108 protein-coding genes, 4 tRNA genes, 1 other RNA gene and 2 pseudogenes (2 of these 115 running past the window's edge) are annotated in these 115343 nt (G+C 53.8%); 63 read left to right on the top strand and 52 right to left on the bottom strand.

Going from position 1 to position 115343, the window contains the following annotated elements; all coding sequences use genetic code 11:
* The 17 genes from AC4LF3_RS11990 to smc all read right to left on the bottom strand — a co-directional run.
* On the bottom strand, nt 1-1097 hold the 5' portion of the coding sequence (locus AC4LF3_RS11990) for a TonB-dependent siderophore receptor (RefSeq protein WP_491835372.1). It extends 1363 nt beyond the left edge of the window; only the first 1097 of its 2460 coding nucleotides appear in the window; the start codon lies at nt 1095-1097; its stop codon lies beyond the left edge, outside the window.
* Nucleotides 1098-1207: 110 nt separating this feature from the next.
* Nucleotides 1208-2182 (bottom strand): FecR domain-containing protein, encoded by a 975-nt coding sequence (locus tag AC4LF3_RS11995; RefSeq protein ID WP_407361941.1) that lies wholly within the window; start codon nt 2180-2182, stop codon nt 1208-1210.
* Between the two features lie 3 nt (nt 2183-2185).
* A complete protein-coding gene (locus AC4LF3_RS12000) occupies nt 2186-2698 on the bottom strand; it encodes a sigma-70 family RNA polymerase sigma factor (RefSeq protein WP_019365234.1) in 513 nt (170 codons plus the stop codon).
* Nucleotides 2699-2793: 95 nt separating this feature from the next.
* Complete coding sequence (recR, locus tag AC4LF3_RS12005; protein ID WP_491835373.1) at nt 2794-3393, bottom strand: recombination mediator RecR; 600 nt, start codon at nt 3391-3393, stop codon at nt 2794-2796.
* A gap of 113 nt (nt 3394-3506) precedes the next feature.
* Entirely contained in the window at nt 3507-3833 is a 327-nt protein-coding gene (locus AC4LF3_RS12010; protein ID WP_010794802.1) for a YbaB/EbfC family nucleoid-associated protein, read from the bottom strand.
* Nucleotides 3834-3865: 32 nt separating this feature from the next.
* On the bottom strand, nt 3866-5881 hold the full coding sequence (gene dnaX / locus AC4LF3_RS12015) for a DNA polymerase III subunit gamma/tau (protein WP_219653576.1): 2016 nt from the start codon (nt 5879-5881) through the stop codon (nt 3866-3868).
* Between the two features lie 214 nt (nt 5882-6095).
* The gene (locus AC4LF3_RS12020) at nt 6096-7835 is read right to left on the bottom strand and encodes an IlvD/Edd family dehydratase (protein ID WP_074824048.1); all 1740 of its coding nucleotides are present in this window, start codon (nt 7833-7835) and stop codon (nt 6096-6098) included.
* A 97-nt stretch (nt 7836-7932) separates the two neighbouring features.
* Nucleotides 7933-8901 (bottom strand): L-arabinose ABC transporter permease AraH, encoded by a 969-nt coding sequence (araH, locus tag AC4LF3_RS12025; RefSeq protein WP_010794805.1) that lies wholly within the window; start codon nt 8899-8901, stop codon nt 7933-7935.
* Nucleotides 8902-8961: 60 nt separating this feature from the next.
* Nucleotides 8962-10482, bottom strand: a complete 1521-nt coding sequence (araG, locus tag AC4LF3_RS12030; protein ID WP_491835374.1) for an L-arabinose ABC transporter ATP-binding protein AraG — start codon at nt 10480-10482, stop codon at nt 8962-8964.
* 81 nt (nt 10483-10563) lie between these two features.
* Nucleotides 10564-11577, bottom strand: a complete 1014-nt coding sequence (locus AC4LF3_RS12035) for a substrate-binding domain-containing protein (protein ID WP_019363843.1) — start codon at nt 11575-11577, stop codon at nt 10564-10566.
* Nucleotides 11578-11766: 189 nt separating this feature from the next.
* On the bottom strand, nt 11767-12633 hold the full coding sequence (locus AC4LF3_RS12040; RefSeq protein WP_019363842.1) for an SMP-30/gluconolactonase/LRE family protein: 867 nt from the start codon (nt 12631-12633) through the stop codon (nt 11767-11769).
* A 39-nt stretch (nt 12634-12672) separates the two neighbouring features.
* Nucleotides 12673-13368 (bottom strand): FadR/GntR family transcriptional regulator, encoded by a 696-nt coding sequence (locus tag AC4LF3_RS12045; protein ID WP_010794810.1) that lies wholly within the window; start codon nt 13366-13368, stop codon nt 12673-12675.
* A 212-nt stretch (nt 13369-13580) separates the two neighbouring features.
* Nucleotides 13581-13772 carry a hypothetical protein gene (locus tag AC4LF3_RS12050; protein ID WP_010794811.1) on the bottom strand — a complete coding sequence of 64 codons (192 nt, stop codon included), beginning with the start codon at nt 13770-13772 and terminating at the stop codon, nt 13581-13583.
* A gap of 342 nt (nt 13773-14114) precedes the next feature.
* Nucleotides 14115-14211, bottom strand: an RNA gene (gene ffs / locus AC4LF3_RS12055) — signal recognition particle sRNA small type.
* A gap of 135 nt (nt 14212-14346) precedes the next feature.
* Nucleotides 14347-16734, bottom strand: a complete 2388-nt coding sequence (gene ligA, locus AC4LF3_RS12060; protein ID WP_491835375.1) for an NAD-dependent DNA ligase LigA — start codon at nt 16732-16734, stop codon at nt 14347-14349.
* A 100-nt stretch (nt 16735-16834) separates the two neighbouring features.
* Nucleotides 16835-17701: a cell division protein ZipA gene (gene zipA, locus AC4LF3_RS12065; RefSeq protein ID WP_239382829.1), complete on the bottom strand. Its 867-nt coding sequence runs from the start codon at nt 17699-17701 to the stop codon at nt 16835-16837.
* A 128-nt stretch (nt 17702-17829) separates the two neighbouring features.
* Nucleotides 17830-21318: a chromosome segregation protein SMC gene (gene smc / locus AC4LF3_RS12070; RefSeq protein ID WP_491835376.1), complete on the bottom strand. Its 3489-nt coding sequence runs from the start codon at nt 21316-21318 to the stop codon at nt 17830-17832.
* Between the two features lie 83 nt (nt 21319-21401).
* On the opposite strand from smc, the gene AC4LF3_RS12075 reads away from it, so the two are divergent.
* Both AC4LF3_RS12075 and AC4LF3_RS12080 read left to right on the top strand, forming a co-directional pair.
* Nucleotides 21402-22238 carry an ion transporter gene (locus tag AC4LF3_RS12075; RefSeq protein ID WP_010794815.1) on the top strand — a complete coding sequence of 279 codons (837 nt, stop codon included), beginning with the start codon at nt 21402-21404 and terminating at the stop codon, nt 22236-22238.
* A 53-nt stretch (nt 22239-22291) separates the two neighbouring features.
* Nucleotides 22292-23287: a sulfate ABC transporter substrate-binding protein gene (locus tag AC4LF3_RS12080; protein ID WP_491835377.1), complete on the top strand. Its 996-nt coding sequence runs from the start codon at nt 22292-22294 to the stop codon at nt 23285-23287.
* Between the two features lie 57 nt (nt 23288-23344).
* On the opposite strand, the gene nfuA is transcribed toward AC4LF3_RS12080, so the two are convergent.
* Complete coding sequence (gene nfuA / locus AC4LF3_RS12085) at nt 23345-23929, bottom strand: Fe-S biogenesis protein NfuA (RefSeq protein WP_010794817.1); 585 nt, start codon at nt 23927-23929, stop codon at nt 23345-23347.
* Nucleotides 23930-24148: 219 nt separating this feature from the next.
* On the opposite strand from nfuA, the gene AC4LF3_RS12090 reads away from it, so the two are divergent.
* Nucleotides 24149-24688 (top strand): ferritin-like domain-containing protein, encoded by a 540-nt coding sequence (locus AC4LF3_RS12090; protein WP_019363835.1) that lies wholly within the window; start codon nt 24149-24151, stop codon nt 24686-24688.
* Nucleotides 24689-24742: 54 nt separating this feature from the next.
* Here AC4LF3_RS12090 and AC4LF3_RS12095 read toward each other — a convergent pair whose 3' ends face one another.
* Together AC4LF3_RS12095 and AC4LF3_RS12100 are read right to left on the bottom strand one after the other, a co-directional pair.
* Nucleotides 24743-25696: a GGDEF domain-containing protein gene (locus AC4LF3_RS12095; protein ID WP_491835378.1), complete on the bottom strand. Its 954-nt coding sequence runs from the start codon at nt 25694-25696 to the stop codon at nt 24743-24745.
* Between the two features lie 3 nt (nt 25697-25699).
* Nucleotides 25700-26662, bottom strand: coding sequence for a response regulator (locus tag AC4LF3_RS12100; protein WP_150347103.1), 963 nt, complete (start codon nt 26660-26662; stop codon nt 25700-25702).
* A gap of 173 nt (nt 26663-26835) precedes the next feature.
* Between AC4LF3_RS12100 and metH the strand changes: the two genes are divergently transcribed.
* The gene (gene metH / locus AC4LF3_RS12105) at nt 26836-30546 is read left to right on the top strand and encodes a methionine synthase (RefSeq protein WP_491835379.1); all 3711 of its coding nucleotides are present in this window, start codon (nt 26836-26838) and stop codon (nt 30544-30546) included.
* 70 nt (nt 30547-30616) lie between these two features.
* The gene (locus AC4LF3_RS12110) at nt 30617-30940 is read left to right on the top strand and encodes a DUF5629 family protein (RefSeq protein ID WP_404629136.1); all 324 of its coding nucleotides are present in this window, start codon (nt 30617-30619) and stop codon (nt 30938-30940) included.
* Nucleotides 30941-30949: 9 nt separating this feature from the next.
* On the opposite strand, the gene AC4LF3_RS12115 is transcribed toward AC4LF3_RS12110, so the two are convergent.
* Nucleotides 30950-31915, bottom strand: a complete 966-nt coding sequence (locus AC4LF3_RS12115) for an integron integrase (RefSeq protein ID WP_491835380.1) — start codon at nt 31913-31915, stop codon at nt 30950-30952.
* Nucleotides 31916-32072: 157 nt separating this feature from the next.
* On the opposite strand from AC4LF3_RS12115, the gene AC4LF3_RS12120 reads away from it, so the two are divergent.
* Nucleotides 32073-32813 carry an HNH endonuclease gene (locus AC4LF3_RS12120; protein ID WP_150346350.1) on the top strand — a complete coding sequence of 247 codons (741 nt, stop codon included), beginning with the start codon at nt 32073-32075 and terminating at the stop codon, nt 32811-32813.
* Nucleotides 32814-33857: 1044 nt separating this feature from the next.
* Here the strand turns inward: AC4LF3_RS12120 and AC4LF3_RS12125 are convergent.
* Nucleotides 33858-34901, bottom strand: a complete 1044-nt coding sequence (locus AC4LF3_RS12125) for an IS110 family RNA-guided transposase (protein ID WP_491835381.1) — start codon at nt 34899-34901, stop codon at nt 33858-33860.
* Between AC4LF3_RS12125 and AC4LF3_RS12130 the strand changes: the two genes are divergently transcribed.
* From AC4LF3_RS12130 to AC4LF3_RS12150, 5 genes are all read left to right on the top strand, one after another.
* A complete protein-coding gene (locus AC4LF3_RS12130) occupies nt 34873-36105 on the top strand; it encodes a hypothetical protein (protein WP_491835382.1) in 1233 nt (410 codons plus the stop codon). The two genes, AC4LF3_RS12125 and AC4LF3_RS12130, sit on opposite strands and share 29 nt — an antisense overlap.
* 138 nt (nt 36106-36243) lie before the next feature.
* On the top strand, nt 36244-37215 hold the full coding sequence (locus AC4LF3_RS12135) for a DUF4238 domain-containing protein (protein WP_491835383.1): 972 nt from the start codon (nt 36244-36246) through the stop codon (nt 37213-37215).
* A gap of 483 nt (nt 37216-37698) precedes the next feature.
* Complete coding sequence (locus tag AC4LF3_RS12140; protein ID WP_491835384.1) at nt 37699-37992, top strand: hypothetical protein; 294 nt, start codon at nt 37699-37701, stop codon at nt 37990-37992.
* A gap of 841 nt (nt 37993-38833) precedes the next feature.
* Complete coding sequence (locus AC4LF3_RS12145) at nt 38834-39370, top strand: hypothetical protein (RefSeq protein ID WP_491835385.1); 537 nt, start codon at nt 38834-38836, stop codon at nt 39368-39370.
* 72 nt (nt 39371-39442) lie between these two features.
* Nucleotides 39443-39895: a hypothetical protein gene (locus AC4LF3_RS12150; RefSeq protein WP_286787670.1), complete on the top strand. Its 453-nt coding sequence runs from the start codon at nt 39443-39445 to the stop codon at nt 39893-39895.
* A 667-nt stretch (nt 39896-40562) separates the two neighbouring features.
* Here the strand turns inward: AC4LF3_RS12150 and AC4LF3_RS12155 are convergent.
* Nucleotides 40563-41306, bottom strand: a complete 744-nt coding sequence (locus tag AC4LF3_RS12155; RefSeq protein WP_286787706.1) for a class I SAM-dependent DNA methyltransferase — start codon at nt 41304-41306, stop codon at nt 40563-40565.
* 328 nt (nt 41307-41634) lie between these two features.
* Between AC4LF3_RS12155 and AC4LF3_RS12160 the strand changes: the two genes are divergently transcribed.
* From AC4LF3_RS12160 to AC4LF3_RS12210, 11 genes are all read left to right on the top strand, one after another.
* The gene (locus AC4LF3_RS12160; RefSeq protein ID WP_312510290.1) at nt 41635-42060 is read left to right on the top strand and encodes a hypothetical protein; all 426 of its coding nucleotides are present in this window, start codon (nt 41635-41637) and stop codon (nt 42058-42060) included.
* 57 nt (nt 42061-42117) lie between these two features.
* Entirely contained in the window at nt 42118-42588 is a 471-nt protein-coding gene (locus AC4LF3_RS12165) for an NUDIX hydrolase (RefSeq protein ID WP_491835386.1), read from the top strand.
* Nucleotides 42589-42801: 213 nt separating this feature from the next.
* The gene (locus AC4LF3_RS12170) at nt 42802-44220 is read left to right on the top strand and encodes a glycoside hydrolase family 28 protein (protein ID WP_491836283.1); all 1419 of its coding nucleotides are present in this window, start codon (nt 42802-42804) and stop codon (nt 44218-44220) included.
* 90 nt (nt 44221-44310) lie between these two features.
* Complete coding sequence (locus tag AC4LF3_RS12175; RefSeq protein WP_491835387.1) at nt 44311-45027, top strand: rRNA pseudouridine synthase; 717 nt, start codon at nt 44311-44313, stop codon at nt 45025-45027.
* Between the two features lie 46 nt (nt 45028-45073).
* On the top strand, nt 45074-45535 hold the full coding sequence (locus AC4LF3_RS12180; protein ID WP_150347094.1) for a YehS family protein: 462 nt from the start codon (nt 45074-45076) through the stop codon (nt 45533-45535).
* A gap of 45 nt (nt 45536-45580) precedes the next feature.
* Nucleotides 45581-46621 (top strand): RNA methyltransferase, encoded by a 1041-nt coding sequence (locus AC4LF3_RS12185; protein WP_491835388.1) that lies wholly within the window; start codon nt 45581-45583, stop codon nt 46619-46621.
* Nucleotides 46622-46724: 103 nt separating this feature from the next.
* Nucleotides 46725-46949, top strand: a complete 225-nt coding sequence (locus AC4LF3_RS12190; RefSeq protein WP_491835389.1) for a hypothetical protein — start codon at nt 46725-46727, stop codon at nt 46947-46949.
* A 56-nt stretch (nt 46950-47005) separates the two neighbouring features.
* A complete protein-coding gene (locus AC4LF3_RS12195; protein ID WP_491836285.1) occupies nt 47006-47377 on the top strand; it encodes a glutathione S-transferase family protein in 372 nt (123 codons plus the stop codon).
* 127 nt (nt 47378-47504) lie between these two features.
* A complete protein-coding gene (locus AC4LF3_RS12200) occupies nt 47505-47909 on the top strand; it encodes a 3-phosphoshikimate 1-carboxyvinyltransferase (protein ID WP_150347090.1) in 405 nt (134 codons plus the stop codon).
* Nucleotides 47910-48112: 203 nt separating this feature from the next.
* Nucleotides 48113-49771, top strand: coding sequence for a nitrite/sulfite reductase (locus AC4LF3_RS12205; RefSeq protein ID WP_312510284.1), 1659 nt, complete (start codon nt 48113-48115; stop codon nt 49769-49771).
* Nucleotides 49755-50255 carry a DUF934 domain-containing protein gene (locus AC4LF3_RS12210; RefSeq protein WP_010794851.1) on the top strand — a complete coding sequence of 167 codons (501 nt, stop codon included), beginning with the start codon at nt 49755-49757 and terminating at the stop codon, nt 50253-50255. The genes AC4LF3_RS12205 and AC4LF3_RS12210 overlap by 17 nt, the downstream gene beginning before the upstream one ends.
* A gap of 46 nt (nt 50256-50301) precedes the next feature.
* On the opposite strand, the gene AC4LF3_RS12215 is transcribed toward AC4LF3_RS12210, so the two are convergent.
* Both AC4LF3_RS12215 and sohB read right to left on the bottom strand, forming a co-directional pair.
* On the bottom strand, nt 50302-51294 hold the full coding sequence (locus AC4LF3_RS12215; protein WP_122042242.1) for a YhdH/YhfP family quinone oxidoreductase: 993 nt from the start codon (nt 51292-51294) through the stop codon (nt 50302-50304).
* Nucleotides 51295-51332: 38 nt separating this feature from the next.
* Nucleotides 51333-52358, bottom strand: a complete 1026-nt coding sequence (sohB, locus tag AC4LF3_RS12220; protein WP_122042241.1) for a protease SohB — start codon at nt 52356-52358, stop codon at nt 51333-51335.
* Between the two features lie 243 nt (nt 52359-52601).
* On the opposite strand from sohB, the gene AC4LF3_RS12225 reads away from it, so the two are divergent.
* From AC4LF3_RS12225 to AC4LF3_RS12235, 3 genes are all read left to right on the top strand, one after another.
* Nucleotides 52602-52913, top strand: a complete 312-nt coding sequence (locus AC4LF3_RS12225) for an SCP2 sterol-binding domain-containing protein (protein WP_010794854.1) — start codon at nt 52602-52604, stop codon at nt 52911-52913.
* 50 nt (nt 52914-52963) lie between these two features.
* Nucleotides 52964-53728 carry an SDR family oxidoreductase gene (locus tag AC4LF3_RS12230; protein WP_491835390.1) on the top strand — a complete coding sequence of 255 codons (765 nt, stop codon included), beginning with the start codon at nt 52964-52966 and terminating at the stop codon, nt 53726-53728.
* Nucleotides 53729-53810: 82 nt separating this feature from the next.
* The gene (locus AC4LF3_RS12235; protein WP_312601741.1) at nt 53811-54590 is read left to right on the top strand and encodes a TSUP family transporter; all 780 of its coding nucleotides are present in this window, start codon (nt 53811-53813) and stop codon (nt 54588-54590) included.
* On the opposite strand, the gene nudC is transcribed toward AC4LF3_RS12235, so the two are convergent.
* The 6 genes from nudC to AC4LF3_RS12265 form a co-directional block, all read right to left on the bottom strand.
* The gene (gene nudC / locus AC4LF3_RS12240; RefSeq protein ID WP_122042237.1) at nt 54558-55388 is read right to left on the bottom strand and encodes an NAD(+) diphosphatase; all 831 of its coding nucleotides are present in this window, start codon (nt 55386-55388) and stop codon (nt 54558-54560) included. The genes AC4LF3_RS12235 and nudC overlap by 33 nt on opposite strands.
* Complete coding sequence (locus tag AC4LF3_RS12245; protein ID WP_491835391.1) at nt 55385-57073, bottom strand: FimL-related protein; 1689 nt, start codon at nt 57071-57073, stop codon at nt 55385-55387. Before AC4LF3_RS12245 ends, nudC begins: the two co-directional genes overlap by 4 nt.
* A gap of 36 nt (nt 57074-57109) precedes the next feature.
* A complete protein-coding gene (locus tag AC4LF3_RS12250; protein ID WP_491835392.1) occupies nt 57110-57922 on the bottom strand; it encodes a crotonase/enoyl-CoA hydratase family protein in 813 nt (270 codons plus the stop codon).
* 280 nt (nt 57923-58202) lie between these two features.
* On the bottom strand, nt 58203-58946 hold the full coding sequence (gene dnaQ, locus AC4LF3_RS12255) for a DNA polymerase III subunit epsilon (protein ID WP_491835393.1): 744 nt from the start codon (nt 58944-58946) through the stop codon (nt 58203-58205).
* A 13-nt stretch (nt 58947-58959) separates the two neighbouring features.
* Nucleotides 58960-59412 (bottom strand): ribonuclease HI, encoded by a 453-nt coding sequence (rnhA, locus tag AC4LF3_RS12260; protein WP_010794861.1) that lies wholly within the window; start codon nt 59410-59412, stop codon nt 58960-58962.
* A complete protein-coding gene (locus AC4LF3_RS12265; protein ID WP_010794862.1) occupies nt 59405-60172 on the bottom strand; it encodes a methyltransferase domain-containing protein in 768 nt (255 codons plus the stop codon). The genes rnhA and AC4LF3_RS12265 overlap by 8 nt, the downstream gene beginning before the upstream one ends.
* 270 nt (nt 60173-60442) lie before the next feature.
* Between AC4LF3_RS12265 and gloB the strand changes: the two genes are divergently transcribed.
* The 7 genes from gloB to fabI all read left to right on the top strand — a co-directional run bounded on the left by gloB (nt 60443) and on the right by fabI (nt 69406).
* Nucleotides 60443-61219: a hydroxyacylglutathione hydrolase gene (gloB, locus tag AC4LF3_RS12270; RefSeq protein WP_491835394.1), complete on the top strand. Its 777-nt coding sequence runs from the start codon at nt 60443-60445 to the stop codon at nt 61217-61219.
* A gap of 74 nt (nt 61220-61293) precedes the next feature.
* Entirely contained in the window at nt 61294-62877 is a 1584-nt protein-coding gene (locus tag AC4LF3_RS12275; RefSeq protein WP_491835395.1) for a lytic transglycosylase domain-containing protein, read from the top strand.
* A gap of 155 nt (nt 62878-63032) precedes the next feature.
* On the top strand, nt 63033-64862 hold the full coding sequence (locus AC4LF3_RS12280) for an extracellular solute-binding protein (protein ID WP_491835396.1): 1830 nt from the start codon (nt 63033-63035) through the stop codon (nt 64860-64862).
* A complete protein-coding gene (locus AC4LF3_RS12285; RefSeq protein WP_074823960.1) occupies nt 64862-65944 on the top strand; it encodes a microcin C ABC transporter permease YejB in 1083 nt (360 codons plus the stop codon). The genes AC4LF3_RS12280 and AC4LF3_RS12285 overlap by 1 nt, the downstream gene beginning before the upstream one ends.
* Nucleotides 65944-66966 carry an ABC transporter permease gene (locus tag AC4LF3_RS12290; protein ID WP_491835397.1) on the top strand — a complete coding sequence of 341 codons (1023 nt, stop codon included), beginning with the start codon at nt 65944-65946 and terminating at the stop codon, nt 66964-66966. The genes AC4LF3_RS12285 and AC4LF3_RS12290 overlap by 1 nt, the downstream gene beginning before the upstream one ends.
* A complete protein-coding gene (locus AC4LF3_RS12295) occupies nt 66944-68593 on the top strand; it encodes an ABC transporter ATP-binding protein (protein WP_491835398.1) in 1650 nt (549 codons plus the stop codon). Before AC4LF3_RS12290 ends, AC4LF3_RS12295 begins: the two co-directional genes overlap by 23 nt.
* A gap of 18 nt (nt 68594-68611) precedes the next feature.
* Complete coding sequence (gene fabI / locus AC4LF3_RS12300) at nt 68612-69406, top strand: enoyl-ACP reductase FabI (RefSeq protein WP_074823955.1); 795 nt, start codon at nt 68612-68614, stop codon at nt 69404-69406.
* A 34-nt stretch (nt 69407-69440) separates the two neighbouring features.
* Here the strand turns inward: fabI and AC4LF3_RS12305 are convergent, their stop codons facing one another.
* From AC4LF3_RS12305 to pcsA, 5 genes are all read right to left on the bottom strand, one after another.
* Nucleotides 69441-70271, bottom strand: coding sequence for a formate/nitrite transporter family protein (locus AC4LF3_RS12305; RefSeq protein WP_074823952.1), 831 nt, complete (start codon nt 70269-70271; stop codon nt 69441-69443).
* A gap of 13 nt (nt 70272-70284) precedes the next feature.
* Nucleotides 70285-70530 (bottom strand): hypothetical protein, encoded by a 246-nt coding sequence (locus AC4LF3_RS12310; RefSeq protein ID WP_010794871.1) that lies wholly within the window; start codon nt 70528-70530, stop codon nt 70285-70287.
* A gap of 191 nt (nt 70531-70721) precedes the next feature.
* Complete coding sequence (locus AC4LF3_RS12315) at nt 70722-71096, bottom strand: response regulator (RefSeq protein ID WP_010794872.1); 375 nt, start codon at nt 71094-71096, stop codon at nt 70722-70724.
* A gap of 92 nt (nt 71097-71188) precedes the next feature.
* Nucleotides 71189-71395, bottom strand: a complete 207-nt coding sequence (locus tag AC4LF3_RS12320) for a hypothetical protein (protein WP_010794873.1) — start codon at nt 71393-71395, stop codon at nt 71189-71191.
* A gap of 191 nt (nt 71396-71586) precedes the next feature.
* On the bottom strand, nt 71587-72294 hold the full coding sequence (pcsA, locus tag AC4LF3_RS12325; RefSeq protein ID WP_010794874.1) for a phosphatidylcholine synthase: 708 nt from the start codon (nt 72292-72294) through the stop codon (nt 71587-71589).
* Between the two features lie 371 nt (nt 72295-72665).
* On the opposite strand from pcsA, the gene dusA reads away from it, so the two are divergent.
* Entirely contained in the window at nt 72666-73676 is a 1011-nt protein-coding gene (dusA, locus tag AC4LF3_RS12330) for a tRNA dihydrouridine(20/20a) synthase DusA (RefSeq protein ID WP_074823949.1), read from the top strand.
* A gap of 45 nt (nt 73677-73721) precedes the next feature.
* On the top strand, nt 73722-74645 hold the full coding sequence (gene tal, locus AC4LF3_RS12335; RefSeq protein ID WP_491835399.1) for a transaldolase: 924 nt from the start codon (nt 73722-73724) through the stop codon (nt 74643-74645).
* Nucleotides 74646-74657: 12 nt separating this feature from the next.
* Here the strand turns inward: tal and rssC are convergent, their stop codons facing one another.
* Nucleotides 74658-75140 (bottom strand): anti-sigma factor antagonist RssC, encoded by a 483-nt coding sequence (rssC, locus tag AC4LF3_RS12340; protein WP_074823947.1) that lies wholly within the window; start codon nt 75138-75140, stop codon nt 74658-74660.
* Nucleotides 75137-76321 (bottom strand): two-component system response regulator RssB, encoded by a 1185-nt coding sequence (gene rssB, locus AC4LF3_RS12345; protein WP_010794878.1) that lies wholly within the window; start codon nt 76319-76321, stop codon nt 75137-75139. The genes rssC and rssB overlap by 4 nt, the downstream gene beginning before the upstream one ends.
* 224 nt (nt 76322-76545) lie before the next feature.
* Here rssB and AC4LF3_RS12350 point away from each other — a divergent pair, with 224 nt between their 5' ends.
* Nucleotides 76546-76845 (top strand): PilZ domain-containing protein, encoded by a 300-nt coding sequence (locus AC4LF3_RS12350; RefSeq protein ID WP_074823944.1) that lies wholly within the window; start codon nt 76546-76548, stop codon nt 76843-76845.
* A gap of 56 nt (nt 76846-76901) precedes the next feature.
* On the opposite strand, the gene AC4LF3_RS12355 is transcribed toward AC4LF3_RS12350, so the two are convergent.
* Nucleotides 76902-77549, bottom strand: a complete 648-nt coding sequence (locus AC4LF3_RS12355; RefSeq protein WP_491836287.1) for an MlaA family lipoprotein — start codon at nt 77547-77549, stop codon at nt 76902-76904.
* A 215-nt stretch (nt 77550-77764) separates the two neighbouring features.
* Here AC4LF3_RS12355 and AC4LF3_RS12360 point away from each other — a divergent pair, with 215 nt between their 5' ends.
* Nucleotides 77765-78031, top strand: coding sequence for a DUF4404 family protein (locus tag AC4LF3_RS12360; protein WP_010794881.1), 267 nt, complete (start codon nt 77765-77767; stop codon nt 78029-78031).
* 2 nt (nt 78032-78033) lie between these two features.
* On the opposite strand, the gene queF is transcribed toward AC4LF3_RS12360, so the two are convergent.
* From queF to AC4LF3_RS12375, 3 genes are all read right to left on the bottom strand, one after another.
* Nucleotides 78034-78867: an NADPH-dependent 7-cyano-7-deazaguanine reductase QueF gene (gene queF / locus AC4LF3_RS12365; RefSeq protein ID WP_491835400.1), complete on the bottom strand. Its 834-nt coding sequence runs from the start codon at nt 78865-78867 to the stop codon at nt 78034-78036.
* A gap of 65 nt (nt 78868-78932) precedes the next feature.
* Nucleotides 78933-79712: an ABC transporter permease gene (locus tag AC4LF3_RS12370; protein ID WP_122042220.1), complete on the bottom strand. Its 780-nt coding sequence runs from the start codon at nt 79710-79712 to the stop codon at nt 78933-78935.
* Nucleotides 79709-80641 (bottom strand): ABC transporter ATP-binding protein, encoded by a 933-nt coding sequence (locus tag AC4LF3_RS12375; RefSeq protein ID WP_122042219.1) that lies wholly within the window; start codon nt 80639-80641, stop codon nt 79709-79711. Before AC4LF3_RS12375 ends, AC4LF3_RS12370 begins: the two co-directional genes overlap by 4 nt.
* A 163-nt stretch (nt 80642-80804) precedes the next feature.
* Between AC4LF3_RS12375 and AC4LF3_RS12380 the strand changes: the two genes are divergently transcribed.
* Nucleotides 80805-81215: a PA2817 family protein gene (locus AC4LF3_RS12380; protein WP_312601728.1), complete on the top strand. Its 411-nt coding sequence runs from the start codon at nt 80805-80807 to the stop codon at nt 81213-81215.
* An 84-nt stretch (nt 81216-81299) separates the two neighbouring features.
* Here the strand turns inward: AC4LF3_RS12380 and AC4LF3_RS12385 are convergent.
* From AC4LF3_RS12385 to AC4LF3_RS12400, 4 genes are all read right to left on the bottom strand, one after another.
* Nucleotides 81300-81375 (bottom strand) — tRNA-Gly (locus tag AC4LF3_RS12385).
* A gap of 3 nt (nt 81376-81378) precedes the next feature.
* Nucleotides 81379-81454: transfer RNA gene (locus AC4LF3_RS12390), tRNA-Glu, on the bottom strand.
* Between the two features lie 67 nt (nt 81455-81521).
* Nucleotides 81522-81597 (bottom strand) — tRNA-Gly (locus AC4LF3_RS12395).
* Nucleotides 81598-81600: 3 nt separating this feature from the next.
* Nucleotides 81601-81676 (bottom strand) — tRNA-Glu (locus tag AC4LF3_RS12400).
* 208 nt (nt 81677-81884) lie between these two features.
* Between AC4LF3_RS12400 and AC4LF3_RS12405 the strand changes: the two genes are divergently transcribed.
* Nucleotides 81885-82643 (top strand): hypothetical protein, encoded by a 759-nt coding sequence (locus AC4LF3_RS12405; RefSeq protein WP_010794886.1) that lies wholly within the window; start codon nt 81885-81887, stop codon nt 82641-82643.
* A 41-nt stretch (nt 82644-82684) separates the two neighbouring features.
* Here AC4LF3_RS12405 and AC4LF3_RS12410 read toward each other — a convergent pair whose 3' ends face one another.
* The 4 genes from AC4LF3_RS12410 to msrB form a co-directional block, all read right to left on the bottom strand.
* A complete protein-coding gene (locus tag AC4LF3_RS12410; RefSeq protein WP_491835401.1) occupies nt 82685-83167 on the bottom strand; it encodes a GAF domain-containing protein in 483 nt (160 codons plus the stop codon).
* The gene (locus AC4LF3_RS12415) at nt 83160-84056 is read right to left on the bottom strand and encodes an ATP-binding protein (RefSeq protein ID WP_491835402.1); all 897 of its coding nucleotides are present in this window, start codon (nt 84054-84056) and stop codon (nt 83160-83162) included. Before AC4LF3_RS12415 ends, AC4LF3_RS12410 begins: the two co-directional genes overlap by 8 nt.
* Nucleotides 84057-84132: 76 nt before the next feature.
* Complete coding sequence (locus tag AC4LF3_RS12420; RefSeq protein WP_491836288.1) at nt 84133-84648, bottom strand: glutathione peroxidase; 516 nt, start codon at nt 84646-84648, stop codon at nt 84133-84135.
* Complete coding sequence (msrB, locus tag AC4LF3_RS12425) at nt 84641-85039, bottom strand: peptide-methionine (R)-S-oxide reductase MsrB (RefSeq protein WP_491835403.1); 399 nt, start codon at nt 85037-85039, stop codon at nt 84641-84643. Before msrB ends, AC4LF3_RS12420 begins: the two co-directional genes overlap by 8 nt.
* Nucleotides 85040-85235: 196 nt before the next feature.
* On the opposite strand from msrB, the gene AC4LF3_RS12430 reads away from it, so the two are divergent.
* From AC4LF3_RS12430 to nuoN, 25 genes and pseudogenes are all read left to right on the top strand, one after another.
* Nucleotides 85236-86447 (top strand): pyridoxal phosphate-dependent aminotransferase, encoded by a 1212-nt coding sequence (locus AC4LF3_RS12430; protein WP_491835404.1) that lies wholly within the window; start codon nt 85236-85238, stop codon nt 86445-86447.
* Nucleotides 86448-86451: 4 nt separating this feature from the next.
* A complete protein-coding gene (locus tag AC4LF3_RS12435; RefSeq protein WP_010794892.1) occupies nt 86452-86892 on the top strand; it encodes a hypothetical protein in 441 nt (146 codons plus the stop codon).
* A gap of 93 nt (nt 86893-86985) precedes the next feature.
* Complete coding sequence (gene htpX, locus AC4LF3_RS12440) at nt 86986-87861, top strand: protease HtpX (protein WP_010794893.1); 876 nt, start codon at nt 86986-86988, stop codon at nt 87859-87861.
* Between the two features lie 498 nt (nt 87862-88359).
* Entirely contained in the window at nt 88360-90588 is a 2229-nt protein-coding gene (locus AC4LF3_RS12445) for an NADP-dependent isocitrate dehydrogenase (RefSeq protein WP_074823932.1), read from the top strand.
* A 92-nt stretch (nt 90589-90680) separates the two neighbouring features.
* Nucleotides 90681-91121: an NUDIX hydrolase gene (locus AC4LF3_RS12450; RefSeq protein ID WP_491835405.1), complete on the top strand. Its 441-nt coding sequence runs from the start codon at nt 90681-90683 to the stop codon at nt 91119-91121.
* Between the two features lie 57 nt (nt 91122-91178).
* A complete protein-coding gene (mnmA, locus tag AC4LF3_RS12455) occupies nt 91179-92297 on the top strand; it encodes a tRNA 2-thiouridine(34) synthase MnmA (protein ID WP_010794896.1) in 1119 nt (372 codons plus the stop codon).
* Complete coding sequence (gene hflD / locus AC4LF3_RS12460) at nt 92294-92914, top strand: high frequency lysogenization protein HflD (protein ID WP_010794897.1); 621 nt, start codon at nt 92294-92296, stop codon at nt 92912-92914. Before mnmA ends, hflD begins: the two co-directional genes overlap by 4 nt.
* Nucleotides 92915-93003: 89 nt before the next feature.
* Nucleotides 93004-94374 carry an adenylosuccinate lyase gene (gene purB, locus AC4LF3_RS12465; protein WP_074823921.1) on the top strand — a complete coding sequence of 457 codons (1371 nt, stop codon included), beginning with the start codon at nt 93004-93006 and terminating at the stop codon, nt 94372-94374.
* 57 nt (nt 94375-94431) lie between these two features.
* A complete protein-coding gene (locus AC4LF3_RS12470; protein ID WP_491835406.1) occupies nt 94432-95604 on the top strand; it encodes a ribosomal protein uL16 3-hydroxylase in 1173 nt (390 codons plus the stop codon).
* A pseudogene (locus AC4LF3_RS12475) lies at nt 95597-96016 on the top strand (GNAT family N-acetyltransferase); the annotation flags it as partial. The gene AC4LF3_RS12470 and the pseudogene AC4LF3_RS12475, both read left to right, overlap by 8 nt.
* 72 nt (nt 96017-96088) lie before the next feature.
* Nucleotides 96089-96529 (top strand): annotated as a pseudogene (locus AC4LF3_RS12480) (DUF7931 domain-containing protein); the annotation flags it as partial.
* The gene (locus tag AC4LF3_RS12485) at nt 96526-97314 is read left to right on the top strand and encodes a secretin N-terminal domain-containing protein (RefSeq protein WP_491835407.1); all 789 of its coding nucleotides are present in this window, start codon (nt 96526-96528) and stop codon (nt 97312-97314) included. The pseudogene AC4LF3_RS12480 and the gene AC4LF3_RS12485, both read left to right, overlap by 4 nt.
* 481 nt (nt 97315-97795) lie before the next feature.
* Nucleotides 97796-98209 carry an NADH-quinone oxidoreductase subunit A gene (locus AC4LF3_RS12490; RefSeq protein ID WP_010794902.1) on the top strand — a complete coding sequence of 138 codons (414 nt, stop codon included), beginning with the start codon at nt 97796-97798 and terminating at the stop codon, nt 98207-98209.
* Between the two features lie 10 nt (nt 98210-98219).
* Nucleotides 98220-98894 (top strand): NuoB/complex I 20 kDa subunit family protein, encoded by a 675-nt coding sequence (locus AC4LF3_RS12495; RefSeq protein WP_010794903.1) that lies wholly within the window; start codon nt 98220-98222, stop codon nt 98892-98894.
* Nucleotides 98895-98939: 45 nt separating this feature from the next.
* Entirely contained in the window at nt 98940-100721 is a 1782-nt protein-coding gene (nuoC, locus tag AC4LF3_RS12500) for an NADH-quinone oxidoreductase subunit C/D (protein WP_010794904.1), read from the top strand.
* The gene (gene nuoE / locus AC4LF3_RS12505; protein WP_173869050.1) at nt 100718-101218 is read left to right on the top strand and encodes an NADH-quinone oxidoreductase subunit NuoE; all 501 of its coding nucleotides are present in this window, start codon (nt 100718-100720) and stop codon (nt 101216-101218) included. The genes nuoC and nuoE overlap by 4 nt, the downstream gene beginning before the upstream one ends.
* Entirely contained in the window at nt 101215-102564 is a 1350-nt protein-coding gene (gene nuoF, locus AC4LF3_RS12510; RefSeq protein ID WP_019365789.1) for an NADH-quinone oxidoreductase subunit NuoF, read from the top strand. Before nuoE ends, nuoF begins: the two co-directional genes overlap by 4 nt.
* Nucleotides 102565-102715: 151 nt before the next feature.
* Nucleotides 102716-105433: an NADH-quinone oxidoreductase subunit NuoG gene (nuoG, locus tag AC4LF3_RS12515; protein WP_312272026.1), complete on the top strand. Its 2718-nt coding sequence runs from the start codon at nt 102716-102718 to the stop codon at nt 105431-105433.
* Nucleotides 105430-106425 carry an NADH-quinone oxidoreductase subunit NuoH gene (gene nuoH, locus AC4LF3_RS12520; RefSeq protein WP_010794908.1) on the top strand — a complete coding sequence of 332 codons (996 nt, stop codon included), beginning with the start codon at nt 105430-105432 and terminating at the stop codon, nt 106423-106425. Before nuoG ends, nuoH begins: the two co-directional genes overlap by 4 nt.
* Before the next feature lie 11 nt (nt 106426-106436).
* The gene (gene nuoI, locus AC4LF3_RS12525) at nt 106437-106985 is read left to right on the top strand and encodes an NADH-quinone oxidoreductase subunit NuoI (RefSeq protein ID WP_491835408.1); all 549 of its coding nucleotides are present in this window, start codon (nt 106437-106439) and stop codon (nt 106983-106985) included.
* A gap of 10 nt (nt 106986-106995) precedes the next feature.
* A complete protein-coding gene (gene nuoJ / locus AC4LF3_RS12530; RefSeq protein ID WP_010794910.1) occupies nt 106996-107508 on the top strand; it encodes an NADH-quinone oxidoreductase subunit J in 513 nt (170 codons plus the stop codon).
* Nucleotides 107509-107527: 19 nt separating this feature from the next.
* The gene (gene nuoK / locus AC4LF3_RS12535; RefSeq protein ID WP_010794911.1) at nt 107528-107836 is read left to right on the top strand and encodes an NADH-quinone oxidoreductase subunit NuoK; all 309 of its coding nucleotides are present in this window, start codon (nt 107528-107530) and stop codon (nt 107834-107836) included.
* Nucleotides 107833-109680 carry an NADH-quinone oxidoreductase subunit L gene (nuoL, locus tag AC4LF3_RS12540; protein WP_150347060.1) on the top strand — a complete coding sequence of 616 codons (1848 nt, stop codon included), beginning with the start codon at nt 107833-107835 and terminating at the stop codon, nt 109678-109680. Before nuoK ends, nuoL begins: the two co-directional genes overlap by 4 nt.
* Before the next feature lie 30 nt (nt 109681-109710).
* Nucleotides 109711-111243 carry an NADH-quinone oxidoreductase subunit M gene (gene nuoM / locus AC4LF3_RS12545; RefSeq protein WP_010794913.1) on the top strand — a complete coding sequence of 511 codons (1533 nt, stop codon included), beginning with the start codon at nt 109711-109713 and terminating at the stop codon, nt 111241-111243.
* A gap of 7 nt (nt 111244-111250) precedes the next feature.
* A complete protein-coding gene (nuoN, locus tag AC4LF3_RS12550; RefSeq protein ID WP_010794914.1) occupies nt 111251-112702 on the top strand; it encodes an NADH-quinone oxidoreductase subunit NuoN in 1452 nt (483 codons plus the stop codon).
* Nucleotides 112703-112754: 52 nt separating this feature from the next.
* Here nuoN and AC4LF3_RS12555 read toward each other — a convergent pair whose 3' ends face one another.
* Complete coding sequence (locus AC4LF3_RS12555) at nt 112755-113804, bottom strand: AI-2E family transporter (RefSeq protein ID WP_010794915.1); 1050 nt, start codon at nt 113802-113804, stop codon at nt 112755-112757.
* Between the two features lie 108 nt (nt 113805-113912).
* On the bottom strand, nt 113913-115343 hold the 3' portion of the coding sequence (gene ctpM, locus AC4LF3_RS12560; RefSeq protein ID WP_150348597.1) for a methyl-accepting chemotaxis protein CtpM. Its footprint extends 243 nt past the window's final position; the window shows 1431 of its 1674 coding nt (coding positions 244-1674); its start codon lies beyond the right edge, outside the window — the gene reads right to left on this strand; it ends in the stop codon at nt 113913-113915.

The raw sequence follows: 115343 nt of genomic DNA on the forward strand, positions 1-115343 counted from the left end.
TCATGTTGCATATACGCCTGCAGGGTTAGCGTCGTATTTTCATCAAAGTCGATGGCTACAGTGGGCGCAATCGCGTAGCGCTTCTCCTCGTTGTGATCAAACTGCGTATCGGACTTGTCCGCCAGGCCTACCAGCCGATAGGCAATCGTCTGGTCTTCGTTGACCGGCCCACTAAAATCGAACCCCATACCCCGCTGGCCCTGGGTACCCACCGTGGCCTGGATTTCATGATAAGGCTCATAGAGTGGCTTCTTGCTGGTAAGCGCTACTAGGCCGCCAGGATTACTCCGTCCGTAGAGCACCGAAGACGGGCCTTTCAGGATATCAATGCGCTCAAGGAAATACGGATCTACCTGCATGCTGCTATAGGTACCGCTATCTCCCATGGTCTTGAGACCATCAAGATAGATGTTATCTACCGAGCCGTCATTGAAACCACGCATGGCAACATAGTCATACCGGTGAGTTGCACCATATGGGTTGGTCATCACACCTGGGGTATAACGCAACGCCTGGGAAACTGTTTGCGAGCCCTGATCATCGATCTGGTCGCGCGTTACCACGGATACCGACTGAGAGGTCTCCAGGATCGACTTACTTGTCTTGGTTGCAATCTGGCTATGGGTGGCGTTATAGCCTTCCATGGTTCCAAGCGCATTGCCCAGTGCGAAATCAGTAACGGTAGTCGCAGAAAGCTCGGAAACATCACTGCCAACGCTTGCTGTTCCAGCCGCCAGCGAGTAGCTGCCGCTACCGGTGTTGACGATCTGCAAGCCGCTTCCTTTGAGCAGCGCTGCAAAACCTTCTTCAACACTGTACTGCCCCTTGAGACCTGGGCTCTGCTTGCCCTCCGTCAATGCGCCATCGGCAGATAGCATGACATTCGCTTCGCCAGCAAAACGACTCAATGCCGTCGACAGCGGGCCAGCCGGTATATCGTAACTGCGTACTGCCTGGGCCGTGGCAGCCGTTTCAGCGGCATTACCTGCAAGCGGCACAAGGGCGAGGCTCATCGGTATAGCAAGTGCAGCAGCATGCACAGCCTGATGCAGAGGGCTCCGCTTGAAAAAAGCCTGATACGAACGACGCGAATCCATTACTCATCCCTTTTTTGTGTTCAACAGTGATGGCTTTCAGCCTGTTTGAGACTAAAGCCAGTCGAAATCAAGAAAAGGGAACTGCTAATGATAATATTTTTTATTAAGATTCAGGCAGGACGCGCTGAAATAGACGTCCACCACGGCAGCGGTCGATTGATGCGAATGGGCAGGCTTTGCTCCAAGGCTGTCAGCACCCGCTCCGTATCTTTCAGTGGGTATGCACCGACCAGACGCAGATTCGCTACATCCGGATCACAGGCCAGATACCCGGAGCGATAACGCGATAACTCATCAACAAAATCGCTCAATCGCATATCATCAGCCAGAATCATCCCTTTGATCCAAGCCTGACGGCGTTGCTCACTCACCTGAGCAGTAGAAACCCCGTCAGTGCTAAAGCGCACCTGTTGTCCTGCCTTTACTGTGACGGACGCCGACGCCACAGGAGCAACCTGCACACTGCCGTTGAAAACTGCCAACTCGCCAAAGCCTCCTCGATCAAAAACACTAAACTGGGCTTCTTTGGCCAGTAACGCACCGAATGTCGTATCAAGCGTCAGCGGATAGTGAGCATCCTTGCCTCGAGACAGCATGGCCTCACCCTTGTAGAGTGCCAGATGCAAGCGGTCCGGTTCGTTCGAGACGTCCATTGCCGTATCGGTGTTCAGCCAGAGATGCGAGCCATCAGCAAGCTGAAAATCCTTGATCTCTCCCACACGTGTTCGGTAGCTGGCATACCATTGTCTCCAGGACAACTGTGAAGAGGTAGTCCAGACCAGAACACCGGTACTGCAAAGTACGGTCATCAGTTTTAATGTCTGACGCCGCGTTTGCCCTTTTTTCTGTAGCGCTTGTGTAGCGCCATGGCGTTGCTCGGAGGGTATGCGCTGAAAATGACGACTGATCAGCTCGACACGCTGCCACGCCTGGGCATGTTGCGGATTTTCTGCCAGCCAGAGCTGCCACTGCACACGTTCCTGATCGCTGACATCATCAGCACTGAGCACGGCAAACCATTCGGCCGCCTGCTCAAGCACCGCAAAGTCGCACTCTGTCTCGGACATCTGCTGGGCGGCCTGCATGGTCTATTCCACCTCAAGGGTCAGGCAGTGCAGCATGGCTTGGGCCATGTACTTTTTGACCATTCGCTCGGACACCCCTAGCACCTCACCAATGGCTGCATACGTCTGCCCTTCCAGTTGAGACATCAGGAAGGCTGAGCGCACCTTTTCAGGTAGACGGTCCAGCATGGCGTCGATTTGAACGAGACTTTCAATAATGATTTCACGCGCTTCTGGAGATGGCGCGTAATACTCGGAACGATCAGCCAGCGCCTCGAGATAGGTCCGTTCGATATCCTGACGCCGCCAGTGATTGACGAGTAATGAATGGGCGATGGTTGATAAGTAAGCGCGCGGCTCTCGAACGGACGGAAGATCGCGTCCTTTGGCTAACAGACGAAGGAATGTATCTTGGGCCAGATCGGCTGCATTGAACGAGCATCCCAACCGTTTGCTCAGCCAGCCGTGCAGCCAGCCATGATGCTCGCTATACCAGTCATGCAAGGCGTTGGGTGATGACACTTCAGCCGCGCACATGTCAGAACCTATCGAGATGGCATTGAGATATCGCTAATGATAATGCTTCTCAAGAATAGATCTATGCTTTTTTACGTCAATTTGCGTACCGCCGATCAAAGCGTGATCGGCTTACGGCCTGCAAAGGCATGCGTAAGGGTGCCGTTGTCTACCAGATCAAGTTCACCACCCAGGGGGACACCATGGGCAATCCGGGAAATAGTTAAACCGCGCGGTTTCAATAGCTGCGCAATGTAATGGGACGTCGCCTCGCCTTCCACTGTCGGGTTGGTTGCAATAATGACTTCCTGGAAGGCACCTTGCTCGATACGCTCCATCAGCTCTGGAATGCCGATCGCCTCCGGGCCGAGACCATCCAGAGGAGACAGGTGCCCTTTCAGCACGAAATAACGCCCACGAAAGCCCGTCTGGTCAACGGCAAAGACGTCCATCGGTGACTCAACCACGCAAAGCAGTTGATCATCCCGATCCGGATCTGCGCACTGAGGGCACAGTTCGTTTTCCGTCAGGGTACGACAATGCTTGCAATGCCCTACTCCCTCCATGGCTGCCTGCAAGGCACTCGACAAGCGCAGGCCCCCGCTCCGGTCACGCTCAAGCATCTGCACGGCCATACGCTGGGCTGATTTCTGGCCCACCCCAGGCAAAATGCGTAGCGCGTCGATCAACTGTCGAATGAGAGGACTAAAACTCATGAAGAAATCTCGAATGGAGATAGATAAAAGTATAGACAGGCTAACGTCTGTTAACGTGCCTGGATCGCCGCCAGCCAGAACGGCCAACGGCGTGACCATAAGCCTCTAGATGCTTAGAAAGGCATCTTGAATCCAGGCGGCAGCTGCATGCCTGCAGTCATACCAGACATCTTTTCCTGGCTGTTCTGCTCGATCTTGCGAACGGCATCGTTCACCGCAGCCGCAATGAGGTCTTCCAGAATCTCCTTATCTTCCTGCATCAGGCTGTCATCCAGGGACACACGCTTGACGTCGTGGCGACCTGTCATGACGACGCTGACCAGCCCGGCGCCGGATTGACCGGTCACTTCGGCATTTGCCAGCTCTTCCTGCATCTTCTGCATTTTTTCCTGCATTTGCTGAGCCTGCTTCATCAGGCCGGCCATGCCACCTTTTAACATGTCTGTTTACCTCGTCTGGTTTGAGAACCCGGTCAGTCCTTGGAATTGACCGGCTCGATAGTGTCCGCGCGGACTACAGCCGCGAACTGTTCCATCATTTGCTGGATCAGCGGATCATTCTGTATGGACGCCTCAGCTTCCCGCTGACGCTCCGCACGTTTGCGAGCGGCAGCCTGTGCTGGCGTCTCCTGCTCGGGCGTCTGGAGGGTGATATCCAGCTTGATCGTACGCCCTTGGTATTGATTCAAGGCATCATTCAAACGGCGATGCTGGTTCGTGTTGAATAATGCGCTCTGATTTGGATCCAGATGAAGGTGCCATGCATCATTTTCAACCGACACCAGCGTACAGTTTGCCGCAATGCTTGCAGTCATGCCTCCTAAGCCTAGCTTAGGTAGCAATTCGATCCACTCGGCGGCAAGTCCGGTTGCAGGTTTGGCTGCCGGTACGGGCTCTGGGGCCGTCGCCGGCGCCTCGGCCAGTACGCCTTCGGTCAGCTCGTCCAAATAGCCGTAATCGGACTCGGCATTGTAATAATCATCGGCAGGCGGTGGCTCGTCGTCTGCCAAGCCTTCATTGTCCTGCTCGTCAACGACCCGCTCAATGACAGTGGCCTCCAACGTTTCGGTTGCCATCGGAACCACATGGGTTGGCTCTACCGGCGTTTTGATGGCCGTTGTAGGTTCATCCCAGGGTAGATCGACAGGCTCGCTTGTCTGAGAGGCCTCTGGCTCTTTCGCAACAGGCGATGCAGAAGCCGTTACCGGTTCCGGCCGAGGCTCGGACTTAACCGGAGCGGGACTGGGTTTCGCCACGGGCGCTGGGCGAGTGACTGGCGCAACAGGCAACTGAGCCGGCGTGGATGGTGCAGACGGAGCGGCCACCGGTTCTGGCTTGGAGTCAGTCGTGGCCTGACTGGCTCCCAACGTCTTTAACGCAGCCTTGGGTGTACTGCCGCCGCCCTCAGCCGGTCGGAAGGCCAGCATCCTCAGCAATACCATTTCAAAGCCGCCACGAGGATCAGGCGCCAACGGCAGATCCCGACGCCCAATCAACCCCATCTGGTAATAATATTGCACATCTTCGGCGGGTAGCGCCTGAGCCAAGGCCAAAACCTGCTCACGATCACCCTGACCGTTATCCACAGCCTCAGGCAACGCCTGGGCAATCGCTACACGGTGCAAAACATTCAGCATCTCGCCCAGCACACCTGCCCAATCAGGACCTTGCTCGGCAAGATGACGTACGGCCTCGAGCAGTGCGCGGGCATCACCTTCCAGCAGGGCTTGCAATACACCATATACCTGCCCTTGATCCAACGTACCCAACATGGCGCGTACATCGGCAGCCAGAACATGCCCTTCGCCAAAGGCAATCGCCTGATCGGTCAGGCTCATCGCATCGCGCATCGAGCCATCGGCAGCACGCCCCAGCAACCATAGGGCATCCTGTTCGAAAGGAATCTGCTCAGCGGTCAACACGTGGGTCAGGTGCTCAACCACACGCTCAGGCGGCATGTTCTTCAGCGAAAACTGCAGGCAGCGCGACAGAATGGTAACGGGGAGCTTTTGCGGATCGGTCGTTGCCAGCAGGAATTTAACGTGAGGCGGCGGCTCTTCCAATGTTTTCAACAGTGCGTTGAAACTATGGGTCGAGAGCATGTGGACTTCGTCGATGAGGTAAACCTTGTAACGACCACGCGTAGGGGCGTACTGCACGTTATCCAGTAGCTCCCGGGTATCCTCTACCTTAGTGCGGCTGGCAGCATCCACTTCGATCAGATCGACGAAACGACCTTCATCGATTTCCCGGCAGACCGAACACTCCCCGCAGGGGGTCGAGCTGATGCCGGTCTCGCAATTCAGGCACTTCGCCAGAATACGCGCAATGGTGGTTTTACCCACCCCACGCGTGCCGGTAAAGAGATAAGCGTGATGAAGGCGCTGGTTATCCAGGGCATTGATCAGGGCTTTAAGCACATGGGTCTGTCCGACCATTTCACGGAAAGAGCGCGGACGCCATTTGCGAGCGAGAACCTGATAACTCATCGATACCTGACACGGCGAAGAAAAAGAAGTCGGCTAATGCTAGCGAAGCAAGGGGTAAATTGCATCCAAAAGCCTATGACTCGCCTCATATTCCTATATCGAGTCATGTACGGGACACCCTTTAGCCAGACTCAAGAGATGGGGTCTAGGCCAGAGAAATCAAGGCATTCAGAAGATAACCCAGCCTGAAATGGCCGGGCTACCTTAAAGAAGATCAGTGCGAGTGCCTCGGCACCTCGGAGCCACGGCAGCCGACGAGGAAGTCGAAATCACAGCCCTCATCGGCCTGCAGCACGTGGTCCACGTACAGCTTGCGATAACCGCCACCGAGCAGGTTGGCGTTCGGGTCCTGCCAGTCCGCCAAGCGGGCCTGCAGCTCTTCATCGCTGATATCCAGGTGCAGACGGCCGTTCTCGCAGTCCAGCTCGATCATGTCACCGTCACGCACAACCGCCAGCGGACCACCTGCCGAAGCCTCAGGCGCTACGTGCAGCACCACCGTCCCATAGGCCGTCCCGCTCATGCGCGCATCGGAAATACGCACCATGTCGGTAATGCCCTTGGCCAGCAGCTTGGGTGGCAGACCCATGTTGCCCACCTCAGCCATGCCCGGATATCCCTTCGGTCCGCAGTTCTTGAGCACCATGACGCAGGTCTCGTCAATATCCAGGTCCGGGTCGAGCACACGCTCCTTGTAATGCTCCAGATTCTCGAACACCACCGCACGGCCCCGGTGCTGCATCAGCTCTGGCGTGGCAGCAGAGGGTTTGAGCACTGCGCCCTTGGGTGCCAGGTTGCCCCGTAACACGCAGATGCCGCCGTCCTTGCGGATGGGATTGTCCAGCGTACGAATAACCTCATCCTTGCCATAGATAGGTGCCTCGGCGCAGTTCTGCCAGATCGATTGGCCATTGGCAGTCAGGGCATCAGGGTGCGGCAGCAGGTTTGCCTCGCCCATCCGGCGAATCACGGCAGGCAGGCCACCGGAGTAGTAAAACTCTTCCATCAGGAAGCGACCGGATGGCTGCAGGTCGACAATGGTGGGCGTACCGCGACCGACCCGCGTCCAGTCGTCCAGCTCAAGGTCTACTCCCATACGCCCGGCGATGGCCTTAAGGTGAATCACGGCATTGGTCGAACCGCCGATGGCAGCATTGACGCGGATGGCATTCTCGAAGGCTTCCTTGGTCAGAATCTTCGACAGGCGAAGGTCCTCATGCACCATGTCCACGATGCGCATGCCAGAGAGGTGCGCTAGAACATAGCGACGCGAATCCACGGCCGGAATCGCAGCGTTGTGCGGGAGCGAGGTGCCCAGGGCTTCAGCCATGCAGGCCATGGTGGAGGCAGTACCCATGGTGTTACAGGTACCGGCCGAACGGGACATGCCGGCTTCAGCAGAGAGGAACTCGTTCAGGTCGATCAGTCCACCCTTATAGGCCTCGTGCATCTGCCAGACGATGGTACCGGCACCGATGTCGCGACCGTGGTGCTTGCCGTTAAGCATCGGCCCGCCGGTTACCACGATGGCGGGTACGTCGCAGCTGGCAGCGCCCATCAATAGCGCAGGGGTGGTCTTGTCGCAGCCGGTCAGCAGCACCACAGCATCGACCGGGTTGCCGCGGATGGCTTCCTCCACGTCCATGCTGGCCAGGTTGCGGGTCAGCATGGCGGTGGGGCGCAGGTTGGACTCGCCATTGGAGAAGACGGGAAACTCGACGGGAAAACCGCCGGCTTCGTAGACGCCGCGCTTGACGTGCTCGGCAATCTTGCGGAAGTGGGCGTTGCAGGGGGTAAGTTCGGACCAGGTGTTGCAGATCCCGATGATGGGTTTGCCCTGGAACTCATGGTCCGGGATGCCCTGGTTCTTCATCCAGCTGCGATACATGAAGCCGTTCTTGTCGGCATTGCCAAACCACTGGGCCGAGCGCAGGGTGGTCTTTTTTGTGGACATGGTGGATGTCTCTTATCTATGGGATAGGCCGGGTCACAGGCAAAAGCGGCCTCATCGGCACGTGTCAGCACGCGTGCCGTGAGGTCTCCATTAGGTATCAGCGCTGCTTGAAGCGGTCGATTACAACGGCCAGCAGCAGAATCGTTCCACGGATGACGTATTGGTAGAACGTGTCGATATTTTTGAGGTTCATGGCGTTCTCGATCACTGCCAGGATCAGCACGCCAGCAATGACGTGACGAATCATGCCGATACCACCGGCCAGCGACACCCCTCCCAACACACATGCCGAGATCACGGTCAGCTCGAACCCCTGCCCTATCATCGGCTGGCCGGAGGTCATACGCGAAGCCAGAACCACGCCCGCTAACGCACCGATCACACCCTGCATAGCAAAGATGATGATCTTGGTACGATCAACGTGTACACCCGCCAGCAAGGCGGCTTCTTCGTTACCACCGATAGCCAGCGTGTTGCGTCCAAACGTGGTGTAGTTGAGCAGCCAGCCAAAGAACAGGATGCATACCAGTGTGATCAAAATCGGCACCGGAACACCAAACATCTGACCATTACCAAAGATAAAGAACTTTTCTTCCATTACGCCTACGGCCTTGCCGTTGGAAAAGATGTAACCCAGACCGCGTACAATCTGCATGGTCGCCAAGGTTGTGATCAAGGCATTGATCTTGAGTTTGGCAATGACCAGCCCATTGATGAGTCCTACGCATAACCCCATTGCCAGTGCAGCGGTTACCCCTAGCGCCACGCTATTGAATTCGCGCATTACTACCGCTGCGACGACGCCCGCACAGGCAATGACCGAGCCTACAGACAGGTCAAAATGCCCAGATGCCAGACAGAACAACATGGTGCAGGCGACGATCCCCGTTGTGGAGATTGCCAGCCCCAGTCCTCGCATGTTGAGCGGCGAAAGAAAGTTATCGATAAACAAGGTACAGAGAACAAAGATCGCCAGGGCCGCCAGCATCATCGCCCAGTCATCAATAAAACGGCGAGTATCAAAGCTACGGCGCGGTGCCGCCAAGGCGTTGTTTTGCGTGGACATGGAACACCTCAATTGTTTTTGTATTTCGAAGCCTTCAAGGCAACGCAGGCTTGTTACATATCAGGCGCGCGTACGGGGCAATGCGAGCTCCAGCAAACGCTCTTCGGTCGCCTCGGCACGTGCCAGCTCACCCGTTACAGCACCTTCACTCATGACCATGATGCGGTCCGCAACCCCCATGACTTCCATGAGATCGCTCGACACCACAATCACTGCAATGCCTTTGGCCGCCAGCGAGTGAATGATCTGGTAAATTTCGGATTTCGCACCGATATCGATGCCGCGTGTAGGTTCGTCCAGCAGCAACACCTTCATGGGCATGGACAGCCAGCGCCCCAGGATGGCCTTCTGCTGGTTACCGCCCGAAAGGTTCTTGATCTTTTGGTAAGGCGTAGGTGTTTTTACATTCAATGCGCGGATCTGCTTTTTAGCGTTTTCCTTTTCCCAGCGGCTTTGAAGCAGGCAGCTCCAGGTTGCATGCCGCGGACGTGCGCTGATATTGATGTTTTCGGCCACGCTGCCCAGCGGAACGATGCCTTCTTTCTTGCGATCCTCGGGACAGAGCAGGATGCCAGCAGCGATGGCATCACGTGGGTTGCGAAGCGTCAGCGCCTCGCCCTTGAGCTTGAGCACGCCCGCACTGTGCCGTTCAAGACCTGATAGCAGGCGGAGCAACTCGGTACGCCCTGCTCCAACCAGCCCGAAGAGCCCAAGGATTTCACCCTGGCAAACCTCAAAGCTGACTGGCTGCTGCAGACCACGCCCCATCAGGCCGGATACGTTCAAACAACCTTCGCCCTTTTCACGGGGACGATAGTCATAGATATCGTCCAGACTACGTCCTACCATGCAGGTGATCAGCTGATCCGGCGTGGTTTCACTCATGCGCTCGAATGTGCGCACATGACGTCCATCCTTGAAGATCGTGACGGCATCGCAGATATGGAAGACTTCTTCCATTCGGTGCGAAACATAAAGAATGACTTTTCCCTCATCGCGCAAACGCGCAATGATTGCCATCAGCCGCTCGGTTTCACGGGCAGACAGGCTGCTGGTGGGCTCATCGAATGCAATTACATGGGCGCCACGAGACAAGGACTTGGCAATTTCCACCAACTGCCGTTGCCCCAGGGACAGACGCCCGACGCGCGTATTCGGATCGATTTCCTCCGCTAGGCCTTTCAGCAATTGCAGAGCCTGTTGACGAAGACGCCCACGGTTAACAATGCCGTAGCGGGCCGGCAAGTGACCTAGAAACAGGTTCTCAGCCACAGTCATTTCCGGAACGAGTTGAAGCTCCTGGTGAATCACGGCTACGCCATTACGGATACTGTCCGCCGTGTTCTTGAAGACCATGTCACGATCACCAATGCGTAGATGACCGCTACTGGGCTGGTAATAGCCACCCAGAATCTTGAGCAATGTTGACTTGCCTGCACCGTTTTCTCCCATCAGGGCATGTACGGAGCCGGGGCGAGCCGTGAAGTTGATGTCGGACAGCGCCTTGACGCCAGGAAACGTCTTACCAATGCCCTGGAACGCAAGGCTTTCGCCCTGCACCGACTGCTGTAATGCTTCCATATCACCTCCTAAAGCGACGCCATAGAGGCGTCGCAAGGTTGCAAGGAGTCCGTCAGGCGGACCGGATAATGCAGGAGACGGTTATTTCCAGAGCCCGATCTTTTCGAGTTCCTGTTGGAAGTTTTCGCGTGTGATCAGCGTAACCTTGTCCATGGCGGTGTACTTGGGCGGCTCTTTGCCGGTAGTCACCCATTCGTACATCATGGTGGCGGTCTGGTAGCCCTCTTCGTGTGGGCTGGGAAGCATCGAGCCGAAAAAGCCGCTGTTGGGCTTTTTCAACTCACCGATAGCATCTGTACCGTTGATGCCGATTCCGATCACGTTTTCAGCACTGAAACCGGCACTTTCAGTCGCCCTCACACCACCCAGCACTGTGTTGTCATTCATACCACCTACGATCAGGTGCTTGGCGCTGCCCGGTAGCTTGACGAGTGCGGAGCTGGTGGCATCCATGCTGCCGGGGACATCCAGCGTCTTTTGCGGCGCATAAATGATGTGGTCCTCTGGCAGACCGGCGTCACGCAACGCCTTTACAGAGCCGTCGGTACGCTGCTTTCCGGTATCTAGCTCATTGAAGGTGTTGATGACCGCGTAGGTTTCATCCCACTTCCAGTTGCGCTTCTTGGCTTCAGCGGCCATTGCCTCGCCCTGTTGACGCCCTACATCAAAAGCGGCCATGCCCAGGTAAGGCACGTCTTCCATGAACTTTCCGTCGGAGCCGACAAAGCGATCATCCACGGCCATGACTTTCAAGCCATTGATCTTGGACTTGGCCACGATGGCTGGGCCGAGGGAAACATCAGGCGGACAAATGACAAAGCCTTTAGCACCGTTAGCCGCCAGGCTATCGATAGCGGAAAGCGTTTTTTCACCATCAGGTACAGCAATCTTGAGGAGGGTAAAGCCTTTATCTTTCGCAGCTTTTTCTGCAAAAGCCCACTCGGTCTGAAACCAAGGTTCTTCAGGCTGCTTGACGAGAAAGCCGATCTTCACATCTTCGGCATGGGCGACCGAAGCCGCAGATAACGAAAGGCCCAGCGCACCAGCTGCCAAGGCAGATTTCACCAGGGAAGAAATCCCACGGCCACGAAACATAGCTACCTCCTTATTTTTATTGAATAGCTAGCGTGTACTGCATCAAATTGTGCTGACACCTGACTGACGTAATAAGACAGGCCAGGCGAAACAGTCATATCATAATATGATTGGACTCGATCGGCTGCAACTTCTCCTTGAGCAATCGAAAAAAGAGAAGCGCTGGATCACAAATCGAGTTGCTTAACGTCAACCCATGAAGCGATGGCACGGCATCCCGGCCACATCCACACGCGCACAAAGCACAGAACCATCTAGAGGCTGATCACCTGCCGCACTCGTGACATAGAGCGTCTTGAGGTCGTGTCCGCCAAACACACAACTGGTGGGCCGGGACACAGGTAGCTCTATAATCGTGTCGACACAACCGTCTGGAGCAAATCGAATCAGACAGTGGCCGTCCCAGCGCGCATTCCAGACATATCCCTGCGAATCCATGGCAGACCCATCTGGATGACCACGCTCATGGGCCTGCGCCCAAACTGTTCTTTCGCCAAGCCCCTTGGCACCAATAGTATGACGGTAAATCACGCTTTCCAGCGTATCGGCGGTGTAAACGCAATCCCCCTCTGTACTCCAGAGTAGCGTGTTGGCAATGCCGATATCGCTGGCCAGACGAGTGACCTTCGCATCAGGACCGATATGAAATAATCCACCCGAACGACGGGTGATCGGCAGGTCTTCGCCCTGCTCACCTATATTGTTCTGCATGCTGCCCAACCACAGATTCCCTGCCGCGTCGCAGCGCGCCTCATTGGCGCGGTTCCCCTCAATAGGATCCGGTACGCAGAACAGTGAAAGTGAAGGTGCATGCGGTGGTGATTCCAGGTCCAGGCGGTGAACACCACTGACCATGGTCAGCAACGCATCTCCGCGTATCGTGGGAATAAAGGCCGAAACAGGCTCGGTCACCTGCCATTCAGAGTAATGCCCCCCCTCCAGTCGACAGGCTTTCTTACCTACGATATCCACCCAGTACAACGCCTGGGTGGGCTCATCCCAAAAAGGACCTTCCGCTAATTTAAATCGATGGGATATAACCGGTTGCCACTCCATAAAGCATCCTTATTTGTAGTTATGAATGCACAGCTCACGCTAACTACTAGCCTGAGCATATTTAGAAATCGTGACAGCAGCCTTGTCGATCAACGTCATGCATGCCCAAACGCCCCGAGAGGAATCTCGCGCAGCAATGGCATCCGCCAGCTCCTTGTGCAAGGGCAGCGTTCGTTGCAACTCTGAAGGATCGACAGACGAAATCTGAAAGGAAACGGCAAGCAAGGCGCCTAGCGCGGGCACCATTTGCTCGATGAACTGGTTGTGACTGGCCGCCAGGACGCACTCATGGAAGTGCTGGTCGGCACTGTTGTAATCTCCACCTGAAAGCGAAGCTTCCAACGCTGTATAGGCTGCCTGGACGCGCCTGATCTGCTCAGGTGTTGCACGCTCGCAAGCCCAGCGCACAGCCACTGGCTCAATAGCACGCCGTAAATCAAGCAGATCCTTGACGAAATTCTCGGGCAAGCCGCCACGACTCAACCATGCCACCACCTGGGGATCGAAGAGATTCCACCGATTTAAGGGTAATACACGGCTTCCCACCTTGGGGCCCACCTCGATCATGCCCTTGGCGACCAGTGTCTTGATGGCCTCCCGCACGACCGTTCGACTGACACCCAACTCCTCACCAAGATCCGCCTCGACTTTCAGCGCATCCCCAGGCTTGAATTGCCCGGAAGCGATCAAGCTACCCAGTTTATCTACGGCTGATGCGTGAAAATTATTCGACATTCAGACCTCGCCCTCGCCCGCTCTGACCTACAAGCATCTTAACGACTGTTGAAGGCCGTTGCTCGATCAGCGCAAAGACGTATTGTTATTGATAGAAAGCGCTCTAATCATCATATGATTAGACGAGGCAACTGAAAAGAAAAATAAGGAGGGCGGTTATTGCGCACAGCTGTGCAGCTGCCAATCAGCCGCACAGATGCTAGAGAAAACTATCAGACGTTAAGACGGAACCACACCCCGCCCCATTGCTCTGCTTCGCATTTAGCTTCCTGCTCGTTGTTGAACTCCGAAATGATTCCTCCATGTGCATAAACCACAGCCCATGCCTCCTGCACAGTTTTCTGAATGATAGATACGAATGAAACAGGCTCTTCTGGGGATACTGATGTCTGGATGCTTTCCATTTTTTTGCTCATCCTTTGAATTTTATTATTGCAGCCCTTTCCTCATCCTTTTGTAGAAAGGACTACTGGATGCACGCTGAACAATATTCTTTGACAAGCAGGTCAGAACAACACATACAGACAAGCGCTGCAGTACAACTAGGACCTACGTCACGCTGTAGAAATGAAATACGTTAATTAATTCAATCTTAAGCGTGAAAAATTGTGACAGACAGATGAGCGGTAGCAAAGTGCCTTCATGGCAAAAGACTATTGCTAAACACGAGAATATCTGCCCGCAAAAGCAGCAAATTCGAGAAGTTGATTAGAGAGTCAAGCTGAACGCTTTAAGAATGGAGGTGGCCCCACCAGCCACACCCCGGCACACGATGTCACCGCTACGGCTGCTTCCTTCCGGACCTGACCGGGTTCACGGCTGATCGTTGCGGGGGGACCGGCAGGACCACCATAACGAACGTCACCAACAGGTGAGGCGCATCATTCTACTCACTTGAGCAGAAGTTACAAGCTTTTCAGTCATTTAGCAGATAATTAATAAGATGGCGCCTTCTGGATGGAGGGCGCCGTCTTATTTTCAGCTCACCTCGAAGCTGGCCAGACGATCAAGCAGAGCCTGCTCATCCAGTACCGTAACACCTAGCTCGGTTGCCTTGGTCAGCTTTGATCCAGCGCCCGGACCTGCTACGACACATGTGGTTTTGGCAGATACCGATCCGGAAACCTTAGCGCCAAGCGCCTCGAGCTTTTCCTTGGCTACATCTCGACTCATCGCCTCTAGCGTTCCTGTCAGCACCCACGTCTGACCTGCTAGCGGCAACCCTTCCACTTGTGTCCTTTCGCTTTCCCAATGCATGCCAAATTCGCGCAGCTGTGCCTCGATCATTCGCGCGCGCTCTGCATGTTCAGCCTGACTGAAGAAATCGCGCACGGCATTCTTGGCTCTTTCGTTCAAGCCCTTCATGGCGCCCAGGTCCAGCCAGTCGGCAGTAATCAACGCTTCCAGCGTCTTGAAGTGACCGGCGAGGTTTTTAGCGCCGGTTGCCGCTACATAGGAAATACCCAGCTTCTCGATGAAATCGGCAAACGTGGCGTAGCCAGCGAACTCAGGATGAAGCTCACCCTCCTCCTGAACCTGCACGCCATTACGCAACAAATCACCAATGACATTCTGGTTGTGCTCTTCCTCGAAGAAGTTATGGATCTCGTACGCGACCTCATAACCAATATCGGGTAAGTAGATCAGCACTTCCGGCAAGGCCCGCTGAATACGCTCCAGACTCCCGAACGTACGTGCCAGTAGCTTGGCAGTTTCCTCGCCGACATCGGGGATGCCCAAGGCAAAAATGAAACGTGCCAGCACAGGCGTTCGGCTGTTCGCGATAGCGCTGAGCAGGTTTCTGGTCGAGATTTCCGCAAACCCCTCCAGCTGGATGACATGTTCAAAGGTCAACGCATACAGATCAGCCGGTGACTTGACCATACCCCGGTCTACCAGCTGCTCGATAATCTTGTCGCCCAGCCCATCGATTTCCATCGCACGGCGTGACGCAAAATGAATGATGGACTGCTTGAGCTGCGCCTGACAGACCAGGCGACCTACGCAGCGATAGACAGCGCCCACGCTGACCGACTCTCGTCCCTTGCCTCGCTTGACCAGCTGTGTCCGCTCCACTTCCGAGCCACAGACGGGACAATGGGTCGGCACCGCCACAGGCCGAGCATCTGCCGGCCGACGCTCAAGCACCACCTGCATGACCTGAGGAATAACATCGCCTGCACGGCGGATGATGACGGTATCGCCAATCATCACGCCCAGCCTTTCGACCTCATCCATATTGTGCAGGGTTGCATTGGTGACCGTAACACCGCCCACTTGAACCGGCTTGAGACGAGCAACAGGCGTGATGGCGCCCGTACGGCCCACCTGAAACTCGACGTTGGTAAGCTCCGTCAGCTCCTCATGGGCTGGAAACTTGTGGGCAATTGCCCAGCGCGGCTCCCTGGCCCGAAAGCCCAGCTCCTTCTGCCAGTCGATACGGTTAACCTTGAAGACGACGCCATCGATTTCATAAGCGAGCCCATCACGTCGCTCGCCAATATCATGGTAGTAATCACGGCACGCCTGAGCACCTTGGGCCAGCTTCAGCTCCTTGCTGATTGGAATGCCCCACTTGCGAACCGACTGCAAGATCTCGTATTGAGTATTTGGCAGCGTTCCGCCCTCTACCCGCCCGTAGCCGTAACAGCAGAATTCGAGCGGGCGCTTGGCAGTAATACTGGAGTCGAGCTGGCGCAAACTGCCTGCGGCGGCATTACGTGGGTTCGCAAAGGTCTTCCCACCAGCTTCCATGGCGCGCTCATTCAAAGCTTCGAAACCGGCCTTGGACATAAAGACTTCGCCCCGCACCTCGAGCACCTCCGGCCAACCACTGCCTTGAAGCTTGAGCGGGACGTTGCGGATAGTACGCACGTTGGCGGTGATGTCCTCGCCTGTCGTGCCGTCACCACGGGTCGCTCCGCGAACAAGCACGCCCCGCTCATACAGCAGGCTTACCGCCAGGCCGTCGAGCTTGGGCTCACAGGTGTATTCAATTTCTGCCGCCTGACTGAAAAGATCATTACCGTTATGACTGTCAAGCTCCTCAGCCAGCCCGTCCCGTACGCGGCGATCGAATTCGAGCAAATCCTTTTCTTCAAAGGCATTCCCCAAACTTAGCATGGGGACTTCATGGCGAATCGTCCCGAAAGCCGACAGGGCGGAGCCACTCACCCGCTGCGTGGGAGAGTCAGGCGTAATCAGCTCAGGGTGCTCGGCCTCAAGCGCCTTGAGCTCACGAAATAGCCGATCGTATTCGGCATCCGGAACACTGGGTTCATCTAGAACATAGTAACGGTAATTATGCGCATCGATTTCGCTGCGCAAAGAAGCGATCCGCTCGGCGGCATCTTGGGCTTGGGTCATGCTGTTCTCTCTCTAGCACCAAGGCTGGACGTCATGTCCAGCAACAGGCAGAAACAAAAAGAGCAGCATAAGCTGCTCTTTAATCGACTCTGAAATCGGCTCAGCGTTTCTGAGTCAGGCTCTTGCGTTCGAAGTCGATGATACGCTGGCGGTAGTGCTCGATGGTCTGTGCCGTCATGACGCTACGCTGCTCATCCTTCAATTCGCCGTTAAGCTCGGAGGCCAGCTTGCGAGCGGCTGCCACCATCACTTCAAATGCCTGCTTGGGATGCCGTGGGCCAGGCAGACCTAAAAAGAAACTTACAGCCGGCGTGCGGAAGCTATCGATGTTGTCCAGATCAAACGTACCTGGCCGTACGGCATTGGCCATGGAGAAAAGCACTTCGCCGTTGCCGGACATACTCTCGTGACGATGGAAGATATCCATGTCACCAAAGCGCAGACCACTTTCCAGAATATTCTGCAACAGAGCCGGACCGCGAAAGCCGTTCTCATCACGTGAAATCACGTTGATGACCAACACCTCTTCTACGGGCGGCAGCTCCTTGCGCTCTTTGCGCGGCTCTTCCATCGCAGACAGGTCCGGCTCGGCATCGACGATGTCCTTGCGGGCCTTGCCTTTGCTACGAGCCGGTGCCTCATCGTCATCCGCCAGGGCACTGAACTGGGGCTCGGCGCCACCCAGCTCCAGCTCTTCCGCAACAGGCTCTTCGCGGCGCTTGCGAGCAACACGACTTGGGCGAGGCGCTTCTTCCTCGCTATCAAAAGACGGCTCCTTATGTTCGACCACACGAGACGGCCCTAGTAGTTCTGAACTACCGCCCTCATCGGACTGGCCGGAGAGATTGTTGTCCAGGCGAAACTTGAGTTTCCCTTTCCCGCTCATCCGTCGCCAGCCATCGAAAAGTATGCCGGCGATTACGATAATGCCGATGATGATCAGCCATTCGCGCAGACCGATATCCATGTAAGACGCATACCTCTGTCAAAAATCAACTTCGCGCTCGCCATTTGCCCATGCATAGCAAAATGCCAAACGCCCAAAAACGGGCATAAACTAGCACGCCCGCCACCAACTTTACACCGTCTGTCGTATCAAGCTTCAGCCAAAGCAACAGCTTCTTCGACATCGACGGCCACCAAACGCGAACAGCCCGGTTCGTGCATCGTCACGCCCATCAGCTGATCGGCCATTTCCATGGCGATCTTGTTGTGTGTGATATAGATGAACTGCACTTTTTCGGACATTTCCTTCACCAACCGCGCGTAGCGGCCAACGTTGGCATCGTCCAGAGGCGCATCCACTTCGTCAAGCATGCAGAATGGCGCTGGATTGAGCTGAAAAATCGCAAAAACCAACGCGATTGCCGTCAATGCCTTCTCACCGCCCGACAAAAGATGAATCGTGCTGTTCTTCTTGCCCGGCGGACGCGCCATGATCGCAACCCCGGTATCGAGTAAATCTTCTCCCGTAAGTTCCAGATAGGCGTGTCCGCCGCCAAAAACTTTTGGAAACAAGGCTTGAAGGCCATTATTGATCTGATCGAATGTTTCCTTGAAACGATTGCGCGTTTCACGGTCGATCTTGCGAATCACGTTTTCGAGCGTTTCCAAGGCCTCAACAAGATCATCGTTTTGCACATCCAGATAGCGCTTGCGCTCGGATTGCTGCTGATACTCCTCGATGGCTGCCAAGTTAATGGCACCCAGGCGTTGAATACGCGCATTCAGCGCCTCCAGCTGAGACTCCCATGCCGATTCGGTGGCATCCTCAGGCAAGGTAGCCACTACGGTCTGCAGGTCATACCCCTCTTCATGCAGCTGCTCCTGAAGGGTTTTACGGCGCACGGACAGCCCCTGCCACTCAAGCCGCTGCTGCTCCACCTGACTGCGCACCACCTGCGCTTGCTGCTCGGCCTGGGTACGGCGGAGCTCGGACTCACGCAGCTCACGATCCGCCTCCTCCAGAGCCATGCGCGCGCCTCGCAGCTCCTCATCGACGCTCATACGGCGCTCAAGCAATTCTTCGAGTTTCAACCTGAGCTCCTCAATCGGTGCAGAGCCCTCTTCCAGGTTGAGACTAAGCTGCTCACGTCGCTCGTCGAGCCGAGCCGCCTGCAGCAGCAGACGCTCCAGCGCCTGCTGTGTAGAGTCATGCTGGGCTCTGAGCGACCCCATCCTTACAGCCAGCTGATGAGCCTGCTCCTTATGCTGCCTCGCCTCCTGACGAGCCCGATCCAGCCGCTCGCGTAGCGTCTCGCGCTGAGCGATCAACAGGTCGCGACGCTCGGTATCGGCAGCCATGGCATCCAATGCATCCTGAAGGCTCAGTCGTGCCTCACCAATCTGCTCGGTCTCGATAGCGCGTTGCTCTGCCATTTCAACCCGCTCGTCTTCAAGCCGCTTTCGGCGCAGTCCAAGCTGCTCGGCCTTGGCCTGCCGTGCCGACAGCTGAGCCCTGACTTCACCCTGGCGGCGGCTCTCCTCCTGAGATCGACGGCGGACCGTTTCGCGGTTGCGCTCTAGTTCTGCCAACTGCTCCTGCGCCTGCTCAAACGCCTTCTGCCCTTCACTCAGCCGGTGTTCCAGCTGAGTACGCTCAGCGTGTAAACGCTCAAGCTCCTGGCCGCGCGCCAGCACACCGCTTTCCGCCTCGCTGGAGCGCTGTATTCGCAAAAAGTGACGGGATACCCAATACCCGTCTCGACTGACAAGGCTCTGCCCGTCAGCAAGCCTCTGCCGCTGCGCCAGTGCGTCCTCAAGGGTCTCCACTGGAAATACATTGCCCAGCCAGGGCGACAGATCATGTGGGGCTTCGACTTTATCCAATAAGCTCCCTGGCGTTGCAGGCGCTACATGCCCAGGTGTTACCAGGCGCAGCTCGCCCTGCTCGAATGCAGCCAGGTCGAGACCGGATAGATCATCCAAGCAAACCGCCTGCAAATCAGCGCCCAACACCGTTTCAACGGCTCTCTCCCAGCCTGACTCAACCCGAACACCCTCGGCCAAGCGGCTACGCTCATGCAGATCATGCAGGCGCATCCAGTCATCCGCCCCTTTTCCAGGATCGAGCGCAGCCTGCTGCAAGGCCTCCAGGGAGACAATACGTCCCTCCAGACGCTGTAATTCACCTTGCGTTGCGGCCTGCTGGGCGGTCACGACCTGTAGCTGCTCTCGACCGATAGCCAGCTGTTCGGTGACCTCTATTTCTCCTTGGGCGAGGTCCTCGAGAATCAACTCGATTCCAGCGAGCTCTTCGCTGAGCTCGAGCAACGCCGCGTCTTCAGGGTCCGCTGCCAGTTGCGTCAGCTCATCACGCAGTCGTCGCTCGCGCTCCATGAGCCGTTCCAGGCTTTGCTCCAAGTGACGAATACGGGACTGCTGAACATCAGCCTCACGCTGAGGCGCTGCACTGTGCTGGTTGAAGCTGTCCCATTGCTGCTGCCACGCTTGCATGGCCTGCTCGGACGCCTCCAGCGCCAGGGCAGATTCTTCAGCAGAAGCTGCGCTCATTTCCTGCTCGGGCTCCAGCATGGCCAGCTCTTCGGCCAAGGTAGCAAGAAGCACCTGGTCATTACCCAGATGTGCGGCGGTTTCTTCCCGAGAGCGCTCGGCTTCACGCAGATCATCCTGCAGCTGACGCAAGCGCTGCTGGCCGTGCTGAATGCTCTGCTCGACCCGCGCAATGTCTCCACCAACCGAATAGAAGCGCCCCTGCACCTGATTGAACCGCTCGGACAAATCATGATGGCTGTCTCGCAGTCGCTCAATGCTTGCATCAGCGCTGCGCTGCTCAGCAACCAACGCTTCGAGCGCTACCTCCTGGTTGCCAATGACGCGCTCACGCTGCTGCACTAGCTCATCCAGATCGCGCCAACGAAGTGCTCCCAGCTGAGCACGGAGGTGGCGCTCTTCCGCCTTGTACTCCTGATATTTCTCGGCAGCCTGCGCCTGTCGGTGTAACCGTTCGAGTTGCCGTTCAAGCTCTTCACGAAGGTCCGTCAGGCGCGCAAGGTTTTCCTGGGTACGGCGAATACGGCTTTCAGTTTCACGACGGCGCTCCTTGTACTTGGAGATCCCCGCCGCTTCTTCGATGTAATTGCGCAAATCCTCTGGACGAGCCTCGATCAGCTTGGAAATCATCCCCTGCTCGATGATCGAATAACTGCGCGGGCCAAGCCCTGTGCCCAAAAAGATATCAGTGATGTCGCGACGACGGCATTTGGTACCATTGAGAAAATAGGTATTCTGCCCGTCCCGAGTTACCCGTCGGCGAATGGAAATTTCCGCATAGCTGGCATACTCACCGACTAGCGAGTTATCCGAATTATCAAAAATCAGCTCGATTGAAGCCTGAGTAACCGGTTTGCGACTGTTCGAGCCGTTGAAGATGACATCGGTCATCGACTCGCCGCGCAAGTTCTTTGCCGAGCTTTCGCCCATGACCCAGCGTACGGCATCGATGATATTCGATTTACCGCATCCGTTCGGCCCTACGACTGCCGACATATTGCTGGGGAAATTAACGGTTGTCGGGTCTACAAATGATTTGAAGCCCGCCAACTTGATGGATTTTAGCCGCATGCGCCCTTCCTTCGCGTGCCTTCATTACCGGCATGGCGAGAAGACACAAGGGTGCGATTTTAACATTAGAAGGAGTCCATGCCATGGCCGACGCTCAGCGCCTGCGCCGACGTCTGGAGATCATCATCTTTCATTCCAACACCGCTCCGGGACGTTGGTTCGATGAAGCCCTCCTGTTTACCATCCTAGCCAGCCTGGTGGTGGTCATGCTTGATAGCGTGGCGGAGATCCATGCTAAATATGACGAAATATTGTCCCTGTGTGAATGGGCGTTTACCGTCCTGTTCACCATCGAATACCTGCTAAGGCTATACAGCGCACGAAAACCTGCGAAGTATGCCTTCAGCTTTTTCGGCATCGTGGACTTGCTGGCGATACTGCCCAGCTTTATTGCGCTCTTTGTGCCTAGTGCTCAATACCTGCTGGTGATCCGTATCCTGCGCCTGCTCAGGATATTCAGGATTCTAAAGCTGCGTCAGTACCTGAATCAGGCCAACTTTCTGGTGACGGCATTAAGAGGTAGTCGGCAAAAGATCATTGTCTTCCTGCTCAGTGTTCTGACGATGGTGACGCTATTCGGCTCACTGATGTACGTAGTGGAAGGACCGGAAAATGGCTACACCAGCATTCCCAAAAGTATCTATTGGGCAATCGTGACGCTGACAACGGTAGGATTTGGCGACATGGTCCCGCAAACTGCTCTAGGTCAAGCCATCGCCAGCATCGTCATGATCAGTGGCTACTCGATCATTGCAGTACCCACCGGTATCTTTACCGCTGAGCTATCCAATGCCATTCGAGGCGAGAACAGTATCCACAAACCGTGCGGGGCGTGTGGCAAGGAACTCCACGAAGCACAGGCCTCGTTTTGTAGCCGCTGTGGAAACTCGCTTTATAAACGAACGGTAATACCGGAATAATGTGGCCTTTCCAGAGCGGGACGCTCTAATAACAACCGATAAGAGACATCATCATGAGAAAACAACTCTTCGCTCCGCTACTGGCGGCCGGCCTGCTCCTGGGAGGTGCTGCGAATGCAGCGCCCCTGCTGAACGTTTCCTACGATGTGATGCGAGACTTCTACAAGGAATACAACCCGGCTTTCCAAAAGCACTGGAAAGAGGCCCATGACCAGAATATAACCATACAGATGTCTCATGGCGGCTCCAGCAAACAGGCCCGCGCCGTCATTGATGGCTTACCTGCGGATGTCATCACCATGAACCAGGCCACCGACATTAACGCCCTGGCCGACAATGGCGGGCTGATCCCCAAGAACTGGGCCGAGCGTCTACCGAATAACAGCGCCCCATTCACCTCCGCTACCGTCTTTATCGTTCGCAAAGGCAACCCAAAGGGCATCAAAGACTGGCCTGACCTGGTCAGGGACGGTACGGAAGTCATCATTCCAAATCCCAAGGTCACAGGTAACGGACGTTACTCCTACCTTTCCGCCTGGGGATACGTTTTGAAAACCGGAGGCGACGAGGCCAAGGCCAAAGCCTTTGTGGGCGAGCTGTTCAAGCATGTTCCGGTTCTGGATACAGGCGGTCGCGCTGCTACCACAACCTTCATGCAAAATCAGATTGGCGATGTGCTGCTGACCTTTGAAAACGAGGCCGAAATGATTGCGCGCGAATTTGGTCGCGGTAACTTCGAGGTGATCTACCCCAGCGTATCGGCTGAAGCCGAGCCACCCGTCACGGTGGTCGACAAGGTCGTTGACAAGAAGGGCTCACGCGAAGTGGCTGAGGGATATCTCAAGTATCTCTGGTCGGAAGAAGGTCAACGTATCGCAGCCGACAACTATCTGCGCCCACGCAATGCAGAGATTCTGGCGCAGTATCAGGACCGCTTCCCGAAAGTGGACTTCTTCTCAGTCGAGCAATTGTTTGGTGACTGGCGGACCGTACAGAAAACGCACTTTGCCGATGGCGGCGTCTTCGACCAGATCTATACCCCGCACTAACTAACAGGCGGCATAAAAAAGGCGGCTCATAGCCGCCTTTTCTTTTCGCAAACCCTATCAGTAATAGGCATTTTCGCGATTGCTATGATCGGTTACATCACGAACGCCTTTCAGGTCCGGGATACGCTCGATCAAGGTACGCTCGACGCCATCCTTGAGCGTCAGGTCAACCTGACCGCAGCCCTGGCAGCCGCCTCCAAAACGCAACACGGCAACCCCGTCTTCTACCACCTCAACCAGACTCACCATACCGCCGTGGCTGGCCAGACCGGGATTGATTTCAGTCTGCAGGTAATAATTGATGCGCTCGCTGATCGGGCTGTCTTCGCTGATCATCGGCACCTTGGCGTTGGGCGCCTTGATGGTCAACTGACCACCCATGCGATCCTGTGCATAGTCGACGATGGCATCTTCCAGGAAGGGCTCGCTGATCGCATCGATCCAGGCGGTAAAGTCCTTCAGACCAAACGACGTATCTTCCGGCTTCTGCTCGCCCGGCTTGCAGTAGGCAATACAGGTCTCGGCGTACTGGGTTCCCGGCTGCGTGATAAAAATGCGAATGCCGATACCGGGAGTGTTTTGCTTTTCAAGCAGGCCAGCCAGGTAATCCTGGGCGGCTTCAGTAATGGTGATAGCGCTCATTTCTACTCCTCGCTTACCTGGGCGCAGTGTACGCCAGAGCGGCCTACGGTTAAAGACTTACTAGTTTAGTAGGATAAATGGCACCTGTGCTTGATTCTTTCAAGCCCGACCCGCCGATAAATCTTGGACAAAACTTTTACCAGACGCGGGAATCACATCTGGACAGGCCCCGACAGAGGGCCATCCCAGATGGACCGTGAAGCCTAAGAGGAATGCCCCATGCTGACCAACCAACCCTTTCTGACCGATATCGAAACCATTCGCCAACGAGCCCGCCAACACATTGAAGACGGCCCCATCACCGAGGGCTATAGCGCCGATCGCGAAACTGTTATCAAGCTCCTTAACGACTCACTTGCGACCGAGATCGTATGCACGCTGCGCTACAAGCGTCACTACTTCATGGCTACCGGTATCAAGGCTAGCGTTGCGGCTGCCGAATTTCAGGAGCATGCCGACCAGGAACAGGAGCACGCCGACCGCCTGGCCGAGCGTATCGTGCAGCTGGGCGGCGAGCCTGATTTCAACCCTGAGGGTCTGCTCACCCGCTCGCATGCCCAATATGCCGAAGGTCACGACCTGCGTGACATGATCAAGGAAGACCTGATTGCCGAGCGCATCGCCATCGATACCTATCGCGAGATCGTGCAGTACATCGGTGATAAGGATCCAACCACACGGCGCATCTTTGAAGACATCCTGGCCCAGGAAGAAGAACACGCCGATGACATGGCTGGCTTACTGCAAGGCCTGGATTGATCAGCACCGCACATCAAAAGCCCGCTTGAAACAGCGGGCTTTTTTATCGCTTACTCATACGCCCGAATAGACCGTAACCTGATTGCGGCCATTATGCTTGGACCGGTAAAGCGCCTGATCGGCACGCTCCAGCAACACCTCATGGCTCTCTACGGGCAGGCTCAGGTCGGCAATGCCCAGGCTGATCGTAAAGGTAATCTGCTTACCTTCGTGCTCCACCTTCAGTTGCTCAGCCTGCTGGCGCAAGCGTTCTGCAAATATCTGGGCGCCACTGGATGGCGTATCCGGCATCAGAATGACGAACTCCTCACCGCCATAGCGCCCCGCCCTGTCGGTTGCCCGAATATGGCCGTTAATCAGGTTAGCCAGAGCCTGGATGACCTTGTCGCCTCCCGGATGACCGTAGGTGTCGTTGATTTTCTTGAAATGATCGATATCAAGAATCACCAGCCCGACATTGCAGCGGTAGCGCAAATGACGCGCGAATTCATGCTTCAGGCATTCATCCCAGAAGCCACGATTGAACAGCCCGGTCAGCCGGTCGGTTCGTGACAACTGCTCCAGCTGACCATTGACCGACTGCAGCTGACGCGTGTTGGTCGCAACCCGTGTCACATCATAGATAATGATACCGATGTAACCCACTCCGCCTCGCGTGTCACGCAGCGGCAGAATAGTGACATTCTGGTACATGTAATCTTCCAGCCCTGTAATAGGCTGATAGTTCTTGAACTTGATCAGATAAGGCCGCTGCTCCCAGATGGTGAACATCGGCGTGCCCAGCATGGCCACACCTTCGACCTTGTAACGGAACCAGTCCTCGTCCATTTCAGGGAAAAGCGAGAATAATGGCTTGCCCTGCGCATCACTCGGGACGATTCCCGAATGGTTTTCCATGAAGCTGTTCCAGACTTCCACTTCATACTTGCGATTGATCACCAGCACACCGACATCGATGTGCTGCACGATATCCAGCATCCAGTGAAGATCGTCGAGTTCGATCGCCATGTATCAATCCATCATGTAATTGATTTTGTTAGTAAGCCGCTTGACCGAGTCTTCGGTAAACAGCAGCAGCAAATCAAAATGTATGTCATGCCCTTCGAGGCTATAGCTCACCTCGACAGCCAGGGTCTTCTTCCAGCGCTGGCGATTGACCTGAATCAGATTCTCAAGCGCCGTATGTTGCCCCAGAATCATCGGGTGCCCCTGCGAGAAGCGCACATCGATCTGCTCCGACAAACCGCTCAAGCACGCCCCAATCAGGATGCTGGCCAAGTCGAGCAGCATCTCCATCTGATCATTGTTTTGTGTGCTGCCACTGCGGAGCAGCGTTACCATGTCCTTGACTTCCGAATCATGGAAAATCAACAAGGCCTCGCCCGCAATGCCGTTACCGATAAATCCCTGGCAGACCGCTGTGACACGGCTGCCGCGCTGCACATCGGCCAGCGCCATATGCAGCTCGCCTACCTCAAGGATGTTGACGTTGGGAATCGGAAGCTGCACGAACACATTGAGCACCTTGGCCAGCAACGCTGCCGCGCGACCAATGGACACGTTGACCACTTCACGGAAGGCATCACGAAAGCTGACATCAGGATCAGGACGATCCTCCATGACGGCTTCTTTGTTGGGTGCAGATCCAAGCAAGCCATGCTGCAGCAGCAGTGCCTTGAGCTGCTCAGCATCGGCTGGCTTTTTCAGAAACGCCAGTGCACCCAACTCCAGCACGCGTCGTATGGCCTCTTCCTGAACGTCGCCAGAAACCACGATCACGTTGCACTTGATGTTTTCAGCCCGCATCGCTTCCAGCGTCTGATAACCGTCCATGACGGGCATGGTCAGGTCTAATAACATGACCTGGACCTTGCCCTGACGCAGCACGTTAAGCGCCTCACTCCCGTTGGTCGCCTGTGTTATGTCCACAGACCACTCGGGAGGTAAGGCACGAATCAGCTGCTTTCGTGCCATGGCAGAATCATCACAAACCAGTAGCGGGGTCGCAGTCACAATCGATACTCGTTAAAAATGGAAGCGTTGTTACTTGAAGATAGCTCATATATCAGATGACCAAAGCAGTCTTCGTGCCATCTGACAGCTTTGCTATCATCCCTTTTTTGTCGCTGTAATCTGGATACCTGCCCATGATCGATCGCGCCGCACGCTTCTCCGCCCTGCAAACCGCACTCAAGGAGCGCATCCTTATTCTGGACGGCGGTATGGGTACAATGATCCAGAGCTACAGACTGGAAGAGGCCGATTACCGGGGCGAACGCTTCGCTGACTGGCCTAGCGATGTCAAAGGCAACAACGACCTCCTGCTTCTGACTCGCCCTGATGTTATTCAGGCGATCGAAAAAGCCTATCTGGATGCAGGCGCCGATATCCTCGAGACCAATACATTCAACGCTACGCGCGTTTCCCAAGCCGACTACGGTATGGAAGCGCTGGTGTATGAGCTGAACGTGGAAGGTGCACGGCTGGCGCGTCAAGTTGCTGACACAAAGACAGCCGAAACGCCAGATAAACCACGGTTTGTTGCCGGCGTCCTTGGTCCAACCAGCCGCACCTGCTCCATCTCGCCAGACGTGAACAATCCCGGCTACCGGAATGTGACATTCGATGAGCTGGTGGAAAATTACACTGAGGCCACGCGCGGTCTGATCGAAGGTGGCGCGGACCTGATTCTGATCGAAACGATCTTCGACACCTTGAACGCCAAGGCAGCGATCTTTGCAGTACAGGGCGTATTCGAGGAAGTCGGCTTTGAATTGCCGATCATGATCTCCGGTACGATCACCGATGCCTCCGGCCGCACCTTGTCCGGCCAGACCACTGAGGCCTTCTGGAACTCGGTCCGCCATGCCAAGCCCATCTCGGTCGGCCTCAACTGCGCGCTGGGTGCAAAAGAGCTGCGCCCCTATATAGAAGAATTGTCCGCCAAGGCCGAAACCCACGTTTCAGCCCACCCGAACGCTGGCTTGCCTAACGCCTTTGGCGAGTACGACGAAACGCCTGCACAAATGGCTGAGGTGGTTGAAGAGTTCGCGGCCAGTGGCTTTTTGAATATCGTAGGCGGTTGCTGCGGCACCACGCCCGGCCATATCCAGGCGATTGCCGAGGCGGTAGCCAAATACCCACCGCGCGCCCTACCAGAGATTCCGCGTGCTTGCCGCCTGTCCGGCCTTGAGCCGTTCACCATCGATCGCACTTCCCTCTTCGTAAACGTAGGCGAGCGAACCAACATTACCGGTTCCGCCAAGTTTGCCCGTCTGATTCGCGAAGAGAACTATGCCGAGGCACTGGACGTAGCCCGCCAACAGGTAGAGGCCGGCGCCCAGGTCATCGATATCAACATGGACGAAGGCATGTTGGACTCGAAGGCGGCCATGGTCACTTTCCTGAACCTGATTGCCTCTGAACCGGACATCTCCCGTGTGCCGATCATGATTGACTCCTCCAAGTGGGATGTCATCGAGGCCGGCCTTAAGTGCATCCAGGGCAAGGGCATCGTCAACTCCATTTCCATGAAGGAGGGTGTCGACGCGTTCATCCACCACGCCAAGCTTTGCAAGCGCTACGGTGCGGCTGTGGTCGTCATGGCCTTCGATGAAACGGGCCAGGCCGATACCGAAGCGCGCAAGAATGAAATCTGTGCCCGTTCCTATGACATTCTGGTCAACCAGGTAGGCTTCCCGCCGGAAGACATCATTTTCGACCCGAACATCTTTGCGGTCGCAACCGGCATCGAAGAGCACAACAACTACGCGGTGGATTTCATCAACGCGTGTGCCTTCATCCGAGACAACCTGCCCTACGCCCTCTCCTCCGGCGGCGTCTCTAACGTGTCCTTCTCGTTCCGCGGCAACAACCCGGTGCGTGAGGCCATCCACTCTGTCTTTCTGTATTACGCCATCAAGAACGGCCTGACGATGGGTATCGTCAACGCCGGTCAGCTGGAAATCTATGATGAGATTCCCAAGGAACTGCGTGATCGGGTCGAAGACGTTGTGCTTAACCGCACCCCCAATGGCACCGAAGCGCTACTGGCCATTGCCGACAAGTACAAGGGTGACGGCTCCGTCAAGGAAGTCGAAACAGAAGAATGGCGCAGCTACCCAGTAGACAAGCGTCTTGAGCATGCACTGGTCAAAGGCATCACGACCTTTATCGTTGAAGATACTGAAGAAGCCCGCCAGCAATGTACCCGCCCTATCGAGGTTATCGAAGGCCCGTTGATGTCCGGCATGAACGTCGTTGGTGACCTGTTCGGCTCCGGCAAAATGTTCCTGCCTCAGGTAGTCAAGTCCGCTCGCGTGATGAAGCAGGCTGTGGCTCATTTGATTCCCTTCATCGAAGCGGAAAAAGGTGACAAGCCCGAGGCCAAGGGCAAGATCCTCATGGCGACAGTAAAAGGCGACGTTCATGACATTGGCAAGAACATCGTAGGCGTGGTGCTGGGCTGTAACGGCTACGACATTGTTGACTTGGGCGTGATGGTGCCCGCAGAAAAAATCCTGCAAACCGCTATCGAACAGAAATGCGACATCATTGGCCTCTCCGGACTGATTACCCCATCGCTGGACGAAATGGTCCATGTCGCCAAGGAAATGCAGCGTCAGGGCTTCACACTGCCACTCATGATTGGCGGTGCCACGACCTCCAAGGCGCACACGGCCGTCAAGATCGAGCCGCAGTACAGCAACGACGCGGTGGTCTATGTAACCGACGCCTCCCGCGCCGTAGGTGTCGCCACCCAACTGCTCTCCAAGGAGCTCAAGGCGGGCTTCGTCGAGAAAACCCGTACCGAATATGCTGAAGTCCGCGAGCGCACCGCCAACCGCAGCGCACGTATTGAGCGCCTGAGTTATGAGAAGGCCGTCGCCAATAAGCCTCAATTTAACTGGCTGGGCTATCAGGCACCCAAACCCAGCTTTACCGGCGTCAAAGTGTTGGATGATATCGACTTGTCCGTACTGGCCGAGTACATCGACTGGACGCCCTTCTTTATATCCTGGGACTTGGCAGGTAAATACCCCCGCATCCTGACTGACGAAGTAGTGGGCGAAGCCGCCACCGCCCTGTTCAACGACGCCCAGGCGATGCTGAAAAAGCTGATCGATGAAAAGCTCATCAAGGCGCGTGCCGTGTTCGGCTTCTGGCCGGCCAATCAGATACGCAATGATGACCTGGAGGTCTACAGCGACTCCGGTGAGACTCTGGCAACGCTGCATCACCTGCGCCAGCAGACTATCAAGCCAGACGGCAAGCCCAACTTCTCCCTGGCCGACTTCGTAGCGCCCAAGGAAAGCGGCGTAACCGACTACATGGGCGGTTTTATTACTACTGCCGGTATCGGTGCTGAGGAGCTGGCAAAGAGCTACGAAGCCAAGGGTGACGATTACAACGCCATCATGGTCAAGGCCCTGGCCGACCGTTTGGCCGAAGCCTGTGCCGAGTGGCTCCATGAACGTGTACGTAAGGAGCATTGGGGGTACGCACGTGATGAGCAACTTTCCAATGAGGAACTCATCAAGGAGCGATACAAAGGCATCCGCCCTGCTCCTGGCTACCCGGCTTGCCCGGACCACACCGAAAAAGCCACGCTCTTCGCCCTGCTCGACCCAGAAGCACAGTTCAACCAGGCGGGCCGCAGCGGTGTATTCCTGACCGAACACTACGCCATGTTCCCCGCCGCAGCTGTGAGCGGCTGGTACTTCGCCCATCCGGAAGCGCAATACTTTGCCGTTGGCAAGATCGACAAGGATCAGGTGGAAAGCTACACGCAGCGTAAAGGCCAGGATCTTGCCGTTACTGAACGTTGGCTAGCCCCCAACTTGGGCTACGATAATTAACTAACCTGTAGGGTGGGTTACGCCGCTGGCTGGCCCACCTCTTCCCTCTTCAGATTCTACGTACCTGCCCATGACCACCGAAACGCCCTACCTGCTCGACCAACTCGAACTCGCCGACATGCTCGAAATCGACGGGCTTCATGCTGCCAGCTTTGCCTTGAACGATGATCTTCTCGACCAAGCCGATGCCGCTGCAGAGGCGGACGAGTCCTTTGAAAGCGAAGAGATCGTCCTGACCATCGAGGCGCTGGACGGGCGCGAGCGCAAGCGCTGGCAGTTCAGCTACAACAGCGTAATGGAGGCCGAGCACAACACGACGACAAACAACTGGCTGATCGAGGGCCATCGTCTCGTCTGTTTTGAAGCCATTGGTGCCGACTCGGAAGACGAGTAAAAAAGCCGCTTAACCCCGATCCAATGGACTCAAGACGGCCAGCCCACCGCGATTAAGCACGTGGGTGTAGATCATGGTGGTTTTCACATCAGCGTGGCCCAGCAGCTCCTGCACCGTCCGAATATCCTGGCCACTCTCCAGCAGATGCGTGGCAAAGCTGTGGCGCAACGTATGGGGCGTAGCCAGCTTAACAATGCCTGCCACCTGAACAGCGCGTTTGAAGCCACGCTGAAGCCTCTGCTCATTGAAGTGATGACGCCTGACGGCACCACTGCGGGGATCAACCGATAAGCCAGAAGCTGGAAACACGTATTGCCAGCCCCACTCCCAAGGTGCTCTAGGGTATTTGCGCGCCAGGGCATCGGGCAGATACACATCACCGCGCCCTTGTGCCACTTCATGCTGATGAAGATGTTTCACATGAGTAAGTTGCGCCTTGAGCGGCTCAATCAAGCGCATGGGTAACACCGTAACCCTGTCCTTCTGGCCTTTTCCGTCACGAATAAGGATTTCTCGCCGACCAAAGTCGATATCTTTAACGCGTAGCCTGACAGCCTCCATCAACCGCATCCCTGTGCCGTACAGCAAGCTTGAAATAAGCCACGTCTCGTCCTTCAGATTCGCCAGAATCTTCTGCACTTCCTCTATAGATAACACTACAGGTAAACGACTCGGTTTTTTAGCGCGCACAACTTCACCCAGCCAGGGCAAGTCCTGCCGTAATACTTCTTTATAAAGAAACAGAAGCGCAGCCAGCGCCTGATTCTGGGTCGACGCAGCCACATCTTTATTGACAGCCAGATGAGATAAAAACAACTCGACCTCCGCTGCTCCCATTTCGACCGGATGTCGATAATCATGAAAACGAATGAATCGTTTGACCCACTCGCAATAGACGCGCTCCGTTCGGATCGAGTAATGTTTGAGCCTGATTTGCTCTCGCACTTGATCCAGCAGTCGTGGCTTCCCTTCCATGATGTATAACTCCTTTATACCGTCAGTGCTCCTCGGAAACGTCCACCCTAGACAGGAAGAATGAAGATGACAAGGAAGGTTATCCGTCAAACGCGTCCAGCGTGTTATCCGTCACATGACGTCTAATAATAGTTATGTCCCATCTTGAGGTCGAAACATGGTCGTCGTAACAGCACAAGATGAGATTATAGAAAATCTCCGACTATTCGAGGATTATTTGTGCGAAGGCACAGACGATGAACAGCTTTACTGCTCGGATTTAATAAGAAAGGGAAAGTGTCTTATTGCATACAAAGTTGGTCAAGAACTGCGCTTCGCCCCTAGCCGTTATATTGGCTATACCAACAACTCAATACAATCTCACAGCGAAGACGCAGGCGACGGAAGAGACACCACCCCTGCAATTTCCAAGCTTCTTGGAAAACTAGTCGAAAACAGCGATCTAGATCAAAAATATATTGAATACTGCGAAAGCCTAGGCTCCACGCCTTACAACAAGAAAAGAAAATTCTGGACCCTGGATCTTGAAGAATCAGACTTTAAAAGCCATGAAACTTCGTCAGAAGGCTTTCCTGAAGGGAAAATTGTTGAGCGAAGACATCTCGCACGAGAGCGAAACTCAGCGTTAATCTCGCAAGCAAAAGAGCATTTTAAAAGAAAAAATAAGCGTCTTTTTTGTGAAGCTTGCAATTTCGACTTCGAAAAGGCCTATGGCCAAAGAGGTTTCAACTTCATTGAGGCTCACCATACAATTCCAGTTAGCGAAATGCTTCCAGCCCAGAAAACCAAAATATCAGACATAGCGATGGTGTGCTCAAACTGCCATAGGATACTGCACCGCTCAAGGCCATGGCTCACCATCGCCCAGCTGAAAAATCTCATTAGCAATGAAACATAACAAGTCGCTCAACACCGTTCGCTCCGCTCACTGGACTTGCAAAAGCTACGCTTTTACTCGCCTGTTAGCTTAATCGTTAGGCTATCAAATGCCATTAAAACCGCTGAATATACCGCTACATAAAAGAAACCATACCGGCTTATGGCATATGCTCGCGTGCGTACCGCTAGCCATAATCACCGTAAGGCCGAATGCCATCGAAAACTGGCTCACCTCAACATTTTTAGTGTTCCCAATGCTTTGGTTTGTATTCGTTGGTCCTAAATCCCTAGACGGCTGGATAAGGCATAGCCGATATAGCTTCCTTTCTTGGATCATCTTGGCATTGAAGTTGGTATTGTTTTTCTGGGTAATTAAAATTGTCGAGCCGTACACCGCCTCGCTCCTGAGCGAGTGGCTAAAAGCCTAACTACTGGTTCAAATCGTTCGCTTCGCTCCCTGGGACGGGCTAAAGCCCGCCCCTTAACCAAACGTTATGCAGTAAGGAGAAGTTATGCCGCACCCGCAAGGAAGTAATGGGAACCCAGTATATGTCGCATTGAACTTTGATCAGGTCTACGAGTTTGTTGGGCAAAGCGGTGTCAATTTCCGATCTACCACCGACGAAAATATGGTCGCACGCAGAGGGCATGCAGGCGATGGCGTTACGCCTGTAATCGTTCTCGAGGGCGAACGGAATGTACATGGCAGAGTCTGCTCTTCCTGCTGGGGGCACCAAACGAGCTGTACCGGAGAGCGTATAAGCCAAGCGATCGTTGGTCTTGATAATGCGGCGAATGCATAACAATGCGTATATGGACTCTCCCCACAAGCAGTGAGGATAGCTTTTTCGATCCTGTCGTCAGCGCGGTTGCATTCGTATATCCGGCCTTTACTGGGCACTGCCCTGGCCATTCTGTAGTTCGCGCAGCAGGGGCCAAGCGTTCAAGCGATCACAAAGATCATCATTGTTATCGACCTTGCTCTGCTGCAGGACTCGCCTGTTCCGACAGTCTCGCTTCTCACCACAACCACTAGAAACTCACGTCATTGTTAGCCTCGCCGTCAGGCAGGCTTTGTGCTTTGCCAGTTACCGCTGAACCGTCGCTCATGGCACCACACCGCCCAGCAGATCCTTACCAGCTTGTTGGCTAATGCCACGGCGGCCTTGTTATGGCCGATGCGTTCAGCAGTGTCCAAGACCCAACGCTGCAGTTGAGTCAGCCGCTCAGGTGTTCGCGCCTTGCAGCGTTTAGCTGCCAATAGCGCGGCTCGCGCACCATGGATCAGCAAAGTACGAACGTAGACGTTGCCTTTGCAACTGATCCGTCCAAGCCTGCGACGTTCCCCACTGCTGTATTCGTTCGGCGTCATGCCCAGCCAGGCGCTGAGGTGTCGGCCGCTGGCGAAACGTTCAGGCTTGCCAACGGCGGTCTTCAACGCACTGGCTGTCAGCAGGCCAATGCCACTGACCTCGTCGAGCTTATGGACTATTTCGTCATCGGCATGCCAGCGTGCCAGTTGCTCCTCGCACTCGCGCATCGACTGTTCATAGAGATTGATTTCAGCCAGCACTACTTGCAGCGCTCCGCGCAAGGCACGTACTTCGGCCCGCTCGATCAGCTCGCACGCCTGGCGCAGAAAAGGCTTGATGCCGTTCGGTGCGTCAACCCCTGCCTCACGCAGGATGCCGCGCAACAGATTGATGCGTTGAACACGGGATTTCTTCCAGCCCTCGCGCAGCTTGTGGAGTTGCTGCACCTGCTGTTGCTGCATACTCTTGACCGGAACCGGGCGGATTTCCTGGCAGCGCGCTGCTTCCAGAATGGCGTCACAGTCGTTGCGGTCTGTCTTGTTACGTCGCCGATACGGGCGCACGTAACGAGGGTGTAAGAGCACGACACTATGCCCTTTCTCCTGCATCAACCGGCCCCAATGGTGAGCGGTGCCACAAGCTTCCATCACCCACTCGACAGGCTCGAGCTGCTCCTGTAAATATTGCGCAAATGCCCCGGAGTCGAGCCGCTTGCGCCGATCCACCCGACCGACCTGAACACTCTCGGCAACCTGGTAAACGGACTTGGCCAAATCAACCGCTATGCGTTTCATTGCACCTCTCCCAGCGAACAGTCACCACTGTGTTATAGAAGAAATGTGGTGCAGGGAGAGTCCATTACAGCCTTCAAGTCGTTCGCTTCGCTCAGGACCGGCTAAAGCCGGCCCCTTAACCCAACACTGGGCAAAAATAAACATGGCATCACAAAATACGAATCAAAGAACCACTAGAAAACTATTAAAACTAAAAGATTTAGTAATCAATTACAGCTTACAGAAGCACAAAGATCTACTCCTGCCGCCTGATCATGACAAGTATTTGTGGCACAATAGTTTTAAACACCTAAGCCCTACCTCTTGGAGCAATCCACAACAAATACCATATGTAGCAGCCACAGGATTAGTTGATGCATACTCCCAACTTCCAGGCAGGCCAGATCTTGCATTCAACTCTCTATGGTCGGCATCAAACAGCTCATACAATGACCTATATCTTTCTAATCACTCGAATCCTGGCTCATCTATATCCGACTCTAAGAGCATCGATTACTCAGCGCAAAGAATAGCGCAACACCTACACCAGCGTATTTTTTTTAACAACGGCCAAAACTCTTTAAGTATTTTTGACATAATAAAAGAATACATAAAACAAGCCCCAGACAAAAATTTCAACTTTGTCGCGTCTTATGTCTTAAAAGGTATTGCCGTAGAGTCGCACAATTTAGATCCAAACAATTCGCCAAATAAAATTAGAGAAATATTAATTCCTTCGTCCTACAAAACCCTTAAGAAAAAGTTTCCCGAATTATTTAATAGAATCGCAACATCTACAGGTGCAAAATATTCAACTATCTGTACAGTCTCAGAAACATCCTGCAAAACTGATATTCACTTTGGCATACCAGAAGCCAAAGGCAATGAAGCCCGTCAATTAGTGCACGCAACAGGCAGAATCATCCGCCAAGAAATTTTACAATTCAATAAACCACCTGCATCTGCAGTCACCCTTTTTGACAACGAGAAACACTGGCTATCATTTTTAATATTCTCTTTTTTATATGCTACGAGAAATACCGCTGCGCATGGCAATGCAGCAACTCGCTTAAATAGTATTTTCTCCAACGACGAATCTGTCACATCGTCATCTTGGACATTCTTATTTGGCTACTGTTATTTCTCATTAATACTTTTGTGTCAGGCGAAAATTGCAGCATCCGACCTAACGCCTATTTATTATAATTCTCAGATAGCTTTATGAGCTTCTCCTTCGGCTCTCGTTCTGGGAAGCCTAATAACTGGTTCAAAACGCTCGCTACGCTCACTGGGACGGGCTAAAGCCCGCCCTTTAACCAAACGTTAGGCATCAGAAAATTTCCATCGATAGGCCGCCGATTAAATGACAATTGCAAAAGTGCAGCACTATGTGCCGCAGTTTCTATTGCGAAACTTCGGCAACGGTAAGAAGGACCAGGTCTGGGTCTATGACAAGTCCTCGAATCGGAGCTTTCCTTCCAACACAAAGAATGTAGCCAGAGAAAGTCGGTTCTACGACTTCGTTTCCGAAGGAGAACTACGATCCATCGAGCCGTGGCTCTCTGAGCTAGAAGGCAACGCGAAAACGGTGATCAGCATTATCCTCGACGCTGACTCACTATCGACTCTTGTGCATGAGCACAAGCAAATCTTGGCATCGTTCTTTGCAGTTCAACTCACCAGAACCAAGACTTTTCGCGAGGAGTGGAATGCGTTTCCGAGAATGCTGAGAGAACACCTCGAGAAGAATGGTGATCGAGTCGCTCCTGGGTCACAAGCCGCAGAGCTTCTTCGCGAGATCGCGGAAAATGACTCGAAGGAACAGACAGCAAGGATCGTCTCCGATGCACCCTCAACTTACGCGGCTCACTTTCTCCACAAAGAGTGGGTACTCGCCGCGACGTCAAGAAGACATCCGTTTATTCTCGGCGACAACCCGCTAACGCGTCAGAACATGGTTGATCGGCCTTTCCGAGGTAATCTGGGCCTGACGACGCCGGGTATAGAAATTTACCTTCCACTGTCACCCACTCGCGCGCTCGCGATGTGGTGCCCGACGCTCACCGATCTTGTTCACCGTGGCGCGCTGACATTAACTAACGGACATCGAGCGGGCGCCGTGCCTGATCCTGAGGGAATAGTTGCCATGAGTGACTCCCTTCGGAGCGGCAAGCCAGTGCAGTACTCGCCTGCCAATGTTGAGAACTTTAACTCCCTGCAAGTTGCATGGAGCGAACGCTACATCTTTTCGGCATTGAACGATTTCCATCTTGCGAAAGAAATGCTCGATGAGCATCCGAATCTCAAGCACGGTCCACGCTCAACGGTTGCATGAGGTGCTGATGCCTAACCATTCATTCAAACGGACGTGCCTAAGGCACACCGCTTAATTAAAACGTTAGGCTATCGAATGCCATTAAAACCGCTGAATATACCGCTACATAAAAGAAGCCATACCGGCTTATGGCATATGCTCGCGTGCATACCGCTAGCCATAATCACCGTAAGGCCGAGTGCCATCGAAAACTGGCTCACCTCGACATTTTTAGTGTTCCCAGTGCTTTGGTTTGTATTCGTTGGTCCTAAATTCCTAGACGGCTGGATAAGGCATAGCCGATATAGCTTCCTTTCTTGGATCATCTTGGCATTGAAATTGGTATTGTTTTTCTGGGTAATTAAAATTGTCGAGCCGTACACCGCCTCGCTCCTGAGCGAGTGGCTAAAAGCCTAACTACTGGTTCAAATCGTTCGCTCCGCTCACTGGGACGGGCTAAAGCCCGCCCTTTAACCAAACGTTAGGCCATGATAGGGAAATTTTGTGAACCTGATTTCATACTGGAAAAACTCAAAAGAAATACATACCGACGGTGGCTTGGTTCTCATAGTTGGTTGGTATGACCATAAAAACAAGCAAAATGGTGGAAATAAAGCATTAGGAGTTCATTGGAGCGATTACCCGCAATCCAGGGGGATACTAAGCCCATGCGTAATACCAGAAGCCACTCGTAGCGCCATTCTCTCTGGGCTTCTGCACCAAGCCGTATCCAACGGAAACTCAAAGCAGGTTCAATCAATTACGGAAGCCATTGAGTTCTTTAACGAGCCTGCCTAACAATGTTCAAGGCCGTTCGCTTCGCTCACTGGGACGGGCTAAAGCCCGCCCCTTAACCAAACGATGTAGTCAAAAGCATTACGTCGGAGTCTCCATGGAAGGACCAATGACCGCCTCAGCTACTACTCTTTTCCTACCTTCACTATCCTCTCTACAACGCCACTTTGGGCCGTACGAATCAGCTCAGTCAGTGAATTGCCCCGGCCATCAGCTACGTACTTGTCGGCATTAAAGAGCTTCGTCATCGTAGAGCTAACACGCGCGGCGTTTGGGTTAGTACCGCAGCCTAACCCATCATCCAATGGTATGACCCGCCCCGCTAATCAAAGCGTTAACAGTCAGTATGGATACCTCGACATGGAAAACCAGGGAAAGATGTATGGCTGCCGTTTGGCTCCTATACGCATTTACATTAGTAACAACAATTTATCTAAAGCAGCAAGTCCCTCCCTGCAAAGCTTCAACCCTCTTACACGTCCAATTAGTTAATTTCAAACCTTAAACCTCTTATTGCAACTACTTAAATAATTCATGAAGAATTTTATACAAGCTCACCAGCCCCTTATCAACTTAATTCTTTAACGCAGCGTTATTAATCATAGCAGCATATGACTTAGCGGTTTTCTAAGATACAAATCAGATCACTTATTGCTTTCACAGGAAAATACTAAAGTATGCCTTTCGAACTAGAAATAAAACAAAAAATGAAAGAGTCATCGCGCCTTTTGCGCATAGCTTTTTAGGCTAAAAATAGACAACCGAACAACCAACCACCCCACGCTGGATTTTATTTATGCGACATTTGTTAGCACTAATATTGGCAACCCTAACTGGGTGCTCAATGATTCCTTATGAAACACCAGAAGCTCGCACAAAAATAGAGCACGACTTAGAAATCTCGCCACAAGAAATTATCGGCATTACTGAAACGAATTGGTGTGCATACAATTATGGCGACCCAGCTCAATGCCGGGCGACCCAAGGTCTAGGAGTACTAACAACAAAAGGCTTAATCCTCAGCCTTTATAAAAGCAAAACCTACCATCATGCTTTTACATTAAAAGCTGAAAATATCCGCTGCACGTACACTTTTACCAGCAAAGACACCCCTGAAATATTTTACGCCTTTACTGACAGTCAAACCTTCATGCTGGCTCCAATAACCCCCGGCGGCCAAATGAATTTACCAATGAAAATAAAAATGTATGACTACTTAAACAAAAAAGGTGCAAGCAAGCTAGTCGGGAAGAATATTTCCTTTACTAAAAATACAGGCGAGCGCGAGTATAGTGGTTCAATCATGATGGTGGGTAACACACCTGTACCATATGCCACGTCTGACTCAATCTATAGAGTAGTCAATCCTTGTTCAACATAACAAATACTTCAAGTCACCCACTTAGCTCTTTATAACCGCCCTTTATACCATTTAACCTATATAAGTGGAATTATGAATCACAAAACTATCACTCTAATTAAATGGTTATTCCTTGTAATTGGTATTGGTCTGTTGATCGGTGCGGTAACCGTGCAATCAAACGATGCCCTTCCGCTACTCCTTCTTGGCCTTAGCTTTGCAGCCATAGGCGGCGGCATCATTGGCTATGGCTGGTGGAGTACAAGAAAGGAAGCCTTTCTCCGTCAACATGGCCACCTAATTCAAGCTGATTTTCAGCGAGTCGAGTTAAACCAAGCTTTGGAAGTCAATGGATCTAACCCTTTCCGCATCATCGCCCAATGGCACGACGCTGAGAATAACCAGTTATTCGTCTTTAAGAGCGTTAATCTGTGGTTTGATCCGAGCAACTTTGTTCAGGACCGGAAGATTCCCGTCTACGTAGATCTGAGCAATCCATCTAGATACCACGTTGACACTTCATTTCTTCCGAAGGTTCGAGGCTAGACCTTAATCCTTTCACGAGCGGACAAACAACGGCAAGCTGCTATTTGTCCGCTCATGACAAACATTAATATGCATCATGCTAATCAACGCATATGGTTTAACCATAAGCTTTCCAGTTAACTATTGCCCCTTACAGCAACTCCGTCGAGTCAATTAATAAATTTTTAGAAGAGAAAATAAATCGGAGCAACTAAGAGCGGGAATATTTTAATTTAACTAACGCAACACATAGAGTAAGCAACAGAACCTTTTAAAAACACCAACTCATAAGAAGAGCGCATAGCCCTTTTATGAAATATTGCCAACCACCGCTCGAAGGAAGCGCTCAGGCGTGCTGGCAGAGATTCATTTAAGAGACTAATCACATTGAACTCCCTGTCAGACATTAACAAGGTCAACGACTTTAGGTATTTTCTAGCCCTACCACCATGACATCTTTTAGAAAGATGCATTTACCAACAGGGTACAGTGCAAGAGCGCTTGAAGGCTTGAGACTGCTCGTTTAGAAAAAACCTCAGAGTCTACTAAAGTCGGGGGTTCTCGATCTGTTAATACTAGAAAAAGAAGCGTAGGTATAAGCTGCTGCGCTATTCTCAGAGCAGTCACTGCAACTCTACTGTGCTACAAGACAAAAATGATGTCACAGATGATTGCCCTTTCACTCTCATCAAATCTTTACACAAACAAAAATCGCATTCCCAGAGGCCCTATCCCAAGGGATGATCTTCTCATAATCATGTTCCAGAACATGAACCTCAAAGTACGGCTGCAATAGCGCCTGTAATTCATCAAAACTTACAGCCACCATAGGGTGTTCGTCGTGCCATACCTGTCGTTCATTCTCTGTCGTTTTTTCGATGCGAAGTTTTAGTGACTGTCGCTCGCCCTCTCCCCTGTAATTCCAGCATGAGCTGAAGTTAAATAAGCCGTCAGGGTGATTTGCGGCATGAGATACAAATGAGTTGTTGTCGATAGTGTTCTTGTCGACTGCGTTGAAGCAGAAGATGCCATGATCGGCCAATGCGCCATATACGCTGGCGATACAGGCCTTCAGCCTTTCAACACTTGCGCTGTAATGAATGGAATACAAAAAGCAGGTAATGAGGTCGACCGGCTCTTCTACCGTGAACCTGCACATGTCCTGCAAGGAAAACTGAGCTTCCGGGCAGCGAATGGATGCTCTATCCAGCATAGGCTGATTGATGTCGAGCCCAGCGCTTTGATAGCCAGCATCAATAAAATGCCGAACATGCGGCCCTGTTCCGCAGGCCAGATCGAGATGCCTGCTTCCGCCATTTCCGAATAACTGATGCAACCGATGAACACAGTGGCTTTGCGCCTGATAGTTGATATCGGCGCACATGAGATCGTAGTAACCCGACAGATCGGTATAAAGGGCGTTGCCGGGCATGATGACCTGATTTGAGTACAGCGTTAAGGGGCGCGCATCATATCCGAAGCGGGTCATCGTAAGAATGGGCGCTGTGGAAGTAAATCGGCCTCTACGGGCCTATTGTGCGCGATAGCGAGCTTGACTCGCATCGCTTGGAGCGCTCAGAGCAGCATGCTAGATGCTTTGCTGGCTTAACGTTTAAAGAATCTGTCATCCACGCCCTATACCGTAACCTTGGTAAGCAGCGCGTCTCCAGATCGTGTTCAGGCAAGAAGTGTTGAAGCCCTCTCCTTCACTCAAGCTTTATATCACCTAGGAAACGCTCCGCCTCAACAGGAGAGCCAAGATGACAAGGAGCGCTGATGCCCCTTCGAAAGATCAGCTTATTCGTGACCTTACCAAGGCCCGTACCGGCCTGATCCATACCTATGTAATGCATGTTGTGTGGTTTGTGGTCATGTGTGTGTTCTTCTCACTGCAATGGGAGAAGCACGGCATGCAGGCGTCAGTTCTGCTTACACTCGTCACGCTTCCACCTGTGCTGTTCTACACCGTGCGGGTTCACAGGCTCTGCCGCAGCATTGATCCCAAGGCACGTACGGTTGGGCTGATGACCGCGTTGATCACAACGTTTGTGTTGAGCCCTTTTGAATCAGGGTTGGTTCTTCCAGCCAAGAACCTGATGGCTGCAAACAAGATTCTCAAGGCTCATCAGCAGGTGACGACTCTGGCTCCTGTCGCCAAAACAGCCAAACAGCTGGGGCAAGCCTGAGCGGTCTACCTTTACCAGATACCATGCCCGGCTCTTACCCGACAAAGGCAATGACTCATGATCTCTGTCGATATTGACGGCTACCGCTTCCATGTACGCGCAGCGGCCGTTGTGGAACACGACAACCATATTCTGCTACACCGAGGCGTGAATGACTCATTCTGGGCATTACCTGGAGGCCGGGTTGAGCCAGGTGAAAACGCCCAGGCCACACTTGTTCGCGAAATGATGGAGGAGCTTGACGAGCCTATCGTTTGTGGCGAGCTACTATATTTGGTTGAAAACTTCTTTGATTACCTAAACCAGCCAAATCATGAAATCGGCTTGTACTTTCGCGCTCAGCTTCGCAGCCACTCTGCCCTTCTCGATAAGTCGCGTACCCATAACGGCACTGAGCCTGGAACATCATTAGAGTTTCGATGGTTTCCCAGGGCATCCCTTCGTGATGTAGACCTGCGCCCTGCCTTTTTGCGTGAGTCGCTTTCCTTACCGACGCTTAACTTTCAGCATGTTGTGCAGCGAGGTTAAAACCTGCTTGGCTATACCCTTTCTCCCCTGAGTAACGTGTACGGTTGGTCTTGCACTCATTTGGCTTGCACGTTAAGCCGTGCCACCCCATTTCACTACCTACCTTAGTAGCCTTATAGGCTCGCGCCGCTTCGATTGGGTCTATAGTGGAAGAGCCGCGTATCGCGGCATCACCTGAAGCAAACAACTCGAATAAGGAATTGCTGAGTGAGCATGTTTAGTCGACGTCGTATTCTGGCGTCCATGGCAGGAGGGGCTGCTGGCCTCGCGCTAATCAATCTTCAAGGGTGCTCGTCATTCGGGTCAGGCGGTTCTGGCCAGACCAACGATTGGGCCATGGCCGATGCGATCCGCCGCAAGACCACCGTCCCCCGCTTTCCAAACGTAGACTTCGATATCCGCCGCTATGGCGCGGTAGGCGATGGTCGTACCGATAATTCCAAGGCTTTTGCCGCCGCTATTCAGGCCTGCTCCGCTGCTGGCGGTGGTCGGGTACTGGTAACCGGTGGCGATTACCTGACCGGCCCCATCCACCTCAAGTCCAACATCAACCTGCATATCGAAGAAGGCGCAAAGATTCGCTTCATTACCGATCCCAAGGCTTATCTGCCTGCGGTATTTACCCGCTGGGAAGGTATGGAGCTAATGGGTTACTCCCCACTGATCTACGCGTACCGTCAGAAGAACATTGCTATTACTGGTAAAGGTGAGCTGGACGGCCAGGCCGACCGCACTACGTGGTGGCCTTGGAAAGGTAACAAGGAGTGGGGTGTGGAGGGCTATCCTTCTCAGGATGCCGGCCGCGAAGCGCTGATGAAGGATGTGGAGGCTGGCGTACCGCCTGAGCAGCGAATATATGCCGAGGGGTATTACTTCCGCCCACCCTTCGTGCAGCCTTATCTGTGCGAGAACGTGCTGATTGAAGATGTGCGTATCGTACGTGCGCCCTTCTGGCTCCTGAATCCTGTACTGTGCGAAAACGTGACTGTGCGCGGCGTGCACCTGGAAAGCCTGGGCCCGAACTCGGACGGCTGCGACCCTGAGTCCTGCCGCAACGTAGTCATCGAGAATTGCTTCTTCAATACCGGTGACGACTGCATTGCCATCAAGTCCGGACGTAATGCGGATGGGCGCCGGATCAATCGACCTGCCGAGAATATTGTCATCGCCAACTGCAAGATGGAGGCAGGCCATGGCGGTGTCGTGATTGGCAGCGAGATCTCGGGCGGCGCACGAAACATCTTTGTCGAGCATTGCAGCATGAGCAGCCCTGATCTGGAGCGCGGTATCCGCTTCAAGACCAACTCCATACGCGGCGGCGTAATCGAGCATATTCGCTACCGGGATATCACCATCGGTGAGGTCCAGAACGCGATCGTCATAGACTTCCACTACGAGGAAGGCGATGCCGGGAAGTTCGACCCAACGGTGCGCGATATCGAGATTCGCAACCTCGTCTGCCAGAGTGCCGATCAGGTATTTCAGGTTCGCGGCTTCGAACGGGCACCCATAAAAGACCTACGACTGGTGGATGTTCATTTCCAGAAGGCAGGTGGCATTGGTGTGCTTGAGCACGTGGAGGGCCTGACTGCACAAAACGTCACCATCAACGGGCAACCGTTTACCAGATAGCGGCATAAGATCAGGGCGGGTCGGATAAGTCCCGCCCTTTTCGTGCATCCCAGGTAAACTAGTCTTCTTTTCTGACGTTTGCCTCTCCTCATGACTGACTCCATTCGCCTTTCCAAACGCCTCATTGAACTGCTGGGCTGCTCGCGCCGTGAGGCTGAGCTGTATATCGAAGGGGGTTGGGTAACGGTCGATGGCAACGTTATCGACGAGCCGCAATTTCAGATTCACGCCGAAACGGTGGCATTGCTACCAGGCGCTTCGGCTACCCCGCTGGAGCCTGCAACGTTTCTGGTCCATCAGCCCGCTGGCATCACCTCACTGCCAGACGCTGACAAGCATCTGCTTAGCCGTGAAACGCACTGGGCGGAAGACCCAAGCGAGCGGCCGGTACTCAAGGGGCATTTTGCTCGCTTAAAGCCAGGGCTGGCATTGCAACCCGGCGCGGAAGGGTTGGCGGTTTATAGCCAGGACTGGCGGACGCTGCGCAAACTGACTGAGGATGCAGCCAAGCTTGAACAGGAATATGTCGTTGAAGTCAGCGGTGAGATAGCGCAGAACGGGCTGGAACGCCTCAAACGCGGTCATACCCATAAAGGCCAGACACTTCCTGCCTGCAAGGTCAGCTGGCAGAACGAGACACGCTTGCGTTTCGCCATGAAGAATCCCGCACCTGGAATGATTCAGCGCCTTTGTGAAAGCGTTGGGCTAAAGGTAGTCAGCATGAAGCGTCTGAGAATAGGCGGCGTTTCGATGGGCAAGCTCCCCTTGGGGCAGTGGCGCTACCTTTCACTTCAGGAACGCTTCTAACCGCGCTGCTCTTTACGTCTTTCACGCTTACCCAAGGATCACCCGCATGCTCAATAACGATGTATTACGCAGCGTTCGCTACATGTTGGATATCAATGACCGGAAGGTTGCCGATATCTTTAAACTGGCTGGCAAAACGGTCAACTCAGATGACATTACCGCCTTTCTCAAACGAGATGATGAGGCCGGGTTCGAGCTGTGCCCGGACGAGTTGATGGCCAGCTTTCTGGATGGTCTGGTCTTCCACCTACGCGGCAAGGACGAGAGCCGCCCCGCCCCTCCGCTTGAGCTGCCGGTTACGAACAACCTGGTGATGAAAAAGCTGCGCGTGGCCTTTGAGCTACGGGAAGAAGACATTTTGCAGATTTTGCAGTCCGTAGACTTCACTATTACCAAGCCAGAGCTCAACGCTGTGTTTCGCAAGTTTGGACACAGCAACTACCGCACCTGTGGCGATCAGTTATTACGAAATTTCCTGAAGGGCCTGACGTTACGCGTGCGAGGCTGATCCACCCGCGACCGCATTCCGTCTTATGAATCAGTAGTTTATTTCATGCGCATCCACGACGTTCAAAACCGCCTTGCCGACCTTGGCGCCAAACCCATGCACATCGGACGCGTCAGTCGCGCCTGGCTGAGAGGCCTGCCACTCGACACCGGGACACGGCATCAGCAAACGGAAAACTTTCTGCCGCTGACCGTTCGTGAAGGGCTACCTGAGCTTGCCCGCACACTCGACGGGCTTGCTCGATTGAAATCAGAGCACCCTGCTGCCGATGGCTCAGCGCGCCTGCTGGTAGAGCTGACCGACGGACAGATGGTGGAAAGCGTACTGTTGCCTCGGGATGGTCTGTGCGTCTCTACACAAGTGGGGTGTGCAGTGGGCTGTGTATTCTGCATGACGGGCAAGAGCGGTTTGCTGCGCCAGGTGGGTAGCGCTGAAATCGTGGCCCAGGTTGCGCTGGCTCGTCGTTTCCGGTCGGTCAAGAAAGTGGTCTTCATGGGGATGGGCGAGCCGGCCCATAATCTGGACAACGTACTGGAAGCGATCGATCTGCTCGGCACAGAGGGCGGCATCGGCCACAAGAACCTGGTGTTTTCAACCGTGGGGGACATGCGCGTATTTGAGCGTCTGCCTCAGCAAACCGTCCGTCCAGCCCTGGCGCTCTCGCTTCACACGACCCGTGCCGACCTGAGACAACAGCTGTTGCCTAAGGCCCCCCGGATAGATCCGGAAGAACTGGTCGAACTTGGCGAAGCCTATGCTCGCCAAACAGGTTATCCCATCCAGTATCAATGGACGCTCCTGGCCGGCATCAATGACAGCCAGGACGAGCTGGACGGCATCCTGCGCCTGCTCAAGGGCAAGTACGCCGTTATGAACATGATTCCCTACAACAGCCTGGAGAGTGATGATTACCAGCGGCCACGCGGTGAGCGTATCGTTGAGATCGTCCGCTATCTCCACAGCCGTGGTGTATTGACCAAAGTCCGTAATTCAGCCGGCCAGGATATCGAGGGTGGTTGCGGGCAACTTAGAGCGCGCGCCGTGCAGACCGTTGACAGCAAGCGGCTGATCAAGCGGGTCCGCTAAGCGCCACCCCGCCCTGGCGGCACTACCGTACCGCTTTACACATGGACATCTTTTTGCCTGAGGCCTGCTCACTGTAGACAGGCTCGCAGCAATAAGGATGTCCATGAAACTCTCCCCATACGATCATTGCCTCTTCTGCATCCATGCCGATATGGTTGCCCACTACAAGCAGGTCGAGCGCGAGAAGATCTACCTTTCCACTGATGACGAAGCTACCTGCTTCGATGTGATCGGCGCAAAAAGATGCCTATTCTCCAGCTCAACGATGGCAGCCGCATGGGTGAGCGTCTTGATATTGCCTGAAAGCTGGCTGAGCTGGGCAACCTAGAGCGTGTCATACGCACCGGAGCCGATATCAGCACCACTCTTGAATGCATCGACAGCATACTTCTCGCCATTAATGGCCTGCTGTTTCCGCGCAATGTTGCGATTAGCCCGCCGGAATTCGTAACCCAATCGGGGCGCGATTATTTTCAGCTGCGCAAGGAAGCGATGATTGAGCGCTCATTTGAGCAGGTCCTTGAGGAAATACCCCTCCACAAGCAAAGCGCAGAAAAAATGCTTGTAGGGCTAAAGGTTTTGCCCATACCGGCAGATAACGGTAACACCCTTAGCTGGGACGACGTACTGATCTATCCAACGCTGCGCAACCTGACGATGGTCAAGGGCCTGGCTATGCCACCCCATGTAAGCCACTACGTTGAGTCCGTAGCCGCACTTACCGGCACGTACACCTACTACGACAGCGCCTTGTAAGCAGTCGTTTAAGGCAAAGTGTTTCATCTGCCGGTGCGAAGAGATAGGCCTGTACACGTCCTGTGCAGGAAGGAAACCTGTTAGCTCAAAGGCCTCTGCCCTGGCAGACGCAAAAAGGATCTGTACGATGCCGGAAATCGATATCCATCAAGACCCCTTCGTTCAAGGCCTGAAGGAGCGCTTGCCCAGCGACCTGAAAGAGTCGTTCACCGAGGAGCAACTCCAGGCGCTCAAGGTTGCGTTTGGCGCCCGCCAATGGGGAAAGCATGCGATTGACCTTCGCGCCACGTTCAAACTGTGGCGCTGGCGGTACTACTGTGTGTTCCTGGTTGGCCGCAACCGCCGTGATCTGTCCCGGCGCCAGCATGAGCTGTCCCAGATGGCTAAGGCGCTCGTGATTGCTGTTTTCCTGCTGTTTAGTGTCGCGGTTGGCTTGGTAATTCTCTATCTGATCAAATCGGCCCTGAACATCGATATCTTCCCCAACTTCTCGTTTGGTGTGTGGGACTGGTTCAAGAGCCAATTCAACTAGTCCACCTCTGGTAAGACAGCGCTTCCCTTAACCCTAGGACAAGCGCTGCCTTGCCATGCCTGCTTGAATCACCCCTTATCGCCCAAATCGATTTTTATATAAAAAACATCACTTTTAAGCATATACGGGTGCTGTTATCGTGGGCATATCTGATAAGAACGCGCAGTCGTGCGCGCACAGCCTTAGCCTGAGCAGGATTTTTAATGTACGTATACGACGAATACGACCAGAGGATCGTCGAGGAACGCGTCAAGCAGTTCCGCGATCAGACCCGCCGTTATCTGGCTGGTGAGCTTTCAGGCGAAGAGTATCGCCCACTCCGCCTGCAAAACGGCCTGTATATCCAGCGCTACGCCCCCATGCTGCGTATCGCGGTACCGTATGGCCTGCTCAACACCAAGCAAGTACGCAAACTGGCGCAGATCGCCCGCGACTACGACAAAGGGTATGCCCATGTCAGTACGCGCCAGAACTTTCAGTTCAACTGGCCTGAGCTTGAAGAGATTCCGGATATTCTGGCCGAGCTGGCTACTGTGCAGATGCATGCCATCCAGACCAGTGGCAACTGTATTCGTAACACAACAACCGACCAGTTCGCCGGTGTAGCGGCGGACGAGCTAGTCGACCCACGTCCCTGGTGTGAGATCATCCGCCAGTGGTCGACCTTCCATCCCGAATTCGCCCACCTGCCACGCAAGTTCAAGATTGCCGTGAACGGCGCCAAGATGGACCGTGCCGCCATCGAGGTTCATGACATTGGTCTTGAGGCAGTCAAGAACGAAGCGGGCGAGCTTGGCTTCCGCGTGTTGGTAGGTGGCGGACAAGGCCGTACGCCTTACGTAGGTGCGTTCATCAAGGACTTCCTGCCCTGGCAGCATCTACTGACCTATCTGGAAGCGATCCTGCGCGTCTATAATCGTTATGGTCGTCGGGATAACAAGTTCAAGGCACGCATCAAGATCCTGGTGAAGGCGCTGGGTGAAGAAGCTTTTGCCGAGAAGGTCGAAGCGGAATGGGCGCATCTTAAAGACGGCCCTAGCACCCTGATCGAAGCAGAAGTCGAGCGCGTGTCCAAGTTCTTTGTTGATCCGGCTTATGAAGCGCTCGAAAACCAAAGCGAGGCCTTGGCAAAGCTGGACGCCGAGAATCCGGGCTTTGCCCGCTGGAGAAGCCGCAACACCTTCCCGCACAAGAAGCCGGGTTACGTAGCGGTAACGCTATCCCTCAAGCCCACCGGCACAGCGCCTGGCGATATCACTGACAAGCAGCTCGATACCGCTGCCGAACTGGCAGACCGCTACAGCTTTGGCGAGCTTCGTACGTCCCATACGCAAAACATCATCCTGGCAGATGTCCGTCAGGATCAGTTGTTCACGCTGTGGAACGAACTGCGCGAGAATGGTTTTGCAACACCCAATGTGGGCCTTTTAACGGATATGATCTGCTGCCCAGGCGGCGATTTCTGTTCGCTGGCGAATGCCAAGTCCATTCCGGTGGCCGAGTCGATCCAGCGCCGCTTCGATGATCTGGACTATCTGTTCGATATCGGTGATATCGACCTGAACATCTCCGGCTGCATGAACGCCTGCGGGCATCACCATGTAGGCCATATCGGTATTCTGGGCGTAGACAAGAAAGGCGAAGAGTTCTACCAGGTGTCGCTCGGCGGCTATGCCGGTCGTGACGCAAGCCTGGCAAAGATCCTGGGCCCCTCCTTTGCTCAGGACGAAATGCCGGATGTGATCGAGAAGATCATCAATGTTTACGTCGATCAGCGCACCGAAGATGAGCGTTTCATCGATACCTACCGCCGTATTGGCATCGACCCCTTCAAGGAGCGCGTCTATGCAAAGAATCATTAAGGGACGTGAGGTCGTTACCGATAACTGGCACCTGCTGCCAAAGGAAACCACCTTCGAGGAAATTCCCAACAGCGATAACGTCATCATTCCCGCTGCGCTCTGGCTTGAGCATGGTCATGCCTTGACGACACGCGACGGCGGGCTGGGCGTTTGGCTGGATAGCGATGAAGAGCCGGAAAGCATTGCTGATTCCCTGGAGCATTTTCAGGTAATCGCCATTAATTTTCCGGCCTTTACTGACGGTCGCGGCTTCAGCTACGCGCGTCTGCTGCGGGAGCGTTTTGGTTACAAGGGAGAGCTTCGCGCCATTGGCGATGTGCTCCAGGACCAGCTCTTTTTCATGCAGCGTTGTGGCTTTGATGCCTATGTGATCCGTGCAGATCGTGATCCAGAAGCAGCCCTGGCAGGCCTGGACGATTTCACGGTTGCCTACCAGAGCGGTGTAGATCAGCCCCAACCGCTTTTCCGGCGACGCTTGGCCTGATGAAAAAAGCCCCGTATTAGCGGGGCTTTTTTTATAGGCTATGTATTCATTGAAGATTGACGAGTGCCCGTCCGATCATTTTACCTGCCAACATCTGATTGATAGTGCTTGGCAGATCATCAAGCGGTACTTCTCGTGTGATTTCATCCAGCCCCTCCAGCCTCCACTCTGCCGAAAGCTTTTCCCACATGGCTGCTTTTACAGATAGGGGCAACTCTACCGAGTCTACCCCCAGTAGATTGACACCACGCAGAATGAACGGAAAGACCGATGCCTTGAAACCACTGCCAGCCGTCAGGCCGCAGCTGGCAACGCTTGCGCCATAGCTCAGGGACTTCACGATATTGAACAGGATGTCACCGCCCACGGTGTCTACCGCGCCGGCCCATTGCTCTTTTAAAAGCGGCTTTTCAATACCATCTAATACCGTGGCACGATCCAGGATCTGTTGTGCGCCAAGGTGATGGAGAAACTCGGCCTGCTCCAGCTTGCCTGTGGAAGCCGCTACTCGATAGCCCAGCTTGCTCAACAACTTGATGGCAAGGCTTCCAACACCACCACAAGCACCCGTTACCAGAACAGTGCCCGCTTCCGGTACCAGGCCTGCATGCTCAAGCTTGTCGATACACAACCCAGCCGTCAGGCCTGCTGTACCCAGCGTCATGGCCTCACGTAGCGACAAAGCCTCAGGCCGCTTGATCACCCAGGCAGCAGGAACACGAATGTATTGCCCGAAGCCTCCCGGCGTATCCATGCCAAGGTCATACCCCGTCACGATGACCTCGTCGCCTTCTTTAAACTCATCCGACTGAGATTCGACCACGATACCGGCCGCATCGATACCAGGGGTATGAGGATAACGCCGTGTAACACCGCGATTACCAATCGCCGACAGGGCATCCTTGTAATTGAGCGAGGAATAACAGACCTTGATCAGCACCTCGCCAGCGGGCAGTTCATCGATACGGCGCTGGATGACCTCTTGCTGGAATGCCCCATGAGGGCCTTCCGTAATCCAGAGCGCCTTGAAAGTATCCATCTACCTTCTCCTAATCGTGATGCCTGAAAACCTGGGCATTACTGCCAGGGGCGATGCTGAGTGAATCTACCCCACCATGTCGTAACCAGTCGGTCGACAGTGGCGCTGGCAAACAGACCTACGCGCTCAGGCAATGTCTTTCTTTCAATAAAGCGAACCTGGAAAAGCTCTGCCACTTTGGCTCGCTCGCACAGGTACTCGTCACTGGTCTTGAGTTCATCAACCAGACGCTTACCCAATGCCGATTCACCGAGCCATACCTCTCCTGTGGCCACCTCATCCATGATCAGTTGCGGGCGATACCGATTCACGAAGTTCTTGAAGAGCTCATGGGTTTTCTCCAGATCTTCCTGGAACTTCTCGCGCCCTTTTTCCGTATTTTCACCGAATACCGTTAAGGTGCGCTTGTATTCGCCAGCCGTAAGAACCTCATAATCGACATCGTGCTTTTTCAGCAGCTTGTGAACGTTGGGTAGCTGGGCAACAACACCGATCGAGCCCAGAATGGCAAATGGCGCACTCAGGATGCGGTCACCGATACAGGCCATCATGTATCCGCCACTGGCAGCAACTTTGTCGACACAGATCGTCAACGGAACACCTGCCTGACGGATGCGTGCCAGTTGCGAGGCTGCCAGCCCATAGCCATGCACCATGCCTCCACCGCTCTCCAGACGAACAACCACTTCATCCTTGGAAGTTGCCATCGTTAATACGGCCGTTACCTCATGGCGCAGTTGCTCAGTGGCAGACGCCTTGATGTCGCCATCAAAATTCAGCACATAGACGTGGCTCTTGGCAGCCCCTTTCTTGCGATTGGCCTTTTCTGCTTTCGCCTCCTCCTTGCGCATCGTCTTGAAGCGTTCCTTGTCAAGGACGCTCTGCTGCAAGCGGAGCCGTAGCGATTTGTAGAAATCATTCAGTTTCTGGACTTCAAGGTGTCCTCCCGTGGCACGCTTGCCTTTACTGCGTAGGGCAGCGATAAAAATCAGCACCGCCATGATGGCAATGACAACCGTAACGGTCTTAATTAGAAAACTGGCGTAATCCGCAAAAAAATCCACATGCTCTCCTTACTGTCGACAAGCCTTCCGCTCATCCACGACTCTTGATCCACTAAGCATACTCATGGCTACGCTTGCCAGCCAGCGGGACACCTAGGCAACTATAGCGTATTCAAACAACCGTATGATTTTCCATTGACAGCGAACACTAGCCACCCTACTCTCGATTCATTGCCGCTGATGAGCGGCTGGGCTAACCGCGGACGCGTCCGCATTCATGTACGACCCCTAAGGATTCTGCATATGAGCAGTGCTGACATCATCGAAAACCTGAAAAGCAAGTTCAATCCTGATGCGGCCGCCGGCCTGGATCTCACTTATCAGTTTGACATCGAAGATGGTGAGAATTATCACCTGGTTGTGAAAGATCAGACTTGCGACGTCAAGGCAGGCAATGCTGACGAGCCGGATTGCACGCTCATCATGAATACCGACACGCTCAAAGGCATCGTTTCTGGCGAAACGGATGGCATGCAGGCCTTCATGGCTGGCAAGGTTCGCGCCGAAGGCAACATGATGCTGGCCATGAAGCTCAGCGAATTGTTCCCTAACTAAGCACGTGAAAGCCGGAGCATGTTCCGGCTTTTTTATAGCGGAGAAATGACATGAGCGCAGCGTTCGATCTTACCGGCAAGACAGCATTTGTCTCCGGCGCAAGCCGCGGCATAGGTGCTGCTATCGCCCATTTGCTCGCTGCGCAGGGTGCTCATGTCATCGTATCCAGCCGCAAGGCCGACGGCTGCCAATCGGTTGCAGACGCGATTATCCAGGCTGGCGGTCAGGCAACCGTCATGCCCTGCCATATCGGGGACCTTGATCAGATCAGGCAGACGTTTATCCACATCGGTGAGCGCTTTGGCTCTTTAGATATCCTGGTTAACAATGCCGCTATCAATCCGCAGTTCGGGCATATTCTCGACACGGACGCCGAGGCATTTCAAAAGACGGTTGATATCAATATCCGCGGATATCTGTTCATGTCCATCGAGGCGGGCAAATTGATGCGCCAAGCCGGCACAGGCGGAAGCGTTATTAACATAGCCTCGGTCAACGGCGTTTCGCCGGGCCTCATGCAGGGTGTTTACTCCATCACAAAGGCGGCGGTTATCAACCTCACCAAAGTCTTTGCCAAGGAATGCGCCAGTTTTGGCATCCGCTGCAACGCCTTGCTTCCCGGCCTTACCGATACACGCTTTGCATCGGCACTGGTCAATAACCCCTCCATCCTCAATCTGGCGCTTCAGCAGATCCCGCTCAAGCGTGTCGCACAACCGGACGAGATGGCTGGCGCAGTGCTATACCTTGCCAGTGATGCGTCAAGCTATACCACCGGTACGATCCTAAACGTCGACGGTGGCCTCTTGGCATAACCGCCTGGGCTTTCTAACCCCTCCATTATTAGGCACTATACGGCCCGCCCCGCCGGGATGGCGGTCTTGTCGAGCTGTAGTTATGCCTTATGATTTTGCGCTTGAACCCATTACACTCATTATCCTCGCGGCCGTTGCCTTTCTTGCAGGCTTCATCGATGCCATTGCTGGCGGAGGCGGCCTGCTGACGGTTCCCGCCCTGCTCCTTGCTGGCGTGCCTCCTCACTTGGTACTGGGTACGAACAAGCTGAGTTCGACCTTTGGCAGCGCAACGGCAGCCTATACGTTCTATCGCAAGAAACTGTTTACGCCTCTCAAATGGAAAAATGCCCTGAGCGCTACCGCACTAGGCGCAGCCGTCGGTGCAGTTGGCGCACATTATCTTCCTGCCCATTGGCTGGACCGGCTACTTCCGCTCGCCGTGTTCGGATGCGGTATCTACCTGCTGTTTGGTCGGTTGCCTGAAGCTCCGCTGGATGCTGATGCTCAGATCCCTCGGAAGCGGCAATGGCCACAAGGGCTGGGACTGGGATTTTACGATGGTTTGATCGGACCAGGCACGGGCGCTTTCTGGACGATCAGCACACTCATTCTCTACCGGATCGATCTCGTCAGGGCCAGCGGCGTAGCACGCACGATGAATTTTGTCAGCAATGGCGTAGCCCTGGCGGTGTTTATCTGCCTTGGCCAAGTGGTCTGGATGCTTGGACTGACCATGGGTATTTCGCTGATGTTTGGCGCCTACCTGGGCGCCCATACCGCCATAGCCGGAGGCGCAAAATTCATACGCCCCCTGTTTATTCTAGTCGTACTGGCACTGACGGCGCGTTTAGTCTGGCAACACTGGTTCGGGCATGCCTAGCCTGCGAGCGATATAAAGCTCTATGAGGAAACGGGCAATGGACTGTTTGGCTGGCAGCTGGGGCAGATTATCCAGCTTGAACCATTGGGCATCTTCGATTTCCTCCGGCTGGCAAACAATATCTCCGCCAGCATACTCGGCATGGAAGCCCAGCATTAATGAGTGAGGAAAGGGCCAGCTCTGACTTCCCAGGTAGTGCAGGTTCTTGACGTCGACGGCTACCTCTTCCTTGACCTCACGCGCCACGCACGCCTCGATGGTCTCACCTGGCTCTACAAACCCAGCCAAGGTACTGTAAACGCCCGGTGCGAAGCGCGGAGAGCGCGCCAGCAAGACTTCATCATCCCGAGTAATCAGCACAATGATACTGGGTGACAAGCGTGGATACTGGGTCAGGCCGCAAGCAGGACAATTAAGCCCGCGCTGCCCTTTGATGATCACAGTAGGCGTGGCGCAGCGGCCACAGTAACGATGGTCGTTCGCCCAAGTGCCAATCTGTGCGGCATAACCCAACATCTTGAAGACGGCATGCTCGGCCTTGAGCATCAACGGACGAAGAGGCTGCCACTCATAACCTTCAAGTTCGGGAGCAGACACGACTTCATACAAGGCAACAGCCTGTCCATCGAAATAGCCCAAGCCGTAGATACCGGATGTTGTCAGCTCTTTTAAAAACGGAGAACTCTGAGAAAACAGAACATTGTCTTCTCGGGTCAGAAAACCCATCGGACTATGGACAATGATCAAACTATCAACACTGCCTGACAGGTCCAGGCAACCCGGCTCCCAATGACTCATGCTGCGGCAACAGGCCTCCACCCTAGGGCACTTACACTCTCGGTAGCCAGCTCGAGGATATCGGGCTGCCCAGAACGGGACGCCATTGCGCCGCTTTCAAGGAAGAACTCGATGCTGCTCAATGCATCCGCCAGTACTTCGAGTAGCGAAGCAGTCGGCATGTTCAAATTATTCACCATATGCGCCTGAATATACTGGGCGCAGATACCAGTCAGTTCCGCCGCACGGGTATGCTCCAGAAACAACAGAGCACCTCTCACGTTATGCAGCGTTGCAGGGACATTGACCAGGTGTATGGCTTCACCCCTGGCGTCCAGATACGCCGAAATGGATTGCTTGGCATTGGAAAGCCCCGTCTTGGCTTCAGCTAGTAATAGCATCTGAGCCTCGTTCAACAGGTGGTTGCCAAACGACTCGCCCTCCTGCCCCGGCGACGCGGGTACTGGGCAGGTTTCCTTGTCGGTTTCGTGCTCAAAACAGGAAACCAAGCTTTCCACATAAAGGATGGCATCGGCGAGATTATCGAGCTGTACTTGTTCTACCGCTCCGGCTTTGGCCCACTGATTCAGCACGGGCAAATGTGCTTGCAGGGCTTGACCCGCGGAAGGCTGTCCTACCATGATCAATGTCTTCGCCAGAATACCCAGCTGGATATAGAGTCGGGCATATGCATCAGGCTCAGCCACACGCCGCTCTACAAGATCCAGCAGTTCTTTAACGGTTGCCAACTCTTCATGAATCGCTTGCGAAAGCGATTGCATAACCGCCTGGCTTGGTCCTGTCAGCCTGCGATATTCTCTGTCGAGCATCGCGTCGGTATAGGGCAGCGTATCGATGGAGAACGCTTCTCGCAGCTCTTCAGCGCGGGCACCCGAGCTTTCCGACAAGGCGATAAGGTACAGGAGATCCTTCAGGATACTACGAGGCGGTTCGTACTCCGGTACCGTCAACAGCTGACGGAGCTCACGGTCAAGACGCGAAAACAGATGCTTCCGGGACCGGTGAAGTAGCAGGTCGCCCTCTCGAAAAGCTTCAATAGCAGCCGCACCGACCCAACACAGCCTTGCTCCCGCTTGATCACATAAAAGATGGTCGAGGCGCGTCAGTGCACGCTCCATCAAGTTAAGGCTCGCCTTGGGGTTCTGCTCCTTAAGCAGGCCCAGCAAGCCAATCTGATACATTTGCCGCATGCGACGCGCCAGACCGCGCTGCTCGTTGAGAGACAAGTCATCAGTACGTGAGACAGGGTTACGTGGCAGATCCAGCCGGACCGTGAAAAAATAGCACTCAGGTAACGCGGGTTGCCCCGTCACGCGACGCAACTCGTTAATAGCAGGCAGTAACAGCTCCGGCATTTCTTCATAACGGCTGCGGAACTGCTCAAGGTAACGACGCAATACATGCAGGGCGTGACAGAGCGCCATCAAATGGTCGTCACGTTCTGCGCCAGCACCTGCCGGAATGTCAGTCACCAGCTCAAATGTTTCGTGAGCGAGCAGCTCGGCTCCAGCCAGCTCAATAAGGGAAAGGGCACCGCGAATCTGATGAATGCATTCGACGGCACGCTGGAGCAGACTACTGCAGTGCCGCTCCATAATGAAACGCTCTAAATTCTGTTCAGCCTGATCGATGGTCGCGAACAATTCGTCGCGCACCAGACTCAGTGCTCTCGCTCCGGTAACCATACCGTCAAACGCCTCCTGCGCTACATCCGCTTGCCATCAGTCCGGAAACTCCGGAGTTTGCCTGCTCATTTGCGCCGCCAATGCGATACGCAAATCGGTTGATTGCAGCATTGCCGCATTCCATGTGGCGATGTAATCCAACCCCTCATCTACCCGATGATCACGCATATAACCAATCATCGTCTTAGTACCGCGTATAGCCAGCGGTGATTTGGCAGCAATGGTATGCGCCAATGAAAATACGTCTTCCATCATCTGCTCAGCCGTTGCATAGATACGGTTGACCAGCCCCATGGAATACGCTTCCTCACCACTGAAAGATCGCCCTGTGTAAGCCAGCTCTCGCAGCATGCCTTCACCAATCAGATGAGGCAGGCGTTGCAATGAGCCCAGGTCAGCCACCATGCCTAGATCAATTTCCTTCAAGGCAAATTGAGCTCCGGCTGTGGCATAACGCATGTCGCATGCGGCTATCAAGTCAACAGCGCCACCCAGGCAATATCCCTGGATAGCAGCCAGAACCGGCTTGCGACACTGATCGACTGCGTTGAAAGACAATTGAAGTTCAAGAATCTTGGAGCGTAATAACTCCGAATTGCGGCCTACGTCACGTCCAAGCTGACCGGCGGTCTCGCCAAGTAACGAAAGGTCTATACCGGAAGAAAAATGAGGACCTGCGCCTGACAGCACAACGGCCCGTACTGAACGCTCCTGATCGGCCCAATGAAAGAGACTGCGTATCTCCTGCCAGAACTCGGCGTTCATGGCATTGATCTTTTCGGGTCGATTGATAATCACATGAGCGACCTTATCGACACGCTCAAGACGGAACGCGCTGAATTCTTCCATCTGCTCCTCTTCCAAGCTGGAACGATTCTCGAAAACGGGGTAGCGGACAATCAAAAGCCGCCTTGCCTTGATAGCGATATGCCGCTACTCATACTGCGACTTTAGTCACATCATAAAGCAATACGGTTCAGTTGATAATTCGAAATATTTGCACTGATGTGCCAAACAGGCGTTTACGAGCGTCTGCGTGACATTTTGACAGGAACTGTTCAGCTGGAAAGGCATAGCGATAGGGAAACAACCTTGGCAGTTCGCCTAAACTGCCAAGGTGTAAAAGAGGTTAATGCTGGGTAGTTTGCTCTTCCATCTGAGCCCATAACGCTGGGGCGCCTGCAGACTTCTCAATGGCAGCCAGACGCGCAGCATGATCAGCCAACTCAGCCTCACTTGCCGTGATGACTCGTGTCCTGGCACGGTCCACTGGCAGACGGCGAATCGGGCTGATACCGCTGTCATTTCCATCACCTTCCTGCCCCTGCCCAGCAAGGGACAGGGAGGTTTGCCCGCCGGTCATGGCCAGATAAACATCGGCCAGGATCTCAGAGTCCAACAAGGCGCCGTGCAGCTCGCGGTTCGAGTTATCCACTCCATAACGCTTGCATAGCGCATCCAGGCTATTACGCTGACCTGGATGACGCCCACGCGCCATCATGAGGGTATCGAGTACCGTGCAATGATCTGTAATCTCTGCCCACTCAGGTCGATCACCTAGCAGACGAAACTCGTTATTGATGAAGCCGATGTCGAACGCGGCGTTATGAATGATCAGCTCAGCGCCCTTGATAAACTCAAAGAATTCTTCTGCAATGTCACGAAAGCGCGGCTTGTCCGCCAGGAACTCACTGGTGATGCCGTGAACGGCGATAGCACCTTCGTCAATCTCGCGATCAGGATTGAGGTAGACATGAAAATGCCGGCCCGTCAGTCGACGACCAATAACCTCAACACCACCAATCTCGATGATTCGGTGCCCGTCGGTAACGGGCATACCGGTTGTTTCCGTATCGAGTACTACGCTACGCATCTAAAGTCACCTATCACACTGTCCGCAGGGCACGGATCTCATCAACACCACGATTAGCCAGCTGGTCAGCCCGCTCGTTACCGTGATGCCCGGTATGTCCTCTTACCCACTCCCACTCGACTTCATGTCGAGCCACCTGGGCATCGAGGGCTTGCCACAAATCGGCATTCTTGACCGGCTGTTTGGCAGCGGTTTTCCAGCCGCGAGCCTTCCAGCCACGCAACCACTCTGTGATACCACGCATCACGTATTCGGAATCTGTCACGATTCGTACGTGACATGAACGCTTGAGCGCTTCAAGCGCGCGGATGGCGGCCATCAGCTCCATTCGATTGTTGGTCGTAACGGCCTCCCCGCCCCACAATTCCCGCTCGTTGCCCTTGTAGACCAGCAAGGCACCCCAACCGCCAGGGCCAGGATTTCCCTTGCAGGCACCGTCCGTGTAAATCTCTACGATGTCACTCATTCGTTCCGCTCGTTTCGCGACGGCTCACCTTGGCAACCGGCATGGGAATCAGCTTTCCACGGGGTTCACGGCGGGTCTGTGGCAAGGGACGAAGCCCGACCATCAGCTTGCGAGCCGACAATAAATAGAAGCCTGCACCTGGCGAGGGCTCGCCTTCCCGATTGCGCTCCAACCAAGACAAACGATTCTGCCAAACCGGCGAAGAAAGCGGCGGACGATAACACCCGAACCGACGTTTCTCCAACGCGAATCCCAGCAATGCCAACCAATCAGCTACACGGCTGGCACCAATACAACGGGCCTTGCGAAACGCGTCGCGGGCAAAATAATGCCTGACACCCCAGGTACTCCAAGGGTTGATACCAAGAATCAGCAGATGGCCACCGGGCCTTACGCTAAGGGCAGCCTCTCTCAACAAGCGATGGGGTGAAAGACAGAAATCCAGACCGTGCTGGAGCAACACCACATCTGCTGCATTTTCACCCAGTGGCCAGGCACCTTCTTCGCAGGCGATATCGACACCTGGCAACGGCGGCCCGAGACGCACACCATGACGTAACTGGTCTGCGCCTGGCGGGATCTTCAAGGAGGGGCCATAGTGGACCAGATAACCTCCAAAGTGGCGCTTCAGCTCCTCGGAAAGCAGGCGCTCCTCTTCCTCAATCATTAACTGGCCCAACGGACCATCAAGCCACTGGCGAGCCGAGCGCATCAGCGTCAACCAACGCTCATCAGCCTGGGCGAATGCGTCATTTACCATATGCTTTTCCTCCAGAGGTGCTATAGAGCACCTGGATTTAGAGACGCTTGAGCACCAAGGCGGCACCCTCGATACCAAACAGCACGTGTCCCCGACGATGGACAGCAATCTACAGACTTTAAACAGTTCTACACATGAAGACTGTATCTTTTCATGATTGCTTGCAGACTTCCGACAAGCGATAAACGCACAACACTGCTTTAGTGCTCGCTTCTGAAACTCACAAACGCCTAATATGCAATTTTGCACATCTAACGGTAGTTACCGCACATGATTCAGATAGACGCCCTTCCCGCCTTTTCCGACAACTACATCTGGTTGTTGCAGGATCCGTCTTCCAAACGTTGTGCCGTGGTAGATCCAGGCGATGCTGCCCCTGTCCTTGAATGGCTGGAGCGGCATCCCGGATGGACGCTTACAGACATTCTTCTCACTCATCACCATCACGATCACGTAGGCGGTGTGCAGGCGCTCAAAGGAGCGACAGCGGCCCACGTCTACGGTCCGGCACTGGAAGGCGTACCCTGTCTGGACACCGCTCTTAATGAAGGCGACAGCCTTGAAGTTTTTGAGCGCCCGTTTCACGTCCTGCATGTTCCTGGACATACCTTGGGCCATATCGCCTACGTGCGTACCGGCGCTCAGCCTTTGCTGTTCTGCGGCGATACTCTATTTGCAGGCGGCTGCGGTCGGTTGTTTGAAGGGACACCTGCACAAATGCATGACTCGTTGCGTAAGTTTGCTCAGCTTGCGCCCACGACCAAAGTGTACTGTGCACATGAATATACGCTGAACAACTTGCGTTTTGCTCATGCTGTAGAACCGACTAATAACGAGCTGACCAAACGGTACAGGCAGGTAGAGGCCATGCGCGAGCGAGGCGAAATGACGCTCCCCTCTACCCTAGGGCTAGAGCTTGCTACGAACCCGTTCATGCGCTGTTCAACCCCTTCTGTCAAACGCGCTGCGGACGAAAGAAATGGCTTTCCAACCCGCTCGGAAGTAGAGGTTTTCACTACCTTACGCGCATGGAAAGATCATTTCTGAGGACTAGTCAATCTTGACCCTGCGGAGCGGCATTCCTAGAATCGCGCAAATTTTTCCGGGGATGCACTCAGCTAATGCCGCCACAGCCGCCACATAATGCCGACGTAGACGGACTGGCTCGCACCGCGAAACTTTCTGCTCTTTTCCTTGCTGTCTTCCTGGCGGGCTGTCAGGGAATGGCGCCTAAAGACCAGGAACGCTATCTCCCAGAAGACAGCCTGAGCAGCAATATCAATATGCATCGGGAGCCCGAGTGGATAAAGCTCGGCACCCAGAACAAGGCACCCAAGGATATCTGGGATCGCATGCGCAGTGGCTTTCAGCTGCAAAGCGAAATCGGCGTAAATCCTCGTATCGAGCAGCAGCGGCTCTGGTATGTCAGCAACCCGGCCAATATCGAAAAATCGGCTAACCGGGGCGGACTGTACCTGCACTATATTGTCGAAAGGCTTGAAGAGCGGAATATGCCCCTTGAGCTTGCCCTGCTTCCGATTGTAGAAAGCTCCTTCAACCCCTTTGCGCTTTCACGCAGCGAGGCGGCCGGGATCTGGCAATTCATTCCCACTACCGGGCGCTATTTCAACCTGCAACAGACTCGCTGGTACGATGGACGACTGGATATCACAGCGTCTACCAACGCAGCGCTCGATTATCTTTCCAAACTCCACGATATGTTCAATGGCGACTGGCTACTGGCACTGGCAGCCTATAACGCCGGCGAGGGTACTGTAGGTCGCGCCATTGAACGCAACCAAAAGCTTGGATTGCCTACTGACTACTGGAACCTGTCTTCGCTTCCACAGGAAACACAGGACTACGTACCCAAGCTGCTGGCCGTTTCCCAGCTGATCATGAACCCGGAATCATACGGCATCCAACTGGACTCGATTGCCAACGAGCCCTATTTCGAAGTCGTCAAGATCAAGCAGCATCTAGATCTTGCTAAAGTTGCCAAGCTGGCTGATCTCGATGAGGACGAACTATATCGCCTGAACCCGGCGTATACCCGTCGGGTTACCATGGACGGACCCAAACAGCTCTTGATTCCGGCAGAAAAAGCCGAGTTATTACTCGAAAACCTGGCGAACGAATCCTCTGAAGCGATCGTAAAATGGCAGGAATACACGGTGCGCCGTGGTGATAGCCTGGGCGCTATCGCCAATCGCTATAGCGTAAGCACTCAACAGATCCTGTCACTCAACAAGCTGAAGCCCAGCCGACTGGCTGCAGGCCAGAGACTGATGATTCCTCGCGTATCAGGTAGTATTTCACCAGTCACTAGCCAGAAAGACGTTGCCGCCCTTGTTGAGGAGCCGGTGACTCGTACCTACCGGGTCAGAAGTGGCGATAATCTCTGGACCATCGCTCGCGACAACAAGGTCGAGCTGGGCGACCTGAAACGCTGGAACAATTTGGGCAAGCAGGGCCTTAGGGCAGGCCAGGTACTCAAGCTCTATGGCGCACCGGTGAAAGCAAGCAAGCTAGCCAACAGCAGCAAATCGCGCCAGAACGTGACGTATTATAGAGTCAAGCCGGGCGACTCCTTGTACATGATTGCTAAACGTTTCAATGTACAACTGCAATCTATCCAGCAGTGGAATCCCAAGAGTGGAAAAAACCTCACGCCTGGCCAAACCTTGACCTTGTATCTCGATTGATGGGTCTTGGTGCGTCACAGGTAGTCATATACGTCTCTTTTTCCTGCTGAAACGAACTGGTACCGTTACTGCTCAACGCCTTACAGAAAGAGTTCTGCCTGGCCGTACAGCTTATGATCAAGCCAGCCTCTCCGACACATACAATGAGCGCTAAGATGGCCCTTCGTTTTTCTGCCTGGATTCATGGCGCTCTTTTCGCCGCCGCGCTAGGGCTGGTGTATGGTAACGCCCATGCTGCCCCTCAGCATGCAGTTACCTTGTATGATGAGGCCCCCAAGTATCCAGCAAACTTTAGTCATTTTGATTACACCAATCCAAATGCTCCTAAAGGCGGCACCCTACGCCTGTCCGGCTTCGGTAGCTTCGATACGCTCAATCCCTTCAACAACAAGGGAACGCCCCCTGCCCAGATCAGCCTGATTTATGAAACGCTGACATTTCATGCTCAGGATGAGCCTTTCACCGAATACGGGTTGCTGGCCGAAAAGATCGAAAAAGCCTCTGACAACAGCTACGTTCGCTTTTACCTGCGTCCCCAGGCTCGATTCAATGATGGAACACCAGTCACGGCTGATGACGTAGTGTTCACCTTCAACGCGTTGGTCAATCAGGGCGATCCGCTCTACCGCAGCTATTACGCGGATGTAAAAGAAGTCAAAGCTGAGAGCCGGCTGGTGGTCCGTTTTGACTTCAAGACAACCCAAAATCGTGAGCTGCCTCTTATTCTGGGGCAGCTACCGGTTCTGCCAAAGGCATGGTGGGCCAGCCGGGATTTCGGGAAGTCTTCTCTGGAACCACCTCTTGGTAGCGGTCCTTACCGAATCGCCAGCCTGCAGGCCGGGCGCTCGCTTAGGCTTGAGCGTGTAAAAGACTGGTGGGGTAAGGATCTTGCCGTCAACAAGGGCTTCTACAACTTCGATACTATCACGGTTGACTACTATCGTGATCAGAACGTAGGACTGGAAGCGTTCAAGGCGAATCAGTTCGATATAAACCAAGAGATGTCCGCCAAGAATTGGGCAACCGCTTACGAAACGCCGGCTTTGAGAGAAGGACGCATCGTCAAGGCAGAAATACCTAATCATGAGCCTCAAGGCATGCAGGCTTTTATTTACAACCTGCGCCGTCCCATGTTTCAGGACAAGCGGGTACGCCAGGCTATTGCGCTCCTGTTCGACTTTGAATGGAGCAATCGTCAACTGTTCTACGGCGCCTATACACGCAACAATAGTTACTTCGAAAATTCCGAACTGGCTGCCAGGGGACTACCCGGCCCAGAAGAGCTGAAGATTCTGGAACCTCTACGCGATCAACTGCCTCCACAAGTCTTTAGCCAATCGCTAGAGCCTTCCCGTACCGACGGAAGCGGAATTGTCCGACCGCAACAACGAGAGGCGTACCGGCTCTTGCTGGAAGCGGGCTATCACATCGAAAACGATCGCATGGTGGATACACAAGGAAATCCATTGCGCTTTGAGTTCATGTTGGCCCAACCCGCCTTTGAAAGAGTGCTGCTGCCCTACAAACGCAACCTCGCGGAAGTTGGTATCACCCTGGATATTCGGCGGGTAGATGTATCCCAGTTCGTCAATCGTGTACGCTCCCGCGACTTCGATATGACAATTTTCAGCTGGCCACAGTCCAGCTCGCCCGGTAATGAACAGCGTGACTTCTGGCACTCAACCAGTGCAGATGACCCTGGAAGTCGTAATCTGCTCGGACTGAAGGACCCTGCCATCGATCGTCTCGTGGAAATGCTAATCGCCGCCGATACTCGTGCTTCACTAATTACCCATGCCAAAGCGCTAGATCGCGCCTTGCTTTGGGGGTATTACGTCGTTCCCAACTGGTATACCGACCGCTGGCGAGTTGCCTACTGGAACCGCTTCGGACGCCCCGCTAAGCAACCCGACTCCGATTTCGGCCTTATGACTTGGTGGCAAGTCAGCGATACGGCACGCAAAACGTCGCAGGTGAATCCCTGATGCTGTCCTACGCCCTGCGGCGATTGCTGCTGATTATTCCTACGCTGTTCGGCATCTTGCTCATCAACTTCATTATTATTCAGGCCTCTCCTGGCGGCCCTGTTGACCAGGCCATGGCTCGCCTGCAAGGTTTGGGCGCGGGTGGCGCAACAAGCCGCATTACGGGCAGCGGGAGCGAGTCGGCAGAGCATGGCAATACACATTATCGCGGTGCCCAGGGCCTGGATGAGGATCTGATCAAGCAGCTCGAAAAGCAATACGGCTTTGATAAACCTGCAACGCAACGCTTCTGGCTGATGATAAAAAGCTATGCCCAACTGGATTTTGGCCAGAGCTTTTTCAGGGACGCCAAAGTAACTGACCTTATCCTGGAAAAGTTGCCGGTCTCAATTTCCCTTGGCCTGTGGAGTACACTGATTCTGTATCTGGTCAGCATTCCACTGGGCATTACCAAGGCTATCCGTCACGGCAGTACGTTCGATGTATGGACCAGCTCTGCCATCGTCATTGGCTATGCAATCCCAGCCTTTCTGTTCGGTATCCTGCTGATCGTACTGTTTGCAGGCGGCAGTTACCTGCAATGGTTTCCACTGCGTGGCCTGACATCACCCAACTTCGACGAACTGACGCTAGGTGGCAAGATCGTCGACTACTTCTGGCACCTGGCGCTCCCGGTAACTACCCTTGTGATCGGCGGCTTTGCAACGCTTACGTTATTGACCAAGAACAGTTTTCTGGACGAAATCAATAAGCAGTATGTCATCACCGCACGGGCCAAAGGCCTGACAGAGCGCCGCGTCCTCTATGGGCATGTTTTTCGAAACGCCATGCTTTTGGTCATATCAGGTGTCCCTGCGGCATTACTGGGCGTATTTTTCACCGGCTCATTATTGATTGAAGTGATCTTTTCCCTGGACGGCCTCGGGCTGCTTAGCTTCGAGTCAGTCATGAGCCGGGATTACCCAGTCGTATTCGGAACACTGTTTTTATTCACTCTGTTCGGGCTGGTGACCAAATTAATCAGCGACCTGACTTATATGCTGATCGATCCTCGCATTGACTTCGAAAGCCGAGACTACTGATGCCGCGTCTTTCCCCCCTCAATCAACGCCGCTGGAGTCGCTTCAAGGCTCATAAACGAGGCTGGTATTCGCTCTGGCTGTTTATCGTCCTGTTTGTTCTTTGTCTCTGCGCAGAGCTCATTGCCAATGACAAACCTTTGGTCATTCATGTCGATGATCAGTGGTATTTCCCTGCGTTGGTGCATTACAACGAAACAGACTTTGGCGGTGAGTTTCCTCTGGAGCCCAATTACAAAGGCCCCTACTTCGAAAAGCTGATGACTGAAAAAGCAGCCTCTATAGTATGGCCGCTCATTCCGTTCAGCTACGACAGCATCAATTACGACCTCAATATCCCAGCCCCCGCCCCACCCTCGGCACAAAATTGGCTAGGGACGGATGATCAGGCAAGAGACGTTCTGGCCCGTATCATCTATGGCTTTCGCATATCGGTCCTATTCGCCTTGATTCTAACCATCGGCAGCAGCCTGATTGGCGTGCTTGTAGGCGCGCTACAAGGTTATTTCGGCGGTTGGGTAGATCTTCTAGGGCAGCGCTTTCTGGAGATTTGGTCAGGTCTGCCCGTGCTGTTCCTACTGATCATCCTGTCCAGTTTTGTACAGCCTAACTTCTGGTGGCTGCTGGGCATCATGCTGCTGTTTTCATGGACGTCTCTGGTAGATGTTGTGCGCGCTGAATTCTTGCGTGGCCGTAACCTTGAATATGTACGTGCGGCACGCGCGCTCGGCATGAAAGATCCTGCGATCATGTTTCATCATATTTTGCCAAACGCCATGATCGCTACCATGACCTTTCTTCCCTTCCTGCTCACGGCAGCAATTGGAACCTTGACGTCCCTGGATTTTCTAGGGTTTGGGCTTCCGGCTGGTGCACCCTCCCTGGGCGAGCTGATCGCTCAGGGTAAAGAAAACCTGCAGGCGCCCTGGCTGGGCATCTCGGCCTTTGTGACATTGGCCTTGATGTTAAGCCTTCTAGTATTCATTGGCGAGGCGGCACGCGATGCATTCGACCCCCGAAAATAACGTGGCGTCTTCTGCCCAGCAGACCACCCGACTGCTTGAAGTGCGTGATCTGTGCGTCGAATTTCGCAACGGACAAGAGGTAGTTCGTGCAGTCGAGCAGGTATCGTTCGATATTTACCCTGGCGAGACCTTGGCTCTTGTCGGTGAAAGCGGCTCGGGCAAGTCTGTAACAGCTCATTCGTTGCTGCGTTTATTACCAGCGTCCACCGCCCACTATCCTGCCGGCCGTATCCTGTACGGTGGCCAAGACCTGCTGAAGTTGCCTGAAAGGAAACTGTACGGAATACGCGGGAATCGCATCGCCATGATCTTTCAGGAGCCGATGACGTCCCTCAACCCACTGCATACACTCGATAAGCAGCTAGGCGAAGTCCTGGCGCTGCATAAAGGCATGAAAGGTCCTGCCGCACGCAAGCGTATGATCGAACTTCTCGATCTGGTAGGCATTCCCGATCCAGCCAGCCGCCTTTCAGCTTACCCACATGAGCTTTCGGGCGGTCAGCGTCAGCGCGTCATGATCGCCATGGCACTGGCATGCGAGCCGGATCTGCTCATTGCTGACGAGCCCACTACTGCACTGGATGTCACCGTTCAGCAAAAGGTTCTACATCTTTTGAAAGATCTGCAGAAGCGATTAGGCATGTCGATCCTACTTATCAGCCATGATCTGAACCTGGTACGTCAGATTGCCGATCGGATATGTGTCATGCAACGTGGTCGCATCGTCGAACAGGAAACGTGCAAGACGCTGTTTCAACATCCACAGCATCCTTACACACAATTACTGCTGGCAGCGGAGCCGAATGGCGATCCGATTCCCAGCCATCCTGCACCTGTAGAACTGGCTACTGAACATTTGAGCGTCTGGTTTCCGATTCGTAAAGGGCTGTTTCGTCGAACGGTTGATCACGTAAAAGCCGTTGACGACGTCTCACTAGCGGTTCCACGAGGTCAAACCTTGGGCATTGTGGGTGAGAGCGGCTCTGGTAAAACCACATTGGGCCTGGCCATTCTTCGTCTATTGGAAAGCCGCGGCCGCATACGCTTCGGCAATCAGGCGCTCGATCAGCTATCCTCTGCCCAAATTCGACCGTTGCGGCGACAGATGCAAGTGGTCTTTCAGGACCCTTACGGTAGTCTGAGTCCACGTATGTCCGTTAGCGACATCGTGGGAGAAGGACTGAGAATCCATCGCATAGGAACACCAGAAGAACAGGAGACAGCAATAATCGGGGCATTACGGGAGGTAGGACTCGATCCAGAGGTCCGCCATCGTTATCCTCACGAGTTTTCAGGTGGGCAACGGCAACGCATCGCCATTGCCCGGGCCCTGATAGTGAAACCTTCGTTGATCTTGCTGGATGAGCCTACCTCAGCGCTCGACAGGACAGTTCAGCGGCAGGTCGTGGACCTGCTTCGCGATCTGCAGGCCAAACACAATCTGACTTATCTGTTCATCAGCCATGACCTGGCTGTTGTAAGAGCGCTGAGTCACCAACTGCTGGTGATGAAAGCGGGCCAGGTTGTAGAACAAGGGAGTGCTGAAGATGTCTTTCAACGACCTCAGCACCCGTATACACGGCAGTTATTGGATGCGGCACTTGCATCGTCCGCCCCTGCCTATTAACCAAGAGGAAGAAAACACATGGGATTTCTCGCCGGTAAGCGCGTCCTGATCGTAGGCGTCGCCAGCAAATTATCCATTGCCTCCGGTATCGCTGCTGCGATGCACCGTGAAGGTGCCGAACTGGCCTTTACCTATCAGAACGACAAGCTCAAGTCCCGCGTTGAAGAGTTCGCGGCTGGCTGGGGCTCCAATGCCGATTTGTGCTTCCCTTGCGATGTTGCCAACGACGAAGAAATCGAAGCGGTGTTTACAGAGCTCTCCAAGAAATGGGACGGCCTGGACATCATCGTTCACTCCGTTGGCTTTGCACCCGGCGATCAGCTGGACGGCGACTTTACTGAAGTGACAACCCGTGAAGGCTTCCGTATCGCTCACGACATCAGCGCCTACAGCTTTGTTGCGCTGGCCAAGGCGGGACGCGAAATGATGAAGGGCCGCAACGGCAGCTTGTTGACCCTGTCCTATCTGGGTGCCGAGCGCACCATGCCCAACTACAATGTCATGGGCATGGCCAAGGCCAGCCTTGAGGCAGGTGTCCGCTATCTGGCAGGCAGCCTTGGCCCGGAAGGCACTCGCGTCAATGCCATCTCGGCTGGCCCCATTCGCACCCTGGCAGCATCGGGTATCAAGAGCTTCCGCAAGATGCTTGCGGCTAACGAACGCCAAACCCCTCTGCGTCGCAATGTGACCATCGAAGAGGTCGGCAACGCCGGTGCCTTCCTGTGCTCGGACCTAGCATCAGGCATCAGCGGCGAAATTCTTTATGTCGATGGCGGCTTCAACACTACCGCCATGGGTCAGATAGAAGAGTGATGTAAACATAAAAAAGGCCCCTAAGGGGCCTTTTTTATGGCGTATCGCTCCGTATCTGGGCATGGCTGAGAAGAGTAAAAATAAACGTTCCGCCTACAATATTACCCGCCAAGGTAGGCCCAACGAAGACAAGCCCGAACTCTGTCCATGAAAGCTCGCCGGAAAACACCAGATAAGCCACCTCAGCCGACCCCACGATAATATGGGTGAAGTCACCCAAAGCCATCAGGTAGGTGATCGCAATGATTATCCAAATCTTGGCATGCTCTGCTGACGATATCATCCAGACCATGGTTGCGATCATCCATCCAGAAATGATTCCCTTTGAAAACATTTCTGGTACGCCATTTTCCATTACTTTCCGGCCTATCTCCAGAAAGGCCGCATCGACTCTGGGTTCGAACAGGGGAAGGTAAAGCACGACATAGGAAATGAGCGATGTGCCGATCAAGTTACCTATAAGCACGATGCCCCATAACCGCAGCAATTGCCTGAACATATGTAATGACGGCTGCGTCATTACAGGAAGCACCGCCGTAATGGTGTTTTCGGTAAAGAGTTGCTGTCGAGCCAGAATTACGGCCAGAAAACCCACCGAATAACCAAAGCTCGAAATAAGCTTGCTTGTCTCTCCCTCAGGGAGATGAGAATTCAAAAGTCCCATCGCTATCAGCGAAAGGCCCATGGTTAGTCCTGCGCCCAGAGCAGACCAGAAAAGCGCACTGCTACTTCTCTCAAGCTCCTGTTCGCCTTGCTTTCTGATCGTTTCATGGAGAACCGCCGCGCGAGGCGGCTGGTTCTCACTGACATCCTGCTCCTCCTCAGCGGTAAGACCAGGCGTTTTTCCCTTATCGACCGAATCCATAGAGCTTCCTCGCTCAGCGGGTACTTTCTTCCCAGATAAGACTGCCATCCTCAGCGACTTCAACTACCCGGCTAAGCGCTGCGTCAGCAGCTTCTTCAGCCTCGGATGCCAAGTCGAAATGCCGCTCAGTGGCTACTCGATGAAAATGAGGCTGACTTCCTTCCTCTCGGGCCTTAACGCCAATCACGGCTTCAAAGCCGTCTTGCGCAGGTACGGCGGATGAAATCGCTTCGAAATGTTCGAAATGCTTGATTGCCATAAATACAGTCCTCTCCACGTTAACGTTGGCGTCCACAAGCCAACCGGATACTTAGTAGACTGATAAGGCTATAAAACGATCTGCCCGTGGCATAAAAGAATAAGTATCTGTTAGTACAACACAACAGATCGCCATACCATGGCAAGGCATCGACTGTTGTCGGCAGAAAGTTGGATCAACTAAAAGCGGCGTTAAGCCAGGAGCCGCTGGATGTAGTCCTGCAGCTTGTCCAAAGCAAAAGGCTTGGCCAATACTGGAGCTGTGCCAATCAGCGGACTGCCTGTATCCATAATTTCAGCCGGATAGCCACTGATAAACATTACTTTGAGGTCAGGACGTAGCTTAAGTGCCGGCTCGGCAATCATTACGCCCGACACGCCATCAGGCAATCTGTAGTCAGTGATCAGAAGATCGAGGTCAGGCTTTGTAGCCAGAATAAGAAAGGCTTCGGTCGATGAAGGCGCCTGAAGCACCTTGTAACCAAGCTCAGTAAGGTAATCAACGAGTATTAACAAGACCTGAGGTTCATCCTCTACGATTAATACTACTTTATCTGTAGAACTCATGAACCGTCTCACTCGATTAAACACGCAGCTTTGACCACGAAACAGGCTCAAGTTCCCCGTATTGGAAACTTGAGCTTTTAAATCTATATACCTTACTTATCGCTTTTATCGCCCTGCTCTTCTTTTGGTGAAGGCGTGACGTCACCCCCCACGTCAGCGCCGGCGCCTTTACCGGTGGATGATCCGTCAGGCGTCCCCATGCCGGCAGAGTTAGGGCTTGTCTTATCGTCAGCCAATGCCATGCCAGTCACAGACATCAGTCCCGTCAACGCCAATACAGCTAGTGCTTTGGTTTTCATAGCGGCCCCCATCTTAGATTAGTGGTCTTCTTTTCACTTCGAAGCATTGCCTCGTCAAAGATAGACCTGATCACTCGACGGGTGTTCAAGACCAATCTCTATCGACCGACACTTTCATTACCAAAACTCATGGGCAATAAATAAAAAGCCCCGCGTGAGCGAGGCTTTTGAGCAAAGACGATTTTTTGCGTTTAAGCGCGCAAGTGACCAAACCACTCAATGGCCGAACGCCAAATGCAGATTCCAATGAAGTATCCAGACATGGCAAACCAGATTGCCAACAAAGTTGGACTATGGTCAGGATGATTAAGAATCAGCAACATACTGCACAGCAGCCAGACGAACGTTACTGCAATATTGATAGGCATGAACTTGCGCACTCGGAAAGGGTGCAAGAATTTCATGCGCGTCAAAGTCAGCATCGCCAGCACAATAACGCCCAATAGCGTCAGCCATGGTGCTGGCGACAGGATATACAAATAAAGCGCCACCACATTCCAGGCTGCTGGAAAGCCTACAAAGTAGTTATCGCTGCTCTTCATGTTCACGTTACAGAAACAGAACAAGGAAGACACCAGAATCACTGAAACGGTAAAGAGCGCGGTGTAGCTTGGTAAAGGTATGTACTTGTAAATGAACAGCGCTGGAATGAAGACATACGTAAGGTAGTCAATCGCCAGATCAAGTACTGAACCGTCGAAATGGGGCAGAACAGATTTGGTATTGAGCTTGCGCGCCAGGGTTCCGTCCAGACCATCTACAATCAGGGCAGCACCGAGCCACAACAGGCATTCTTTGGGCTGATTATCAAACAGGGCAAGTGTTGCAAGCAACGCCAGGACAACACCCGTGGCGGTGACGCCATGGGCGCCCCAGGCTTTGAGCTTGTCTGAGGGCATGGTCAATATCACAGCGAATCTCTTCGTGGCATGAAATAAGGCTTATACAGTCGGCGCAAAGAAAAACAAACCGGCCATATGGTTAATAAATCAGATCTAGAATACAGGAGTTTGGAAAGGATACCGATACGAACATTCATGATGCTACCGACAAGACAAAGCGTACCCCTATAGAGTTCGCTGGAATATGAGGTATTTCGTCTTTTTGGCGTCTTCCAAATTAAAAAGCACGCGTAGCCAAGGATACGATACCGATCTTCGATTAGACGGGGGCTTTCCTGATAAGCTAGCGCTCAAGCTCGCCGAAGTTACTGACCTCTATTTCCGATGTCGTATTGGAATAGGCTGTAACGTAGTAACTGGAACACCCCATGACCGCCTCGAACACTCACCCAGCCTTGAACAAGCCTTCTACACTGTCACGCCGCTTCTCCGTTGCGCCAATGATGGACTGGACGGACAAACATTGCCGCTTTTTCATGCGCCTGCTTTCGAAGCGAACACTGCTTTACACCGAGATGGTAACAACAGGCGCCTTGCTTCGAGGCGATCCGGCACGCTTTTTAGCGTACGACCAAAGTGAGCATCCTATCGCGCTGCAGCTAGGCGGCAGTACTCCGCATGAGCTGGCAGCCTGTGCCCGCCTAGCCGAAGCAGCAGGTTACGATGAGGTCAACCTGAACGTTGGCTGCCCAAGCGATAGGGTACAGAATAACATGATTGGCGCCTGCCTGATGGCTCACCCTCAACTGGTGGCTGATTGCGTAAAGGCAATGCGCGACGCGGTAAGTATTCCCGTTACGGTAAAACACCGTATTGGGATCAATGGCCGAGACAGCTATGATCAGCTGCAGGAGTTCATTACCACCGTCAACGAAGCGGGCTGCAATAGTTTTACCGTACACGCACGCATTGCCATTCTGGAAGGATTGTCTCCCAAGCAGAATCGTGAAGTCCCGCCGCTGCGTTATGACGTAGCCGCACAACTGATGAATGATTTTCCAGATCTTGAATTCATTCTGAATGGCGGCATTAAGACCTTGGAAGAAGCACAGACTCACTTGAAGACTTTCAATGGCGTCATGCTTGGCCGTGAGGCTTATCACAACCCGTATCTTCTGGCGTCTGTGGATCAATTAGTGTTCGGTGATGACCGTGCCATTACGACTCGGCACCAGGTGTTACAGTCGCTTCGTCCTTATATAGACAAGCATCTGGCGTCAGGCGGCGCCATGCATCACATAACCCGGCACATTCTGGGCCTTTCGCAGGGAATTAAGGGAGGGCGCCGCTTCAGGCAGCTACTCTCAGTAGATGTGCATAAAAGCTCGGAACCGCTACGTATATTTGACCAAGCCACTGAACTCTTGGAAGGTCATTGAATCTGGTCAAACACTCTAATCACTACGTGAGGATCGATAGCAAGCATGAACAAGCTAGAGCAACTCAAGCAATACACTACAGTAGTAGCCGATACAGGTGATCTGGACGCTATCACACGTCTGAAGCCTGTCGATGCTACGACCAACCCTTCCCTTCTGCTGAAAGCGGCAGCATTGCCCCGCTACGCTCAACTGCTAGGCGACGCTCTCAACGATACGGGTGACGATATCGGCCTGGCTTGCGACAAGTTTGCGGTTGCTGTTGGCAAGGAAATTCTTAATGTCATTCCGGGTCGCATTTCGACTGAAGTCGATGCCAGGCTTTCGTTTGATACAAATGCAACCCTGAGCCGTGCAGAGCGCTTGATCAACCTGTACGAGAAAGCCGGAATCAGCAAAGACCGAGTACTCATCAAAATTGCCTCCACATGGGAAGGCATTCGCGCTGCTGAAAAGCTCGAAAAAGATGGTATTCAAACTAATCTGACTTTACTCTTTTCCTTTGCCCAGGCGGCAGCTTGCGCTGATGCTGGCGTTTTCCTGATCTCTCCATTCGTTGGTCGTATCTACGACTGGTACAAGAAAGCCGAAGGCCGTGACTTTACTGGAAAGGAAGACCCAGGCGTACAGTCAGTTTCCCGTATTTATCAGTACTACAAAGCCAACAAGTTCGAAACCGTGGTGATGGGTGCAAGCTTCCGTAACCTCAACCAAATCGAACAACTGGCAGGATGTGATCGCTTGACGATCAGCCCAGAGCTACTGCAGAGCCTGTCTGAAGATGAAGGCACGCTTGAGCGTAACCTGGTAGCAGGCGGCACAGCCGAGCCGTTGCATTCCCTTAACGAAAGTGCTTTCCGCTGGTCTTTGAATGAAGACGCCATGGCCACCGAGAAACTGGCGGAAGGCATCCGCCAATTCGCTCGTGATCAGGAAAAACTGGAAGGCCTGATTAGCGCCAAGAAGTAATGCCTGCCCTGGTCAATGCTTTTCTAAAGCATTGACCAGATCCTTGAATGCTTCACGATTGGATTCATTCAAACTCATCAGTATACGATGAGCCTCTAGCACCTTATCCCTGACGACTTCTTCAGACTCATCCTGCGGGGGAAGGTCATGCAGACAGTCCGAACATGGCACGGGCTGATTCACGATATTGAATACCTGATCAAAACCCATCGAATCCAACAATCGTGTGATATCTGGATTGGTGGTGACCAATGTTGGCAATAGGCCAATCTTTTGACGTGAAAGAATAGAGAGCTTTGCCAATAAGCCTAGCGTCGTACTATCGATACTTTTAGTGTCGATCAGATCGATTACGATTGATGAGAAATTCAGCGCAGAAAAGATCTGTTCAATAGTGGCATCCAGCGCCGAGCATAATGTCAAGCGCACCTCGCCGATGAATTTGAGCACAAAGGTGCCATTCATTTCAGCGAACTGGATTTTACCGGTACTCATGCAAGGTTCCTGCTTAACACCAGCATGGCGATATCATCCGGCATCTCGCCCAAGTTGGCCAGTCCAAGCTGTTTCGAAATCCCACCTAGCGTCCCATTGGCCAGGCGGACCTGTTCAGGTAAAGAAGCCTCTTTCGCTTTCAAGTTCTCTCCAGGCAATAAATCAAAAATCCCATCGGAAAACAGCGCAAGGCTGAAACTGGCGGGTAACTCCAAAGTATGGTCTGAATAGCTGGCCTCTTCAAAAAGGCCAACCGGAAACCCCTTCCCCTGCAAAAAGCGTGTCTCTTCTGCAGTGTGCAACACAGGAAGCGGCAAGTGCCCACCAATACTGTAAGTAAGTACACCACTGTCTTCATCGATCACGCCACCCAACATGGTAACGTGTTTGCCCAGCTTACAGTTCAGCAAGCCACGATTGATATGCCCCAGCACATCGGAAGGCCTGAACTCAGGCAGAGTGCCATTACGACGAGATTCATACAACAGCCGCGTCGTCATAAACTTGAGCAACACCGTTACAAACGCTGACGACGCTCCATGTCCGGAAACATCTGCCAGATAAAAAGCGATACGGTGCTCATCAACGCGAAAATAATCGACAAAATCACCAGAGAGATACAAAGATGGAATGATCTGGTGAGCGAAATTTAAACCATTGGTTTCCCAGGGTGTTACCGGCAGCATATTCATTTGCACTTGCCGGCCGGCATTCTGGTCCTCCTGTAAAAGACTCAGGCTCGCCTGAAGCTCTCGATTGGCATTTTCCAGTTTGATGCGATAACGATCATTTTCAAGGCGAAGCCTTGCACGGTCGAGCGCCCGAATAACCGAATGTTCTAGAACAGCCAGATCCTCAAGAGGCTTGATGAGATAGTCGGCCGCGCCCAATCTCAGCGCCTCGACAACATCACTCATTACCCCTGCGCCCGAGAGGACTATGACAGGCGTATCGAGCGACATTTCCGAAATGCGCCGTAACAAGGAAAGCCCATCCAGCTGAGGCATTCTAAGGTCGCAGATAATGAGATCCGGCTGCTCACGCTCGAAGACTTGCAAACCCTGCATGCCGTTCGAAGCCTGTAAGACCGTAAAGCCGCTATCTTCGAGATAGTCCGCCAGACTCAGGCGTACAACCTCATCATCATCGATAATCAAAAGTGTGGCGCTGGGATTAGGCATAAACTATCCAGGCATGCGTATCCCTATGAGGTGGTCTTTTGGATCAGGCCAGGGTGCACGCAATAGGTACTATTTTTAATACGGCGCAGACACTACTCCCATCAGCCGAGCCGTTCAAGCGCCCCTTCTATCCAAACGGCTGAGGCTAGCTTTACAAGGCCTTGAGGCTAAGGCTATATGGTTTCGTTTACTTGCGAAGTACCTTTATTGAGAGACTTGTTCCAATGAGCTTAAGCGATCGTTCGTACAGCGAAAAGCGCGACTTTATTAGAATGCAGATTGATTCCAAGGCTATTCTTCGGACAAATGGCGAAGAAATAGACGCAATTTGCCGTGATTTGTCGAGCACAGGGCTTCAGATCGAAGCTAAGAGTCACGTCAAGGAAGGAGACAAAGTGATCGTAGTGATCCCCTCTGAACACCCGGAGCTACAAGGGCTAGAAGCCGAAGCCGAAGTGATTCGCGTCACATCTTTGGAACAAGGCAGTCAACTGCTAGGACTCAGCATCCTTTCCATGAATTAGATCACAGATCAGCATCACGTCAAGCAGAGACCTGCTGCCTGACGTGATGAGTCCTCTTAAAAGTCGTCTACCACGTTACCGTCTTTAATCTTGTATTCGCGACTTTGTAAGTAAGCGTTACGGATAAAGATGTACTTGTCGCCTGTAATCATTTTCTCGGCATCAAGCAGGTTAGCGCGTGTATCTACTACACTCAGCGCAAATGCCGAATTCCTCGCCGCCACATCACCCATATAGGGGTATGGCGAGGCATAGGAATCAGGAATTCGGCCTAGTCCATCACGTACTGTGCCGGGACCCAGGAAAGGCAAGACGACATACGGGCCGCTACCAACGCCCCAATGACCTAATGTCTGACCGAAGTCTTCGTCATTTCTCGTCAGTCCCGCATGAGTCGCCACATCAAATATACCCAATACACCCAGCGTGGTGTTCATGAGCAAACGTGCGGTATCTACACCAGCGGCATACGGTTTTGCCTGCAAAACGTCATTAGCTAAATTGCCAACCTCACCAATGTTACGAAAAACATTACTGACTCCCGTTTGCACGACGTCAGGTGTGATCTTGTTATAACCCTGCGCGATAGGCTTCAGCGCATAGGTATCAAGCGTGTCATTAAAACGGAAAATACCTCGGTTGACCCCTTCCCATGGATCATCTTCCGAGGCAGCCAACACAGCGGTACTCGCGACAGTCAACATTGCGCCAAAGGCAATGCCGCCAATACGGGTACTCCATGCTCCTTTGTTAAACGGCATCATATTCTCCTGATGAGTTTGTCCAGTCTTACTGGCAGAGTGGCAAAATTATAACCGCGATGTCTTTGCAATTGGTTACGGATGAAACAACTTGCCTTATTGACCTTTGATCACTCAATTAGGTCTACAGGTGGGTACGCTTCAAAAGGAGAAAACGTATGCCCGCCTCTCGCCTGCAACAGGAGCTGATCGAACTACAGCACCAGCTCAAGACAAGCCCTCCTGAAAGCGAGGAAGATCGCGCCTCGCTAGAACTGTTAATCAGGGATATAGAACTGCAGCTTGCTCACGAAGACTCGACCAAGCCGGATTCCAATCTCGTCGATGGCGTAAATCTGGCAGTCGAGCGGTTTGAAGTCAGCCACCCCAGAGTAGCGAACACCCTCCGCTCGATCATGCAGAGCCTTGCGAGCATGGGTATCTGACATCACTGACGGGCCAAGCGCCCTGCTACCGGCAGATGTGCGGCATGAGTGCTTCGATAAGGATTGATATCAAGCCCTCCCCGCCGCACATACCGCGCATAAACAGTAAGCGATTCCGGCTCCAGCACGCTACGCAGATCAAGAAACATGCGCTCGACGCACTGCTCATGAAAATCTGCATGGCGCCTGAAGGAGATGATGTAAGCGAGCAATGACGCCCGTTCAAGCACTGCTCTGCCCTCATACTCAATCACGACGCTTCCCCAGTCCGGCTGCCCCGTAACCGGGCAATTGGAGCGAAGCAGATGACTATAAAGCGACTCCTTCACAAGCTGACCAGGTAAGGCTTTTAATAAATCTGGTCTAGGCACATCGTAGTGCTGTACCTCAATATCCAGCTCATCAATACAGCTTCCGGGGGGCGTAACAAACCCTTCCCTGGCTACTAAGCCTATTGGCTTTACCAAAACCCCAACGTGGTCTCCTGCTGCCTGAGACAAATCCCTTGTCAAAACCTCAGTGAGCGCCTCAGGACCTTCGAATGTTGTCTGATTGAGTGAGTTCAGATACAGCTTGAATGATTTGGATTCGATGATATTTGGCGAGTTGGCCGGTATGGAGAACTCGGCAATAGCAGCGACAGGCTTACCTTTTGAGTTCAGCCAGGACAACTCATAACACGTCCATATATCCATACCGCAGTAAGGTAACGTTTCTCTTGTAAGCCCCAATTCGGTCCATTTAGGGCTACGCGGTATGGGATACAGCAACGAAGGCGTATAGATATCCACGTACTCGCTCGTTTTACCGAGCGGAGAATGATCGACAGTTTGCATAGAATTTCTCAAGAATCCGAGGCGCGCTATGTCAGATGTACTCTCGCCATAGCGTCCTCAATATATCAATGACGCATGCCGCGCCCGCTCGTCAGCAGACGAATGCAGCATATATAGAGAACAACGGCAGCAATCAGCATAAGACCAATCGCGACACCAATTTGGATGTCTGAAACGCCCAATATCCCATAGCGGAATGCATTGACCATATGCAGGATGGGATTAGCCATCGACATGCCCTGCCAGAACGGCGGTAGCAGATCGATCGAATAGAACACCCCACCAAGATAAGTCAATGGCGTCAGGATGAACGTGGGCACTATAGAGATATCGTCAAAGTTACGGGCATAGACCGCGTTTATGAAACCACCCAAGGAAAAAATGGCAGCAGTCAGGATGATCACAAGCAACGTGATTCCTAAATGATGCACCTGCACATGGGTAAAAAATAAAGAAAGAACCGTAACGATAGCCGCTACTGCCAGCCCTCTCAGGATACCGCCACACGCATAACCAATAAGAATGACATGAGGTGATACAGGCGAGACCAGCAACTCTTCAACAGAGCGTTGAAATTTACTACTGAAAAAGCTTGATACGACATTGCTATAGGAATTAGTAATAACGGACATCATGATCAAGCCCGGCACAATGTATTCCATATAGGAGAACCCGCCCATGCCTCCTATTCGGCTACCGATCAGATTGCCAAAGATAACGAAGTAAAGAGCCATAGTGATCGCAGGAGGCAACAAGGTCTGCGGCCAAATACGCGTAAAGCGTCGCACCTCCCGATGGACAATCGTTTGCAAGGCAATAAGGTTGGCTTTTATTTCAGTTTTCATCTTGCCACCTTTGCCAAGTTCTTTTCTACCAACGACACGAACAGCTCCTCAAGCCTGTTAGCCTTGTTGCGCATACTGATGACGTCTATGCCTTGAGCATTCAACTGAGTGAACAGACCATTGATTCCAACACTCTTGTCGACTTGCACTTCAAGCGAGTGACTGGTGATAAGCCTGACCGGATAATCTTGAAGAGAGGGCGCAACTGATAGCGCCTGCTTTACATCAAGAACGAATGTCTCGACATGTAGTTTCTGAAGAAGCTCACGCATGCTGGTATTTTCCACAATGGTGCCATGGTCAATAATGGCAATGTTGCGGCACAGCTGTTCTGCTTCCTCCAGATAGTGCGTCGTCAGAATGATGCTGACACCCTGCTGATTGAGAGTGGTCAAAAAGCTCCACATCGAACGGCGCAATTCAATATCCACACCAGCAGTAGGCTCGTCCAGTATGAGCAACCTTGGCTTGTGAATGAGCGCCCTGGCGATCATCAAACGCCGTTTCATCCCCCCAGACAACATACGGGACGGGGTATCTCGTTTGTCCCAGAGCCCTAGCTGAGTCAGGTATTCCTCGGCACGCTCCTTGGCCTGCCTGGCAGGTATTCCGTAATAGCCTGCCTGCGTAACCAGAATGTCGAATGCCTTTTCAAACTGATTGAAGTTGAACTCTTGGGGCACAACCCCAAGACAGCGCTTGAGTCCTGCCGGATCACGATCCAGATCGTGTCCGAAGACCGAAACCTGACCACTGCTTTTATTCACCAGCGTGGACAGAATACCTATCGTGGTAGATTTTCCTGCACCATTAGGTCCGAGAAGCGCAAAAAAATCGCCTTCGTTGACATCAAGGTCCAACCCCTTGAGCGCCTGGAAACCATTTCCGTAGGTTTTAGTGAGTTGCCGTATGGACAGAGCTTCGTTCATCTCGCTCACAAATTTCAGAAAATTAGAGGGGCTAAATGAGGGTGCAATACCCGATTTACAACCTTTGACGAATGTAAGCCCGCATCATTCCAAATCGGGTGAGAAAAGACAGTCTGGCCATCCGCCTTTATACTGCTCCACTGTATATGAATGGGACATACACATGGCCACTGACTATTTGGAACACAACATGGCGCTTTTGGCGCACCTGCGGACCATATTGGCCGCATTGGGTGAGGCAGAGCAGATTCCTGAGGATAACCACGGGCTATTCTTGGACCGCTTCGACGAGCTTTTGACTGAGCTGCCCAAACATCCGGAAGAAAACCATTATCTAGGGCAGGACCTGATCAGCCAGATTTTCCATCGCTATCCCCAGGTTGCCCATCTAGTACCCAGGGACCTGCTGTGGTTCTTTGGGGGAGATTGTCTTCACTTCATGCCTGACGAGGAAATCGCCCGCTACCAGGCACTGGATGAGCGCCGCTTCGAAGCAGAGGCTGCTGGAGAACCCTTTGACTGGAATCAAGAGAAGCAATTGATGCTGCTTCCAGACAACGGACAAACTCATTAGATAAAGCGATGAGGGTCACAAAGGCCCTCATCAAAAACAAGATGCACAAACAAAAACACCGCCAAGAAGGCGGTGTTTTTAATTTGGAGCGGGAAACGAGACTCGAACTCGCGACCCCGACCTTGGCAAGGTCGTGCTCTACCAACTGAGCTATTCCCGCATATGGCGTCCCCTAGGGGACTCGAACCCCTGTTACCGCCGTGAAAGGGCGGTGTCCTAGGCCACTAGACGAAGGGGACAAACCCTTGAAACATGCAAAGCATATTTCTATTAACACAAGCACCGCGCATGCCATGCTTTAAAACTTGGAGCGGGAAACGAGACTCGAACTCGCGACCCCGACCTTGGCAAGGTCGTGCTCTACCAACTGAGCTATTCCCGCATATGGCGTCCCCTAGGGGACTCGAACCCCTGTTACCGCCGTGAAAGGGCGGTGTCCTAGGCCACTAGACGAAGGGGACGCAGCCTTGGAGCTTTAACAGTTCCTACCTCTTTCGCTTCGCTTTCAGCTTTGCGTCTGAAGTGGCGCGCATTCTAGAGAGACATTCGAGACCCGTCAACACCTATTTAAATTTTTTTAAATCAATGACTTTGCCATTAAAGAAGATGGTCGCGCTGCCAATATAGTAGTACTTGTTTTATTGACTCGCAGGCCAGCAGGAGGCCTTGATGTCTGTATCTATAATTGCCATTTTGGTTGTGACGGGAGCTGTGCTGTTGATTTTCATCAGCTTTCTCAACCAGAAGCTTGAAGCGCATCAGCTTGAAAAGACACGCTTGAAAGCGGAGCTGGTTAACCGCATCCGACGCTATGAGCAGCTGTCCGACACGTTACCGGGGCAATGGATGACCCCTGCCCTCAAGCTTTTACTATCAAGGCTTGAACTGACACTTCTTCAGCGCATGCCTAATAAGGAGAAGACTCCCGTATTGGCGGCACGCATGAATCATCTGGAAGCTGAGCTGGCCAAGGGTGATCAAATCGAGATCACAAACGCAGCCCAGGTTATCGCGAATGAAGCCAAGGCAAAGCAGGTTCGTGCGCAGCTTGAAAATTTACACGCACAAATCACCTACGCCATCCAGAATGGACTGATTGAGGCTAAAGAGGCTGGTTATTGGGACGAGGAAATAAGAGCGCTAATGACGCTACTTCACTTCGAATTCTTTGATCACCTGGGCCGTCAGTTTATTGATCAGGGACAACTGGCTCCTGCCAGACAGGCATTTGAGAAAGCTGCTCAATATATCCGTAAACAGCCTCACTCAGACAAGTTCAATGAACATCTTCAGTACCTTGATGAACAAGTCAGCGTCATCAAGGGAGAAATTGGTGCTGGGCAACCGGTCCGCGAACCTACGCAACTATTAAAAGGGCTAGAGGAGATGGAGAAGGAAGATGCCCCTATGAAGTCACTCTACGACTAATAGCAATAAAAGCGCAGCCCCAAGGGGCTGCGCTTTTATTATCAGCAATCACTTGCGGCTAGCAGTATTGCGGCCAATCGCTCGATACCTTTCTGATCATCCAGACTGAATCTACCTAGCTTGGGGCTATCAAGATCCAGCACACCAATCAGACGCTCATTCTTTATCAATGGGATAACAAGTTCACTGTTTGACGCACTGTCACAAGCAATGTGCCCCGCGAATACATGTACATCCTCAACACGCTGCGTCTCGCGCGCTTGCGCCGCCGTACCACAGACACCACGCCCAAAGGGTATGCGAACGCAGGCAACCTTGCCCTGGAACGGACCAAGCACAAGCTCATTGTCTTTGCACAGATAAAAGCCCGCCCAGTTTAGGTCAGGCAACTCATGGAAAAGAAAGGCAGAACACTGCGAGGCGTTGGCGATGAAATCGTTTTCGCCAGAAAGAAGCGCTTCTAATTGTGCCGCTAGTAGCTCATAGCCACCCAGATCGTTTCCCACTTCACTCAAATCACGCATTTGCGACATCCAAAAGCTGTTTACCAACCCAATGACGGGCGAATTGATAGGCACAGCGGCCATTTCGATTACCTCGGCCAAGCGCCCAGCGAATAGCTTCCTTTTCAGTTTCCTCACTCCACTGCCACACAAGCTGCGCGCGGGTAGCCAATACCTCGACCCAGTGCTTGGTTACCTGAAGAAACTGATCCTGGGTAAAAGGATAAAAGGAAAGCCATAACCCAAATCGATCCGAGAGCGCGATCTTGTCTTCTACCGCCTCACTAGGGTGTAGCTCGCCATCCGCACTTCGCTCCCAGTCAGCGTTATCGCTTTGTCGCTCAGACACCAAATGCCGGCGATTCGAAGTTGCATAAAGCAGAACGTTATCAGGCGCCTGCTCAAGCGAACCATCCAGTACGCTTTTCAGCACTCGATAGTCATCGTTGCTGGCATCAAACGACAAATCATCACAAAACAACACAAACCGCTGAGGCTGTTTACTGATTTGCGCAACCACACGTGGCAGATCTGTCAGATGATCACGCTCAATCTCTATTAGCCGCAATCCGCGCTGTGCATACTCAGCGAGCAATGCTCTGACCAGGGATGACTTGCCTGTACCGCGAGCGCCCCATAACAGAGCATGATTGGCGGGCATGCCGTCTACAAACTGCTGCGTATTCTGCCCAAGCAGGACCTGCTGTCTATCAACGCCCTGTAAATCAGATAATCGCAGATCCAGATTGACTTCAATAGGCTGCAGATAGCCTCCCTGCCCTTCAAGACGCCAGCGAGCCGCAACGGTTTGAGACCAATCAATCGGCTCGCGCAGTGCTGGCAATAAAGGCTCCAAACGGGCCAGCACGCCTTCCGCACGTGCCAGAAATGTATCGAGTCTAGATTCCACGTACTTATCCTTACACAAAAACGGCGACCCACCTTTATATATAGCGAGAGCCGCAAGATTCAGCATGACATTCGAGTCACAGCGAAAGAAACTGCTCTACCTGTCCCTTTAGCGACGCAGGCTTCTCTAGCGGCGCGAAGCGTTTGATCTTTTCACCATCGCCACTAACCAGAAACTTTGTGAAATTCCACTTTATACGCTGCGTACCTAGCACCCCCGGTGCCTTCGCCTTTAGTACCTCGAATAAAGGATGGGCATCGGCACCGTTGACCTCTATCTTTTGAGATACGTTAAAGGAGGCACCAAAGCGGGCCTTGCAAAACTGTTCGATCTCACCATTGTCAGCAGGCTCCTGATGACCGAACTGATCACATGGAAAGGCCACAATTACTAGCCCTTGAGCCTTGTAAGCCTGCCACAACGTCTCAAGCCCCTCGTATTGAGGCGTGAATCCACAGCGACTGGCAGTGTTGACCAACAGATAGGCTCGCGCAGAAAGATCAGCCAGGCAGCACGCTTTCCCATTCATCAATGTAAACGGAATCTGCAAAAGGCTTTTGCCTTCCGCAGCCTGAGCGTCTGTTTTATTCATCACGCGGGACAAGATCCAGCGCAACGGAGTTTATGCAGTAACGCAAACCCGTCGGTCGTGGACCATCCGGGAACACATGCCCCAGGTGCGCATCGCAACGCGAACAAAGCACCTCTATACGATGCATCCCATGACTAAAATCCTCTTCCTCTCGCAAAGCATCATTCGAGATGGACTGATAAAAGCTGGGCCAGCCACAGCCTGAACTGTATTTGGTCTCCGAGTCGAAAAGCGCTTGCCCACAACAGACACACTGGTACACCCCAGGCGTCTTGGTATCACAGTACTTACCTGTATACGGCGCTTCCGTCGCCTTTAGCCTGCACACCCGAAACTGGTCATTATCCAGCTGGTCACGCCAAACATCTTCGGATTTGATGACTTTATCCATAGGATGAACACCTCCGCCATGGAAAAGGCCCCATCTGTCTCTTTTGAAAACGCAGGGGCAGTCGTATGATCTGCTTCCAGTCTGTCACTCGTTGAGGGCGCTGCCAAGCCGATAGGCACGCCTACCTACAGTCAGACATCGACCATGCACCTTTCGCAGGTCGCTCTTCGCTATTACCAACCGGGATCCGTTACACATGCAGGTCAGTAAATCGAACAAGCTAGCCAACGTCTGCTATGACATTCGTGGGCCAGTGTTAAAGCATGCCAAGCGTCTGGAGGAGGAAGGCCACCGCATCCTCAAACTCAACATTGGCAACCCCGCACCGTTCGGTTTCGAAGCACCTGAAGAAATCCTTCAGGATGTGATCCGCAACCTGCCTACCGCACAAGGTTACAGCGATTCCAAGGGCCTGTTCAGCGCGCGCAAGGCAGTCATGCAGTACTACCAGCAAAAGCAGGTAGAGGGCGTTGGCATTGAAGACATCTATTTGGGTAACGGTGTATCCGAGCTGATCGTCATGGCCATGCAGGCCCTGCTCAACAACGGTAATGAGGTTTTGATCCCGGCGCCAGATTATCCCCTCTGGACTGCAGCTGTCAGCCTGGCGGGCGGCAAACCTGTCCACTACCTATGCGATGAGCAGTCGGACTGGTTTCCGGACCTTTCAGACATGGCCAGCAAAATCACCTCCAATACCAAGGCCCTGGTGCTGATCAACCCGAACAATCCTACGGGTGCCGTGTACTCCAAAGAGGTGCTGGAAGATATCGTGGAGCTGGCGCGCCAGCATAACCTTGTCATTTTTTCGGACGAGATCTATGACAAGATCCTGTACGACGAAGCAGTGCATATTTCAACGGCTTCGCTTGCGCCCGATGTCCTGTGCCTGACGTTTAACGGCCTGTCGAAATCCTACCGCGTGGCAGGCTTCCGTTCGGGCTGGGTTGCCATTTCCGGTCCTAAACATAAAGCTCAGAGCTATATCGAAGGGCTTGATATCCTTGCCAACATGCGCCTATGTGCAAACGTGCCCAGCCAGCATGCTATTCAGACCGCCCTGGGCGGTTACCAGAGCATCAATGACCTGGTACTGCCCAGCGGACGCTTACTGGAACAGCGCAACCGTGCCTGGGCGCTATTGAACGACATCCCTGGCGTAAGCTGCGTAAAGCCTATGGGGGCGCTATATGCCTTCCCCAGGATCGATCCAAAGGTTTGCCCAATCCACAATGATGAAAAGTTTGTTCTGGATCTTCTGCTTTCGGAAAAACTGCTTATCGTTCAAGGCACCGCCTTCAACTGGCCTTGGCCTGACCACTTCCGTGTAGTGACCCTGCCACGCGTGGATGACCTTGAACAGGCTATTGGCCGAATTGGCAATTTCCTCAAACATTACCGGCAGTAGTCCCATGGACCTCCATATCGAAGACTTCTACAAGGATGCAGCGAAAGGCCTGCTGGCGCTTTATCAAAGCTTTCCACGCAAGGCGACGCTCTATGTCGAAGATCTGATTGGACGAGAGGAGCCCGACCAGTTCGGGCTTCCCAGTGTTAGACATCAGAGCTGTTTTAGCGCGCTGCTCTGGCTCGCTGAAGAGGACTATCTGCGCTACACCACTAACCTTGGTTATGATGCACTTGACCAGGCCATCCTGACCGAAAAAGCGTTTCTACGTCTTTCAGCGAGTCACGCCCATTTACTCAAGGAAGCAGAAGCGCTTCCGCCTAGCGTGAGACGCCAACGTTCTACCCTAGCCCAGCATCTCCGGGACGCTCTGGCAGAAAGCGATAGCGAACGAGTGGTGCTGTTGACGCGTCTTTTACTCAGGCCTGCCAACAAAACGACATAGTTTGAAATAGTCGATTGATTGAAACCCTAACAACCGGACCTTATATACGCCGCTAGGAAATAGTCTTCCGGTTGTTAGGAGAAGCTTTACACCATGATGCGAATTCTGCTGTTCCTTGGCACCAACTTGGCCGTACTGCTGATCGCCAGCATTACGCTTAAAGTGCTGGGAGTAGATCGTTTTACAGGCCAGAACTACGGAAGTCTTCTGATTTTCTGTGCCGTCTTCGGTTTTGCCGGCTCGCTATTCTCGCTATTCATTTCCAAGTGGATGGCCAAGATGAGTACCGGAACCGAAATTATCAGTCAGCCCCGGACTCGTCACGAGCAATGGCTACTGCAAACTGTTGAGGATCTGTCTCGCGAGGCGGGCATCCGGATGCCTGAGGTCGGCATCTTTCCTGCCTATGAAGCGAATGCCTTTGCAACGGGCTGGAACAAGAATGATGCACTGGTTGCGGTAAGCCAGGGTTTGCTTGAGCGCTTCTCACCTGAAGAAGTGCGCGCCGTCCTGGCGCACGAGATTGGTCACGTAGCCAACGGCGACATGGTGACACTGAGCCTGATCCAAGGCGTCGTGAACACCTTCGTCATGTTCTTTGCTCGCATATTCGGCAATTTCATCGACAAGGCCGTCTTCAAGACAGAGGAAGGTCATGGGCCCGCCTATTACATTACCAGTATCGTCGCTGAACTGGTTCTGGGCATCCTGGCGACTATCATCGTCATGTGGTTCTCGCGCTTTCGCGAATTCCGTGCCGACGAAGCAGGCGCACGCCTGGCAGGTACAAATGCAATGGTTTCTGCACTGCAGCGCTTGCGTGCGGAACAGAACATTCAAGGACAAATGCCAGACACCCTGACCGCTTTTGGTATCAAGAGCAGCAAGGGCCATGGCTTTGCTGGTCTATTCATGAGCCACCCTCCTTTGGAGGAGCGTATAGAGGCGCTACTGCGCCAACAACGCTAAATCAAATAAAAAGCCCCGACCTGCTCGGGGCTTTTTATTACGCAGCAGTTAAAAGACTTTATTCGTTTAAAAACTAATTTATTAAAACCAATAAATTAGCCAAGTCCCAAGCAGGAACTATGCTCTTTTAAAGAGCCAATTGTTCAGAAAATAAACATTTGAAAGGTAATCACTTCACTTATAAAGATTTGTGTAGTTATTCAAACAAACCCAGCAATGCGAAAGACCTCCCTAGCTGATATACTCCGTGACGATTTTTGGGCCCTAGAAGCCCGAGATCAATCCGGGACGGGTCCGGTCGGACCTGCCTCAGTGTGTGCAGGCTTGAAACCCGGCGCGTCGTTAACGGCAAACCTTTCTGGCCTGCTCAAGTGCCCGGAATTGTTCTCAAATCTCGCGTTTTCATCTGCGTCTACCGGTGCCTTGTCGGTGAACTAGCTGGTTCGGTGCCATTCAAATAGGCGCAATCGCTATGATACAGAGAGGTTAACGTAACAAATGTCTACAACGTCGAAGATCATCTATACGCTTACAGACGAAGCACCTGCCCTTGCCACCTATTCCCTGCTTCCTATCGTCAAAGCGTTTACCGAATCATCAGGCATTGCTGTTGAAACCCGCGACATCTCTCTAGCTGGCCGCATCATCGCTACTTTTCCTGAATATCTAAGCGAAGACCAAAAGATTTCTGACCACTTGGCTGAACTGGGCCAACTGGCTACTACTCCCGAAGCCAACATCATCAAGCTGCCTAACATCAGCGCCTCGGTTCCTCAGCTGAAAGCAGCTATCAAGGAACTTCAGGATCAAGGCTACACACTACCGAACTACCCGGACGAGCCAAAAGACGACACGGAAAAAGACGTCAAATCTCGCTACGACAAGATCAAAGGCAGCGCTGTTAACCCGGTTCTCCGCGAGGGTAACTCTGACCGCCGCGCACCTCTTTCCGTCAAGAACTACGCCAAAAAGCATCCCCATAAAATGGGCGCCTGGAGCGCAGACTCCAAGACCAAGGTCGCGCACATGAATGAGGGCGACTTCTACGGCAGCGAAAAGTCTGCGCTGATCGAAGCATCAGGCACGGTCAAGATCGAGCTGACCACTAACGATGGCAGCACGCAGGTACTGAAGGAAAAAACATCCGTAACAGCTGGCGAGCTGATCGATGCATCAGTCATGAGCAAGAAGGCTCTGGCCAGCTTTATCGAAGCCGCCATTGCTGACGCAAAGAACAGCGACGTTCTGTTGTCCCTGCACCTCAAGGCAACCATGATGAAGGTCTCTGACCCCATCATGTTTGGTCACGTAGTTTCGGTGTTTTATGCTGATGCGCTCAAAAAGCACGCTGACACGTTGAATCAGCTGGGTGTTGATTTAAACAATGGTATTGGTGATCTGTACGCCAAGATCAAAACCTTGCCGGAAGACAAGCAGGCAGAAATCGAAGCGGATATCAAAGCCGTTTACGAGCAGCGCCCCCAGTTGGCCATGGTGAACTCTGACAAGGGTATTACCAACCTGCACGTTCCAAGCGATGTGATTGTCGATGCCTCCATGCCCGCCATGATTCGTGAATCAGGCAAGATGTGGGGCGCCGATGGCAAGCTGTACGATACCCTGGCCATGATCCCTGATCGCTGCTATGCCGGTGTCTATCAAGCGGTTATCGAAGACTGCAAGCAAAACGGCGCTTTCGATCCGGCTACCATGGGTAGCGTACCTAACGTAGGTCTGATGGCTCAGAAGGCCGAGGAATACGGCTCCCACGACAAGACGTTCAAGATCCCCGCCGACGGCGTGGTTCGTGTTACTGACACCAACGGCAATGTTCTTCTTGAGCATACTGTCGAGGCAGGTGATATCTGGCGCATGTGCCAGACCAAGGATGCTCCGGTCCGCGACTGGGTAAAACTGGCAGTTAACCGCGCACGTGCCAGCAACACCCCGGCAGTGTTCTGGCTGGATCCTGCACGCGCCCATGATGCCCAATTGATCAAAAAGGTACAGACCTACCTGAAAGATCACGACACCGCTGGCCTGGACATCCAGATCCTCTCTCCGGTTGAGGCAACTCGCCTGTCCCTTGAGCGCATCCGTGCAGGCAAGGACACGATTTCCGTTACCGGTAACGTGTTGCGTGACTACCTGACCGACCTGTTCCCCATCATGGAGCTTGGTACCAGTGCCAAGATGCTGTCCATCGTTCCGCTCATGAACGGTGGCGGTCTGTTCGAGACTGGCGCGGGCGGCTCTGCACCCAAGCACGTTCAGCAGTTCGTACAGGAAAACCATCTCCGTTGGGACTCTCTAGGTGAGTTCCTGGCGCTCTCCGAATCGCTGGATCACTACGGCCATGCGACCAATAATGCCAAGGCCCGCCTGTTCGCTAAGACACTGGACCAAGCCAACGGTAAGTTCCTGGACAGCAACAAGTCACCTTCACGCAAGGTAGGCGAACTGGACAACCGTGGCAGCCACTTCTACCTAGCCCTTTACTGGGCTCAGGCACTGGCTGAGCAAACCGAGGATGGCGAACTGCAGGCGAAGTTTTCCAAGCTGGCCAAGCAGCTTGCCGACAATGAAGCCAAGATCGTTGCCGAATTGAACGAAGTACAGGGCAAGCCTGTGGATATTGGTGGCTATTACCACCCGAACGCAGAACTTGCCAGCAAGGCAATGCGCCCAAGCGCGACCCTTAACGAAGCCCTGGCCACGCTGTCCTAATATGACATGCTAGTGCTTACAGAACCCCGGCCCAGTGCCGGGGTTCTGCTTTCAGCCTTTACCTCTATGCTTCACTGAAAACAGGGCCTCTTATGAAATGGGAACCCCATATCACCGTCGCAACCGTTATTGAAGATCAGGGACGTTTTCTGTTTACCGAAGAACTGATTGATGGCCAACCACGCCTCAATCAGCCGGCCGGGCACCTTGAGGCCAATGAAAGCCTGCTCGACGCCGCCCGTAGAGAAACCCTCGAAGAAACCGGTTGGGAAGTTGAGCTTACAGGTGTCACAGGCATTTACTTGTATACCGCTCCTAGCAATGGTGTGACCTACCAGCGCGTCTGCTTTTCAGCGCGTCCGCTTCGCCACCTACCCGAGCACCCACTCGACGTGGGCATTATCGGCCCTAAATGGATGACCCGGGAGGAACTGGTTGCAAATGAGGCCTCCTGGCGCAGTGAATTGGTCCTGCGCTGCGTTGATGATTATCTCAGCACTGGCTCCTTCCCCCTGGAAGTGATCCGTCTCTAGGTCGCCGTGCCCTGCCTTACCCTGTTAAACTGTGCTTTTTCCTGAATACTTCTGCATATGCATACGCCCTCTTCAACACGCGTCATTGTCGGCATGTCAGGCGGAGTGGACTCCTCTGTTTCAGCGCTGCTCCTGAAGGAACAGGGATACCAGGTCGAAGGCCTCTTCATGAAAAACTGGGAAGAGGATGACGGCACTGAATACTGTACAGCCAAAGAAGACCTAGCTGACGCCCAGGCAGTGTGCGACCGGCTTGGTATCAAGCTGCACACGGCCAACTTCGCAGCCGAATATTGGGATAACGTCTTCGAACACTTCCTGGAAGAGTACAAGGCAGGCCGAACGCCCAATCCAGACATCCTGTGTAACCGGGAAATCAAGTTCAAGGCATTTCTTGACTACGCCTTGATGCTGGGGGGCGATCTTATCGCCACGGGTCATTATGTTCGCCGTCGGGACGAAAACGACCAGACCCAGCTACTAAAAGGCCTGGATCCCAACAAGGACCAGAGCTATTTCCTCCACGCGGTGGGTGGCGAACAGCTGGCCAAGACATTGTTCCCGGTAGGCGAACTGGAAAAGCCCGAAGTTCGCTCGATTGCCGAAAAATACGGACTGGCCACAGCACGAAAAAAAGACTCTACCGGTATCTGCTTTATCGGCGAGCGCCGCTTTGCCGATTTTCTCAAGCAGTACCTGCCCGCTCAGCCCGGCAATATCGAAACCACCGAAGGCAAGATCATCGGCAAACATCATGGGCTGATGTATCACACCATTGGCCAGCGGCAGGGGCTGGGCATCGGTGGCATGAAGGATTCCGGAGATGACCCGTGGTACGTCCTGAGCAAAGACCTGAAGCGTAACGTTCTGATCGTTGGTCAGGGTAACGAACACCCCTGGCTGTATTCTCAAGCGTTGACCGTCAACACTATTTACTGGGTCAACCCGGTCGATTTGACGTCCCCTCTCAAGCTGAAAGCCAAAGTACGGTATCGCCAGCAGGACCAGGCCTGCCGCCTTGAAAGAACAGCCACCGGTTATCGTGCTGTCTTTGAAGTGCCACAAAGGGCTGTCACCCCAGGTCAATCTGTTGTTTTCTATGATGGAGAGATTTGCCTGGGTGGTGGTGTTATCGAAGACGCTGAGCCTGCATATAGGGAGAGCCCTGCAGCATGACGTCGATACATGAGCAACTGGTAGCACTGGGTGCTGTCTTCGAGGCCGCGTTTCTGGTCGATCGCCTGGCCAAGACGGGACAGATCAGCGAGGCGCCACTGGCCTGCATGTTGGGCAGCCTGCTGGCTACAAACCCACAAACCACACTTGAGGTCTATGGCGGAGACAGTATCGACCTGCGCGATGGCATGAGGGCGTTGTCCAGCGCCCTGGAGCGCAACCCCTCAAGCCTGCAGCGAGAGCCTCTTAAATACGCCTTGTCGATGATTGCTCTGGAACGACGGCTAGACCGGCGCGAAGACATGCTGGAACTGATTGGCAAGCGCCTTGATCAGGTGCAGCAGCAGGTTCAACACTTTGGTTTGACGCATGAAAACGTCATTGCCAGCTTTGGCAGCATTTATGAAGACACACTGAGTACATTTCGCCAGCGTATTCAGGTGCATGGCGAGATGCGTTACCTACAGATACCGGCCAACGCCGCCAAGGTGAGAGCATTGCTATTGGCCGGCATTCGTTCTGCCCGTCTCTGGCGACAACTGGGCGGACACCGCTGGCAGATGGTCTTTAGTCGACGCAAGATGCTTGATGAGCTCTATCCTCTCCTGAACAGCTGATCAGCCATCTCGCTCGCGCTCAGCCAAACATGGCGCTTTGGTGTATGCTATCGCGCCTTTTTCCTCTCATTGACTGTCGAGAATGCCCCATGCAGCTTTCCTCGCTTACCGCGGTTTCGCCTATTGACGGCCGCTATGCCAGCAAAACCCAAGCCCTGCGCCCGATTTTCAGCGAATACGGTCTGATCCGTTTCCGCGCCATGGTTGAAGTTCGCTGGCTCCAGCGCTTGGCCTCGCATGATGCCATCCCCGAAGTAGCGCCCTTCTCCACGCAGGCCAATGAGATTCTGGAAAAGCTGGTAACCAGTTTTAGCCTGGAGCAGGCAGAACGGGTAAAGGAAATCGAGCGCACGACCAACCACGACGTCAAGGCTATTGAGTATCTGCTGAAAGAGCAGGCTGCAGCACTGCCTGAGCTCAATGCCGTCAGCGAATTTATCCACTTCGCCTGCACATCAGAAGATATCAATAACCTTTCTCATGCACTCATGCTTCGCGAAGGTCGTGATACCGTTCTATTACCACTGATGCGTAACATCTCGGGCGCCATCCGCGAGCTGGCACACCGTTTTGCCGACGTCCCGATGCTGTCGCGCACTCATGGACAGCCAGCCTCCCCTACTACACTGGGTAAGGAACTGGCCAACGTGGTGTATCGCCTGGATCGCCAGATCAAGCAGATTGCTGGTATCGAGCTGCTTGGCAAGATCAACGGCGCCGTAGGTAACTACAACGCACACCTGTCGGCCTATTCCCAAATCAATTGGGAGGCGAACGCACAAGCCTTCGTCGAGAATGACCTGGGTCTTACCTGGAACCCCTACACTACGCAAATCGAGCCGCATGACTATATTGCGGAACTGTTCGATGCCATTGCTCGCTTCAACACCATCCTGATCGATTTTGATCGGGATATCTGGGGCTATATTTCGCTAGGCTACTTCAAGCAGAAAACCGTTGCGGGCGAAATCGGTTCTTCGACCATGCCACATAAGGTCAATCCGATCGACTTCGAGAACTCCGAAGGCAACCTTGGTATTGCCAATGCACTTCTGCAGCACCTTGCCAGCAAGTTGCCTATCTCTCGCTGGCAGCGCGACCTGACCGACTCGACGGTGCTTCGTAATCTGGGTGTCGGCTTCGCCCATAGTGTTATTGCCTATGAAGCCACGCTCAAGGGCATCAGCAAGCTGGAGCTGAATGCGCAGCGTATCGCTGACGATCTGGACAACTGCTGGGAAGTCTTGGCCGAGCCGGTTCAAACCGTCATGCGTCGTTACGGCGTAGCTAATCCGTATGAAAAGCTCAAGGAATTGACCCGCGGCAAAGGCATCAGCGCCGAAGCCCTGCAAACTTTTATTGAAGGGTTGGACATTCCTGCAGAGGCCAAGGCAGAACTCAAGGCGCTGACACCTGCCAACTATATTGGTAATGCTATAGAGCAAGCCAAGCGTATTTGAATACCGAGCCTATTCTTATGCCCGGCTGCGCCGGGCTTTTTTATTTCAGAGACAGACATGAACGCAGACACTCCTTTGCAACTGTTGGGCGGCCTGACGGCTCGAGAATTCCTGCGCGACTATTGGCAGCGCAAACCCCTGTTGATCCGTCAGGCCATCCCGGATTTCGAAACACCGCTATCTCCTGACGAACTGGCTGGCCTCGCTCTCGAAGAAGAAGTTGAGTCACGCATCATCGCGCCCGGAGAACAAGGCCCATGGCAGCTACGCCAAGGTCCCTTCAAGGAAGAAGACTTTTCTACCCTGCCTGAGCGTGAGTGGACACTGCTCGTTCAAGCGGTTGACCAGTTCGTTCCTGAAGTAGCCGAATTGGTCGAGCCATTCAAATTCCTGCCAAGCTGGCGCATCGACGACGTCATGATCAGCTATGCAGCACCAGGCGGCGGCGTTGGTCCCCACTACGACAACTACGACGTATTCCTTTTGCAAGGTTATGGTCGACGTCGCTGGAAGATCGGTCAGCGTTGCACCAGTGAAAGTCCTTTACAGGACAACCCGGATATCAAGATCCTGGCGGAATTTGAGCAGACCGATGAATGGGTGTTGGAACCCGGCGACATGTTGTATCTACCCCCTCAGCTTGCCCATGATGGCATTGCCGAGGATGAGTGCATGACCTATTCGATAGGTTTTCGCGCACCCAGTACCTCAGAGGTCTTGACGCACTTCACCGACTTTTTGACTCAGTTCATCCCGGAAGAAGAGCGCTATAGTGATGCAGGCACTGAACCTGCGCAGGCAGCAGACTCTGGCCAGATCAAGCAAGACGCTGTAGATCGCCTTAAAGCCCTTATACAAGAACACATCAATGATGAGCGGATGCTATTGGCCTGGTTTGGCCAATACATGACCGAGCCACGCTACCCTGAGCTGATCAGCGGCGAGTCTCTTCTAGAAGGTGATCTGGTCCAAGCTCTGGAAGATGGCGCCTGCCTTATACGCAACCCCAGCGCACGACTGGCCTGGTCACAAATGGGCGACGATGTGATGATTTTCGCGAGCGGTCAAAGCAGATTACTTTCCGGCCACCTTCAACCCTTGCTTGCGCTGGCATGCTCAGCTGACGCATTGCATCAAGAAAACCTGGGCAACTGGCTAGAGGATGAAGCCGGCCGGGAACTGATACGCGAACTCATTGAACAAGGCAGCCTGGTATTTGCTGATGAGTGATCTCTCTATCCGCGTCGCAGACTGGAAGCGTGACAACGAGGCCCTGAGACATATACGAGAAACCGTATTTGTCCAAGAGCAGGCTGTACCGCCAGAAATGGAATGGGACTCGGAAGATGAGCATGCCATACACTTTCTGGCTCAAGAGGGTCTTTATCCAGTAGGCACTGCTCGCCTACTGGAGGATGGCCGCATAGGTCGCGTTGCGGTTTTACGCGATTGGCGGGGCCTCAATGTTGGCTCAACCATCATGCATGCAGTGATATCCGAGGCCGAGCGACGCAGATTACATCGTCAGGTTTTGAGCGCACAAATCCAGGCCATTCCGTTTTATCAGCGCTTGGGGTTCACTGTCACCAGTGATGAATATCTGGAGGCGGGTATCGCCCATGTCGACATGACCAGACACTCTACGCTGGAGCAAACAGAGACCGTAGCAGCCGATGAAAAGCGTGAGATGCGCTTCGAGACTCCTGATGCTGCTGCTCTCCATATCGTTGAATTGCTTTCCCAGGCACGACGCAGCATCTGTATCTATAGTCCAGACTTTGAACCACAGCTATACAACCGCAGCGATGTAGAGCACGCCATTACACGTTTTTTACTGGCGCACCCTCGCAATCGCCTGCGTGTACTGCTCAAGGACTCAGGCCAAGCTGTACGTCAGAGCCATCGACTCATCAATCTGGCACGACGCCTGACCAGTAACTTTTTAATTCGCAGGCGCTCGCCTGATTATCCGGCAGACGACACCGCTTACGTACTGATAGACGATCAGGGCCTGGTGATTCGCAACAACCCACAGCTATATACCGGTACGGCCTATTACAACGCGAGAGCCACTGTTCGCTTGCAACAGAGCCGATTCGACAGCATCTGGCAAACCAGCCAATCGGACCCTAACGTGAGAAGCATGGTGTTATGAAGCCCTATCGCGCGTACTTGGCCTTATTTCTGTCCATGCTGATGACTGCTTTCGCAGCACAGGCGGCACCTCGTACTGAAGTGATTCCCCTTAATTACAGAGCCGCCGATGAACTGCTGCCTATCGTGCAATCCACTTTGGGCTCAGAAGGCAAAGTCAGTACCTATGGCAATCAACTCATCGTTAATGCTGAGTCGAACAAAATCACTGAAATCAAAAGCCTGTTATCTCAATTGGATACAGAGCCGCATCGCCTTTTGATTACTGTCGATACACGCGATGCAGATGAGGGCGATGAGCAGGGTTACTCGGTTAACGGACGACTGGGTAATCATCCAGACACGCAGGTTCGCATCATCAGTAACAGCACCGGCACACAGCAAGACGGCACACAGCAGGTACAGGCAACGGAAGGCTCCCCTGCCTTGGTCAAGATTGGTCAAAGCGTGCCTATTTCCACCACTGAAATCGACCCTTACGGTCGCCCTTATACCCGTACTGAGTATCGCGATCTCAACCGTGGCTTTTACGTTACTGCCAGCCTTACAGGCAATCTTGTACATTTGACAATAGATGGCGGCAACAACAGCCTGGACAGAAATCAGCCCAACACTATCAATACTCAATCCACCAGCACCCGCGTCAGCGGCCGGCTAGGCGAATGGATTACGCTGAGCGGTTTTTCACAGAATGCTTCACGCTCTGAAGACAGAATCCTGTATGAATATTCAACTCGGGGCAGTCAGGATACTCAACTCAGGGTCAAGGTGGACCTTCTCGACTAAAAACACCCTGGCGTATCAACCTTCAAGACGCACATATCTCACTAGCGTCCATGCATTGACTGCACTTCACAACACGCTTCATCTGTCGTATGCGAATCCAGGTGATATCAATAAGATATTACCTGGACCCTTCATATTAAACGCTAAACTTACGCAGCTTATTTATAAAGAACAATACTTCTAGCAATTGGGAGTGAGCCTGCTACGCTAATAACAAGAGCGATTTGCACGTATAAAACCAACTAAATCACTCAATTATTAGAGCGTCCAAATAGCGAATTTAGTTGAGAATAAATCTTAATAAACAAAGATTTAATCCACTTTACCTGAATACGATTGACGGAAATCATTTAAACAAATCTTTTTTCGTCAAAAATTTTACACACGCGTTATTCAGGAATAGAATTCCACCGCCGCTTGCGACGTCATGTCGCAGGATGAGGCAGGATTTTTACTAGCAAAAATGATAAGGACCATGAGCATGCCTGATACGACCGGTCTTCTAGCTCACAATTGGAGCTTTGCGATTTTCCTTTTGGGTGTAGTCGGTCTTATAGGATTCATGCTCGGCGTTTCCAGCCTGCTAGGCAGCCGTGCTGTTGGCCGTAGTAAAAACGATCCCTTCGAGTCGGGTATCGTTCCTACCGGTGGAGCGCGACTGCGCCTCTCCGCTAAATTCTATCTGGTCGCGATGCTGTTCGTGATCTTTGACGTCGAAGCGCTCTTTCTCTTCGCATGGTCCGTATCCGTCCGTGAATCAGGATGGGCTGGATTCATCGAAGTTACAGTTTTCATAGCAATTCTGTTGGCGGGTCTTGTTTACCTATGGCGGATCGGGGCGCTCGACTGGGCTCCTGAAGGCCGCCGTAAGCGGCAGGCGAAGCTAAAACAATGAGGCTTTGGCGATGCAATACAAACTTACCAGGATCGATCCCGATGCGGTCGTAGAACGCTATCCGGCCGGGACACGGGAAACCGTTTCCGATCCGACTGAAGGGCAAGTCCATAAGAACATCTTTATGGGCAAACTCGATGACGTCCTGCACAACACCGTCAACTGGGGGCGCAAGAACTCCCTCTGGCCTTACAACTTCGGTCTTTCGTGCTGCTATGTGGAAATGACCACAGCGTTTACCGCGCCGCACGATATCGCCCGCTTTGGTGCTGAAGTTATCCGGGCCTCACCGCGGCAGGCGGATTTCATGGTGGTGGCAGGTACCTGCTTTATAAAGATGGCTCCGGTCATTCAGCGTCTGTACGAACAGATGCTCGAACCCAAGTGGGTCATCTCAATGGGCGCCTGCGCTAATTCCGGTGGTATGTACGACGTGTACTCGGTAGTCCAGGGCGTGGACAAGTTCCTGCCTGTAGACGTCTATATTCCGGGCTGCCCTCCTCGTCCCGAGGCATTCCTCCAAGGCTTGATGCTCTTGCAGGACTCGATTGGCGAAGAGCGTCGTCCACTCTCATGGGTTGTTGGTGAGCAAGGTATTTATCGTGCCGAGATGCCAGCCCAACGAGAGCAGCGACGCGAACAGCGTATTCAGGTAACCAACCTGCGCAGCCCCGACGAAGTGTGAGCCCTCAGGCTCACACGTGACGTTGACCGATAGCGACGGATAATCATGACTGCAGACACTGTTCTGTCCGCACCCCTGCACGCTGCCCAAGATGAAGGCGTGGTGGGTGAACTCAAGGCACGCTTTAGCGCGGATGCGCTAACTGTTCAAACTACTCGTACGGGCATGCCCGTAGTGTGGGTGCCCCGTGAAAAGCTTAAAGAAGTACTGACCTACCTGCGTAACCTGCCGCGTCCGTACGTCATGCTGTACGACCTGCACGGCATGGATGAACGGCTGCGTACCCAGCGCCGCGGCCTGCCGCCAGCCGACTTCACTGTGTTCTATCAGTTGATGTCCATCGAGCGGAATAGCGATGTGATGATCAAGGTCGCGCTGTCGATGAACGATCTGACCTTGCCCACCGTGACTGATATCTGGCCGAACGCTAACTGGTACGAGCGTGAAGTCTGGGACATGTTCGGCATCCGGTTCGACGGCCATCCCCTGCTCAAGCGGATGCTGATGCCTGACAGCTGGCAAGGCCACCCGCTGCGCAAGGACTATCCAGCCCGCGCGACGGAATTCGACCCCTACGCCCTGAACGCGGCCAAGCAGGATCTGGAGCAGGAAACCCTACGCTTCAAGCCTGAAGAATGGGGCATGAAGCAGCAGAGCGACACGTCTGACTTCATGTTCCTGAACCTGGGTCCGAACCACCCGTCCGCCCACGGTGCCTTCCGTATCATTCTTCAGCTGGACGGCGAAGAAATTGTCGACTGCGTTCCCGAGATCGGCTATCACCACCGCGCAGCCGAGAAAACTGGCGAGCGTCAGTCCTGGCACAGTTACATTCCTTATACCGACCGGGTTGACTACCTGGGCGGTGTCATGAACAACCTTCCCTACGTATTGGCCGTTGAAAAGCTTGCCGGAATTACAGTCCCCGCGCGGGTTGAAGTGATTCGAATCATGATGTGTGAATACTTCCGCATCATGAGTCATCTCCTGTTCCTGGGTACCTATATTCAGGACGTAGGCGCCATGACACCGGTCTTCTTCGCCTTTACGGATCGTCAGCGCGCCTACAAGGTGGTAGAAGCCATTACCGGCTTCCGGATGCACCCAGCATGGTTCCGTATTGGCGGTGTGGCCCATGACCTGCCTCGAGGATGGGACAAGCTGGTCAAGGAGTTCGTTGACTGGCTACCCAAGCGTCTGGATGAATACGAAAAATCAGCCATTCGGAACAGTATCCTAAAAGGTCGTACCGTAGGTGTAGCCCATTACAACACTGAAGAAGCATTGCGCTGGGGCGTAACCGGCCCGAACTTGAGAGCCACCGGCCTGAACTTCGACATGCGCAAGGCACGGCCTTATTCGGGTTATCAGAACTTCGAATTCGAAGTCCCTATCGCGCACAACGGCGATGCCTATGATCGTTGCCTGGTCCGTATCGAAGAGATGCGTCAGAGCCTGCGCATTATCGATCAGTGTCTGAAGAACATGCCTGAAGGCCCCTTCAAGGCAGACCATCCGCTGACGACGCCGCCGCCTAAAGAGCGCACGCTGCAACACATCGAGACCCTGATCACTCACTTCCTGCAAGTTTCCTGGGGACCGGTCATGCCGGCCAACGAATCCATGCAGATAATCGAGGCGACCAAAGGGTTGAACAGTTATTACCTGACGAGCGATGGCAGCACCATGAGCTACCGGACTCGCATTCGTACGCCCAGCTTCCCGCATCTGCAACAGATCCCCTCGGTGATCCGAGGCAGCATGGTGGCGGACCTGATCGCCTACCTGGGCAGTATCGATTTCGTCATGGCCGATGTGGACCGCTGATCATGAGTACACTGATTCAAACTGATCGTTTCGAGCTGAGTGAAACCGAACGCTCTGCCATCGAACATGAAATGCATCACTACGAGGATGCCCGTGCGGCATCTATCGAAGCACTGAAAATCGTTCAAACGGAACGTGGCTGGGTCCCGGATGGCGCTATCTATGCCATCGGTGAAATCCTCGGCATTCCTGCAAGCGATGTGGAAGGCGTAGCTACCTTCTATAGCCAGATTTTTCGTCAGCCCGTCGGCCGTCATATCATCCGCGTCTGCGACAGCATGGTCTGCTATATCGGTGGCCATGAATCCGTACTGGGACAGATCCAGGAGCAATTAGGTATCGGCCTGGGCCAGACGACCGCTGATGGTCGCTTTACCCTGCTCCCGACATGCTGCCTTGGCAACTGCGACAAAGCCCCTGCCCTGATGATCGATGAGGACACTTACGGCAATATCCAGCCGTCCGGTGTCGCCAAATTGCTGGAGGGTTATGTATGACGCTTACCTCCGTGGGTCCTGCGAACAAAATCGCTCGTACACCTGAAACTCACCCGCTTACCTGGCGTCTGCGTGACGATGCCGCGCCGGTCTGGCTTGAGGAATACACGTCCAAAGACGGCTATAGCGCTGCGCGCAAGGCGCTGGCTGACATGGCATCTACGGATATCGTTCAGACTGTCAAGGACTCGGGCCTCAAGGGCCGCGGTGGTGCGGGTTTCCCGACTGGCGTCAAATGGGGCCTGATGCCTGCTGATGAAAGTCTGAACATTCGTTATCTGCTGTGCAACGCTGACGAAATGGAGCCTAACACCTGGAAGGACCGCCTGCTCATGGAGCAGCTGCCGCACCTCCTGGTAGAAGGCATGATCATCAGCGCACGGGCCTTGAAGGCCTACCGCGGTTATATCTTTCTTCGTGGTGAGTATGTCGATGCCGCACGCAACCTGAATCGCGCCATCGAGGAAGCCAAGGCCGCCGGCTACCTTGGCAAAAACATCTTTGGCAGTGGCTTTGACTTCGAGCTGTTTGTTCACACTGGTGCGGGCCGCTACATCTGCGGTGAAGAAACCGCCCTGATCAATTCGCTTGAAGGCCGCCGGGCCAACCCACGTTCCAAACCGCCTTTCCCTGCTGCTGTTGGCGTCTGGGGCAAGCCGACTTGCGTAAATAATGTCGAAACCCTGTGCAACGTGCCAGCCATCGTCGCCAATGGCGTCGATTGGTACAAATCATTGGCGCGCGAGGGAAGCGAAGACATGGGTACAAAACTCATGGGCTTCTCCGGCAAAGTCAAGAATCCCGGGGTGTGGGAGTTGCCGTTTGGCATACCCGCTCAAGAGCTATTCGAAGACTATGCTGGCGGTATGCGCGAAGGCTATACCCTGAAGGCCTGGCAGCCAGGTGGTGCAGGCACGGGCTTTCTGCTGCCGGAGCATCTCTCGGCACCTATGTTTGCTGGCGGTATCGCCAAAGTGGGTACCCGTATGGGTACCGGCCTCGCCATGGCGGTAGACCATACCGTTAATATGGTTTCGCTGCTGCGCAACATGGAAGAGTTCTTTGCCCGTGAGTCCTGTGGCTGGTGTACGCCCTGCCGCGACGGTCTGCCATGGAGCGTCAAGCTCTTGCGCGCGCTGGAAAAAGGCGAAGGTCAAAGCGGCGATATCGAGACGCTACTGCAGCTATGCACCTTCCTTGGCCCAGGCAAAACGTTCTGTGCTCATGCCCCTGGTGCGGTCGAGCCACTGGCCAGCGCAATCAAGTATTTCCGCAGCGAATTCGAGGCGGGCGTGAAGAAGGCTCCCAGCGAGCCCCAGCCTTCCGTTGTAGAAACAGTCATTTGATTTGTGTGCCGGCTCGCTGAGCTGGCCACTGTCGCCGCCTGAACGCATGTGTAAAGACGGCGACACCGTGATTCCAATAGCCACGCCGCGGTAAGGCTATGGAGAGGCTAAAGCCTGTCCAGGTCCCCCGGCAAACGAAGACTGAAGAACCATGGCCACTATCCACGTAGACGGCAAAGAGTACGAAGTCGACGGTGCGGACAACCTTTTGGAGGCTTGCCTGTCCCTCGGTCTCGATATTCCCTATTTCTGCTGGCACCCGGCGCTCGGTAGCGTCGGTGCCTGCCGACAGTGTGCGGTCAAGCAGTTTGCTGATGAGAACGACACCCGTGGTCGCCTCGTCATGTCCTGCATGACGCCTTCGACGGACAAGACCTATATATCCATTGATGACCAGGAAGCCAAAGACTTCCGCAGTAGTGTCATTGAATGGCTGATGACCAACCATCCGCACGACTGCCCGGTTTGTGAGGAAGGCGGTCATTGCCACTTGCAAGACATGACCGTGATGACAGGCCATAACAAGCGCCGTTATCGCTTCACCAAGCGCACCCACCAGAACCAGGACCTGGGCCCGTTCATTTCCCATGAGATGAACCGCTGTATCGCCTGCTACCGCTGCGTGCGCTATTACAAGGATTACGCGGGCGGCACTGATCTGGGCGTTTATGGCGCCCATGACAATGTGTATTTTGGCCGCGTTGAGGAAGGCACACTGGAAAGCGAGTTTTCCGGAAACCTGACTGAAGTCTGCCCAACCGGTGTGTTTACCGACAAGACCCACTCCGAGCGCTACAACCGCAAGTGGGACATGCAGTTTGCACCAAGCATCTGTCATGGCTGCTCGTCTGGTTGCAACATCAGCCCCGGTGAGCGCTATGGCGAGCTTCGTCGTATCGAGAACCGTTACAACGGCTCGGTTAATCATTATTTCCTGTGCGACCGTGGCCGCTTCGGGTATGGCTATGTGAACCGCAAGGATCGCCCTCGCCAGGCACTGCTGCGTAACGGCTCGCTCAACGCAGGGGTAGATGCTGCACTGGATAAGGCTGCCGAGCTATTGCGTGGGCGTAGGGTAATCGGTATCGGCTCTCCCCGTGCTAGCCTGGAAAGCAACTATGCACTACGTGAACTGGTAGGTGCAGAAAACTATTACAGCGGCATGGCCAAGCATGAGCTTGAACATGTCCGCCTTGTATTGGATGTCTTGCGTAACAGCCCTCTTCCTGTACCCACCATCCGCGACATCGAGCACCATGACGCTGTGCTGGTGCTAGGCGAAGACCTGACCCAGACCGCAGCCCGTGTCGCCCTGGCAGTCCGTCAGGCAGCCAAAGGCAAGGCAACCGATATTGCAGCGGCAGCTCGTATTCCTGAGTGGCACAAGGCGGCTGTCCAGACCATCGGGCAGTCCAGCAAAAACCCCGTGTTTCTGGCCAGCCTGGCTGAGACACGTCTGGATGACATCGCTGCGCAGACTATCCACGGTGCGCCGGAAGATCTGGCTCGCTTCGGCTTTGCACTGGCCAACGCTCTCGACGCTTCCGCTCCGGCAGTAGAAGGTCTGAGCGATGAAGTAGCGCAGCAGGTCAAGTTGGTGGCCGACACCCTGCTCAATGCCAAGCGTCCGCTCATTATCTCGGGTACTTCACTGGGATCACGCGCGCTGATCGAGGCTGCTGCCAACATTGCCAAGGCACTGGCGCTGAAGGAAAAGAACGGCTCGCTGAGCCTTGTCGTTCCCGAAGCCAACAGCATGGGCCTGGCCATTTTTGGCGGCGAGTCGGTAGATGATGCGTTCGACGCGCTGACAGCGGGTAAAGCCGACGCGCTGGTCGTGCTGGAAAACGACCTGTTCCGTCGCGCCGACTCTGCACGCGTAGAAGAAGCACTCAAGGCAGCCAAAACGTTGATCGTACTGGACCATCAGCGTACAGCTACGGCAGAGCGTGCCGACCTGGTCCTGCCAGCCGCAAGCTTTGCGGAAGGTGATGGCACCCTGGTAAGCCAGGAGGGCCGTGCCCAGCGTTTCTTCCAGGTGTACGAGCCTACTTATTACGATCCGAGCAGCCTGATTCGTGAAGGCTGGCGTTGGCTACATGCACTGCATAGCACCTTGCAGGGCAAGGCCGTGGACTGGACGCAGCTGGACCAGGTTACCGAGGCCTGTGCAGCAAGCCATCCAAGCCTGGCTGGCATTCGGGATGCAGCGCCCAGCGCGTCCTTCCGTATCAAGGGCCAGAAGCTTTCCCGTGAGCCTCACCGTTACAGCGGTCGTACTGCAATGCGCGCCAATATCAGCGTTCACGAGCCGCGAACGCCACAGGATATAGACTCTGCCTTCGCCTTCTCCATGGAAGGCTATTACGGCAGCGCCGAACCCCGTCAGCAGATCGCATTTGCCTGGTCTCCTGGCTGGAACTCGCCGCAAGCCTGGAACAAGTTCCAGGACGAGGTAGGCGGACATCTGCGTGCGGGCGATCCTGGTATTCGTCTGATTGAGTCTTCTGGCGATCGCCTGAGCTGGTTCAACGCCATTCCGGCAGCCTATTCCGCTCAGGCGAACCAGTGGAAAGCCGTACCGATCCATCATTTGTTCGGCAGTGAAGAGACCTCGGCTCGCTCGGAGACTTTCCAGGAGCGTATCCCCGAAGTTTACGTCGCGCTTGCAAAAGCTGATGCAGACCGTCTGGGCGTCAATCCTGGTGCCAAGGTCAGCGTTACGGTTGCTGGTCAGGCGCTGAGCCTGCCGCTGATGGTCAAACCTGGTCTGGCTGCTGGCTTGATCGGCTTGCCGGTGGGGTTTGAAGGCATCCCAGCCCGCCTGGCGGGTCTTACCATCGATCGCGTCCAGGAGGCTGCGCAATGAGTTGGTTAACCCCTTCCGTCATCGCCATTATCCTGGCCGTCGTGAAGGCCATCGTGATCCTGTTGGCCGTCGTTATCTGCGGCGCGCTGCTTAGCTGGGTCGAGCGCCGTCTGCTTGGCCTCTGGCAGGATCGTCACGGGCCAAACCGTGTCGGTCCTTTCGGTGCCTTCCAGCTGGGCGCCGACATGATCAAGATGTTCTTCAAGGAAGACTGGACGCCACCGTTCGCGGACAAGATGACGTTCATGCTGGCACCCGTCATTGCGATGAGCGCCTTGCTGATCGCGTTTGCCGTGGTACCGATCACACCTACCTGGGGTGTGGCGGACCTGAACATTGGTCTTCTGTTCTTCTTTGCGATGGCTGGCCTTGCAGTCTATGCAGTGCTGTTCGCAGGCTGGTCTAGCAACAATAAGTTCGCCTTGCTGGGTAGCATGCGCGCTTCAGCCCAAACCGTCTCCTACGAGGTGTTCATGGGGCTTTCGCTCATGGGCGTCGTCGCGGTGACCGGCTCTTTCAACATGCGAGATATTGTTGAAGCGCAGCATCAGGGCTTGTGGTTCATCATCCCTCAGTTTTTCGGCTTTTGTACCTTCCTGATCGCAGGCGTTGCGGTGACTCACCGCCACCCCTTTGACCAGCCGGAGGCAGAGCAGGAGCTGGCAGATGGTTACCACGTTGAATATGCCGGCATGAAGTGGGGCATGTTCTTCGTAGGCGAATACATTGGCATCGTGCTGGTGTCTGCCCTGCTCGTCACGCTGTTCTTTGGTGGCTGGCATGGTCCGCTGTTGCCACCCTTCATCTGGTTCGCCCTGAAGACTGCGTTCTTCATCATGCTGTTCATTTTGCTGCGTGCGTCTATCCCACGTCCGCGCTATGACCAGGTGATGGCGTTCAGCTGGAAGGTGTGTCTGCCGCTGACCCTGATCAATCTGCTCGTTACCGGTGCGGTGGTTTTGTATAACGCCACCCCGGCCGTGGTTCACTGAGGAGAGCCGCCATGTTCAAAGAAATAGTCAATGTCGTGCATGGCACATGGACTCAGCTACGAAGCGTGCTGATGATCTTTTCCCATGCCTTTAGAAAGCGCGACACCCTGCAGTACCCCGAGGAGCCGGTTTATCTGCCGCCTCGTTATCGAGGCCGGATTGTCCTGACCCGTGATCCCGATGGGCAGGAGCGCTGCGTGGCGTGCAACCTGTGTGCGGTAGCGTGCCCGGTAGGCTGTATTTCCCTGCAGAAAACCGAAGCAGAAGACGGTCGCTGGTATCCGGAGTTCTTCCGTATCAACTTCTCCCGCTGCATTTTCTGCGGCATGTGTGAAGAGGCTTGTCCTACCACTGCTATCCAGCTGACACCGGACTTTGAGATGTGCGAGTACGAGCGTCAGAACCTGGTGTACGAGAAGGAGCATCTGCTCATCTCCGGACCCGGCAAGTACCCGGACTACAACTTCTATCGCGTCGCCGGTATGTCCATTGCGGGCAAACCCAAGGGTGCTGCGAAGAGCGAGGCCGAGCCAATCAACGTCAAGAGCCTGCTGCCGTAAGGACGGAAAGATGGAATTTGCTTTCTATTTCGCTGCCGGTGTCGCCGTACTGGCCACGTTCAGGGTGATTACCAACCGTAATCCGGTACATGCCCTGCTCTACCTCATCATCTCGCTGCTAGCGGTCTCGATGACCTTCTTCAGCCTTGGCGCTCCATTCGCCGGTGCGCTTGAGGTCATCGTATACGCTGGCGCCATCATGGTGTTGTTCGTATTCGTCGTGATGATGCTCAACCTCGGCCCTGCTGTGGTTGAGCAGGAACGCAAGTGGTTAACGCCTGGCATCTGGGTTGGCCCTTCGATTCTTTCCATCGCGTTGCTGGTCGAGTTGCTGCTGGTGCTGGGCAGAATGCCCGGCGGTGCAAGCATCGGTCATACCACGGTTGATGCAAAAGCGGTTGGTATCAGCCTGTTCGGCCCCTATCTGCTAGCGGTCGAACTGGCGTCGATGCTGCTCCTGGCTGCGCTGGTTGCGGCCTATCACTTGGGCCGGCAACAAGACGTCAAAGGCGTCGGCGAGTAACTCGTTAAGGAATGGACCTATGAATGCGATACCTCTGGAACATGGTCTGGCACTTGCCGGCGCGTTGTTCGCCCTGGGTCTGGTTGGCCTGATGGTACGGCGCAACATCCTGTTCATATTGATGAGTCTGGAAATCATGATGAATGCTTCCGCCCTGGCTTTTGTGGTCGGTGGCAGCCGTTGGGGGCAACCGGATGGTCAGGTGATGTTCATTCTGGTACTGAGCCTTGCTGCTGCCGAGGCGAGTATCGGCCTGGCGATCCTGCTGCAACTGTATCGCCGTTTCCAAACCCTCGATGTCGATGCTGCCAGCGAGATGCGCGGATGAACCTGTTACCTCTTACCTTCGTCTTTCCCCTTATCGGGTTTGTGCTGCTGGCGTTTTCCCGTAGCCGCTGGTCCGAAAACCTATCTGCCCTGATTGGAGTAGGCTCGATCGGGCTATCTGCTCTTACAGCCGCCTGGGTTAGCTGGCAGTTCCTGTCCAGCCCGCCGCCTTCCGGCGCTGTCACCCAGGTGCTGTGGAACTGGATGACCGTTGATGGCTTTGCACCCAACATCGCGTTGTACCTGGATGGTCTCTCGGTAACCATGCTGTGTGTGGTCACCGGTGTAGGCTTTCTGATTCACCTGTTTGCCTCCTGGTACATGCGCGGTGAAGCAGGCTATGCACGCTTTTTTGCCTATACCAACTTGTTCGTGGCAAGCATGTTGTTCCTGGTACTGGGCGATAACCTGCTCTTCCTCTACTTTGGTTGGGAAGGTGTAGGCCTGTGCAGTTACCTACTGATCGGGTTCTACTACAGCGAACGTGCCAACGGTAACGCCGCACTCAAGGCCTTTATCGTAACCCGCGTGGGCGACGTGTTCATGGCCTTCGGTCTGTTTATCCTGTTCATGACACTGGGCACGCTGGATATCCAGGAACTGCTGACTCGTGCGCCAGATGTGTTCACGATGAACGATCCGCTGCTGATGCTGGCTACGCTGATGCTGCTGGGTGGTGCGGTAGGTAAATCTGCCCAGCTGCCTTTGCAAACCTGGCTGGCCGATGCGATGGCAGGCCCGACCCCAGTATCGGCGCTGATCCACGCAGCGACCATGGTGACTGCCGGCGTATACCTGATCGCCCGTTGTCATGGATTGTTCGAGCTGACGCCTTCGATTTTGCATCTAGTGGGTATCGTGGGTGCGGTTACGCTGGTACTGGCAGGCTTTGCTGCACTGGTACAAACCGACATCAAGCGTATCCTCGCGTACTCCACCATGAGCCAGATCGGCTACATGTTCCTGGCCCTGGGTGTAGGCGCCTGGAGCGGTGCGATCTTCCATCTGATGACCCATGCGTTCTTCAAGGCACTTCTGTTCCTTGCGTCCGGCTCTGTCATCCTGGCTTGTCATCACGAGCAGAACATCTTCAAGATGGGCGGTCTTTGGAAAAAGATTCCGCTGGCCTATGCAAGCTTCCTGGTTGGTGGCTCAGCGCTGGCAGCGCTACCGCTGATTACGGCTGGCTTCTACTCAAAAGACGAGATCCTCTGGGAAGCCTTTGCCAGTGGCCATCAGAATCTGCTGATTGCAGGCCTAATAGGTGCCTTCCTGACCTCGATCTACACCTTCCGCCTGATCTTTATCGTGTTCCACGGTGAAGCCAAGACTGAGGCCCATGGTGGTCATGGGATCGCACATCACTTGCCACTAATCGTACTGATCGTATTGTCCACCTTTATCGGCGCCTGGATCACACCACCGCTGGCGGGTGTACTGCCTCAGTCGGCTGGCCATGCAGGTGGCGAAGCCAAGCACAGTCTGGAAATTGCCTCAGGCGCCATTGCATTGGCCGGCATCCTGTTGGCGGCCCTGCTCTTCCTGGGCAAGCGTCGCTTTGTCAGTGCACTTGCCAAGAGTGCTCCGGGTCGATTCTTTGGTACCTGGTGGTATCACGCCTGGGGCTTCGACTGGCTCTACAATTGGATCTTCGTGAAGCCTTACCTGGCGATTACCCGACTGCTGCGTAGCGATCCGATCGACAAGGCGATCCTGATTGTCCCGATCCTCGCGCGTGCCGGTAACCTCACGCTGAGCCTTACAGAGAACGGCCGCCTGCGTTGGTATGCTGCCTCCATCGTGGGTGGTGCAGTGCTGCTTCTGGCCGCACTGCTTCTGGCCTGACTTGAATCTACGAAAGGAATTGAGCCCGTCATGATTCTGCCTTGGCTAATCCTGATCCCCTTCATAGGCGGTCTGCTGTGCTGGCTGGGAGATCGCTCCGGCAATCTTCTGCCACGCTGGATTGCTTTATTAACCATGCTGCTGGAGCTGGTGCTTGGCCTGTGGGTCTGGTGGCACGGTGACTTCAGCCTGGCCCCCGCTCCGGGTAGCGAGCAGAACTGGACCGTCGAATTTCAGTATCCCTGGATTGAGCGCTTCGGTATCAGTCTGCACTTTGCCATGGACGGCTTGTCGCTGCTTATGGTGTTGCTGACAGGTCTGTTGGGTCTTTTGGCTGTTGTCTGCTCCTGGCGCGAGATCCAGAAGCATGTTGGCTTCTTCCACCTGAACCTGCTATGGATTCTAGGTGGTGTGGTTGGTGTGTTCCTGGCTGTCGACCTGTTCCTGTTCTTCTTCTTCTGGGAGATGATGCTGGTGCCGATGTATTTCCTCATCGCACTCTGGGGTCATAGCTCCGCCGACGGCAAGAAGAGCCGAATTACCGCTGCTACCAAGTTCTTCATCTTCACCCAGGCCAGCGGCTTGATCATGCTGGTGGCCATCGTGGCCCTAGTGCTGGTGCACTACAGCGCAACTGGTGTGCTGACCTTTGAATATGAAGACCTGCTGAAAACGCAGATGGATCCAACGACTGAATACCTGCTGATGCTGGGCTTCTTCATTGCCTTTGCCGTGAAGCTGCCTGCCGTGCCGGTTCACTCCTGGCTTCCCGATGCACACGCACAGGCACCAACAGCCGGTTCCGTAGACCTTGCCGGTATTCTGTTGAAAACAGCCGCTTACGGTCTTCTACGCTTTGCCGTACCGCTGTTTCCCAATGCCTCGGCCGAGTTTGCGCCCATTGCCATGTGGCTCGGGATCATCGGAATCTTCTACGGTGCGTTCCTGTCCTTCGCACAGACTGACATCAAGCGTCTTGTGGCCTACTCCAGCGTTTCGCACATGGGCTTCGTCTTAATCGGTATCTACTCCGGCAGCCAGCATGCACTGCAGGGTGTCGTGGTACAGATGATCGCCCATGGTCTTTCGGCAGCAGGCTTGTTCATCCTGTGCGGTCAGCTCTATGAGCGCCTGCATACACGCGACATGCGTGAGATGGGTGGACTCTGGGGTCGCCTCCCCTACCTGCCGGCCCTCAGCCTGTTCTTCGCTTCGGCGTCTCTGGGCCTGCCGGGTACCGGTAACTTCGTAGGCGAGTTCCTGATTCTGATGGGTGCGTTCCCGATGGTGCCGCTGACCGTTGTGATAGCTACATTCGGTCTGGTTGCGGCTTCGGTGTACTCATTGATCATGATCCACCGTGCGTACTTCGGTCCTGCGAAGTCTGAAGGGGAATTGCCGGGGCTCAATGCACGCGAGCTGTCCATGGTACTGCTTCTGGTCGGTCTGCTGATCCTCCTGGGTGTTTATCCGCAGCCCATTCTGGATACGTCGGCAGCCAGCATGAGTGGTGTACACCAGTGGCTGGGTACAGCTTTCTCTTCCATTGTTTCTGCCCGGTAGTAGCGCCATGACCTTTACAACGGAACATCTCATCGCACTTCTGCCGCTCCTCATCACCGGTCTGACCGCCGTCGTGGTGATGCTGGCGATAGCCTGGCGGCGCAACCACACCGTGATTCCGACACTGTCGGTAATCGGATTGAACCTGGCCCTGCTGTCCATTGTGTACTCGATGCGGGTCGTCGATATCGACGTCACCAGCCTCATGCGCATGGATGGCTACACCTACTTCTATACCGCACTGATCCTGATTACCACGTTGGCATGCATGACGCTGTCGCATGCTTACATGGAGGGATACTCCAGCAACCGTGAAGAGCTTTACCTACTGCTTTTACTGTCCTGTACGGGCGGTATCGTGTTGGTAAGCTCGCAGCATCTGGCTTCGCTGTTCATTGGCCTCGAGCTGCTGTCCGTACCGGTGTATGGCCTGGTGGCCTATTCCTACTTCAATCGCCGCTCCCTTGAGGCTGGCATGAAGTATCTGGTGCTATCTGCTGCCGGCTCGGCCATTCTGCTGTTTGGCATGGCCCTGCTGTATGCACAGTCCGGCACCCTGAGCTTTAGCGGAATCGGTGCGCAGCTGACTCAGCAAGCCTCGGCCGGCCTGCTGCTGGAACTCGGTATCGGCATGATGATCGTAGGTCTGGGCTTCAAACTGTCGCTGGTACCCTTCCATTTGTGGACGCCAGATGTCTATGAAGGCGCACCGGCACCGGTGGGCGCTTATCTGGCTACTGCGAGCAAGGTTGCCGTTTTCGCTGTCGTGGTTCGTCTGTTCCAGACCATGCCCGCTGCGCTGAACGATACATGGCTGCATAACCTGATCGCTTTCATCGCCATCATCTCCATTCTGGTCGGCAACCTCTTGGCCCTGATGCAGAGCAACCTCAAGCGTCTGCTGGGCTACTCTTCCATCTCACACTTTGGATACCTGCTCGTAGCCCTCGCTGCCAGCAATGGTATTGCGGTAGAGGCGATTGGGGTGTACTTGGCGACTTATGTCGTTACCAGCCTGGGAGCCTTTGGCGTGATCGTGCTCATGTCCAGCCCAAGCAATGGCACACGCGATGCCGATGCGCTGTTTGAGTACCGCGGACTGTTCTGGAGACGCCCGTATCTGACCGCCGTTCTAACAGTGATGATGCTGTCGCTTGCAGGTATTCCGCTGACGGCGGGCTTTATCGGCAAGTTCTACATTATTACGGTGGGTGTCGAGTCCCATCTGTGGTGGCAGACCGCGGCGGTCGTTATTGGTAGCGCCATCGGCCTGTTCTATTACCTGCGTGTCATGGTAACGATGTATCTGGTACAACCAGGTCTTAGCCGTCACGATGCACCCATGAACTGGGGTGAGCGTGCCGGCGGTATCATGCTTATCGCCATTGCAGCCCTGACGCTGCTGTTGGGTGTTTACCCGCAGCCCTTGTTGCAAGTGCTTCAACATACAGGCCTGTAAGGCCTCTCATAAAAAAGCCCCAGTGATGGGGCTTTTTTATTGCTTGAACTTTTTATTCCTCCTCACGGTGCATGAAGAGGTCCCATACCGACATAAAGAGCGCCGCCACCAATGGGCCAATGACAAACCCGTTGAGACCAAACAGTGCCATTCCGCCTAGTGTGGAAATCAGTACCACGTAGTCGGGTAGCTTGGTGTCCTTGCCCACCAAGATAGGACGCAGAATGTTATCTACCAGGCCGATGACGATAACGCCGAACAGAATCAATACAACCCCTTGCCATATCGAGCCTGTCAGCAGGAAGTAAACCGCAACCGGCCCCCAGATCAGCCCAGCGCCTACTGCCGGCAACAACGACAGGAACGCCATTATTACGCCCCAGAGAACAGCAGCCTCAACACCGAGTACTCCCAGGATAAATCCACCCAACGCACCCTGAACAACGGCCACGATAATGTTGCCTTTGACAGTGGCCCGGATAACGGCCGTGAACTTGCGTAGCAGGCTGCGCTTGTGAATCTCGCTCAAGGGAATGGCTTTGCGGATCAGCCCTACGAGGTATTGCCCGTCTCGAAGCAGGAAAAACAGCAGGTACAGCATGATGCCAAAGCTGATGACTAACTGAAACGTCCCCTGCCCTACCAACAAGGCCCTGCTTGCCAATGCCTGACTACCTTGGGCAACGCTTTGCGTCAGGCGCTCGCGAATACTTTCTGGGTCAGTGATATCGAATCGGTGCAGTACACTTTTGATACCGTTCGGTAGTGCCTGCCACATGTGCTGAAAATATTCGCCGAAATTCAGCTGGCCGCTGTTGATTCGCTGATACAGCGCACTGCCTTCCTGAACAAGAGAAATACTAATCGCTGTGACCGGCAGAATCACGATGAGTAAACAAACACCCAAGCTGCTCAGCGCGGCAAGGTTTTTACGATTGTTGTAGCGCCTGAGAAACCAGCGCTGCATAGGGGCGAAAATAATCGCCAGGATCGCTCCCCAAAATACCGCGCCGTAATAGGGCAACAGAATCCAGGCAAATGCGATCGAGACAATAATCAGAAGAAAGATAAATGTTCTATTTTCAAGTCGCGTGCTTTTCATCAGGGTTCCAAAGTCCATTCAAGAGCAACGAGCGTCGCTTTTGGTTAGAACACTGGATACCACGCACTTGTTCCTGAGGGCTCAGACAGAGCCCTCAGGAATGTCGATTTAAACGCGGAACTGCTTGACCAGGCCGTGGAGGCGATCCCCTAGCGAGACTAGCCCCTGGGTAGTGGTCGCACTCTGCTCAGCCCCTGCCGTCATGGTTTCAACCGCGCCAGCAATCTCGTGGACGCTACGGTTGATTTCCTCGGAGACCGCCGTCTGCTCTTCGGCTGCACTGGCTATCTGGGCGTTCATGGCATTAATCGTACCGATCAGCTGGCTGATGGTATCGAGCGAGGCGCCTGCCTGACTGGCCTGGACAGTCGTACTTTCACCTGCCGCACCAGAGCGACGCATCGACTCAACCGCCTTTTGCGTACCCTGTTGAAGGCGATCGATCATTCCCTGGATCTCCTGGGTACTCTGCTGAGTACGGCTTGCCAGGGCACGAACTTCGTCGGCCACGACCGCAAAACCACGACCCGCCTCACCAGCCCGAGCCGCCTCGATAGCAGCGTTCAAGGCCAGCAGGTTGGTTTGCTCGGCAATGGAACGGATAACATCCAGTACGCTGACAATAGACTGTACGTCCTGCTGCAGACTGTCGAGCGACATGCCGCTGTCACGCACTTCATCGACCAGAGAATGGATGCCTGCCACACTACCCTCAACCACACGCTTGGCTACACGCCCTTGCTCATCGGTTTCACGGGCAGCTTCTGCCGCTTGCTGGGCACTTTGCGCTACTTCATGAGCCGCTGCGGACATCTCGTTGATAGCCGTGGCAACCTGATCGGTTTCGCTACGCTGGCGCTGCATGGCCTGCTCGGTACGACGAGCCTGGGCAGCCACCTCATCCAGCAAACCGGTGAGCTGCTGAGTGATGTCGATTACCTGCTGTACGGTTCCATGAATCTTGCCAACGAATCGATTGAACGAGCCAGCAAGCCGGCCCAACTCGTCGTTACTCTGCACCGGCAGTCGACGTGTCAGATCGCCTTCGCCATCAGCAATGTCATCAAGGTTTGCACGCATGAGCTCAAGCGGACGCAACACTCGCATGGCAAATAGATGAGCCGCAATGGCGATGATGACCAGCACTACCAGCGAGACGCCGATGATTGAGAACAGCTGAGTCAAGGTCTGCGCACGTACATCGGCCTCGATCTTGCCCAGCCGCTCCTCAACGCCATCCAGGTTGATGGCAGAGCCCAGGACCAGGTCCCACTTGGGCAGGTACTCGGTATAGCTCAACTTGGGAACCAAGGTAGTTTTACCAGGCAATGTAGAGGAATAGCGGACATAATGAGTGCCATCCTTACCTGCACGGACCAGCTCCTGGTTCAGGTAAACGCCGTTCGGATCCTTGTTATCACGAAAGCTCTTGCCTATGCCTTCAGCGTCGTTTCCCTTGAAAAGGCGGATGACATTTGAGTCATAGCCAAACATATAGCCGTCTTTGCCATAGGTGATGCCAGACAAAATCCTGATTGC

This window comes from Pseudomonas sp. C2.3V (assembly GCF_058536325.1).

What these genes read in the sequence shown, in the direction of transcription:
- AC4LF3_RS11995 (WP_407361941.1), bottom strand. Translation starts at nt 2,182, where the DNA reads ATGCAGGCCGCCCAGCAGATGTCCGAGACAGAGTGCGACTTTGCGGTG.
- AC4LF3_RS12000 (WP_019365234.1), bottom strand. Translation starts at nt 2,698, where the DNA reads ATGTGCGCGGCTGAAGTGTCATCACCCAACGCCTTGCATGACTGGTAT.
- recR (WP_491835373.1), bottom strand. Translation starts at nt 3,393, where the DNA reads ATGAGTTTTAGTCCTCTCATTCGACAGTTGATCGACGCGCTACGCATT.
- AC4LF3_RS12010 (WP_010794802.1), bottom strand. Translation starts at nt 3,833, where the DNA reads ATGTTAAAAGGTGGCATGGCCGGCCTGATGAAGCAGGCTCAGCAAATG.
- dnaX (WP_219653576.1), bottom strand. Translation starts at nt 5,881, where the DNA reads ATGAGTTATCAGGTTCTCGCTCGCAAATGGCGTCCGCGCTCTTTCCGT.
- AC4LF3_RS12020 (WP_074824048.1), bottom strand. Translation starts at nt 7,835, where the DNA reads ATGTCCACAAAAAAGACCACCCTGCGCTCGGCCCAGTGGTTTGGCAAT.
- araH (WP_010794805.1), bottom strand. Translation starts at nt 8,901, where the DNA reads ATGTCCACGCAAAACAACGCCTTGGCGGCACCGCGCCGTAGCTTTGAT.
- araG (WP_491835374.1), bottom strand. Translation starts at nt 10,482, where the DNA reads ATGGAAGCATTACAGCAGTCGGTGCAGGGCGAAAGCCTTGCGTTCCAG.
- AC4LF3_RS12035 (WP_019363843.1), bottom strand. Translation starts at nt 11,577, where the DNA reads ATGTTTCGTGGCCGTGGGATTTCTTCCCTGGTGAAATCTGCCTTGGCA.
- AC4LF3_RS12040 (WP_019363842.1), bottom strand. Translation starts at nt 12,633, where the DNA reads ATGGAGTGGCAACCGGTTATATCCCATCGATTTAAATTAGCGGAAGGT.
- AC4LF3_RS12045 (WP_010794810.1), bottom strand. Translation starts at nt 13,368, where the DNA reads ATGTCGAATAATTTTCACGCATCAGCCGTAGATAAACTGGGTAGCTTG.
- AC4LF3_RS12050 (WP_010794811.1), bottom strand. Translation starts at nt 13,772, where the DNA reads ATGGAAAGCATCCAGACATCAGTATCCCCAGAAGAGCCTGTTTCATTC.
- ligA (WP_491835375.1), bottom strand. Translation starts at nt 16,734, where the DNA reads ATGACCCAAGCCCAAGATGCCGCCGAGCGGATCGCTTCTTTGCGCAGC.
- zipA (WP_239382829.1), bottom strand. Translation starts at nt 17,701, where the DNA reads ATGGATATCGGTCTGCGCGAATGGCTGATCATCATCGGCATTATCGTA.
- smc (WP_491835376.1), bottom strand. Translation starts at nt 21,318, where the DNA reads ATGCGGCTAAAATCCATCAAGTTGGCGGGCTTCAAATCATTTGTAGAC.
- AC4LF3_RS12075 (WP_010794815.1), top strand. Translation starts at nt 21,402, where the DNA reads ATGGCCGACGCTCAGCGCCTGCGCCGACGTCTGGAGATCATCATCTTT.
- AC4LF3_RS12080 (WP_491835377.1), top strand. Translation starts at nt 22,292, where the DNA reads ATGAGAAAACAACTCTTCGCTCCGCTACTGGCGGCCGGCCTGCTCCTG.
- nfuA (WP_010794817.1), bottom strand. Translation starts at nt 23,929, where the DNA reads ATGAGCGCTATCACCATTACTGAAGCCGCCCAGGATTACCTGGCTGGC.
- AC4LF3_RS12090 (WP_019363835.1), top strand. Translation starts at nt 24,149, where the DNA reads ATGCTGACCAACCAACCCTTTCTGACCGATATCGAAACCATTCGCCAA.
- AC4LF3_RS12095 (WP_491835378.1), bottom strand. Translation starts at nt 25,696, where the DNA reads ATGGCGATCGAACTCGACGATCTTCACTGGATGCTGGATATCGTGCAG.
- AC4LF3_RS12100 (WP_150347103.1), bottom strand. Translation starts at nt 26,662, where the DNA reads ATGGCACGAAAGCAGCTGATTCGTGCCTTACCTCCCGAGTGGTCTGTG.
- metH (WP_491835379.1), top strand. Translation starts at nt 26,836, where the DNA reads ATGATCGATCGCGCCGCACGCTTCTCCGCCCTGCAAACCGCACTCAAG.
- AC4LF3_RS12110 (WP_404629136.1), top strand. Translation starts at nt 30,617, where the DNA reads ATGACCACCGAAACGCCCTACCTGCTCGACCAACTCGAACTCGCCGAC.
- AC4LF3_RS12115 (WP_491835380.1), bottom strand. Translation starts at nt 31,915, where the DNA reads ATGGAAGGGAAGCCACGACTGCTGGATCAAGTGCGAGAGCAAATCAGG.
- AC4LF3_RS12120 (WP_150346350.1), top strand. Translation starts at nt 32,073, where the DNA reads ATGGTCGTCGTAACAGCACAAGATGAGATTATAGAAAATCTCCGACTA.
- AC4LF3_RS12125 (WP_491835381.1), bottom strand. Translation starts at nt 34,901, where the DNA reads ATGAAACGCATAGCGGTTGATTTGGCCAAGTCCGTTTACCAGGTTGCC.
- AC4LF3_RS12135 (WP_491835383.1), top strand. Translation starts at nt 36,244, where the DNA reads ATGACAATTGCAAAAGTGCAGCACTATGTGCCGCAGTTTCTATTGCGA.
- AC4LF3_RS12145 (WP_491835385.1), top strand. Translation starts at nt 38,834, where the DNA reads ATGATTCCTTATGAAACACCAGAAGCTCGCACAAAAATAGAGCACGAC.
- AC4LF3_RS12150 (WP_286787670.1), top strand. Translation starts at nt 39,443, where the DNA reads ATGAATCACAAAACTATCACTCTAATTAAATGGTTATTCCTTGTAATT.
- AC4LF3_RS12155 (WP_286787706.1), bottom strand. Translation starts at nt 41,306, where the DNA reads ATGCCCGGCAACGCCCTTTATACCGATCTGTCGGGTTACTACGATCTC.
- AC4LF3_RS12160 (WP_312510290.1), top strand. Translation starts at nt 41,635, where the DNA reads ATGACAAGGAGCGCTGATGCCCCTTCGAAAGATCAGCTTATTCGTGAC.
- AC4LF3_RS12165 (WP_491835386.1), top strand. Translation starts at nt 42,118, where the DNA reads ATGATCTCTGTCGATATTGACGGCTACCGCTTCCATGTACGCGCAGCG.
- AC4LF3_RS12170 (WP_491836283.1), top strand. Translation starts at nt 42,802, where the DNA reads ATGTTTAGTCGACGTCGTATTCTGGCGTCCATGGCAGGAGGGGCTGCT.
- AC4LF3_RS12175 (WP_491835387.1), top strand. Translation starts at nt 44,311, where the DNA reads ATGACTGACTCCATTCGCCTTTCCAAACGCCTCATTGAACTGCTGGGC.
- AC4LF3_RS12180 (WP_150347094.1), top strand. Translation starts at nt 45,074, where the DNA reads ATGCTCAATAACGATGTATTACGCAGCGTTCGCTACATGTTGGATATC.
- AC4LF3_RS12185 (WP_491835388.1), top strand. Translation starts at nt 45,581, where the DNA reads ATGCGCATCCACGACGTTCAAAACCGCCTTGCCGACCTTGGCGCCAAA.
- AC4LF3_RS12190 (WP_491835389.1), top strand. Translation starts at nt 46,725, where the DNA reads ATGAAACTCTCCCCATACGATCATTGCCTCTTCTGCATCCATGCCGAT.
- AC4LF3_RS12200 (WP_150347090.1), top strand. Translation starts at nt 47,505, where the DNA reads ATGCCGGAAATCGATATCCATCAAGACCCCTTCGTTCAAGGCCTGAAG.
- AC4LF3_RS12205 (WP_312510284.1), top strand. Translation starts at nt 48,113, where the DNA reads ATGTACGTATACGACGAATACGACCAGAGGATCGTCGAGGAACGCGTC.
- AC4LF3_RS12210 (WP_010794851.1), top strand. Translation starts at nt 49,755, where the DNA reads ATGCAAAGAATCATTAAGGGACGTGAGGTCGTTACCGATAACTGGCAC.
- AC4LF3_RS12215 (WP_122042242.1), bottom strand. Translation starts at nt 51,294, where the DNA reads ATGGATACTTTCAAGGCGCTCTGGATTACGGAAGGCCCTCATGGGGCA.
- AC4LF3_RS12225 (WP_010794854.1), top strand. Translation starts at nt 52,602, where the DNA reads ATGAGCAGTGCTGACATCATCGAAAACCTGAAAAGCAAGTTCAATCCT.
- AC4LF3_RS12230 (WP_491835390.1), top strand. Translation starts at nt 52,964, where the DNA reads ATGAGCGCAGCGTTCGATCTTACCGGCAAGACAGCATTTGTCTCCGGC.
- AC4LF3_RS12235 (WP_312601741.1), top strand. Translation starts at nt 53,811, where the DNA reads ATGCCTTATGATTTTGCGCTTGAACCCATTACACTCATTATCCTCGCG.
- nudC (WP_122042237.1), bottom strand. Translation starts at nt 55,388, where the DNA reads ATGAGTCATTGGGAGCCGGGTTGCCTGGACCTGTCAGGCAGTGTTGAT.
- AC4LF3_RS12245 (WP_491835391.1), bottom strand. Translation starts at nt 57,073, where the DNA reads ATGGTTACCGGAGCGAGAGCACTGAGTCTGGTGCGCGACGAATTGTTC.
- AC4LF3_RS12250 (WP_491835392.1), bottom strand. Translation starts at nt 57,922, where the DNA reads ATGGAAGAATTCAGCGCGTTCCGTCTTGAGCGTGTCGATAAGGTCGCT.
- dnaQ (WP_491835393.1), bottom strand. Translation starts at nt 58,946, where the DNA reads ATGCGTAGCGTAGTACTCGATACGGAAACAACCGGTATGCCCGTTACC.
- rnhA (WP_010794861.1), bottom strand. Translation starts at nt 59,412, where the DNA reads ATGAGTGACATCGTAGAGATTTACACGGACGGTGCCTGCAAGGGAAAT.
- AC4LF3_RS12265 (WP_010794862.1), bottom strand. Translation starts at nt 60,172, where the DNA reads ATGGTAAATGACGCATTCGCCCAGGCTGATGAGCGTTGGTTGACGCTG.
- gloB (WP_491835394.1), top strand. Translation starts at nt 60,443, where the DNA reads ATGATTCAGATAGACGCCCTTCCCGCCTTTTCCGACAACTACATCTGG.
- AC4LF3_RS12275 (WP_491835395.1), top strand. Translation starts at nt 61,294, where the DNA reads ATGCCGCCACAGCCGCCACATAATGCCGACGTAGACGGACTGGCTCGC.
- AC4LF3_RS12280 (WP_491835396.1), top strand. Translation starts at nt 63,033, where the DNA reads ATGGCCCTTCGTTTTTCTGCCTGGATTCATGGCGCTCTTTTCGCCGCC.
- AC4LF3_RS12285 (WP_074823960.1), top strand. Translation starts at nt 64,862, where the DNA reads ATGCTGTCCTACGCCCTGCGGCGATTGCTGCTGATTATTCCTACGCTG.
- AC4LF3_RS12290 (WP_491835397.1), top strand. Translation starts at nt 65,944, where the DNA reads ATGCCGCGTCTTTCCCCCCTCAATCAACGCCGCTGGAGTCGCTTCAAG.
- AC4LF3_RS12295 (WP_491835398.1), top strand. Translation starts at nt 66,944, where the DNA reads ATGCATTCGACCCCCGAAAATAACGTGGCGTCTTCTGCCCAGCAGACC.
- fabI (WP_074823955.1), top strand. Translation starts at nt 68,612, where the DNA reads ATGGGATTTCTCGCCGGTAAGCGCGTCCTGATCGTAGGCGTCGCCAGC.
- AC4LF3_RS12305 (WP_074823952.1), bottom strand. Translation starts at nt 70,271, where the DNA reads ATGGATTCGGTCGATAAGGGAAAAACGCCTGGTCTTACCGCTGAGGAG.
- AC4LF3_RS12310 (WP_010794871.1), bottom strand. Translation starts at nt 70,530, where the DNA reads ATGGCAATCAAGCATTTCGAACATTTCGAAGCGATTTCATCCGCCGTA.
- AC4LF3_RS12315 (WP_010794872.1), bottom strand. Translation starts at nt 71,096, where the DNA reads ATGAGTTCTACAGATAAAGTAGTATTAATCGTAGAGGATGAACCTCAG.
- AC4LF3_RS12320 (WP_010794873.1), bottom strand. Translation starts at nt 71,395, where the DNA reads ATGAAAACCAAAGCACTAGCTGTATTGGCGTTGACGGGACTGATGTCT.
- pcsA (WP_010794874.1), bottom strand. Translation starts at nt 72,294, where the DNA reads ATGCCCTCAGACAAGCTCAAAGCCTGGGGCGCCCATGGCGTCACCGCC.
- dusA (WP_074823949.1), top strand. Translation starts at nt 72,666, where the DNA reads ATGACCGCCTCGAACACTCACCCAGCCTTGAACAAGCCTTCTACACTG.
- tal (WP_491835399.1), top strand. Translation starts at nt 73,722, where the DNA reads ATGAACAAGCTAGAGCAACTCAAGCAATACACTACAGTAGTAGCCGAT.
- rssC (WP_074823947.1), bottom strand. Translation starts at nt 75,140, where the DNA reads ATGAGTACCGGTAAAATCCAGTTCGCTGAAATGAATGGCACCTTTGTG.
- rssB (WP_010794878.1), bottom strand. Translation starts at nt 76,321, where the DNA reads ATGCCTAATCCCAGCGCCACACTTTTGATTATCGATGATGATGAGGTT.
- AC4LF3_RS12350 (WP_074823944.1), top strand. Translation starts at nt 76,546, where the DNA reads ATGAGCTTAAGCGATCGTTCGTACAGCGAAAAGCGCGACTTTATTAGA.
- AC4LF3_RS12355 (WP_491836287.1), bottom strand. Translation starts at nt 77,549, where the DNA reads ATGTTGACTGTCGCGAGTACCGCTGTGTTGGCTGCCTCGGAAGATGAT.
- AC4LF3_RS12360 (WP_010794881.1), top strand. Translation starts at nt 77,765, where the DNA reads ATGCCCGCCTCTCGCCTGCAACAGGAGCTGATCGAACTACAGCACCAG.
- queF (WP_491835400.1), bottom strand. Translation starts at nt 78,867, where the DNA reads ATGCAAACTGTCGATCATTCTCCGCTCGGTAAAACGAGCGAGTACGTG.
- AC4LF3_RS12370 (WP_122042220.1), bottom strand. Translation starts at nt 79,712, where the DNA reads ATGAAAACTGAAATAAAAGCCAACCTTATTGCCTTGCAAACGATTGTC.
- AC4LF3_RS12375 (WP_122042219.1), bottom strand. Translation starts at nt 80,641, where the DNA reads ATGAACGAAGCTCTGTCCATACGGCAACTCACTAAAACCTACGGAAAT.
- AC4LF3_RS12380 (WP_312601728.1), top strand. Translation starts at nt 80,805, where the DNA reads ATGGCCACTGACTATTTGGAACACAACATGGCGCTTTTGGCGCACCTG.
- AC4LF3_RS12405 (WP_010794886.1), top strand. Translation starts at nt 81,885, where the DNA reads ATGTCTGTATCTATAATTGCCATTTTGGTTGTGACGGGAGCTGTGCTG.
- AC4LF3_RS12410 (WP_491835401.1), bottom strand. Translation starts at nt 83,167, where the DNA reads ATGCGTGATTTGAGTGAAGTGGGAAACGATCTGGGTGGCTATGAGCTA.
- AC4LF3_RS12420 (WP_491836288.1), bottom strand. Translation starts at nt 84,648, where the DNA reads ATGAATAAAACAGACGCTCAGGCTGCGGAAGGCAAAAGCCTTTTGCAG.
- msrB (WP_491835403.1), bottom strand. Translation starts at nt 85,039, where the DNA reads ATGGATAAAGTCATCAAATCCGAAGATGTTTGGCGTGACCAGCTGGAT.
- AC4LF3_RS12430 (WP_491835404.1), top strand. Translation starts at nt 85,236, where the DNA reads ATGCAGGTCAGTAAATCGAACAAGCTAGCCAACGTCTGCTATGACATT.
- AC4LF3_RS12435 (WP_010794892.1), top strand. Translation starts at nt 86,452, where the DNA reads ATGGACCTCCATATCGAAGACTTCTACAAGGATGCAGCGAAAGGCCTG.
- htpX (WP_010794893.1), top strand. Translation starts at nt 86,986, where the DNA reads ATGATGCGAATTCTGCTGTTCCTTGGCACCAACTTGGCCGTACTGCTG.
- AC4LF3_RS12445 (WP_074823932.1), top strand. Translation starts at nt 88,360, where the DNA reads ATGTCTACAACGTCGAAGATCATCTATACGCTTACAGACGAAGCACCT.
- AC4LF3_RS12450 (WP_491835405.1), top strand. Translation starts at nt 90,681, where the DNA reads ATGAAATGGGAACCCCATATCACCGTCGCAACCGTTATTGAAGATCAG.
- mnmA (WP_010794896.1), top strand. Translation starts at nt 91,179, where the DNA reads ATGCATACGCCCTCTTCAACACGCGTCATTGTCGGCATGTCAGGCGGA.
- hflD (WP_010794897.1), top strand. Translation starts at nt 92,294, where the DNA reads ATGACGTCGATACATGAGCAACTGGTAGCACTGGGTGCTGTCTTCGAG.
- purB (WP_074823921.1), top strand. Translation starts at nt 93,004, where the DNA reads ATGCAGCTTTCCTCGCTTACCGCGGTTTCGCCTATTGACGGCCGCTAT.
- AC4LF3_RS12470 (WP_491835406.1), top strand. Translation starts at nt 94,432, where the DNA reads ATGAACGCAGACACTCCTTTGCAACTGTTGGGCGGCCTGACGGCTCGA.
- AC4LF3_RS12485 (WP_491835407.1), top strand. Translation starts at nt 96,526, where the DNA reads ATGAAGCCCTATCGCGCGTACTTGGCCTTATTTCTGTCCATGCTGATG.
- AC4LF3_RS12490 (WP_010794902.1), top strand. Translation starts at nt 97,796, where the DNA reads ATGCCTGATACGACCGGTCTTCTAGCTCACAATTGGAGCTTTGCGATT.
- AC4LF3_RS12495 (WP_010794903.1), top strand. Translation starts at nt 98,220, where the DNA reads ATGCAATACAAACTTACCAGGATCGATCCCGATGCGGTCGTAGAACGC.
- nuoC (WP_010794904.1), top strand. Translation starts at nt 98,940, where the DNA reads ATGACTGCAGACACTGTTCTGTCCGCACCCCTGCACGCTGCCCAAGAT.
- nuoF (WP_019365789.1), top strand. Translation starts at nt 101,215, where the DNA reads ATGACGCTTACCTCCGTGGGTCCTGCGAACAAAATCGCTCGTACACCT.
- nuoG (WP_312272026.1), top strand. Translation starts at nt 102,716, where the DNA reads ATGGCCACTATCCACGTAGACGGCAAAGAGTACGAAGTCGACGGTGCG.
- nuoH (WP_010794908.1), top strand. Translation starts at nt 105,430, where the DNA reads ATGAGTTGGTTAACCCCTTCCGTCATCGCCATTATCCTGGCCGTCGTG.
- nuoI (WP_491835408.1), top strand. Translation starts at nt 106,437, where the DNA reads ATGTTCAAAGAAATAGTCAATGTCGTGCATGGCACATGGACTCAGCTA.
- nuoJ (WP_010794910.1), top strand. Translation starts at nt 106,996, where the DNA reads ATGGAATTTGCTTTCTATTTCGCTGCCGGTGTCGCCGTACTGGCCACG.
- nuoK (WP_010794911.1), top strand. Translation starts at nt 107,528, where the DNA reads ATGAATGCGATACCTCTGGAACATGGTCTGGCACTTGCCGGCGCGTTG.
- nuoL (WP_150347060.1), top strand. Translation starts at nt 107,833, where the DNA reads ATGAACCTGTTACCTCTTACCTTCGTCTTTCCCCTTATCGGGTTTGTG.
- nuoM (WP_010794913.1), top strand. Translation starts at nt 109,711, where the DNA reads ATGATTCTGCCTTGGCTAATCCTGATCCCCTTCATAGGCGGTCTGCTG.
- nuoN (WP_010794914.1), top strand. Translation starts at nt 111,251, where the DNA reads ATGACCTTTACAACGGAACATCTCATCGCACTTCTGCCGCTCCTCATC.
- AC4LF3_RS12555 (WP_010794915.1), bottom strand. Translation starts at nt 113,804, where the DNA reads ATGAAAAGCACGCGACTTGAAAATAGAACATTTATCTTTCTTCTGATT.